At 43.9% G+C, this 85407-nt stretch carries 68 protein-coding genes, 1 tRNA gene and 8 pseudogenes; 26 read left to right on the top strand and 51 right to left on the bottom strand.

The window, feature by feature from the left end; translation table 11 throughout:
• Positions 1-120: 120 nt before the first annotated feature.
• The 3 genes from groL to HMPREF3129_RS06920 form a co-directional block, all read right to left on the bottom strand.
• Positions 121-1767: a chaperonin GroEL gene (groL, locus tag HMPREF3129_RS06930; RefSeq protein ID WP_004245716.1), complete on the bottom strand. Its 1647-nt coding sequence runs from the start codon at positions 1765-1767 to the stop codon at positions 121-123.
• A 52-nt stretch (positions 1768-1819) separates the two neighbouring features.
• Entirely contained in the window at positions 1820-2113 is a 294-nt protein-coding gene (locus HMPREF3129_RS06925) for a co-chaperone GroES (RefSeq protein ID WP_004249265.1), read from the bottom strand.
• Between the two features lie 169 nt (positions 2114-2282).
• Positions 2283-2789 (bottom strand): FxsA family protein, encoded by a 507-nt coding sequence (locus tag HMPREF3129_RS06920; protein ID WP_004245719.1) that lies wholly within the window; start codon positions 2787-2789, stop codon positions 2283-2285.
• 372 nt (positions 2790-3161) lie between these two features.
• Here HMPREF3129_RS06920 and aspA point away from each other — a divergent pair, with 372 nt between their 5' ends.
• From aspA to HMPREF3129_RS06900, 4 genes are all read left to right on the top strand, one after another.
• The gene (gene aspA / locus HMPREF3129_RS06915; protein ID WP_004245720.1) at positions 3162-4586 is read left to right on the top strand and encodes an aspartate ammonia-lyase; all 1425 of its coding nucleotides are present in this window, start codon (positions 3162-3164) and stop codon (positions 4584-4586) included.
• A gap of 158 nt (positions 4587-4744) precedes the next feature.
• On the top strand, positions 4745-6070 hold the full coding sequence (locus HMPREF3129_RS06910; protein WP_004245722.1) for an anaerobic C4-dicarboxylate transporter: 1326 nt from the start codon (positions 4745-4747) through the stop codon (positions 6068-6070).
• A 192-nt stretch (positions 6071-6262) separates the two neighbouring features.
• Complete coding sequence (gene dicD, locus HMPREF3129_RS06905) at positions 6263-6835, top strand: division control transcriptional repressor DicD (RefSeq protein WP_036919072.1); 573 nt, start codon at positions 6263-6265, stop codon at positions 6833-6835.
• 294 nt (positions 6836-7129) lie between these two features.
• A tRNA-Phe gene (locus HMPREF3129_RS06900) sits at positions 7130-7205 on the top strand.
• Between the two features lie 233 nt (positions 7206-7438).
• Here the strand turns inward: HMPREF3129_RS06900 and HMPREF3129_RS06895 are convergent.
• The 15 genes from HMPREF3129_RS06895 to HMPREF3129_RS06825 all read right to left on the bottom strand — a co-directional run bounded on the left by HMPREF3129_RS06895 (position 7439) and on the right by HMPREF3129_RS06825 (position 19818).
• Complete coding sequence (locus HMPREF3129_RS06895) at positions 7439-8509, bottom strand: tyrosine-type recombinase/integrase (RefSeq protein ID WP_000654298.1); 1071 nt, start codon at positions 8507-8509, stop codon at positions 7439-7441.
• 15 nt (positions 8510-8524) lie between these two features.
• On the bottom strand, positions 8525-10117 hold the full coding sequence (locus tag HMPREF3129_RS06890; RefSeq protein WP_000938200.1) for a TraI domain-containing protein: 1593 nt from the start codon (positions 10115-10117) through the stop codon (positions 8525-8527).
• A 175-nt stretch (positions 10118-10292) separates the two neighbouring features.
• Positions 10293-10619, bottom strand: a complete 327-nt coding sequence (locus HMPREF3129_RS06885) for a hypothetical protein (RefSeq protein WP_012368427.1) — start codon at positions 10617-10619, stop codon at positions 10293-10295.
• A gap of 143 nt (positions 10620-10762) precedes the next feature.
• Positions 10763-11764, bottom strand: a complete 1002-nt coding sequence (locus tag HMPREF3129_RS06880) for a DUF1281 domain-containing protein (protein ID WP_004245726.1) — start codon at positions 11762-11764, stop codon at positions 10763-10765.
• An 84-nt stretch (positions 11765-11848) separates the two neighbouring features.
• Positions 11849-12148: a TA system toxin CbtA family protein gene (locus HMPREF3129_RS06875; protein WP_001038587.1), complete on the bottom strand. Its 300-nt coding sequence runs from the start codon at positions 12146-12148 to the stop codon at positions 11849-11851.
• A gap of 9 nt (positions 12149-12157) precedes the next feature.
• Complete coding sequence (locus tag HMPREF3129_RS06870) at positions 12158-13132, bottom strand: ArdC family protein (RefSeq protein ID WP_012368428.1); 975 nt, start codon at positions 13130-13132, stop codon at positions 12158-12160.
• Positions 13133-13284: 152 nt separating this feature from the next.
• On the bottom strand, positions 13285-13932 hold the full coding sequence (locus tag HMPREF3129_RS06865) for a hypothetical protein (RefSeq protein ID WP_004239680.1): 648 nt from the start codon (positions 13930-13932) through the stop codon (positions 13285-13287).
• Positions 13932-14444, bottom strand: coding sequence for a hypothetical protein (locus tag HMPREF3129_RS06860; RefSeq protein WP_000542402.1), 513 nt, complete (start codon positions 14442-14444; stop codon positions 13932-13934). Before HMPREF3129_RS06860 ends, HMPREF3129_RS06865 begins: the two co-directional genes overlap by 1 nt.
• 110 nt (positions 14445-14554) lie before the next feature.
• Positions 14555-14911: a hypothetical protein gene (locus HMPREF3129_RS18310; protein WP_004239684.1), complete on the bottom strand. Its 357-nt coding sequence runs from the start codon at positions 14909-14911 to the stop codon at positions 14555-14557.
• A 96-nt stretch (positions 14912-15007) separates the two neighbouring features.
• Positions 15008-15178, bottom strand: a complete 171-nt coding sequence (locus HMPREF3129_RS18880; RefSeq protein ID WP_223302951.1) for a hypothetical protein — start codon at positions 15176-15178, stop codon at positions 15008-15010.
• Positions 15179-15596: 418 nt separating this feature from the next.
• Entirely contained in the window at positions 15597-15914 is a 318-nt protein-coding gene (locus tag HMPREF3129_RS06850; protein ID WP_000171971.1) for a hypothetical protein, read from the bottom strand.
• 81 nt (positions 15915-15995) lie between these two features.
• Positions 15996-16358, bottom strand: coding sequence for a hypothetical protein (locus HMPREF3129_RS06845; RefSeq protein ID WP_004245735.1), 363 nt, complete (start codon positions 16356-16358; stop codon positions 15996-15998).
• A 348-nt stretch (positions 16359-16706) separates the two neighbouring features.
• Positions 16707-17318, bottom strand: a complete 612-nt coding sequence (locus tag HMPREF3129_RS06840; RefSeq protein WP_000861660.1) for an SGNH/GDSL hydrolase family protein — start codon at positions 17316-17318, stop codon at positions 16707-16709.
• A gap of 7 nt (positions 17319-17325) precedes the next feature.
• On the bottom strand, positions 17326-18234 hold the full coding sequence (locus tag HMPREF3129_RS06835; RefSeq protein WP_004252296.1) for an integrase domain-containing protein: 909 nt from the start codon (positions 18232-18234) through the stop codon (positions 17326-17328).
• 1284 nt (positions 18235-19518) lie between these two features.
• Positions 19519-19818, bottom strand: a complete 300-nt coding sequence (locus HMPREF3129_RS06825; RefSeq protein ID WP_004245740.1) for a hypothetical protein — start codon at positions 19816-19818, stop codon at positions 19519-19521.
• Between the two features lie 342 nt (positions 19819-20160).
• On the opposite strand from HMPREF3129_RS06825, the gene HMPREF3129_RS06820 reads away from it, so the two are divergent.
• Positions 20161-20568, top strand: a complete 408-nt coding sequence (locus HMPREF3129_RS06820; RefSeq protein ID WP_004239694.1) for a DUF3742 family protein — start codon at positions 20161-20163, stop codon at positions 20566-20568.
• Positions 20569-20610: 42 nt separating this feature from the next.
• On the opposite strand, the gene HMPREF3129_RS06815 is transcribed toward HMPREF3129_RS06820, so the two are convergent.
• The 16 genes from HMPREF3129_RS06815 to HMPREF3129_RS06740 all read right to left on the bottom strand — a co-directional run bounded on the left by HMPREF3129_RS06815 (position 20611) and on the right by HMPREF3129_RS06740 (position 35935).
• Positions 20611-22125 (bottom strand): conjugal transfer protein TraG N-terminal domain-containing protein, encoded by a 1515-nt coding sequence (locus HMPREF3129_RS06815; RefSeq protein WP_017827859.1) that lies wholly within the window; start codon positions 22123-22125, stop codon positions 20611-20613.
• Positions 22122-22460, bottom strand: a complete 339-nt coding sequence (locus HMPREF3129_RS06810) for a hypothetical protein (RefSeq protein ID WP_000160224.1) — start codon at positions 22458-22460, stop codon at positions 22122-22124. Before HMPREF3129_RS06810 ends, HMPREF3129_RS06815 begins: the two co-directional genes overlap by 4 nt.
• Positions 22461-23903: an integrating conjugative element protein gene (locus HMPREF3129_RS06805; RefSeq protein ID WP_049213416.1), complete on the bottom strand. Its 1443-nt coding sequence runs from the start codon at positions 23901-23903 to the stop codon at positions 22461-22463. It abuts the gene before it with no gap.
• A 14-nt stretch (positions 23904-23917) separates the two neighbouring features.
• On the bottom strand, positions 23918-24892 hold the full coding sequence (locus HMPREF3129_RS06800) for a TIGR03756 family integrating conjugative element protein (protein WP_012368435.1): 975 nt from the start codon (positions 24890-24892) through the stop codon (positions 23918-23920).
• Complete coding sequence (locus HMPREF3129_RS06795) at positions 24889-25329, bottom strand: TIGR03757 family integrating conjugative element protein (protein ID WP_004239699.1); 441 nt, start codon at positions 25327-25329, stop codon at positions 24889-24891. Before HMPREF3129_RS06795 ends, HMPREF3129_RS06800 begins: the two co-directional genes overlap by 4 nt.
• Before the next feature lie 78 nt (positions 25330-25407).
• Positions 25408-27633 (bottom strand): trimeric autotransporter adhesin TaaP, encoded by a 2226-nt coding sequence (gene taaP / locus HMPREF3129_RS06790; protein ID WP_017827858.1) that lies wholly within the window; start codon positions 27631-27633, stop codon positions 25408-25410.
• 94 nt (positions 27634-27727) lie between these two features.
• Entirely contained in the window at positions 27728-30595 is a 2868-nt protein-coding gene (locus tag HMPREF3129_RS06785) for a conjugative transfer ATPase (protein WP_004239701.1), read from the bottom strand.
• Positions 30595-31032 (bottom strand): TIGR03751 family conjugal transfer lipoprotein, encoded by a 438-nt coding sequence (locus HMPREF3129_RS06780; RefSeq protein WP_004245744.1) that lies wholly within the window; start codon positions 31030-31032, stop codon positions 30595-30597. Before HMPREF3129_RS06780 ends, HMPREF3129_RS06785 begins: the two co-directional genes overlap by 1 nt.
• A complete protein-coding gene (locus tag HMPREF3129_RS06775) occupies positions 31029-31514 on the bottom strand; it encodes a hypothetical protein (protein WP_004239705.1) in 486 nt (161 codons plus the stop codon). Before HMPREF3129_RS06775 ends, HMPREF3129_RS06780 begins: the two co-directional genes overlap by 4 nt.
• Positions 31511-33007 (bottom strand): TIGR03752 family integrating conjugative element protein, encoded by a 1497-nt coding sequence (locus HMPREF3129_RS06770; RefSeq protein ID WP_004239706.1) that lies wholly within the window; start codon positions 33005-33007, stop codon positions 31511-31513. The genes HMPREF3129_RS06775 and HMPREF3129_RS06770 overlap by 4 nt, the downstream gene beginning before the upstream one ends.
• Positions 33004-33900 carry a TIGR03749 family integrating conjugative element protein gene (locus tag HMPREF3129_RS06765; protein ID WP_000023746.1) on the bottom strand — a complete coding sequence of 299 codons (897 nt, stop codon included), beginning with the start codon at positions 33898-33900 and terminating at the stop codon, positions 33004-33006. The genes HMPREF3129_RS06770 and HMPREF3129_RS06765 overlap by 4 nt, the downstream gene beginning before the upstream one ends.
• The gene (locus HMPREF3129_RS06760; protein WP_000033152.1) at positions 33897-34541 is read right to left on the bottom strand and encodes a PFL_4703 family integrating conjugative element protein; all 645 of its coding nucleotides are present in this window, start codon (positions 34539-34541) and stop codon (positions 33897-33899) included. Before HMPREF3129_RS06760 ends, HMPREF3129_RS06765 begins: the two co-directional genes overlap by 4 nt.
• Positions 34534-34950: a TIGR03750 family conjugal transfer protein gene (locus tag HMPREF3129_RS06755; RefSeq protein ID WP_004239708.1), complete on the bottom strand. Its 417-nt coding sequence runs from the start codon at positions 34948-34950 to the stop codon at positions 34534-34536. The genes HMPREF3129_RS06760 and HMPREF3129_RS06755 overlap by 8 nt, the downstream gene beginning before the upstream one ends.
• A gap of 12 nt (positions 34951-34962) precedes the next feature.
• Complete coding sequence (locus HMPREF3129_RS06750) at positions 34963-35325, bottom strand: TIGR03745 family integrating conjugative element membrane protein (RefSeq protein ID WP_073557142.1); 363 nt, start codon at positions 35323-35325, stop codon at positions 34963-34965.
• 47 nt (positions 35326-35372) lie between these two features.
• Positions 35373-35612, bottom strand: coding sequence for a TIGR03758 family integrating conjugative element protein (locus HMPREF3129_RS06745; RefSeq protein ID WP_001070025.1), 240 nt, complete (start codon positions 35610-35612; stop codon positions 35373-35375).
• Entirely contained in the window at positions 35609-35935 is a 327-nt protein-coding gene (locus HMPREF3129_RS06740; protein ID WP_001236300.1) for an integrative conjugative element protein, RAQPRD family, read from the bottom strand. The genes HMPREF3129_RS06745 and HMPREF3129_RS06740 overlap by 4 nt, the downstream gene beginning before the upstream one ends.
• 146 nt (positions 35936-36081) lie before the next feature.
• Between HMPREF3129_RS06740 and HMPREF3129_RS06735 the strand changes: the two genes are divergently transcribed.
• Positions 36082-36690, top strand: coding sequence for a DUF2913 family protein (locus HMPREF3129_RS06735; protein WP_004239713.1), 609 nt, complete (start codon positions 36082-36084; stop codon positions 36688-36690).
• Positions 36691-36777: 87 nt separating this feature from the next.
• Here HMPREF3129_RS06735 and HMPREF3129_RS06730 read toward each other — a convergent pair whose 3' ends face one another.
• The 9 genes and pseudogenes from HMPREF3129_RS06730 to HMPREF3129_RS06685 all read right to left on the bottom strand — a co-directional run bounded on the left by HMPREF3129_RS06730 (position 36778) and on the right by HMPREF3129_RS06685 (position 46114).
• The gene (locus HMPREF3129_RS06730) at positions 36778-37527 is read right to left on the bottom strand and encodes a TIGR03747 family integrating conjugative element membrane protein (protein WP_000179437.1); all 750 of its coding nucleotides are present in this window, start codon (positions 37525-37527) and stop codon (positions 36778-36780) included.
• The gene (traD, locus tag HMPREF3129_RS06725; RefSeq protein WP_012368437.1) at positions 37514-39661 is read right to left on the bottom strand and encodes a type IV conjugative transfer system coupling protein TraD; all 2148 of its coding nucleotides are present in this window, start codon (positions 39659-39661) and stop codon (positions 37514-37516) included. The genes HMPREF3129_RS06730 and traD overlap by 14 nt, the downstream gene beginning before the upstream one ends.
• A gap of 355 nt (positions 39662-40016) precedes the next feature.
• On the bottom strand, positions 40017-40571 hold the full coding sequence (locus HMPREF3129_RS06715) for an integrating conjugative element protein (RefSeq protein ID WP_004245750.1): 555 nt from the start codon (positions 40569-40571) through the stop codon (positions 40017-40019).
• Positions 40561-41199: a transglycosylase SLT domain-containing protein gene (locus HMPREF3129_RS06710; protein WP_004239718.1), complete on the bottom strand. Its 639-nt coding sequence runs from the start codon at positions 41197-41199 to the stop codon at positions 40561-40563. The genes HMPREF3129_RS06715 and HMPREF3129_RS06710 overlap by 11 nt, the downstream gene beginning before the upstream one ends.
• Before the next feature lie 12 nt (positions 41200-41211).
• On the bottom strand, positions 41212-41946 hold the full coding sequence (locus HMPREF3129_RS06705; RefSeq protein ID WP_000790124.1) for a TIGR03759 family integrating conjugative element protein: 735 nt from the start codon (positions 41944-41946) through the stop codon (positions 41212-41214).
• Positions 41947-41959: 13 nt separating this feature from the next.
• Positions 41960-42700 (bottom strand): hypothetical protein, encoded by a 741-nt coding sequence (locus HMPREF3129_RS06700; RefSeq protein WP_000149725.1) that lies wholly within the window; start codon positions 42698-42700, stop codon positions 41960-41962.
• Positions 42697-43359 (bottom strand): PFGI-1 class ICE element type IV pilus protein PilL2, encoded by a 663-nt coding sequence (gene pilL2 / locus HMPREF3129_RS06695; RefSeq protein ID WP_004239720.1) that lies wholly within the window; start codon positions 43357-43359, stop codon positions 42697-42699. The genes HMPREF3129_RS06700 and pilL2 overlap by 4 nt, the downstream gene beginning before the upstream one ends.
• Before the next feature lie 171 nt (positions 43360-43530).
• Positions 43531-43968, bottom strand: a pseudogene (gene tnpA / locus HMPREF3129_RS06690) (IS200/IS605 family transposase).
• A gap of 157 nt (positions 43969-44125) precedes the next feature.
• A complete protein-coding gene (locus tag HMPREF3129_RS06685) occupies positions 44126-46114 on the bottom strand; it encodes a TonB-dependent receptor (RefSeq protein WP_000428182.1) in 1989 nt (662 codons plus the stop codon).
• A 172-nt stretch (positions 46115-46286) separates the two neighbouring features.
• On the opposite strand from HMPREF3129_RS06685, the gene HMPREF3129_RS06680 reads away from it, so the two are divergent.
• The 16 genes and pseudogenes from HMPREF3129_RS06680 to HMPREF3129_RS18510 form a co-directional block, all read left to right on the top strand.
• Positions 46287-47600 carry an MFS transporter gene (locus HMPREF3129_RS06680; RefSeq protein ID WP_001351065.1) on the top strand — a complete coding sequence of 438 codons (1314 nt, stop codon included), beginning with the start codon at positions 46287-46289 and terminating at the stop codon, positions 47598-47600.
• Between the two features lie 31 nt (positions 47601-47631).
• Entirely contained in the window at positions 47632-48369 is a 738-nt protein-coding gene (locus HMPREF3129_RS06675; protein ID WP_000371013.1) for a class I SAM-dependent methyltransferase, read from the top strand.
• Between the two features lie 20 nt (positions 48370-48389).
• Positions 48390-54494 carry a non-ribosomal peptide synthetase gene (locus HMPREF3129_RS06670; protein WP_004239721.1) on the top strand — a complete coding sequence of 2035 codons (6105 nt, stop codon included), beginning with the start codon at positions 48390-48392 and terminating at the stop codon, positions 54492-54494.
• Positions 54495-54506: 12 nt separating this feature from the next.
• Positions 54507-63722: a type I polyketide synthase gene (locus HMPREF3129_RS06665; RefSeq protein WP_017827831.1), complete on the top strand. Its 9216-nt coding sequence runs from the start codon at positions 54507-54509 to the stop codon at positions 63720-63722.
• A complete protein-coding gene (locus HMPREF3129_RS06660) occupies positions 63722-64810 on the top strand; it encodes a Gfo/Idh/MocA family oxidoreductase (RefSeq protein ID WP_000801189.1) in 1089 nt (362 codons plus the stop codon). The genes HMPREF3129_RS06665 and HMPREF3129_RS06660 overlap by 1 nt, the downstream gene beginning before the upstream one ends.
• Positions 64810-65583, top strand: a complete 774-nt coding sequence (locus HMPREF3129_RS06655; protein ID WP_004239723.1) for a thioesterase II family protein — start codon at positions 64810-64812, stop codon at positions 65581-65583. Before HMPREF3129_RS06660 ends, HMPREF3129_RS06655 begins: the two co-directional genes overlap by 1 nt.
• A gap of 18 nt (positions 65584-65601) precedes the next feature.
• Positions 65602-67368 carry an ABC transporter ATP-binding protein gene (locus HMPREF3129_RS06650; RefSeq protein ID WP_001044024.1) on the top strand — a complete coding sequence of 589 codons (1767 nt, stop codon included), beginning with the start codon at positions 65602-65604 and terminating at the stop codon, positions 67366-67368.
• Complete coding sequence (locus HMPREF3129_RS06645; protein ID WP_000588838.1) at positions 67361-69088, top strand: ABC transporter ATP-binding protein; 1728 nt, start codon at positions 67361-67363, stop codon at positions 69086-69088. Before HMPREF3129_RS06650 ends, HMPREF3129_RS06645 begins: the two co-directional genes overlap by 8 nt.
• A 12-nt stretch (positions 69089-69100) precedes the next feature.
• On the top strand, positions 69101-69850 hold the full coding sequence (locus HMPREF3129_RS06640; protein ID WP_000071884.1) for a 4'-phosphopantetheinyl transferase family protein: 750 nt from the start codon (positions 69101-69103) through the stop codon (positions 69848-69850).
• 169 nt (positions 69851-70019) lie between these two features.
• Positions 70020-70163, top strand: a complete 144-nt coding sequence (locus HMPREF3129_RS19125; RefSeq protein ID WP_000482925.1) for a hypothetical protein — start codon at positions 70020-70022, stop codon at positions 70161-70163.
• Positions 70164-71071: 908 nt separating this feature from the next.
• Positions 71072-71260: an AlpA family transcriptional regulator gene (locus HMPREF3129_RS06635; protein ID WP_000200567.1), complete on the top strand. Its 189-nt coding sequence runs from the start codon at positions 71072-71074 to the stop codon at positions 71258-71260.
• A gap of 24 nt (positions 71261-71284) precedes the next feature.
• A pseudogene (locus HMPREF3129_RS18760) lies at positions 71285-71398 on the top strand (DUF2857 domain-containing protein); the annotation flags it as partial.
• A 20-nt stretch (positions 71399-71418) separates the two neighbouring features.
• A pseudogene (locus HMPREF3129_RS06625) lies at positions 71419-72371 on the top strand (IS3 family transposase); the annotation flags it as partial.
• A gap of 210 nt (positions 72372-72581) precedes the next feature.
• A complete protein-coding gene (locus HMPREF3129_RS06620) occupies positions 72582-73646 on the top strand; it encodes an IS110 family RNA-guided transposase (RefSeq protein WP_004239726.1) in 1065 nt (354 codons plus the stop codon).
• Between the two features lie 12 nt (positions 73647-73658).
• Positions 73659-73874 (top strand): annotated as a pseudogene (locus HMPREF3129_RS18295) (integrase core domain-containing protein); the annotation flags it as partial.
• A 12-nt stretch (positions 73875-73886) separates the two neighbouring features.
• Positions 73887-74042 (top strand): annotated as a pseudogene (locus HMPREF3129_RS18510) (ClbS/DfsB family four-helix bundle protein); the annotation flags it as partial.
• Positions 74043-74394: 352 nt separating this feature from the next.
• Here HMPREF3129_RS18510 and HMPREF3129_RS18505 read toward each other — a convergent pair.
• From HMPREF3129_RS18505 to HMPREF3129_RS06605, 3 genes and pseudogenes are all read right to left on the bottom strand, one after another.
• Positions 74395-75316 (bottom strand): annotated as a pseudogene (locus HMPREF3129_RS18505) (ArdC family protein).
• 447 nt (positions 75317-75763) lie between these two features.
• Positions 75764-78133: a TonB-dependent receptor plug domain-containing protein gene (locus HMPREF3129_RS06610; protein WP_004239729.1), complete on the bottom strand. Its 2370-nt coding sequence runs from the start codon at positions 78131-78133 to the stop codon at positions 75764-75766.
• A 10-nt stretch (positions 78134-78143) separates the two neighbouring features.
• Positions 78144-80225, bottom strand: coding sequence for a TonB-dependent receptor (locus tag HMPREF3129_RS06605; RefSeq protein ID WP_001351060.1), 2082 nt, complete (start codon positions 80223-80225; stop codon positions 78144-78146).
• A 378-nt stretch (positions 80226-80603) separates the two neighbouring features.
• Between HMPREF3129_RS06605 and HMPREF3129_RS06600 the strand changes: the two are divergent.
• Positions 80604-80879, top strand: a pseudogene (locus tag HMPREF3129_RS06600) (DDE-type integrase/transposase/recombinase); the annotation flags it as partial.
• Positions 80880-81143: 264 nt separating this feature from the next.
• The gene (locus HMPREF3129_RS18275) at positions 81144-81341 is read left to right on the top strand and encodes a group II intron maturase-specific domain-containing protein (RefSeq protein ID WP_077788456.1); all 198 of its coding nucleotides are present in this window, start codon (positions 81144-81146) and stop codon (positions 81339-81341) included.
• 202 nt (positions 81342-81543) lie between these two features.
• Here the strand turns inward: HMPREF3129_RS18275 and HMPREF3129_RS06595 are convergent.
• From HMPREF3129_RS06595 to HMPREF3129_RS06585, 4 genes and pseudogenes are all read right to left on the bottom strand, one after another.
• Positions 81544-81747: pseudogene (locus HMPREF3129_RS06595) on the bottom strand (DUF417 family protein); the annotation flags it as partial.
• Positions 81686-81889 carry a FimD/PapC N-terminal domain-containing protein gene (locus HMPREF3129_RS18270; RefSeq protein ID WP_223302955.1) on the bottom strand — a complete coding sequence of 68 codons (204 nt, stop codon included), beginning with the start codon at positions 81887-81889 and terminating at the stop codon, positions 81686-81688. The gene HMPREF3129_RS18270 and the pseudogene HMPREF3129_RS06595, both read right to left, overlap by 62 nt.
• A gap of 98 nt (positions 81890-81987) precedes the next feature.
• Entirely contained in the window at positions 81988-82557 is a 570-nt protein-coding gene (locus tag HMPREF3129_RS18265; protein WP_230458799.1) for a fimbria/pilus periplasmic chaperone, read from the bottom strand.
• A gap of 228 nt (positions 82558-82785) precedes the next feature.
• Entirely contained in the window at positions 82786-83196 is a 411-nt protein-coding gene (locus HMPREF3129_RS06585; RefSeq protein WP_000669584.1) for a fimbrial protein, read from the bottom strand.
• Between the two features lie 824 nt (positions 83197-84020).
• Here HMPREF3129_RS06585 and speFL point away from each other — a divergent pair.
• Together speFL and HMPREF3129_RS06580 are read left to right on the top strand one after the other, a co-directional pair.
• Positions 84021-84098 (top strand): leader peptide SpeFL, encoded by a 78-nt coding sequence (gene speFL / locus HMPREF3129_RS19120; protein WP_223310125.1) that lies wholly within the window; start codon positions 84021-84023, stop codon positions 84096-84098.
• Between the two features lie 314 nt (positions 84099-84412).
• Positions 84413-84724: an Orn/Lys/Arg decarboxylase N-terminal domain-containing protein gene (locus tag HMPREF3129_RS06580; RefSeq protein ID WP_004239731.1), complete on the top strand. Its 312-nt coding sequence runs from the start codon at positions 84413-84415 to the stop codon at positions 84722-84724.
• A gap of 14 nt (positions 84725-84738) precedes the next feature.
• Here HMPREF3129_RS06580 and HMPREF3129_RS06575 read toward each other — a convergent pair whose 3' ends face one another.
• The gene (locus tag HMPREF3129_RS06575) at positions 84739-85071 is read right to left on the bottom strand and encodes a hypothetical protein (RefSeq protein WP_026164689.1); all 333 of its coding nucleotides are present in this window, start codon (positions 85069-85071) and stop codon (positions 84739-84741) included.
• Between the last annotated feature and the right edge of the window lie 336 nt (positions 85072-85407).

The raw sequence follows: 85407 nt of genomic DNA, 5'->3' as shown, positions 1-85407 counted from the left end.
TGAAGGACGGGGTTTTACGGTGCTTTGGATAAAAATGATATAAACAGCCAGAACGACTTATTATGTAAAAAAACCCGAGCCTAAGCTCGGGTTTTTGGTGTAAAACAGCTAGCAGATGAATTACATCATGCCGCCCATTCCACCCATGCCGCCCATTCCACCAGCAGCACCTAAATCCATTTTTTCGTCTTTAGGTAAATCTGTCACCATAGCTTCAGTGGTGATCATCAGACCTGCGATAGAAGCTGCGAATTGCAGAGCAGAACGAGTCACTTTAGTTGGATCTAAGATACCCATTTCAATCATATCGCCATAAGCTTCTGTTGCAGCGTTATAACCGTAGTTACCTTGGCCTGCTTTCACATCGTTAACTACCACAGAAGGCTCTTCACCTGCGTTAGCAACGATTTGACGCATTGGCGCTTCCATTGCACGTAGTGCAACACGGATACCAACTGTTTGTTCTTCGTTATCACCTGTCATTTCACGCAGCGCATTAGCAACGCGAACAAGTGCAGTACCACCACCAGCAACAACGCCTTCTTCAACTGCTGCGCGAGTTGCATGCAGAGCATCATCAACACGAGCACGTTTTTCTTTCATTTCAACTTCAGTTGCCGCACCGACTTTAATTACCGCAACACCGCCAGCTAATTTAGCCACACGCTCTTGCAGTTTTTCACGATCGTAATCTGAAGTTGCATCTTCGATTTGTTGACGAATTTGAGCAACACGGCCACTGATAGCCTCTTGTTCACCCAGACCATCGATGATGGTTGTCGTATCTTTGTTGATAACAACACGTTTCGCTTGGCCTAAATCTTCCAGCGTTGCTTTTTCTAACTCCATACCGATTTCTTCAGAAATCACAGTACCATTAGTTAGAATAGCGATATCTTGTAACATTGCTTTACGGCGATCACCAAAACCTGGTGCTTTAACCGCAGCAACTTTCACGATACCACGCATGTTGTTGACGACTAATGTTGCCAGTGCTTCACCTTCAACATCTTCTGCAATGATCAGCAGAGGTTTGTTTGCTTTAGCAACACCTTCTAAAACAGGAAGTAATTCACGGATATTAGAGACTTTTTTATCAACTAATAGGATGAATGGATTTTCTAACTCAGCTGTACCTGTTTCTGGTTTGTTGATGAAGTAAGGAGACAGGTAACCGCGGTCAAACTGCATACCTTCAACAACATCCAGCTCATCTTCTAAGCCAGTACCTTCTTCTACAGTGATGACACCTTCTTTACCCACTTTTTCCATTGCTTGAGCAATCAGAGTACCAACGGTTTCATCAGAGTTAGCAGAAATAGTACCTACTTGAGCAATAGCTTTAGTATCTGAACATGGAACAGACAGTTTTTTCAGTTCTTCTACTGCGCCCACAACGGCTTTATCGATACCGCGTTTCAGATCCATAGGGTTCATGCCAGCGGCAACTGCTTTTAAGCCTTCGGCGATAATTGCTTGTGCTAACACTGTTGCAGTTGTAGTACCGTCACCTGCCGCATCATTAGCTTTAGAAGCAACTTCTTTCACCATCTGAGCACCCATATTCTCGAATTTATCTTCTAATTCGATTTCACGGGCAACAGAAACACCGTCTTTAGTGATAACAGGTGCACCGAAAGATTTATCTAAAACAACGTTACGACCTTTAGGGCCTAAAGTTACTTTAACTGCATCTGCAAGAACATTAACACCACGTAACATTTTATTACGAGCGTCTATACCGAATTTGACGTCTTTAGCTGCCATCGTATATTTCCTTTGAATTCGTTCAGTTTAAGAAGATCTTAAAAGAGAAAAATTATGCTTCTACAATTGCTAAAATGTCGCTTTCAGACATGATAAGCACGTCTTCGTTATCAATTTTTTCTGATTTAACACCATAACCATCGTTAAAAATTACGATATCGCCAACTTTAACATCGAGTGGTTTGACTTCACCGTTTTCCATAATACGGCCGTTACCAACTGCTAAGATTTCGCCACGAGTTGATTTACCCGCTGCAGAGCCAGTCAGTACGATACCACCTGCTGATTTAGCTTCGACTTCTTTACGTTTAACAATAACACGGTCATGTAATGGACGAATCTTCATTAATAGATCTCCTATAAAAAAGTCCATATCAGGATTAAGGTTGATACCAGTGCCTAAGATGAACCAGTACCATGACGATACAAGTGGGGGCATCCAATAAAACTTCAAGGGGGAGAAAAGTGTTTTTTTTCAAAAAATCCCCTTTTTAGATGATTATGCTTATAGTTAATTATTTTTTATCAGAAAAATGGTCATTATCCTGATGTTCATCCTTATTATTCAGTTGCTTACTAGGTGAATCTTCTTTACGTTGATATTCACCTTCAAAAGTACTCCCACCTTGATGGGAAGAAAAGCCATTTCCACCCTGTCCGGGGGTATAAATTTTGATACGCGTAATCAGTTTTGTTACCAATAGCGCTTGTAATGGGGGTAACAATAAAAGTAAGCCGAGGAAATCAGTAAAGAAGCCAGGGATCAATAACAAAATCCCTGCCAACACCAACGAAACGCTTTTCACCATTTCAGCCGCAGGCACTTCTCCCATGGCTAATTTTTGTTGCATTGAAGCAATATTTTTCACACCTTGATTTTTGACCAAAGAGATCCCGACACAAGAAGTCAGTACCACTAGGAATAGGGTTGTAAGAACGCCAATTGAAGAGGCAACATGCACAAAAATCACAGCTTCTATATAAATAAGAAGGCAGATAACAATTAATGGGAGCCAACGCACTTGGTTCTCCTTTTATAAAAAAGATTCATATTATTAATAGAAAGGAGTGTGAACCACCTCTAAGCTAACAGCTTATACACTCGCTTTTTCTTAGTTTATCTACATAATAATGGGGAGCCTAATCCTCCTTTTCAAGGGAGCATAAAAAGAGAAGTAGAACTGTAAAATCCATGAGATAGATCACAAAAAGAAAATAATTCAGCGTTATTTACTTATAAAGTGATCCAGCTTAAAGGTATTTGCTTACAACCCGAATATGATCGTGTCAGTACCAAGCAAAACGGTAAGTTATATTACATTATTAACCGTTAACGATATATTTTATTAACAAGCGCATAACTAGACAGTTAAAATTTTAATAAGAAGGTTCTCATGTCAAATAAAACTCGTATCGAAGAAGACCTGTTAGGTAAAAGAGAAGTTCCTGCTGATGCTTACTACGGCGTCCACACTTTACGTGCAATTGAAAACTTCTACATCAGTGATCGTACAATCAATGATGTTCCAGAATTCATCCGCGGTATGGTCATGGTGAAAAAAGCCGCTGCATTAGCAAACAAAGAGCTTCACACTATTCCTCGCGAAATCGCTGATACGATTATCAAAGCCTGTGATGTTGTTTTAGAAACAGGCAAACACATGGATCAATTCCCAGTTGATGTATTCCAAGGTGGTGCTGGTACTTCATTAAACATGAATACTAACGAAGTTATCGCAAACATCGGTTTGGAATTAATGGGTCATCAAAAAGGTGAATATCAATATCTGAACCCTAACGATCACGTGAATAAGAGCCAATCAACAAACGACGCTTATCCTTGTGGTTTCCGTATCGCAGTTTATAACTCTGTTATTAAATTAACTGAGTCTATTGAGCTACTGAAAGCAGGTTTTGATAGAAAAGCAACTGAATTTGAAGACATCCTGAAAATGGGTCGTACTCAATTACAAGATGCTGTACCAATGACTTTAGGCCAAGAATTCCACGCTTTCTCAGTATTAATGAAAGAAGAAATCAAAAACCTAAAACGTACTGCTGAATTACTGTTAGAAATGAACTTAGGTGCAACTGCTATCGGTACTGGTTTAAATACTGCACCTGGCTACCAAAAATTAGCTGTTGAAAAATTAGCAGAAGTAACTGGTTTACCTTGCGTTCCAGCTGAAGACTTAATCGAAGCAACCTCTGACTGTGGTGCTTACGTGATGGTTCACGCTGCATTAAAACGTCTAGCAGTGAAAATGTCTAAAATCTGTAATGACTTACGTTTACTTTCTTCTGGTCCTCGTGCCGGCCTGAAAGAAATTAACCTGCCAGAATTACAAGCAGGTTCTTCAATCATGCCAGCTAAAGTAAACCCAGTTATCCCAGAAGTTGTGAACCAAGCTTGCTTTAAAGTTATCGGTAATGATACTTGCGTCACCATGGCAGCTGAAGCAGGTCAATTACAATTAAACGTAATGGAACCGGCTATTGGTCAAGCAATGTTTGAATCAATTTCTCTATTAAGCAACGCTTGCCGTAACTTAGTTGAAAAATGTGTTGATGGTATCACTGCTAATAAAGAAATCTGTGAACACTTCGTATTTAGCTCAATCGGTATCGTAACTTATCTAAACCCATTCATCGGTCACCACAACGGCGACATCGTTGGTAAAATTTGTGCAGAAACAGGTAAGAGCGTACGTGAAGTGGTATTAGAACGTGGCTTATTAACTGAAGAACAACTGGATGATATCTTCTCTGTTGAGAACCTAAAACACCCGGCTTACAAAGCAAAACGCTTCGATGATTAATATTTATGTTTCATAACATAATCATGTTAAACATAAGAATGAGCTCTTAAAAATACAAGGCACGGACTCTTTAAGAGACGTGCCTTTTTACTTGATTGTAAAAACAAAAATTTAACTTATCTTTCTCATTTTTTTAATTATCTCAAGGAGTAAACGCTATGTTAGCCGTAGAATTGATTATCGTTCTGCTGGCCATTTTCCTCGGTGCGAGACTAGGAGGAATTGGTATCGGGTTTGCCGGTGGTTTAGGGGTGTTAGTATTAGCCGCTATCGGTGTTAAACCAGGTACTATCCCTTTTGATGTGATCTCCATCATTATGGCTGTTATTGCCGCAATCTCTGCGATGCAGGTTGCTGGTGGTTTAGATTATTTAGTTGATCAAACAGAAAAACTATTAAGACGTAATCCTAAATACATCACAATACTTGCGCCAATTGTGACTTATTTATTAACTCTCTTTGCAGGTACAGGTAATATCTCTTTAGCTACATTACCCGTTATTGCTGAAGTTGCTAAAGAGCAAGGCATCAAACCTTGTCGCCCATTATCAACAGGTGTGGTTGCTGCGCAAATTGGTATTACAGCATCACCTATTTCTGCTGCGGTTGTTTATATGGCATCAGTCATGGAAAACCCTGCAATGGTCGGTGAAGGTAATACAGTAAGTTATATCACTCTGTTATCTATTTTATTACCAGCGACCTTCCTTGCTATTATTCTGATGTCATTCATCATCTCTTGGGTATTTAACTCAAAACTGTCTGATGATGCGATTTATCGTCAACGTTTAGAGCAAGGTCTAGTTGAATTACGTAATAGTAAAGAGCGTAGAGAAACATTACCGGGTGCTAAATCTTCTGTAATGCTATTCTTACTTGGTGTTATTTGTGTGGTCACTTATGCCATTATCAATAGCCCAAGTTTAGGCATTGTAAAAGAGCCGTTAATGAACACCACTAACGCTATCCTTATCATTATGCTGAGTGTGGCAACACTTATTACTGTTTTCTGTAAAGTTAAAACAGATAACATCTTAAACTCAAGTACATTTAAAGCAGGTATGAGTGCGTGTATTTGTATTCTGGGTGTTGCTTGGTTAGGTGATACTTTCGTTTCAAGTAATATCGATTGGATCAAACTGACTGCCGGTGATTTAATCACAGGTCATCCTTGGTTATTAGCGGTTATTTTCTTCTTCTGCTCTGCCTTATTATATTCACAAGCGGCAACAGCAAAAGCGTTAATGCCAATGGCTTTAGCTTTAGGTGTTTCTCCATTAACAGCGATTGCATCATTCTCAGCAGTTTCTGGTCTATTTATTCTACCAACTTACCCAACACTGGTTGCTGCTGTTCAAATGGATGATACGGGTACAACTCGTATTGGTAAATTAGTCTTTAACCATCCATTCTTTATTCCTGGTACTATCGGTGTGATATTAGCGGTCGGATTTGGTTTCCTCTTCGGCGGTATGATTTTGTAGTTTAAAACCAATATTTAAAAAGACATTGCAAAAAGCTTTACTTTTTAACTAGATATAAAAATAAGTCCCCTCACCCAAATGGATGAGGGGATTTCATTTTGACACTACCCCACTCGCGGCTGTTACTTTCATTTCTGATTAAAATCTGTTAATTATGGTGCTCTTGCGACACTATGATTTAAGGAGATTTCCGTGCAACGTGAAGCATTATTAGACCACGTACTTATCCAATTAGAGCAACATGGGCTTGCCGCTACGTTGCCTGAGTTATTGCAGGGATTTGATATTACTGAATCTGAACTCCAACCTTTTTGGCCTGATAAAGACGCGTTAATTTTTGATTGTCTGCGCCATCATGGACAGCAAATTGATATTTGGCAACGCCAAGTGATGTTAGATGATACGCTGACCACAGAGCAAAAATTACTAGCACGTTACGATCAGCTGGCTATGCGCTTAGAAAAAAATCGTTTCCCAGGCTGTTTGTTTGTTGCTGCTTGTAGTGCTTATCCTGATGAGCATTCACAAATCCATCAGTTAAGCCAGCGCCAAAAGCAAAGCTCATTTGAATACTCTAGAACGCTACTACGCAAGCTTGATCTTGAAGATAGTGAGTTAGTCGCTAAACAAATGGAGCTCATCTTAGAAGGCTGTTTAAGTCGCTTAATGGTCAATCGTCACGCTGACGATATCACTACAGCAAAACTATTAGCTCAAGATATTCTTAAAATCGCCCAATGTCGTAAAAATGGTGCGCTAAGCTGATTGCATATCAACATTGCAATTAGAGTAATTGCTCATTTAATTCTCTTATTCCATTACTCTCGATGAGAGGAAGAGAAAAGCGGTTAAGTGATAAGCAAAGGAAAAATATCTCTTTAAAAGATAAAAATGGACTATCTTTACTGATTGTTATTTAAGCATTTTTTATTAGAAAATCGCTTGTGCTGAAAAATCAGACTCAAATAGAATAAAAAGAGAGCAAACAAACTTATTTTTGCATTTTTTATTAAAAAGACGTTGACGCATCACGCTGAATACGGTTTAATGCGCCTCGTTGCCCGGATAGCTCAGTCGGTAGAGCAGGGGATTGAAAATCCCCGTGTCCTTGGTTCGATTCCGAGTCCGGGCACCATCTTTCCTTTCGGAAATGGTGTAACCGTTTCCCTAGCACGGTCGCTGGAAGTGAGATCTCCAACGCTCGGTTAAAACTTGAATTTCAGTTGTAATCACGCTCATGACTTCTCACGTGGTTGACAATGATTTATCAAGTAAGGGTGTTTTCCTAGAACACCCTTCTCAATCAAATCCAGCTTATACACAAAGTTGATAAAATAGTCAACTTTGTGTAAATATTTTTTATTTATATCACATCCTCTGTCTTTTTGATGCTAGCCTTGTAAGTTCACCACCTAATCCCATTGTTAAAAACTCACCTAACTCATTCTCCAAGATCCTGACTGTACTGTATGCATCCAGAGCAATATATTCCATAGTTGAAGAGAGACTACGGTGTCCTAACATCTGTTTCGTCAATTGCATATTACGTTCAGGATGTTTCATTAATGTCGTCGCCAGTGTATGTCTGAAACGATGGGGACTGACATGAAATCCACATTCCTTTGATAAACGACGGAAAAAAGAACGTATCGTCTGACTGAGTGGAGTTTCAGAGCGGGATAGTCGTTTATGATAAAGACGATGAACATCAAACAAAATATCGTTTTTATCCGCCCCGTGACAACGCATTTCCTCAACCAAGGGCGCCAGTAAACAACGTAGTGGCTGAACAAAAGCAATCTGATATTCCCGGTGATTTTTACTGCTTTCACTGCGCAATGTGATCGTACACTCCTCAAAATCCAGATCGCCAATATGCAGGTTAATCAGCTGGTTAAAACGAATAGCCGTCAGCCTCAGCGTTTCCAGCACAGCAAACCAGAATCGAGTGGGATAAACCGCACATGCCTGAAAGTGAGCCTGATCAGGTGGCAGCATATTTTCCTGTTGCTGAAATTGTTCCAGAATACGATAAATCGTTCTCAGTTGTGATTGTGTATAGACTTTTTTCTGTTTTTCACCCGGTTCAATTTGTGTTTCTGAGAACGGGTTTTCTTTAAGTGAAACAATCCCTTTTTTGATCCAATAATTATACAGAGACTGCATATGCCTGGTTTTTGTGTTCCATGTCCGTTCCCGGACTTTCTGAATATTCAGCTCATTTCTTCGCCATCTCAGCACATGCTCATGTGTCACTTCATCCGGTAGCGGTAACGCATTTTCACAAACTCCGCAATAACGCAGAAAAAGACGTACCATCTTACGGTATGTTTTCTCCGTATCCGGCCGTAATACTTTATTGTAAAAGTAATTACTCAGCATTTGCTCCCATACATCCACTTTCTGCTGATGTTCATCAGAACTGTGATTATCTTTCATAAACACCTCCTGCTTTTAACTTCCGACAATACGAATAAACAATGATTCCTCCGGCATATTCATGCCAAAAATCTGACGTCCTTTAATCATGTAACCATTGATTTTTTTATGGGATAACGTAATTAATGTTTTGTTATCACTCAGCGGATTCAGTTTTTCACCATAAATTCGAGCCCTGAAATGCCCTGTTTGTCGGGTATCATGACGAATAATCCGGTGCAATTTAAGGGATTCAAAAGAAGAAATAATATGGCCGATATCATCCGGATTTTTACCCGCCTCCTGTATGTACTGATAAAAAACAGCCGGACTCTGGCAAAACAAATACTCCATGACACAGTGAACCTTCGCATCCGGCGTATTTATTGCCAGTTTTCCGCCCAATAATCCGGACTTAAACCACGCCCAGAAAGCCTCTCCTTCATTTTTTATACTCAGACAGTTTTCGCGCTGTTCATCCTTCTCATCACGATTGCCCGTCTGAGTATCAGATAAGATTTCCGGCATTAAACCTGATAATTCAAGTGCATATTTCATATCCTCAGATAACGGAGGAGACATATCTGAGACAGTTTTTTCATCAGCAGAATCAAGTGCCCCATGGACAACCGCACCTTCTGCTTCTGCAACTACCATTAGCGGTATATCGCAGTGAATTCCGTTCTCTGTTTTTTCTGAAGTAACAGACTCCGGAGGCAATACAGATGTTACAGACGGAGTTTCAGGTTGTGGCTTTTGCGCCAATTCAGCAGGCGCCAATGACGCGATATCATTCTCCGGCTGCCCTGATAGCACTGAAGACGAAGCATCAGGCGCTGACATAGAAACAACGGAAGAAAATGCCGGCAATGCACCGGCGGGGAACGCAGCCAGAGCCTCATTCAGCACACGCTGTAAATCATTATCACCGTTTACCGGCTCGGTCACCACGTCAGACAACGCCTGAAGCGCCTTTGGTGTACCCGACAACCAGTGGATTACCTTCTCCGGTAATAGCCGGAAAGCCATCATGGCCCCCGTCGTCCGGCGAAAATGCGTCATATCCGGCACCGGCTCATGAAAGCGAAAACGATACGGTACGGTGGGCGCACTCATCCCCGGCTGCCACGCCGACAGGCTGTTCAGTTGTCCCTCAAACTGTGCCGTTAACGGTAACCAGTAAAACAGTCCGGTATAAAAAACACACACATTCCAGGCGCTGAACTGACGGCTCTGCTCTTCCGACGGAAGCCCGCGGGGCAGCATCTCTTTCTGGGACATCCGCATACACCAGGCTGTCGTATTCAGCGTTAAATCCAGCAATCCCCCTTCGCCGGCATATTTCCCGGTTTTTGATGCCGGCACACACTGAAGTCGTTCTGCCAGCGTCTGCAAAGGAGACAGGCAAAGTGCCCGGTACTGGTTATCCGGTAACGCTACCACCCGGCTGATTTGCTGTAACCAGTTTTGCCGCTGCGGTGTGGTCAGCAATACGTCAGCTGCCTGCGGTAAATAAAAGCCGTCACTGTCACGGATAAATAATGGCCTTTCCTGCGTGTTTCCCGGGGAAACACGCAATGTTTTCTCTTCCGCTTTCCGGGAAAGCGATTTACGAAACCACGGTAACATCGGTGTTACTGCCTCTTTAATTCGGTAAAAACAACAACGCAACATTAAATAAAACATAAATTATTTTAATATCAGGATAAGAATAAATAATAAATGCACCTTATTTTCATTACGTTAACTCATCCACAAAAATAATTCCGGCAACAAAACAGAAGATTACATGAATAATGTTTTATTATTCTGTCTCTGTCTGTTTCTGCTGCCAGGCACGGATGGCCTTTTCATACGCGTCCGCATTCACATGCTCCCGGGTCATTCCGCATTGCAGAATATTTTCCCGACCTGACCAGAAGCCCGCATTTCTGTTTCTTTCCACCAACTGACATTCCGTCAGGTAATAACGCCCCCACTCAGCCTGGCGCTGTTCATCCCAGACCAGGAAAACGCCCACAACCAGAATCAGTGGCAACAAAAGTCCGGCTGTGACAAAAAAAGGAAACAGAATTTCATTCCAAAAATCCTGAGCCCACTCCCTCACACCCTGCCCAAATTCACATCTCATCACACTCTCCCCCATCTCATTCAATGACGGCATCACGATAACAATGCGGGAATAAAACAAAAGCCGAAATTAGTTTTCCGAAAAAAATAAAAAAACCCGGTATCACTACCGGGTTTTCAGTCAGTTAAATCAGTACGGAAACCTCACCCTCCGTAATGTGGCAATGAATCAAGAATATAGTCCGGTCCCGTCACATCCTGGAAACCGTCCTCATTCTCTTCATCACTGAACTCAATCTCATCAGATTCATGGTCGGTTAACCGGCCATGGTCATACTCGCTGTATCCGCAGAAACCACAGCCTTCTTCGGCATAGACATGACGGACCTGACAGCGGAAACGCGCAGACAGAGCACACAAAACCGCTGCTGACGGCGGCCCCCACGGAGTATCAAACTCTGCGGATAACTCCGTCGCATACCCGCCATCAATACAGTGAAAACCACTGCCGTTCGGCCATTTCACACCATAACGGCACTGATAAAGGTGATATGTACTGTTACCGGGGGCAAACGCCTGCCAGCGCGCCTGCCGCCAGATGACCTCCGGTGTTTTCCATAAACAGCCGTTAAAACCGTGTAATTCAGCCGCAAGGCTGGTCGGTAACAGAGTCCGCATATCCATCGGTATGGCTTCTCCGGTACTGCGAAGGTACTGAATATCCTCCCAGGCTGTCGCCACCCGGCTCTCATCCTCTCCGGTAAACCGGTTAAGCCAGTCAAAACTGCTTCCCGATAACAACGGGGACAGTCTCGCTTTCTGCGTCGCCGTCAGCGAGTCCCAGGAATGGTACGCCCCGCCTTCAGATAACCACATCTGATACCACTGATGGATTTGCTGACAACATGACGGTGTCAAATCCGGTGCAGTCATCAGCAGGTCAACCCAGTGCGTGAAAGCCGTGTTTCCCGGGGAAACAGGCCCGGTTGCACCGTATGAAGTCAGTTCCGGTAACGGCGGAAAAGACAGCGGTCTGACCGGTTTCAGTATCCCCGCGCAGCCGGCCAGCAACAAATGCAGACTTTGTGCTATCGCCGTCTGCCAGGCGGGTATCCCATCATCCGCATATATCCAGTGTTTAAGAGCCGGCATATCCGCCGCGTTGTGTAAGGTGATGTCAAGTCGGTTCGAGCACCAGTTTGGCATGATGATGTCCTCTTTTCAGAATAAAAAAGAGGGCTTATCCCGTGAGGAACAAGCCCTCACGGGAAAGATGTCAGTCGTTAATCGTTAAGGATTATCCGGCATGACATCCGGGTTAATGGCACCGCTCAGCTGAGCCTGTGCAAGTAAGGCATCGCTGTCACTGACATACGGGGATGCCGGCAGATAACAGGATGCATTCAGTTTATCCAGGTGGTACTTATCCACCAGACGGTTGACCACCGATACCGGCGATATCCCGAGTTCAATCATCCGGGACACCTCAGCATCATCGGACAATCCGGTATCACTCAGCGTAATGCCGTAATGCACTTGCAGTAACTGATGTACCAGTAACTGAAAGCGGATAATGGTCATTTTGTTCATCGCAGTCTCCTACGCGGCCTGTCGGGATGCGGCCACATTCAGTAAAAACTCACAGGCCTGGCGGGCCTGCCCGGCGGCCCGGAACAACGCTTTTTTGTCCGATTTCAGTACCCGCAGCCAGCTGTCAAGATAGCTTTCATGGTTCACTTCTCCCTCGACGCTTAACTGCGCACAAAGAAAAGCGCTGCCCATTTCCGCAACCAGCTCCTCAAAACTGTACAGCGGGTCACCAAACTTCAGGGACGATGAGGTGATGCCTTCACGGGCCAGCCTGGACGGATGACCGGTACTGTGCACCAACTCATGCAGTAAGGTGGCCTGGTAATCGGCATTCCGGTCAAACTGTGACGACAGCGGCATCACAATCCGGTCCTGTGACGGACTGTAATACGCCCGGTTCTGCGCCGCACTGGTCACCTTCACGCCGCTGGCATTCAGGATATCCAGCACCCGGTGCGTGGCCGGCAGGGTTATCCCTGCTGTCTCCTCTCCGGGTAGTCGCCGGTTTTCGTAAAAATGCGCCGGCAGGTCATCACACTGGGCTATGTTAAATAACGGATTCGCCTTTATCATCGGCACCTCCGTCATCACCACCTCACCGTGTTCATCCCGCAGCAGCTCACCGTGACGGTCTTTTGCCGGCACCTTCACCGGTTTGAATATCACAGTATTCGTCGCCATTTCGCCTTTACGGACATGGCCACCCAGTTGCTGTGCCTGACGGTAAGTCAGCCAGATATCGTAACCAAAGCCCTGCTCCGCCGCCGACAACCATAACAGCAGCACATTTATCCCCTGGTAGGAATGACCGGTCAGGGCGTTCACCGGAAAACCGGTGCCTGTCCCTTCCGACGGCCGCCATGGTCGTTTCCACGGACGGGTGCCTTTTTCCAGCGCGGCCACAATACGGTCAGTCACTTCCTGATAAATATCGCGAACCGGCTTATCCGCTGCCGGACGGCGTTTACGGTCAGATTTTTTCATCGGAATACCCTCAATAAAAAAGGTGTATCCCGTCCTGACGGTGAGATACACCATCAGGTGAAAAAACAATATGGTTAATTTTCAACCGGCGTTTCCAGTGGAAACACTGATTAAAATGTGTTCAGTGCTTCCCGGGGAAACACCTTACCTGATTACCACCAGGCCACAAAAAACAGTGACTCTGCGTCAAAGTCAAACGTCTCCGTTATCTCTGACAGCCAGCGTCTGACGCCTTCCACATCAGCCCAGTACGCCTCATCATAAGCCGTTGAACCAAAGAAAAAGCCCTCAGTGGTCGGGAACCGTGTCTGACAGTTTTCCGGTGTCAGTGCCTGCAAGTCCTGCTGTAAAGCCCGCAGATGGGCCTCTGTCACCAGCACCTTTTCACAGTTCTCAAAAGCCCCGATATGGTCATGCACCCACTTAAACAGCGCATTAACCTTACGGAAATACCCGACTTCAATATCGCCGTCGCTGTCCGCTTCTGCGTAACGTGAGGCGGGTATCCGGCTTTTGTCTGTACCACGCTTTTCACTGGCATAAAAGTAAATATCGAGTCCCTTCTGCTCAGCATCTCTGACACACGATAACGCACACGCCAGCGTGTCCCAGTTGATCCCCAGCTCCGCATCAAAATGATGTGCAACATGCGTTAATGTTGCCCGTGTCTCTGCCGGACAAGCCGTTTCATCAACATAGGTAACATCATCGGGGAACCACATCTCACACAAGACGAATGCCTCCGGATTGCAGCGGGATAAATCCGCTATCAGTTCCCGTATCGTACAGGCTCTGGCCATTATCCTGCCTCCGGTAAACCTATCCCTTCCGGTAACGTCAGGATAAGATAAGGAAATACCTGACTGACATAGTCCAGCACCGGCTGCCAGTCCCGGATATCCCCGTCAGAAGAGACCGAAAAATATCCCGGGCACAGGTTGTACAACAACAGTAATGCCGCGACTACAAACACGTCATAGGGTTTGTATGCTGTCTTGCAGAAATCCCAGTAGTCCTCTACGGGGATTTCGCGCTGAACAATAAACGTCTCATGATTCATGTCATCAGCCGCATTACCGTTAAAACAAAGCGCCTCACCGTCGTCGGTGAATAATGAGCCATCATTCAGCCGTTTTTCCTCCAGGCCATCACACAACACAATAGGTTTATCTGGGTATCCGCCGCAAATCTGCTCTGCGGATATGGGATTGGCCAGATAGTGGTGATAGAGCTTGTCCAGATGTTCACGGAAGTTCTGCCACATCAGGGGGTCAACGCTTTGTTTTTGTGTAAAATAATGTGTATATCCCATGTGATAAATCCTCATTCTGATTAAAAAAATGGCGGATTCATCTCCTGACGGAAATCAATCCGCCGGGCGGGGTCATAACAAAAAGTCAATGGTGCTATCAGTACAACAAATCAGCGACACCAGGCATAACGCACCTGTGCCAGCTGGTATGTCAGTGCAAATCCGGCACGGGAGGCCGCTTTTATGGAACAAAATGTCCTGCTGTCCAGCGAGGTTATCAACGAATGAAAGCGGTATTCTTTCGAATGCGCGCCCAGACGTACAGTAATGCGGATCCTGAACTGCCGGGGATTCACTTTCACCACCGTCGCACGGTAAGCGCGCCGGCCGGTTCGGTTACTTATCCACGGTAATTCACCGGGTATCCCTGACGAAACAAACGGTATACGGTCATAAAAACGGTACAGCCGTTGCATGATCAGACTCAGAAATGAAAACGGTTTGTTTTCTGGCAGTAAAACAGACATGTGTGTTTCTCCGGTAAAAAAAGACGGAGAAACGTCCACCTGACGGGGAGTTTCCCCGTCGGGTAGGTAAGTAAAAAAAGAATGAATGCCGGCAAATCAGTCGCTCAGTTCGATACCGACAAGGTATTCATCAGCCATCTCCATTGCCATCCATTCACTGACGGTCTCATCCAAGCCGGCTTCACAGCCTTTCTGCCAGATCACTGCATCAATCCGCTGACCGATATCCGGTAAACGGCGAAGCAGACATGCCGGCCAGGGTCTCATCAGACCATCCGCACGCCACAGTAATAATCTGCCGTAAGCAAATCCGGCATCATAAAGCGTACACTTCATCAGCGAAATGGAATGAGGGCGGTTTTGCTCACCGGCATACCTTTCAGCCAGTTTCAAATCAGCCTCAACATTTCGCAGTGTCCGGGCTTCCTCAACCAGCCACATCAGCCATTCCCAACTCCGGGAATAGCGACAGACGTGATCGGCCACAAAGAACAGTCCGCGGGTAATGCCATAAATCATGGTTATCAAACCTGATCAGTAAATGGAAGCAGCCCCATTTCAGGGTAGCTGACTGACACCTGTGAGTCCGTTAAATCAGTCGGTTACATGCTTTTCATTTTCGTGTTGCAGGCAGCAGCGGTAACCCCAGCGCCAGGCTTCATTCCAGATTTCCGGATCGAGCCGCTCAGCGATGACTGTCAGCCGGTGAAGCAAAAATGCGGGGGCACCGGTTTGCGAGTCCATAGTAAATCAGGGCGCCAAAACGAAATGCCGTTGTATACAAATCAAGCTCAATAAACGGCAGTTCTCTGTAATCTCCGCTCTGATACATCCGTTTTTCGTCCAAACGTATCACCTCCAGTTCTTCTGCGGTGATTTTCAGCATCCGGGCATCATTAGCAACGGCCTTCAGTTGCTGAGAAACACGGGAATGCGGAAATAAATAACTGGCAATACCAGACATTACGTGGGCAACACCATAATTCAATGTAAAAAGAGTCATAAGGGCTATCCTCAGATAAGGGAATACAGCCCTCACGGGATGTTTTCCCGTATGGGTCATAAAATCAGTGAATGTCCGCCGTTAAGCACCAAACATCAGCGCTTCAACCGGATCTTCAAACTGTGCATTTTTGATCGCATCGTTGTAGATACGGCGAAAGTCAGACGCATAAGGCGTTTGCTCAGCCGCTTTCCAGACAGCGCGGACCATTTTCTCAAGATGTGGACGGGTAAAATCAGCCTCCACAGATAACGCGCCCAGTTGCTCTGCAACGGCACTGATTATCCAGAAGTTTGGCGGAAAATTATCTTCGTCCGGGTGCTCGCCAATATCCAGACGGACAAAAGCAAGAACCATGTCGAGCTCACCTGAGAGGTGATGCAGTTGCGTGAGAGAGTGCAGATCGTCAAAAAAAGACGATTCCGGAAATGTAGATACCTTCATTGAATTTCTCCTGAAAAAACGGAGAAATTCCCTGATGACGGGTGATTTCCCCGTCAGCGGGCAGGTTATATGAAGCGTTGCGTAAAAATAATCCTGATGATAACGCTATTCTGTTATCACCCTCCGTCGATTTCAAGGACGAACGGAGTTCTGTCATCGCCCGTAGGCTCCCGTCTCAGATGACCCGAGGATTGGCAGTGGCAATCACCCGTAGGCGTTCCTCTCAGATTGCCGGAACATTGGCATTGTTGTCACCCGTAGGCGCTTCTCTCAGACAACCGAAGCATTGGCAAGTTGCATTACGCAACGAGATAAGCAGATTCATTTTTAGCCGTTTTTTTATCTTTGTCAATCCTGCCCATTCAGGATTTTTACCACTTCTCTGATCACCCGTACTCCCCCTTTACGGGTAATATGTATTCCATCATCAGTTCGTACAGTTTCATTATGAATAACAGATTGCCATTGCGTTCCTAATATATGAGGCTGATTAATATCCAGATAATGAATATTTAATAACATCGCACTGTGTTTAATTATATGCCGGGTATGTATTAAATAACGTTCATGTTCCGGATTTTTTAAATGTGGTGGAGATATCCAGACAATTGTCGCTAACGGATTTTCACTTTGAATTTCAGCAATGAATTGAAATACCAGACTGTAATATTTCAGCCATTCATCCGAACCATATTGAACAAAATCATTTGTTCCGAGACTAATAATCACATTATCAAACTCCCGCAAATCGAAATTATTCACGAAAGCGATCCAATCTTTTTTACTTTTATTTATTAACCCCGAACCGGAAACATATTCTGTTTTTATTTTTTCATCCAAAACATATTTTGCTGACATTTCATAAACAGCCGTTAATGAATCACCTAAAAATAACGTCTTCGCCATTAACGGAAAACAAAAAGCAAAATTAATAAACAAAATAATTAAACAGACTTTCATTTTTATCTTATTCCTCAATATCTCCTTTCTGACTATAAACCCGTTTAATATAATCGCCACGACCGTCACCATGCCCTAAATCCATGGAGGTTAATGCATAGGCTTCCTTTTGACTGAATCCCTGACTGAGATAATATTTTTCAACATCCTGAGCATAGGCATACCGTAAACCATGATTTGATTCTTCGTGAATAAATCCGCCTATCCGTCGCATCACATTAATATAACGATCTTTGGCAGAATGTAATGACGGACGATTAATTAAATAACCGTTATGTTTATCCGCATATTCAATGGCTTTATTAATTAATGTTAATACACGGGCTTTATCCGGCACTAATGCTTCACGGGGTCTGCCTCCTTTTGTCCCAAAAACCACATGAACGCGATCTTTACCGTTTTTAAGCGCCTGTTGCCAGGTCCGTAATGATTTTACTGACTGCACGGCTTCTTCATTTCTCAATCCCAGACTACGGGATAACTGCATAGTTAATGCCACCCCCTGATCATAAGGCTCAATCCGAGCGAGCGCTTCGTGAAAGCGCTCGTCCGATATCGCGGTACGGGTGCCAGCCCTGCTGGCACCTGAAAGCCCCAGCGCCTCATTACTGAGGCGCTCATGTTTAGGGTCAGCCAGTTTATGACGTCCGGCAACACGAAATATCGCCCGGATAGCCGACATTTCGTTTTGACAGCTGCGTAAACTGATATTCTGTTCTCTGCGGGCATGGATATACATTTCAATATGGCGGGATTTCAGTTGCTCAACAGATCGTATCTGAATATTCAACCCGGCCAGCTCTGCCGCAACCCGTTCTGCAATTTTGACCCGGTCTGCAATGGTTTTAAAGCTCCCTCCGGCCTGACGTGCAAGGATATGCATTTCACGGGACAGGGCTTTTGCTCTTCTGGACATTCTCTGATTCTCCGCCTCTTTCGCTCTCAACTGGTTACCTTTTCCCGGCGCGATGGTTTTATATTGCGCATCCTGCGACCTGACAGATACCTGAGCACCGGGGCGATAAAAGGTTGAGTTGTTGAGAGGTATCAAATCAGTTCTCTGAACTGTTTGCGGTCATCAGACCGGCCCCCGTTATCAGGGCACCTCCGTCCGTCAGTTTCCTGACGTCGCCTTGGTATCGTGTCGTTTTTTCTCCTTTTTTCATAATGTTATACGTTTTTATCATCATATAAACGTTGAGCGTTGAAAGACTTTCAGCCGTTCTGAGCAATGCATTACATGTCTGTCAGATTGTCAGTTTTGCTGTAAGACCAGTATTGAAGCGTTCTGAGCGTATGCACTTGCGTGCGTCACTTTGTCTTCGTTTCACTTGACGAAAGTGACGCACGCCCATCATTCTGCTGCTCAATGTATTGCTCCGAAGATGCCGCTTTCCAAAGCTGCGCAATGGAAACGCGTCATACCGGGCATACAAAGGTTGCAGAAAGCAGGACGTATTCGTCAGAACACATCAGAAGAGGCAGATACACGTTATCGCATACTCTGCTTTTTTGTGGATATCCGGGTGACCGGATAGCTGTGACATGGTCACTGAAGTGCAGTTAATCCTGATGATAACGCTATTCTGTTATCACCCTCCGTCGATTTCAAGGACGAACGGAGTTCTGTCATCGCCCGTAGGCTCCCGTCTCAGATGACCCGAGGATTGGCAGTGGCAATCACCCGTAGGCGTTCCTCTCAGATTGCCGGAACATTGGCATTGTTGTCACCCGTAGGCGCTTCTCTCAGACAACCGAAGCATTGGCAATGTTGCATTAAGCAACGGTGTAACGTGGTAAATTTAATCAAACTTTCTTTTTTCGTCAATACCCGATAAAGAAAAAGGAGAATATTTTACATCCTCCTTTTTCTCTTTATTAAATATCCCCTTGTTGGTTCTTCATCGTATTAATAATCAATGCCATCTTTAATCACGAAAACTCAACAATCAGATATGTTTTTATTTGGATTTATCATAAACATCCCAAACAGGCGGTTTATTTTTCATAGAGTCAACAGAAACACGTAAGAAGGGCATATTAGTTTTAAATGTTAAAATAAAATCCAAGGACATTCTATTACAAACAGAAAAAAAACGTTTTTGTTCTTCATCAGTAAAATTTTTTTGTTTTGGGAATATAAATAAACTCCCTAAACTAACCTGACAATGTATATAACATTTCTCACCAAACCAGCTCACTAACTTATCATGATATTTTTTTCAGTAATCGTAGTCAAATATTCTTTTCTGTAAAATTTAATACCTCTCTCGATCATTAACCAAAAGAAACTTTCTTTATTCTCAGAATAAAAATTATTACAATCCCCATTACCTTCCAAAGCATCATTGTCATTTTTTTTATTATATAAACATCCTTTGTTACCATTTAATGTTGTTTTTCTCCTTGAGTATTGCTTCCTTATTTTACTGAACCAACCCCTCCTCCTCCACAAATATCCCGCCCCTATTAAGACCACAAACCAAAAAATAAAATTCATATTATCATCTCCTATATACAAGGACTCGGATACATATTAAAAACTTACTTAAACTGACATAAAAAATCAAATTCAATAAATCCATCCAGATGAAAGAATAAGATTTTTATATGAAGGCAACAAAAAAGTTATACACATACCCACCGCCACCATCAGGGCCGATGCCCTGTACGCTCCCGTTTACCCGATTGCTTGTTGGCATCGGGTTGCACTGGCTTGGTGACCGTGGATATGTGCATAACTCACAAGATGTAGACAATGATTAAAAATCGACCTAAAATTGTATTAACGATAGACGACAAGCATGAGATAAATCAGACTCACTGATTACCGGAGGGGGAAATGAGTGATAAAACAGCCGCTTCCAGAGGAGAACGCTGGGGCATAAAAGCAGCTTATAAAGCAAAATGGCTAATCAAAAAATTGAAGGCTTTCGATAAGAACTGTGTGGCAAGCGCCAAAAGCAAAAATATGCCGGGTTGGCTGGGGCATATTCCACTGGTATCTATAACTCTCGCAGTCATCGCGTTACTGGCTTATTTCAGTTTGTACATCCTATTTACCTTTGGAGCGTTGGTGATTTTATTTTCTGTAATAGAACACATTGATATTTCTTCAGGAAATAACATTCAATCCACTGATAACAATAATGAATGGCAATCCAATCTCGTTGGCAATAGTGACGACTTTAGAAATGGCAACCAAGGTTTTGGATATTATATGAACGGAATAAATATTGACGAAGATTAGCCAGCCACAAAACTAAATTTTGCAGCTGGCTTCAAAATATTATTAGTTAACTTTTTTAGAAATAGCTTGTTCTGCTAACTGTCCTCCTTTCCCCCCCGCACTATGCGCAGGTGAAGTCGCGTTAGATGTCATATTACCTAGCTCGGACCCAACTTTAGCTCCAGCCCAACCAAATGCTGTCAACCACAACGCCGGCAACACCAAAAACATCGTTCCCATTACCAGGTTCATAATGACATCATCAGACGTGTTCTGAAGCCCGTTCATATTCCACTGACTGTGCGTATCGGAATTATACAGTGCCTCCATCATCCAGCTGTCTATCCAGCGTGCCAGCTCCCACCAGAATGTCAGAAAGTTCAGCGCAAATATCACAAACGTCACCGTTATCGCCGTCTTAAATTCATACGCCGAAAACATCAGCACCATCGGGATCATGATATACACCGCCATTAACATCAGCCCCTGCACCATCGGTAAGGACTGTCGCATCGTATCAAAGGCAGGGAATGCCCCCAGTGACGCCAGCGAAGTCCCGGCTACCCCTCCCATTCTGGCCAGCTCATTCATCACCGTCATATCCGCATTACCCCCGTATCCCCGGTATACCCGGCCGCCGGAGACATCCAGATTCGCCGGACTCACCAGCCGGCGGACGATGGCCTCCTCAAACTCTTTCGAGTTTTTATTAATCAGCTTCATCGCCGCCCGGGCACGCAGCCACATCCCTTCATCGGTCTGCTCTTTGACAAGTTTCAGTAACCCTGCATTCGCATCATTCCACCACTGATAACAGGTCGGGTAACCGTTGCCGTTGACATTCGCATACCCGTCATCCCGGTCGGCATCCCAGGGAAAGCCCGCCCGCGGTGTCCGTGACTGGATCTGATGATATTCCCCTTTCATAAAGGTGGCCGAGCCTATCCAGGTGATATCCTGTAACGTTTTTTCATCCTGTGTTTTTCCCTGATCTTTCGCTTTCCAGTCATACAGGGCACGTGAGTAACAGTCATCCGTAAAATCCTGAAGTGCGGCAGCCAGCGCCGGATTTTTAATGTTGCTGTGCTGCACCTCAAAACGCACCTGACGCAAATCCGGCCGGCACGGAATGCTGGCCACCGCCGCCTGAGTCACCCCTTTCGACAGCTTATGTACCAGCATCCACCACAGCGGGATTTTGGCTGTCTGATTATCCAGTGACGACACCACGCCGCTGTAACCGGATTCCGCCGGCTTCACCGGGGTCCAGGTGCCGCAGGTTTTGGTCCGGCTGGTATCAAATTGCAGGGTACTGACACTCACCTCCATCAACGGCACACAACAAAACAGGATCACCACAAAGGCGCCGTAAAGCGCGTTCTCGATACGCACAATTGCCAGTGAACCTTTGTTACCCTCATCCTCCCCCTCTTCCCGCACTTTCAGCCAGATCTCCAGCACTTTAAAGACCAGCGGCAGCGCAAACAGCCCGGTGCTGGTCAGTACCGACCACAATCCGTTATTCACCACCCAGGCCAGCAGCGTGAGAAAATACTCGAGATAACTGTTTGTCATCATAAGCCGTCACCTCCCGCCCAGACTGACCATTCACTCACCGCCACAAAGGCGGCCATCGCCAGCCCGCTGCGCTTCAGACTGCGCCGGGCCGTCTCACTGACTTTCGGGTGGTGATACAGTTTCCATAATCCAACCGCCACGGCTCCGTACAACACACACCGCCAGACCAGCCAGAACCAGCGGGCACGGTAAAACGCCCGGCGCAGACTGTCCGCCTCACCGTAATAACTCAGCCCCAGCTGAGCCACCGCCAGCAACACCACCATACTGAGCAGGGTCAGCCCGGTTACTTTCAGCACCGGCCATAACCGGCGCCCGGTTTTTCCTTTCGTCATTTAACGTCCTCCGGTGTCACTGTTTTGCTCCAGTCCCTGTACACGCACATCCGTATTATCTGGGGTCTGGGTGGCAGGGTTCGCCTGTGTCCGTTGCTGATCACGCTCAATCACCGTCAGCATCGCGTTATTGGCAATGGATTTACGCACTTCCATTTCCGTTTGCAGCATCCCGATTTCGCGATCCAGCTGGTCAACCGACTGGTTACCGATCTCCTGGGCTTTCGGAAAATTACCGGCATTCGGCTCCCCCTGGCCGGTGATCAGCATCCGGCGCATCGTCAGCGCCAGCTCCATCGTGTCCGCCATCGCCAGCTCACCGGCCAGACGCTGTGTTAATACCGTTTTATCCGGATCCCGGCGCAGCGCTTCAATCACCCCCCGGGAGACCGTCAGGCTGCCGGTTTTCAGTTTCGCCAACTCTGCCGCCCCGACCGCGCCCCGGCTGTTCACCAGTTTATGCAGCTGTTCCAAATTTTCCCGGGTGGTGGTCTCCAGCACCGGTGCCAGCCCGGTTCCTGGCTGGGAACTGCCCGGTTGCTCCGCCTCACCGCCGCTCTGACAATCCGCCGGATTGGTGCAGGTGCGGACCGATTTGCTGCCCAGCACCTGTGTGACCACCTGAGCGGCTTCCTCACTGTTGGCAAAGCGCCTGCAAGCGGCTCCGTTACACTGGCCGGCCGGCACCGGGGCCGTACTGGTTGCCGGCAGACCGTTCATGATATTAAAGCCGGCCTGTGCAAAATCCTGCGCCGGCTGAATCGCAGGCTGACCAACCCCACCGCGCTGTTTCCCGCCTATCCATACAACCCCTTTATCGCCACTGCTTTGCTGAATTTGCTGGTCAGTTTTTACCGCATCCCCGTCACTGTTATTGATGATATTCTTTGCTTCTTCGAGGATCGCCGCCTGCGTCCACTGATTATTTTCTGAAAAGTCCATCATCCGTTTAGCCATGTTCTGACAGTTCAGCTGCGCCTTATCAAACGCCACATTAGCCTGCAACACCCCGTTGGTCAGCATTTCATACAGGCCGGGATTCGCCCGCTGGATAGCCATCGCCGGCAGACTGGCCACCGCCCCGGTGGCATTCTGGATCACCTCACTCATCAGATTCTTAAAGCCGGCCGTCACCCCGTTCAGCTGGTTGCCCACCGTGGTTTTGATATCAAAATTGCCGCACATCAGATCACTGTTCCAGCCCATGCTCATCCCCAGACGTTGCAGATTACTGCGCCCCGGCGGCTGGGATAACACCGTGCCGCCGCCCAGGTTGTAGTACAGTTTGTCGGAGACCGCGCCGGAAACATTTGCGCCGTAGCCGATATCATTCGCACCGGCAGAAAAATCCAGCCCGGCCCGGACAGAAAATGCCGGTACACTGCATAACACCATCAGTGTCAGCGCCGGCGGAAAAAACGTGTGTCGTTTTGCTTTCATCATCTTAAAATCCCTGCTTAAAACGTTGTGCTGTACAGAAATTTTTGCCCCATGCGCTTGCAGCAGCTGTACGGCTGCCACAATGCCCAGGCATAATTACCGTCCTGTGCCTGTGCTCCGCCCTCATCCGGAAACACCGCACAGCTGTTTTTCAGCCCCGGCGACAGGCGCTGCCATTTATGGTTTTTTGTCCCGGTATTCTCCGTCACCGCGTCCGGCGGCCAATAGCCATCCCGGCGGTTGCCTTTCAGGGGCACATAGGTATGCGCCTGCCCGGTGCGGGTCATAATATCTGCCACGCGCTGCGCCACCACAGCCGCCGCTTTATCCCCGTCCTGCTGGTTGACAAAACCGCTGCGCGGATAGAGATTTCCCCACATGTTGCCCCGGCTCTGCCCCCCGATTTCCCGTTTCCCGGGAATTATCGCTTCCGGATACGCCATTTCCGGCACACCGAGCCGCCACGGCACACTGTCGAGCGTGCTCAGGTAATAAGGAAACAGCGGTGTGGCTGCGCTGTCACAGGAATACCCCGGAATACTGCCGCCGATAAGGGTGGTTGCCGGATGACCGATAGCATCCGCATAAAAAAAGTGCAGGGCGGTTTTACGTTTTGCCTCAAACTTCTGTTCACTGTTTCCGCCCCCGGCAGATACCCCGCTCAGCACGCCGGTCACGGCATTTTCAATCCCGCCGGCCGCCCCGCTGACCAGTGACATTTCCCGCCACGGGTTTTCACCCGGGGCATGGTAGGCCGAGACCACCGCCTGCGGAATAAAATGTGACACCCGGACAGATGTCCGGATACGGCAGCCGCCCCAGCCACACTTCAGCCAGTAGCAAATCCCGCTGATACGCCAGCTGATACACGACGGTGAGGCCGCAGAAGCGACCAGAGTGGCGGTACTCAGACTGGCTTCCGCCACCGGCACCAGTGAACAACCGAGTAACAAAGCCCCCGCCAGACGCCGGCGATGTGATTGTCGGGTCATGGTTGACCTCCTCCTTCCTGTTGTTCCCGGTACTGCTGTATCTGCGTCACCGCCTGTGCAATATCGGTGGTGCCGTAAACCACCCACTGCGCATCAACGACGACCGCCGGCAGAGATGACACCCCCAGCTGCCAGGCCTGAACCACGCCCTGATAAGCCTGCCGTAATGCCGTTTCTCTGGCCTGCCAGGCCGGACTTTGTAACAGGGCGGTGATGTGCGGGGCATCCGCTTCACTCAGTTCCGTCCCCGGCTGAAGCAGGGCCTCATCCAGCAGGCGTTCAGGCGCATCCAGATACACCACCTCAAACGGGATGTCCGTCTGCGGCAGAGCGTCATCCTGCGTGGTATACAGCACCACTGCCGCCCCGGCGGTCAACGGCAGGCATGACAGCGACAGCATCAGCAATCCGGAAAGAGATAAAAATCGTTTTTTCATTCGGTCAGTCCTCACAAACGAACGGTGAGAGAAGAAAAGCGCATCAAAACCCGCCGGTGATCGGCGGGTTTTCACCGGTTACCAGCCCACCGCAAACCCGGCGCCGATACTGGTATCGCCGCCGTTATTCCATGACGCATTCAGGCGCACATTGGTATTGGCCGTCGGCTTATACTGCACCCCGGTGGCTATCGCCTGTGCATCACGGTAATGCCCCATCGCCATCCCGAACGAAAAACGCTCACTGTTCACATACGGAATGGAAGATATTGCGGTCACCCCGGCAATCCCCGCATTGGCCCGTTTCTCCACCTGACTGATTTTATTGTCCAGCTGACTGAAACGCTGGTCGGTATACTGCCGGGCATTGTCCAGCACCGTGTGGGTCACCTGCCCGAACGTCTCATCGGTATAGCGGTTTGCGGCCGCCAGGGTCTGTTCCTCCCCCTCAATACGGGCCTGCTGCTCTTCCGTAATCCGCTTGTTTATCTTCGCCTCACTGTACTGAATGCTCACATCGGTGTAGTCCATGGCCTGTTTCAGCGTCTGCTTATCGCCGGCAATACGCGCATCCCGCTCCTCATCCAGTTGCCCTTTGTTGACCGCATCCGTTTTTGCAATGCCGGCCGCCACATGCGTCAGAAAACGTTCCTGACCTTCACGGCCGACGGACACGCTGTTATCCCGGTCAGCCAGGCTGCCGTCCCCCAGTGCCACACTGTTTTTCGCCAGCGCCCGGGCATCCACACCCAGTGCCACGGATTTTTCGCCCAGCGCCAGACTCTTATCCCCGACCGCAACAGCCTGTTTACCCTGACTCAGCGTACTCTGCGCCTCATTCAGGGCTTTATCCGCCGCCTGATATTCCGCCTGTTTCTGCGCCAGTTCGGCTTTCACCTTCTCCAGATCCCGGATGTTTTCCAGCTCGGATTGCGTCGGACGCAAATCAGACAACTTTGTATCCAGCGCGGAGAGATCCTTTTCCAGCCGGGAGAGTTGCGTTTCTGCCTGCTTCAGTGCCTGATCGGTGACGGCTTTTTCCGCCGATAACTGCTGTTTCAGCTGTGTGGCCTGTGACGACATGGCCTGTGTGTGACTGAGCGCATTGTCCTGAAGGTACTGATCCACTTTTTGTTTCAGCGCCTCCGGGTTGGTATTCAGCCCGACGGTGTTATCCCGGGGACGGCTTTCCAGTACCAGCAGTTGCTGTAACTCTTTGGCATAATCCGGGCTGTCCGGCGATAAACTGTTGACCTTATCCAGCTGGATCAGGTAGTTCAGCTGATTCTCATAGCGGGTGAAAATACCGCTGACCATCTGATTAAAGGTGCCTTCATCGATGTTATCCAGATACAGCTCTGACAGGATCTGCTTCCCGGCCTCTGTCACCCCGGTGAGCCCCTGCTCAATTTGCTGCCGGGCATTTTTCTGATAAGCCTGATACAGATTCTTTTTCCCGTCCGCAGAGGTGATCAGGGCGATTTTGGCCAGCTCTTCCTGATAACCGGCAACGCCCTTCAGGGCCGCGGTATTCAGGTGTAAACGGGATAATTGTTTCTTCTGCTCGCTGTCCGTGACCGCATCCGACCACAGCATCGCTTTATCACTGTGGCCGGCACTCAGTACCGGGGACAGGGCCACACCCTGATAGTTGGTCGTAATCTGAGAACCGGTTTTCTCTTTGATGGTTTCATTAACCAGAGCACTTCTGGTTTTCGCTTCAATATAGGCATTAACATAACTGACATAAAACTGCGTGTCATTACTGACCGACGTATCCTGCTCAACCCGTTTTTTCACTTCCTGAGCCAGACGGTCAGCCTGCCCCTGCTGCCACAACGCCACAAAATTCTCATCCACAATCTGTGAAACCGCCCCCAGATTGCGTTCATAAATCTGTGCCATCCGGTCAGCGACCTGCTGTGCCTGTGTCACCTGCTGCTGTTGCGCGGTACGCTGACCCGCCAGGGTCTCCTGTTGCTGCAACAACGGTTTCATCGCTTCCTGACGCTCCAGAATATTGCTGTTCGCCAGCGATTTACTGTCAAACAGGGCCTGCGTCTGCATGTACTGCTCATGCGCCTGCGCCCTGTTCTGCAACAGGGCATTCTGGGCTTTCATCGCCGCCTGCGCCTGTTCCGCCGTCATATTGTTCCCCAGCGCCATACTGCCCTCACCGACAGCCGTACTGTGCTGCCCCGTGGCCACGGCCGTGTCCCCCAGTGACACGTTTTTGGCCTGTAAAGCGCAGGAATAACTGACAACCAGCGACAAAAGCGTTACTTTAACTCCCGTCGTTTTCATGACGTCATGTTTCCTCTTTTTAACATACCCAATGAAGCGGCCGGGTAAGCCGTGCTGCAACACGGTTTACCCACTCCCTGCTCCACCCGTTTCATCATCCCGGCACCCGGGGCGGTAACCCCCGTTTCCGGTCAAGTTCATCTGCCACCCTGAACGCCGCTTCCAGCTCACTGCATCCGTATTGCTCCATCAGCACCCGCCGTTGCTGCTTCTCCTCTTTTTCCGTCATCCCCAGCGCCAGATATAAGCTCGGCTGTACCACCCGGAACAGCGCCTCCACTTTCCGCGCCAGCACCACCCCTTCCGTGTAACAGCCGGAGAGTTTGGCTGCGGACAGCAGCACCTGTTTCTGCTCCTCACTGAGCGTCTTAAAGCGGGCGATTGCCTCCACCTCTTTCTGCGGCATCGTCAGACACACCCACCACTCCGCCATATTGAGCATTTTCTCGGCACAGTCCGGATAGTCATCGAGGTTCTGGGTCGCCAGCCACAGCCAGGCCCCCAGTTTCCGCCACATTTTCACCACTTTGGTCACATAGGGGGATAACAGCGGGTTGACCGTCACGATATGCGCCTCATCCACCACAAAATTAATGTCCCGGGCCCGGTACTGATCCCGCTCGGCAATATTGTTGATGGAGTTGATAAGACTCACCATCGTCAGCGCCATCTGGGCCTCATACCCTTCCCGCGCCAGGTGCCCCAAATCAATCAGGGTCACATCCGCCTCCGGCCACAGCTCCCCCGGCAGATTAAACAGCTCATGCTCAAAACTGCCCGGTTCGGTAAACATCCCCAGGGATTCCGCCATTTCGGCCGCTTTCGCCCGGCGCTGCGGATTTAATGCCCGCCCTTCCTCTTCACCTTCCCCCCGGGAGAGGGCATACAGCGCCTCCTGCAAATCCGCCGGCAGCATCTGCCGGTCGGCGGCATAAGACGCCCGGGCCCCCGCCATCAGCGCCCGGCGGATCATCGCCCGGTCAGCCCGCTTCAGCTCCGCTTCTTCCCGCACATCCCCGCCGGTGATCATCATGCGGGCGGAGATTTCCATTTCCCCCAGAATGTCACGCTGCCCGTCATCATCCTCAGATTCACTGTCCGTCTCTGGCAGTTCATCCGCATTCAGTGCCAGACGCTGTTCATCCATCATCAGCAGCTGATGCGCATCCGCAAACAGCGGCAGACGCACCCCGCTGCCGGGCTTGACACTGACCTTATTGACACTCAGCCCCAGACTGGCGTAATAGTCCGCCAGTAAACCAAAGGAGTTACCGGCCTCCGCAATAAACAGACGCGGACGGCGGACCGCCATCAGCTGCGATAACTGTGCGCATAAGGTGGCGGATTTACCGGCCCCGGTGGGACCGAATAACAGCAGATGCGCATTCTGGGTACGATCCTGTTTATTCTGCGGATCAAAGGTCAGCACCCCGCCGCCCCGGTTAAAGAAACTCCAGCCGGGATGCCCGGTGCCGCTGGTGCGCCCGGTCACCGGCAGTAATCCGGCCAGGTGCTGTACCCAGGTCAGCCGGGTATACCAGTGTTTTTTATCCGTCTGCGGGTCAAAACACATCGGCAGGGCACGCAGATACCCGTTCAGCGGCGCCACATCATATTCCGGCTTCACCGGCTCCAGACCGGCATTCAGCAGCGTGGCCGTCAGATCCACGCGCTTTTTGTTCAGTTCCTCCACCGAGCCGGCACGCAGCAGCAATGACAGGGAGGCCCGGTAAAGCTTATGGCGGTGCCCCAGTAAACCTCTGGCGGTTTCCACGTCCCGGCGGGTACGTTGCGAGTCGGTGTTTTCCCCCACCGAGTTTTTCCCCAGCCGGGTAAATTCCTGCTCCAGCGTATCCTGAGGCTGTGTGACGATGGTCATCGACAGCATCGTCCCTTCCGGAAACAGGTCCATCAGCGCATTGATATTTTTGTCACCGCGCTTCTGCTCCCCGGTCAGGTGCCCCGGCCCCGGGGCTTTACGCAGTTTTTCGATATTCACCACACCGTGCGCCAGGTTATCAAACCACCACACGCCGTTTTCCACATCCGACCGGGGCGGGGTAAACCACAGCGTTTCCGCAAAATCCTTCAGCACCGGCAGGGTGCCCGGGGCTTCCTCCGCCGCCGGCCAGTACGCCCCTTCCCGGTACAGCGTCTCCCGGTCCACCCAGTCAGGGGCCGGATTGAAATGACGCAGCAGCCACTGATGCACCTGCCTCCCGTCCTGGCGGACACACTGCACGCCGGCACTGCCCAGACTGCTGACCAGCCGGTCACACATCTGATTGAGCATCGCCACCGGCGGCATCGGATCGGTATAGCTGTTCCCCAGCCGGCGGTAAACCACCATCCGGGTCCGGCGCTGCTGTCCGCGCCAGGGTTGTCCGGTCACCTCCGTGTCCTTAAACAGCCCTTCCGGACGGGCAATCCCCCGTAAATGACGCGCCATTTCGGTCAGCCAGGCTTCGGTAAACGCGGTGCCCCGGGCCGCCGGCAGGATATAGTCCCGCAATGTGGCCAGTGTGACGCTCACGTCGTCCTCATCCTGACAAAAAAACTGCACCACCCACGGGTTATCATCATGCTCATCCAGACTGTCCTGAAGCGCATCCTCCACCGCATCCCGGATTTCGAGCAGACGGCCGGCAGAGCGCCCTTCCGTCGGCGCCGGCTCAACGGCATACACCGCCCCGACCGACACCCCGTCATCAAGCAGCAGGCATTGCTCCTCATCCAGAAATTCCACCCAGGGCAGGTAATCAATAAAGGACGGATTCGCATGGTAAATCTTCTGCTCATCCGCCCGGGTCATTTTTCCCGGCCGGGAAAGCGGCTGACGGCCTAAACCGGCATTCTCTGCCGGTGTACTGCGGTGTACGGTTTTGTCAGCCTTGTTTTCATCCGTTTTTTCAGCAGAAACCGCCTGCGCTTTCCGGCGTGAGCGGAATAATGAAAATCCCATCACAAGCCCTCCACACGCTCACCCGGCAGGGCATACTGCACTTGATGGTAAAACGGAAACACCGTACTGTATCCCGGCACCGGCAGATTGCCGGCCGAGAGATGCGGGAACACATACATCACCATGTCCGGGTTCGGCAGACGCGGAAACTGCTGATGGATCTCACTGCTTTGTGTCCGGGTATACGCGGTGTCCGCCTGCTGAAGGCGCGCGGCTTCATCATTCGTCAGGGCGCGTCGCAGGGCGCTGCGGGCGGTCTCCGTCACCGTCCGGCTGTCCGCCGCACCGTTCGGATCAGCCTGTCTGCCGGACCAGATGGCCATCATGTCGCTGTTTCCCGCCGGCAGCAGCTCCTCTTTGGAGGTGGCACAGCCGGCCAGCAACAACACCAGTGCGCACAGCACTCTGCTTTTCATCACACATTTCATCATTCTCATGATATGACGCCTCCCGCGCCCTTCAGGATCGCCCCCCGGCAGGTCAGCCGGGCAAACTCACCGTGACAGCTCAGTTCAGATAGTGAAAAAGGCACACATTGCCAGCCGGCTTTATCCGGCGCCTCCCCTTTAAAAACGGTGTACAGCAGGCGATCCCAGTCACTGTCCTGCGGCCACGCCTCATCCCGCGGGGCAAACCGGTAAACGGTAATGTCGTTGTCACTCAGCCCCACCCGGTGACGGCCCACAGACAGAACCGCCCCGGGCGTCTCACCGGCGGTACTCTGCCACGCCAGCTGTATCGTCGCCGGTGACATGCCGGCAATCAGCTGCTGTTGCTCCTCATCAAACACCTGATGACCGGCCACCGTCAGGCAAAAATGACTTCCAGTACAACCGGCCTGTCCGGCACTGAACACAAACACCAGCGGAAACGTCACCGGCGTCACAGCCAGCACCCCCGGCTTCGCAAAATACGTCACTCCAGACCTCCTTCCTCACCCTCTGTCAGTGAAAAACCGTAATTCACCCGGCGTCCCTGCGATTCATAATCCACCGGGATCTGACGGCTGATATGCACCGCGACTTTCTGCCCCGGCGGCACATACACCGCATCAAAGGTCTGCCCGTAGCGGGATTTCACCCAGTCCGCCACATCCTTAAACCCGCCGCCGATGGCACTGCCCAGCGCCGCTTTCCCCGCATCCCCGGAGAGCGAGGAGGTGATACCGTACCCGTTGTTCTGCGCGGTATACTGACTCTGCGACATCGCATCCCCGGCCGAGGCCGCTGCCGTCAGGGCAAACAGGGTCGGCAGATAGGTGCCGGCATTGGTTTTACGTTCACCGCTGATACACGGGATCCCGCTCTCATCTGAAATCCAGCCGAGCGACCCGCCGTTATTACGGGCATTCTGTCCGCTGTTGGCCTGACTGCCGCCGTCCGTCCGGTCAGCCGGCTTCGGCACCGTGCGGATCGTGCCGTCCGTAAAAACAAAGGTGATCGAGGTGATATCCCCGCGCACACAGGACAATGTCCAGTCACCGGTGGCCGAGCCGCTGATCACCGCCCCTTCCACATCCGGTAACTCAATGCCGTTCGCCGTGAGGTTGTCTTTTCCCACCACCACCTTGAACGGATACGGATCGGTCACTTTACCGTCAATGGGCACCCGCCCCAGCAACGCCGTCATCGCCTGGCTGCCCACCAGGGTGGCATTCTCCGGTATCGTGTACGCCGGTTCGGTATGGGCCTCACCGTCCACTGTACCGGAGAGCGTGCGCTGATTTTTGGCCACCCGGTCCAGTTCCGCTTTCTGACGGGTAATGGCGTTATCCTCCAGAAAAGAGGTCGGAAACGCCGGTTTAGCCGGTTGTCCGTTCACCATCCGCCCCGGTTCAGCCGGTTGTGCATCCTGCGGCTCAGCCCACAGCAACCCGTCTTTCACCGTCAGTCCGCTGCCCCCGGTATCCAGCCCCAGTCCCAGCGGAATATCGCCTTGTCCGCTGCCCTGAGCCGGCTGACCACCTGATGCTGTCAGCGTTTCCCCCAGGCTATCCAGACGCCGCATCAGTGTCTGCTGCTCCTGTTGCAGGGCACGCTGCTGACTCTCCGCTTCCTGACGGACGGAAGCCACCGCAGACTGGATCTGCCCCGACACATTCTGCTGCCGGTTACGCAGCTGCGCATTCTCTTCCAGCAATTTCTCATTCTGGGCGATCAATTCCGCCTGACGGTCACGTACCGTTTTCATAGTGCCAATCAGCGTCCTCAGTGTATCGGCCGGGGTATCCCCCTCAATCCCGAGTGACTTCAGCTCCCCTGGGTCAAGGTCATTGATTGACTGAGACAGGTTGTCCTGTCCGCTGCCGGTGACCGGCGTGTCGGGCTGGCAGCTTTTGATACCAATCAGCACCGCCAACGCCAGTGCGGACGGCACCAGAATTTTGACCAGCGTATTGGATTTCACTTTCATCGGGCTTTCCCTCCCGTCCTCCGGACAGGCGGCTCCGCAGGAAACGCCTTATCCGGTTTGCCTTTCATCACCAGATACACTGTGGTGGTATCCTCCGGTGTGCCCTTCGCGTCCAGCCACTGATGCTGGAACGTGGCGCTGACAAACTGCCCCTGCAACTGACGGGGATCCAGCACGACTTTCTGAGCGGACTGATTGGTCAGTTTCACCGCCACCACCCGGTACTCCGCCGCCTGCCAGCCGGCCAGCGGCCGCGCGATCAGTGGTTCAGACGGGTAGAGTGCTGTCAGTGTTTTTGGTAAGGTCAGTGGCAAAGGTTGTACGCCGGACACCGGCTCCACTGTTCTTAACGGTGCATACAGACTCTGGGCGGCATAACGGGTCAGTAAGACCGGTAACGGCGCCGGATAACGGGTTTTCGCTTTGCGGTCCACGCTTTCCGGTACGGCATCGGCTGCTGCCCCCGCAGCCTGCCCGCTGCGTCTGACGCTCTGACTGTCACGCTGCGTACTGACTTCACCGCTGTACACCACCCGCACCGGCTCCAGCTTCCCTTTACCGGCAGTGGCCGTCACATCCAGCAACAGGATTTCCCCGCTTTCCACATCCTGTAACTGAAGGCGGGTCTGCGGGAAGGCGCTTTCCGCCCGCAGGTACACCGCCCCTCCGGTACTCTGGATCCGCAGTTTCTCATTCAGAGACGGTGGAAAACCGACACGCACATTTTTTTCCACAAACACAATGCGCTCTTCCCCCACATGCAGAGAAACCGGTAACGGAATACGCTCCCAGCGGACCAGCTCTACCGCCTGCACCGGCAGCGGCAGAGCGGCCACAGAAAACACCGCCGAAATCCCCAGAGCACAGGCCGTCAGATGACGTTTTATGCTCATTGACTGACCTCCTTATTCTGCTCCGCCGCTTCCAGACGCTGAGGCAGCCCGTCATAGCAGTCCAGGGCCAGACCAAACGGATTACTTTCCGGATCGCCCTCCCAGCGCACCACTTTCACCGGATAACGTACCGTCGCTCGCTTGACCGGCTCCGCGCTAAAATATTCATCCGCTACCAAATCCAGGCGCACGATCCAGTTATCCCGGTCAATCACCCGGACTTTATCCTCACTGAACCCGCGTCCCGGGATCTCATACACCACCCGGGAACGCCCTTTCAGCTCCCCGAGCGTAGTACGGTAAGCGGCCTCTTTCTCAAAATACGCCCGGCAGGACGGCGTCAGATAGGCACTGAGCTGTGCAATCTTTCGCGGATAATCCACCTCGCCGTCTTTCGGCCAGGCATTCAGTTGCTGAAAAATATAAAAGCTGAAAGCGTACACCGTCGGCAGCGGCACTTCCCACCATGCCCGGGTACTGCCGGAGCGCAAATCCGGCGGATTATGGATCGTCAGTTTAGCCGGCGCCCGCATCCAGCCGGCAAAGGCCACAAACAGGCAGAGCACCAGCACCCCGCAGATCATCCGCAGTGTCAGAATGTGCTGGTCCCGATTTTGCAGGGCATGACGAAATTTACTCATGGCGGCCTCCGGCGATATACCGGCACAGTGACAGCGCCTGCGTCCGGCGTAAAAACCAGCCCTGAGATACGGTGATGAGGGATTTTTCAGTCAGCCGTCCGGTCAGCGGCAATGTGCGGGCAAACCCGGTTTGCAGTTTCCAGGACAATCGGCGGTAGAGATAATTTTCCGGTTTTCCGCGTTTGATACGGGTCAGAAAAGTGCCGCCAAAAAACACCACCAACAGCGGCATTATCAACGCGCCGGTCGGCAGGATCACCCACCCGGCCAGCGGTAACAGCGGGATACTGATAACGCTCCCGCCCACACAACCGACACCGGCGGCGGCAAACATTTCATGGGTGGTAAATCCGCGAAAGACGGTGGGCTCTGCATTTAAGCGATCCGGCATAAAATCGATGGTCTGCATCGTTGCCTCCGCTTAAAAAATAATAGTGGCGGATTTTCCGGCCAGCCAGACGACCGCCACAATCAGGACGACACCGACTACAATAATTGTACCGAATTTACCCCAGCCAGCCTTTTGGTCGCGCACTTCATTGAACGTGGTGACCGCGGCAATGGCCACCACGATAAAAGCCGTCGCAGCCACAACCAGCCCGCCAATCACAATGCCGTCATTAAGATAGCCTTTAATGGTGTCCATCAGTCCGCCGCCGCCACCGGAAGAAGGGGGTTCCACCGAAGGCAGTGCGGCATACGCCGGCATCAGACTGAATAAAGTGAATAACGTCACCACTGACGCACCAATACGACGGACACCACGTCCCCAAAATGATTTCATATCCATAAAATGACCTTTCATTCTGTAAAATAAATTAAACAGCACACTCAACTGGCAAACATCCAGATGCAGACCACCAGTAATATCACTGCCCGGACAGCAAACTGCCCCACCCTTGCAGTACGAACATTTTCATTTGCCCAGCCCCGGTAAACATCAACCAGTCCCCAGGCTGCCCATAAAAACAGCACCGCCAGTAATGCCCCGATACACAACAGATTCAGAACAGCCGGAGACATCCCCGAGCCGGCAGCAGCCTCAAATGCCGCCTGCTGTGACGGATTCATCGCTGCTCCCGGCGGTAATCCCCGCGCAGCGGCTCCGCCACATTAACCGGCACCGTGGGCTGGGCCCGGGAAGGCTCCAGATAGCGGACAATCCCCTGCCGGATAATCTCCACCTCTCTGGAGGCGCGGGAATAATCAAAATAAAAACGGGCGTGATTGTCCTGATTTGCCTGAATACGGGCGCGCTCCAGGCTGGCCTGGATGTGATCGAGCTGCTTTAACGTCAGCGCCAGTTCATCTTTTTCAGCGGCCTGAGCAGGCAATACCCCAAATGCACTGACAACCAACGCAAACAGGGAAATAAGCGGAGAAAATAATCGCATAACGACTCCTTAAAGACGGTTAACGTGGAGTCAGGGTAAAAAAGGCGGACAGAAAAAACAGCAAACAATTAGTTTTCCAAATTTTTTAATTTTATATTGCTTGCTTTTTGCGAAAATAGCTGAAATGAATAAATAAAAGTGAGCCTATGAGTCAGACCATCACCCGAAAAACTGGGCATTTTGCCTGGTGTGCACTGGTTGCCCTGCATCTGGCCCGCAGGGAGGGGCTGGTGCAGTCCGACATGCAGAAAAACCTGTTTTTAATACGCTGGCTGGCAACCGCCAAAAAGCAACGCCGTTTTGACCGTGACGTTACGCCGGATATTGACTGGCTGCTTCAACAGGGACGTACACTGGGGAGCCGGGCCAAACTGCCACAAAAACTGGATTATCTGTACCGCTCCTGTACAGGCGCATTACACGAGCAGAGCGATCTGTTCCGGCTCACTTATGCGCTTGAATCGGCCAAGGAGGCAGGCTTTGCCTATCAGTTATTGAGTGATAAATCGTGGCACAGACGACATGCGGTGAGCCCGGATACGCTCAGCAACACCATCTGTTTATCCAAAAATGCACTGGAGCAGGCTTTTGATACTGACGGTCATCAGACCGCACACCTACCTGTAAAAATCGGAGGTGATATCGCCGCACTAGCTGAACTGCTGACACAATGTGGCTGGCAACTCATCACGACAGACAACCCGCCACTTTATTTACTGCTCACACTCATCAATCCATCAATCAGCGCAGGATAACCCCATCACACCACTGACGCGCGGCCTAGCCGCTTGTCTGCTGACAGAGACACACAAAAACAAGTGTTGTGTGTCTCTGCCCAGCGCCTATAAATATTTTTTAAATGACGCGGTAGCCACTGCCACCGCAAGCCCGAACAACAGAGCCGCCGGTAACAACACCAGATTAGGGTAAATGGCAGACGGCCAGGACAGATAAATCATGCACGGAACAAAAAAGGCCGGCTTAACAAAACGCTTGGCGTGGTGATACACAAAACTGGATTCATACCCGGCACCATAACGCCGCAAATCACGCCGGTTAAAGCCTTCCACCATGCCCACCAACAGCACCATAACAAACAGGGGCATCGACAGCACCAGAATAGTCACCCGGATAAAAAAGGTCAGCGTCACATAAACCGTCGCCAGCAGATAGTCTCTCAGCTCGGACACAAACCAAATCCGCCAGTCATCCAGTTCACGGGCAACTGCATTCCCGCTGACAGGATACACGTTCTGCCAGCTCTCCATCAGCCCAGACTCCACAAACAGCCACCGGTATGCCTGTTCAACGGTATGAGCCAGCCACTGCGCCGGACTGGACATCAGCAGACTACGGGTAAACCCTTCTGACAGATACCCGCTCTCGGTTAACATCACCTGCCGGCTGTGCTCCGCCCCTTCGTCCGCCCAGAAAAACGCAATCCCGACCCACTCAATCAACAGACTGCATACCCAGGAGGCCAGTAATACCCCGATGATGGCCCACGGCCAGTGCCACAACAATTTAGCCGGCAAACCGGGGTCTTTTGCCGGGTGACGCGGGGTTTCCTGACGTACCTCAGCAGTTGCCATCGTTGCCCCCTTCGGTATCCGGTGCCATCTCAGCCACATTCATACCGCCGCTGTCATGCCGCGCATCCGAAAATGATGACGCAGTCCACCAAGTTTCGCCGGTACGGTAATTTTTCTCCATATACTGTGCGATTTTTTGTAAATCCGGTGGCATCAGGGCATCAGCCTCTGCCGCCGGCAGGGGCATCCTGATTTTCCATAACTTCCCGCCTTCCAGCAGCGCAAACGCCTGTCCTTTCGGTAACTGAATAATATCTGCCGGTAACAGCAGCGGTTTAGCCACCATACTGACCCTGTCCTGGGTATTGGAGGTAAAATCACTCCCCTGCCTCGGATTGGAAATATCGGTGATCCCGGATACCAGGGTTTTGGTGTAAATATCCACTTCCGGTAACTGTTCCGTCAGTAATTTCGCGGTCATCAGTTCACGGACACGCAACATCACCAGCGTATTAAAGTTACCGGTGACCTGCGCCGATTTCGCCGCATTCCCCAGCCGGGCTTCAATATCAGACCAGGTCTGTGTGTAGGCCGTCACTTCAATCCCCGCGCCGCCGCTCTTGTTCAGTAACGGAATAAATTCATCCCCCATCAGTTCATTAAATTCATCGCAATGCAGGCTGATCGGTAATTTTCCGGCGTGCTCATCCTCCGGCAGTCCATCCTGAGTCCCGAATTTATAAATATGCCCGGCTACCGAGACCAAATCCGCAAACATGGAATTCCCCACCGCTGCCGCCACTTCCGCATCCGATAACGCATCCAGCCCGACATATACAATCCCTTTTTTCCGAATCACCTGCTGCCAGTCAAAAATCGGACGGGGATCCTGCATATTGGTGTAATCCGGCGACAACAGGGCGGCAGTTTTTCCGGTAGTCAGTTTTTCCAGTAACGGCAGCAGAGAAGCCACTATTTTATCAAAATAGGTCCGGTCATAACGGATCGCACTGCGCAGCCCGTCCAAAATCGGATCATAGATTTTTTTCCCTTTCTCACTACTTAACGCCAGCTCCGTTGCCCAGATAGCCACAGCTTTCGGATCACTTTGCAGATGACGGGGCACATCCTCGACCGTCAGCGCGTTCTGCGCATTCTCGATTTGGGCAAACAAATCAGGTAGTTGTGCTTTAATCACCTGCATCGAATATGTCTGATAGAGTTCCCCGATATTGGTGACATAACGTAAAATTTTGGCATAATCCGGACGCTCCCCCAGAGCAACCAGTGCCCGGGCAATGATATTAACAAACCGCCAGGCAAACTCCCGGAACGCCGCGCTGTTCCCTTCCCCGGATAACTGGCCGGCAACCCGCCCCGCGACTTCCGATACTCGGCCAAAACGCCCGATGGCGTTATAACGGGCACTGATATCAGGCCAGCCCAAGTGAAAAACATAAAACTCCTCACTGCGCCCCGCACGATGCGCTTCCGCCCACATCCGGCGCAATAAATCCGCATCCCCTTTCGGATCAAAAACAATCGTGATATTCCCCCGGCGGATATCCTGAGTGATCAGCACTTCCGCCAGACGGGTTTTGCCGACACGGGTGGTCCCCAGTACCAGCATATGACCAACCCGTTCACGCAAATCCATGGTCACATTCACCTCATCCGGCTCCACACCGTGTAACACCGGATTCCCCCCCACCGGCGTCAGCGGGCGGACCGGATTCAGCCAACTGTCTTTTTGCAAAAGCCGGCAAACCGCCGGAAAACGGGATTCAAAACGGAGTTCAAACTGCCGGGCCAGCCGGTAATGTGCCGGCGGCTGAACATACCGCTCCACTTCCGGACGCTGGGTTTCCAGCAGGCGTTGCGTGTGTTTTTGCTGCCACTGAAACCCTTTTCCCAGAAACAGACGCTGCCGGCTGACCGGCACCTGTGCCGACGTCACCTGATAGCGGGGCAGACGCCGGAGATTCCGGCGGTAACGTAATACCCGGAATCCCTGATGTGCCCGCAATGCGGAAAAACCGGCAAACGCACCGGCGGTGACATAACTCACGGACGGAGACAATGCCACTGCCCAGGGCGCTACCGCACACACAAACGCCGCCCCGCCGGACACCAGAGCACTGTTCAATTCCACGGCCGGTCGCAGCCAGGCCTCTATCACATAACGATCACTCATTCTCTCAAACTCTTTTTTGGTGTTACCCCGGAAAACAGTGTTTAAAAATTCACCGGTGTTTCCAGTGGAAACAGTGTTCAAAAATCATCCAGTGTTTCCACTGGAAACACTGTTTGAAAATTCACCGACACGTCCGGAAAACAATGTGCTCACTGCACTCAACCCCAGGGAGGATCTGACGGATTTTCTTTTTCCGGTACACGCGATTCTTTCCCGTGACAGTGACGATGACGGCGGGCAGGACGGTTTTTTTTCCCCAGGAGTCTCATCACAACAAAGAACACGCACCACATCAGCACGGCCAACCAGAATGCCGGGGAGTCAACCCCATCTGAAGGCCATATCGGCGGTAACATTACTTCACCTGCTGGGTCAACCCGGTTTCCGTGATCAGAACTGGGTAATGTGATAACTGAAGACGGTGAGCTAAATCGGTGCCAGAAGCTGGGGAGAGCAGTCCTCCCTGAGCCAGCGCCTGAAGCGCCTGTAACCCGGTTTCCGATTTCACATTCACCACCATCCCGGCCGCATTCATTGCATTCAGCTGGGCTGCGTGCTGTGTGAGCCATGCCCGGGATAACGGATCATCCCCCACCAGATACAGTGCCCCAATCCCCGGTAAATGCAGGACGCGGTCATCCACCTCCCCCGGCGTCATTTCCGGTGTCTCAACCGGCAACACCATTGACGGGGCCATCACGGACGGCAGAGGGCGGGACGCCGGCTTTGCTGTCCATTCATTCGGGGCATTATTTATCGCGTCATAAAAAGGTGCTGCCGGTTGCCCGCCATAATCCGCCACCACCGTTAATGCCGCCTGACTGCCGCCGGCTGCGCAAAACAGCAGCATCCCCAAGACGGGCAGGGGATAAAAGGCTCGCGTTGTCTTTTCTTCAGGATTATTTCGCATCGGTTTTGTTCTCCGGTTCTATCCACACAAACGATACAGCCCGATCTGTACTGACTGCCGGTAAATGAGCGGGAACGGGTTGTGTACCGCCCGTCAGTGTCGCCAGCTGACGCCGGACACTATTTTTATAGCGTACTGCGGGCTGACCGCCCGCCGGATGGTGATAACAGCCGGCGGCACGGATCCAACTACCCGGTGACGCCTCATAACAGCGGCGCAGGATGCGGGCGGCCACATGCAAATTGGTATAAGGATCAAAGGCCTCCCAGGCGGAACGGAAGTGATGCCCGTTCCAGCCCCAGTTCACCTGTGCAATCCCCACATCAATACGTCTGGGGGATGTCGTCTGTAAAAACGACTGTAAAGCCTGCCAGGCGGCCTGCCGTGTCGGATAACGGTATCCTTTACCAGCCACATTCAGCGTCCACGGCCAGGGATGGATTTCACCGGCCTGCGGGTGATGTGCCGGTAATGTCCAGGATGACTCCGTCAGTGCCAGGGAATACAGGGCTTCTGCTGGTACATTCTCCTGCCGGGCCACCTCACGGTAGCCCGGCGGCACCTCCCGAGCCGGTAACGGCACGGAAAACAGCAGCAGGACAAGAGTGAGCAGGGAATTTTTACGCATCACGCCTCCGGATTAAGGTGTGAGCGGACGCCACCGCCCATCCGGTAACTGTTGCATCACCACCGGTGTGGTGGTCAGTCCGTACTGAAGCGAGAGACCGCCATCATGATTTAACGTAATTTCCCGCTTTCTGACGCGCTCTGCCGGGATATTTTTTTGTCTGGCCCAAGCCCTCAGGCGGTTATCATCCCCCTTTGTCCCCAGCACATAAATATCAAACGGCTGTTTGCCGGCCAGCAGAGTAGCCAGACGGGCATCACACGCGCTACAATTTTCCGCCTGCACAAACAGTGCCTGCCGGCGCTGCGCTGTTCCCTGTTCCATCCTGCCGAATGTTCCCAGACTGACCGGTAATACCTGACCATAGAGCCGCTTCCAGGCAGCATCCACTTCCCGCTGAAACGCCAGCTCTTTTTCTGCCCTGGCAAATTCCTGCTGTACCCACTTTTCAGCCAGCCGGCGGCGCTCTTCGTCTGACCGGGCCTCAATACCCAATGTCGTCAGGGGATCCAGTCCGGGAGACTGAATACCGCGCCGCCCTTTCATCAGCGCTTCAAAACGGGCATACTCCTCCGCACTCAGTCCCCATTCCTGCGCCTCATACTGCAATGACTGTGTCTGACTCTCAGCCGATTTCCCCGCCTCAATCTGAACCGGTCGGGTTGCCCCGGAAACAGACTGTGCAGCTGTCAGCGGTGCGGACATCAGACACCCACCCAGTAAAACCACGCATCTTATGTTTTTCATCACGGCATTCCTTTTATGGCAGGCGCAACGTCACTGTGCGCCCCTGATAACGTAATGTCACACGATCAGTCTGAATGTCGGTCATTTCCCAGCCCTGATAACGTCCGCCTACCGGCAGTAACTGTACCTGCCCCAGCTGACGAATATCCGCAGGAGCCAGTGCGGCAAGAAGACGACCGCCCCGCTGTTCAATCGCGGTTAACTGAAACGGCACGGTCCGGGATGGACGGACAGAAGCCCCGAGACGGGAAGTTTCCGGCGTGGCGGGTTTTGCCCTGACAACCGGGGGATTGACCGTTTTTTGTTCCGGCTGACGCTGTTCCTGCAACTGATGTAACGCCAGTGCCCACTGTGCCTGGCGGGTTTCCAGTTGTGCCAGCCGTTTTTCCAGCCCGTCAGACAGTACGGCGATCTGTTCATCCGGTTTGCCGGCCACCGCCAGCTGTGCTGTCACCGTTCTGAGGGTGTCGCGCTGTGATGCCACATCCTGTTTTAGCGTCGTCAGCCCCTGACGGAGCACGTCCAGTTGCGCATTCATCCGGTCATCCGTGACAGAGTCAGCCATCTTCATCTCAATCGCCTGTAATCGTTGTCCGAGTTGTGACAGAGCCTCTGAGTGTGAACTGATAACATTACTGTGGATAAACAGCGGGATACCGGCCACCAGAGCACAGGCGACCACGCCCGTCACAATCACCCCCCGGTAAATTTTTTTATGTAATGGGGTTACGGACAATTCTTCAGAATGAGTCATTTCAGCCACCCTCCGCGATGAACCTTATTCACATCGGTATGACCAGTGGAAGTGTTAAGCACCGGTGGCACCGGTAATGGCGTACTGCCCGCAGAAAGTGGGGTGACCACAGAGACGGATGAAGCGCCGCTCATTCCTGCATCCGGCGCAGATGGCGTGTATTCCGGACGAAGTCGGTAACACACTTCCCGTTGCACATCATCCACCCACAACTGCCAGGCCGGACCGACAAGGATCTGTAACGCCACATTCAGGCGGATCGATCCCATCTGATAATGAACAGCGGGTAACGGCAGACGATAAAGGTGGTTCGCCTGTCCATCGGACGTGCACAGACGATATCCGGAATCACGCAGGGCATAATGTAGCGCATCCCCGACTGTCGGGGAGACGGAAGCAGGAATACGCAGATGAACAATTTGTTCCAGCGGGTAACGCTGTGCCTGTGAAGGCGAAATATCAACCAGCCGGTAACGGTCATAACGCACCACTTCCGGGGCTGACGGATAAATATCTGGGAGCAGCGGCTGAGCATAACCGACGTTGAGCGGAATCGCGATGTCTGCCGCCGCTTCCGTAGGCTGGGCTGGCTTGTCTGCACAGCCCCCCAACAACAGTGAGGTCAGGGCAAGACATATCGGGAGAGTTTTCATACGCATTTTCTGTCCTGAGTTAACAAAATAAAGTCACAGGCACACTGTGCGCAGAAAAGCAAGCGCTCTCAATAGGAAATTAGTTTTCCGAAAAAAAAGAAAACGGCGGGTGTAAAATACCGCCTCTAAAAGAGGTGGTTTTAAATTGGGCCCCCTATAAGGGGGCTATATTCTTTATTAATCCCCCAACAATTCCATTTGTTGGTCGAGCTCTTGATCAACTTTATCCTGATGCCTTACATAACGCCTAATGATGACTTCATTAACCCCCACCGTATCAGCAAAATATCCCCTAGCCCAAAAATGATTACCCCAAAGTTTCTTACGTATATGTGGAAATCGATTATATAACCTTATCGTACTACGTCCTTTCAGGACTCCCATTAGTGTTGATATTGATAGTTTAGGTGGGATCATTACAACTAAATAAGCATGGTCTGGCTGAACATTTAGCACCAATACTTCACAGTCTTTCATAATGCAGAGAATATAAATTATTCTATAAAGCTCTTTTCCTACTTTATCTTTCAATATATTATAACGATATTTAGGAGTCCAAACTAGATGATATTTGCAACGTCAATACACATGTGATGAACTTCTGTATAAACCCATGTTATTTCCTCTTTACTTGTGGTGAGTAAGAGGTAGTTTTTTAACATGGGTTTCCTTCAGGCTATAGCCTCACAGGGTCAATCATCACCTGCTTAGGTGGTGGTTTAAGGCTGACAATAAAAACCCGCTTTTTGGCACAGGCGGATTTTACTATACCCTAAAAGTTAATACTTCCCTGAACCCCGATCTCTCTCGGATTACCTAGCTGTGCTTTATTACCAAATGCATACGTTCGATATAAAGCATCACCAATATTTTTCGCATAGATACTAAGTTCATATTGCTTTGTAGGGTGCCATGATATTGATGCATCAACAACAGTATAATGCCCTTGTTCTAAATTATTTTGCTCATTAAAGTAAAATGGTCCATTAAATCTGACTGCAATCCGAGAAGACCACTTTTGCTCCTTGCCATATAAGCCCTCCCATGAAATTAATGAACTATAACTAGGAGTATAAGCAGGTCTTTTATTTTTATGTTCTCCACTGGTAAACTCTGATTGATTGAACATGCCACCCAGTGAAATACTATGATTAGGGGTAAGCTTTGATTTCCAAAGATATTCTATCCCTCGACTTCTTGAATCTCCCATATTAGATAATGCCTGATAACCAATAACACCTACATATCCTTGAACATCTTTACTATCTATTTGATATAAAGTAATTTCGGCCATATGGTTATCATTAACACTGTGCCATTTCCAACCTAATTCCATTTCCGTGGCAATTTCCGATTTATAAGAAGTCAGAGCTAGTTTATCAACCCCTTCTTTGTTAAAACCACCAGGTTTAAAACCGCGGCCAACTCCAAACCATATACGATTCTGCTCATTTGGAAGCCAGGCGATACTTGCTCGTGGAATAAAGGCATTAAAAACTGCATTATTATTATAATTAGACTCACCTTTTCCTTTTTCTAAAATAATCATTCGAGTTTTTGCTTTTTCGTGAGAAAAACGAGCCCCTGCACCTAACTCCCAATTGTCATTTATCCTGTATGCACCATCAAAATATCCAGAGTAATTATAAATATCATTATCAGATTTTTTTCCTCCCATTCCGACTTTCCCTACAGATAAATTATCATGTCTATAACCCATCTTTTGAAATGATACCCCTATAATTCCACTTAGATCCCCCCCCTCATAATTAGCTCTTGCTTCTGAATACAAAATATCCTGAGAATCATCTTGTAACGTTCCGTCCATAAACAATCTATCTATATCCATATTTTGATAAGAAAGTATCGTTTTAAACTTCCATTCATCATTAAAATCATAACCTGTATTCCAGGAAATATTTTTTAATTTACGTTTAAGATTAGGTGTTTCATATAACCATTCAGTATCAATTTTTGAACGTGAAAGAGGTGAAAAAGGAACAAAATATTCCTCATGAGAATGGTAATTTTCTCCACCTACTTTTAAATTAGACTCAAATAATGTATCAGGGGAAATATAATTAGCAGACAACCATCCAGCTTTTATATCTCTGCTATCAACATTTTTTTTATCCCATGCTGGATTGTTCAAAGAACCATTATTTCTATCGAGACTAACATTCCCCTGAAAAGCCCAGCCGTTTTCCATGTAGCCAGTGCTTCCTCCTGTATTGATTCTTTCCCCTTGACCAAAATATTGCCCCCCTAACCATGCTTCAGCGTGACTACTGGGTTTTTTGGTAATAACACTGATAATCCCTCCCAATGTGCCACGCCCATAAATAACTCCTTGTGGGCCTTTAAGTAGCTCAACTTGCTCAACCCCTTGAAGAGATTGAGCATACGATTGAGAAAGCTGGGGAGCACCATCAACAAACAGTCCCAAACTTGGAGAAAAGAAATCGGCCGAAGATTGGCCCCGAAGAGTCATATTGTTATAAATACGCGAACTTCGGTTTGCAGATAACAACTCAGGAAAAACTGCGCTCAAATCATCAGTTTGATTAACTAAAGATTTTTTTAACTGTTCATCAGTTTGAACATTCACATTACCAATTACATCAAAACTACTTTGAATGCGCTTAGTTGCAGTAACAGTTATTGTATTATCATGCTGTTCTGTGGCAGCTACAGAGCTTACTGTTACCATTGTAGCCGCTACAAAAGATATAGATTTAAATAAAGTTCCTTTATTTTCCATATAAACCCCAAAATGTGCAATGGCACTTCACGCCGAAATGTTAATGCGAATTAATATCATTTGCATTGTTATTATTATTTGAGGTTGATCACATTTTGAGCATGAAAATTATATATACTTATGAAAGTGTGCTGAGTAACAGAAAACATGAATATTAAGGTGGGTTAATAGAGTGCAAACCAATGACAAAAAACAAAAGGATCATTGCTGCTATAAATCAATCTGTTATGAGTTATCAGCCAACAGAAGGATCATTATGGCTATAGGTGGGGTTTATATCACCCAAACCCTTATATCAATGATTATCATGCAATCTGTACCAACCTTACTAAGAAGTGAAGGATTTTCTCTCTCTTTAATTGGATTGACTTCACTTTTTATGCTTCCTTGGACACTTAAATTTTTATGGTCTCCATTTATTGAACGCCTGAGATTACCTTTTGGAAAAAAATTTCGCCGTTCACGTAACTTGATTCTTATTGGTCAATCATTGGTTGCTCTTTTAGTTTTTTTACTTATTCTAATAAACCCTAACGATAATATAAGCAAACTGAATAATCTTTGGATTTTTGGAATATTTATCCTATGTGCATTCTTAACATCGACTATTGACATTGCATGTGATGGCATGGCGGTAGAACAGATTAAGGCAAGTAATAGAGGGTGGGGAAATATTGCCCAAGTTGGCGGAGGAGAAATAGGAGCATTATTAGGCACTAGTGGTTTTTTATTAATTTCCAGTTATTTTAGCTTAAATACTGCATTTGCTATATCAGCTCTAACCATCATATTACTTACAATTCCAACACTCTACTTTAAAGAATCAGATAGACTAACCACATCTGAAACTTACCATATACCCAAATTATCATATGCATTTAATCGAAAAGAGGTAAGAATTGGTATTTTATTAGTAGTTTTATTAGAAGGAGGTAACAGAATCACAGATATGATTACCGGACCTCTATTAATAGATATAAATATTACATTAAATAATATTGCACTATTAATAGGAAGCTTCAATTTTTGTGCAAGCCTATTTGGAACACTTTTAGGTGGTATATTAATAAAAGTATTTGGCATATGGAAATCAATTTTCATTACCTATGGTTTACAAGGTTTAATTTTTACTTTCATATCCATGGCTATAGGAATAAAATATATCCCACATGAAATACTTTTTTTACTTATAGGGTTCAAATATATTCTTTTTTCTGCAGGACTAGTTTCTTTTTACACTGGTTTAATGAGCTTATCTTCATTGAAACAAGCTGGTATTGATTTCACTATTTTCCAATGTACAAATGCTTTTACAGCAATCATTGCTACTCTATTAGGCACTTGGACAGCGGAAAACTGGTCTTATCATTTTGTTTTTGCAATATCATCTATTTATACTTTTATCGCAGTACTAATTTCCATTAAATTAATAAAAAAACGCCTTAAACTAAATATTTCATCAAACAATTTTGAGCAATATGTATAATTAGTAGGAAATTGAATAAGGTAATTACAGAATGGATAACTATGAAGATTATTATACTCAGTCTGCTGAAATGTATGATATTTTAAGCGAACCTCATTGGGAAACTCGTAAAGATACATTTATAAAATCCTTGAAGTTTATGGGAGTAAAAACAGGCAACTGGTTAAATATAGGTTCCGGCACTGGCCAAGAATTAAGTATAATTGCGCAAATGTTTCCAGACATACATATTTTTGCAATTGAACCGTCTGCATCTATGCGTATTGGCCTAATGACAAGAATTATGATGTTACCTGAAATACAACACCAAGTAACTGTGATTGCTGATACATTTCAAAATACCATTCTACCAAAATCATTTTCTGCCGCTATTATATGTGGCTGTATAGGATATTTTAATCAGAATGATAGAAAAATATTATGGAATAAGCTTGCAAATGGGCTAGAAAAAAAAGGTGCTATTTTGGTAGATACAATGCCGTTTAATACGCCTTGTAACATTTCTAAGATACTATTAAATAGTAAAAAAATAGGGAACCATATCTATGAAATTTATTTAAGTGGCAAACCTATAGATCAAGAGGCTATTCGTTGGAATATGAATTTTAAAATCATAGAAGACGATAAAGTCATACGAAATTTTAATATAGAAAGAGATTGGTATACTTTTGGAATTGAACAAGTAATTAAGGAGGCATCAAGAGAAGGATTGGTCCATGAAAACATTAGCTCAAGTACTGTACCAATGGCAATCCTCCGCCATAAATAACTCATAATTAAGGTATAGAAATGAAAATATTAAGTGATATTAATAACATAAAAGAATTATGTTCCAAGCAAATAAACATTGACAAAAATAAATTTTCAGATAAGGACAATCTGATAAAATTAGGTCTTGATTCAATTGGATTTATGCAATGTTTATATATTTTCCAAAAAAATGGTTATGCTATAACATTAAAAGATTTGTATTTAAATCCAACAATAAAAGGATGGTATAAAATATTAAAAAAATCAGATATAAATAAAAAAGAAAGAAAAGATAATATATATACACATAAAACAATAAAAAATGCTGGTGAGTTTTCACTTACACCTATACAACATGCCTATTTTGTCGGCCGTTTGAATAAACAAACTCTTGGTGGTGTTGCTTGCCAAATTTATCAAGAATTTGATGGCACCCCTAAATTTACTCCGGAAAGTCTAGAGAAAGCATTAGTATTATTATCAAAACGTCATCCCATGTTGAATATAGTATTTCACCAACAGGGTACACAATTTTGGTCTCCTAACCCAAATAGAAAATATGTTACATATCATGATTTTAGTAAATTACCAAAAGATGAGTATGAGAAAAAACTTTTACAATTACGGGAAAAATTAAGCCATCAGGTACTAAATGTTGAAAGCGGTCAGTTAATTGATTTTCACATGATATCGCTACCTAACAACAGATATCGTTTATGTACTAATATTGATATGTTGATTGCAGATGGTACAAGTTATTCATTACTCTTTACTGAACTTTGTTTATTATTGAGCGGAGAAATACTGCCTCAGTTAGATGAGCACTATGACTTTTACCATTATTTACAAGATAAAAAACAGTATGAAAACAAAGAATCAGCATATCAATATTGGAAAAATAAAATCCCAAACCTACCAGACTCTCCTCTTCTGCCATTATATATGGATCCAGAAAAAATAAATAAAATAAAAATTAAACGCCTTAGCTGGACATTTAGCTCAAAAGAATGGAAAAACTTTAGTAATTTGGCTAAAGAAAATAATATTACACCTTCCATTGCATTAGCAACCTGTTTCTCATCTGTACTTGCAAGATGGACTGGCCAAAATAGCTTATTACTCAACTTTACATTATTTGATAGAAAGCCATTAGCCCCTGCAGTTAATAATATTATAGCTGATTTTACTAATGTCATTCTTTTAGAAATGAAAACAGACAATCGACCATTAATTTCATTATCTAAAGACAATCAAAATACATTTATTGAAGCTTGGCAACATTCTGATTATTCTGGTATTGATATCATTAGAGACCTTCGTAAAAATGGCACCCATCCTTATGGGTGTCCTGTTGTCTTTACTAGCCATATTAATCAACCACTTATTGATAAAAATATAGAATCTGTATTAGGTTCTATAGGATGGGGAATATCACAAACCCCACAAGTTTGGCTTGATCACATGGCAATTAACAAAAGTGGAAATATTGTTTTACAGTGGGATTATAACAATGACTTGTTCCGGAATGATGTTATAACAACAATATTTGATGTTTATATTTCTCGTATACGCCAACTTGCCAACGATCCTAATGCCTGGATTGAAACCCAACCTGATTTAATTCCTAAAAAACAATTAAAAAATAGAATATCAGTTATCAAAAAAGATAATTCACTATTACCACATACACTGCATAAGTCTATTTTCCATAATTATTCAAATTCATCAAAAATTGCTGTCATTGATATCGACTCTCAGGAATGGAGCTACAAAAAATTATTATCTAAAGCAACAATACTCAGTGATCAAATAATACAACAAGGTTATAAACCAGAAGACAGAATTGGTGTATGTATGCCAAAAGGAGTAGGGCAAATCATTAGCGTTCTGGCTATTTTATTAATGGGGGGAACTTATGTTCCGATTGATGTACTACAACCAGAAGAACGTATAAACCGCATTGCTAAAAATGCTCAGCTTTCATTACTCATCGTATCTGATAGCGATCCATCCTATTCAATCTATGCTACATTTTGTAACAGGATTGTTTGGCAAAAAGTTCAACCCTCCGAGAATAAACCACTACACAATATAGATATATCTCCTCATCAAGCAGCTTATGTTATTTATACTTCAGGTTCTACTGGAGAGCCTAAAGGTGTTGTTGTATCCCATGCCAGCGCAATGAATACCTGCCTTGATCTCAATCGGCGATATAACATTTCAGACAAAGATCGGGTACTTGCCATATCAGCACTACATTTTGATCTGTCTGTTTATGATATTTTCGGTGTTTTAAATGCCGGAGGGACTCTTGTATTAGTTAAAGAAGATGAGCGCCGTAATCCTGATGCATGGTTACGACTTATTAACCAACATAAAATAACACTTTGGAACAGCGTACCTGCACTGTTTGATATGTTACTAACCTATGCAGAAGGAATAGGGTCATCCATTCCACAATCGCTGCTATTAATCTATCTCTCTGGAGATTGGATTGGGCTTGATCTCCCGACACGTTACTATAATTTCTGCCCTGATGGACAAATAGTCGCCATGGGAGGTGCCACAGAAGCCGCTATTTGGTCTAACTATTTTAATGTCACAACATTAGACCCATCCTGGAGCTCGATACCTTATGGATATCCTTTATCCAACCAACGTTATCGTATTGTTAATGCTAGAGGAGAAGATTGCCCTGATTGGGTATCAGGAGAACTTTGGATTGGTGGTGCAGGCGTTGCGTTAGGCTACCTAAACGATCCCGAAAAAACAGCACAACAGTTTGTAAAACAAAATGGTGAAAATTGGTATAAAACAGGTGATATGGGAAGATATCTCCCTGGCGGTATACTTGAATTTTTAGGAAGACGTGACCGCCAAGTTAAGATTGGCGGATACCGTATAGAACCAGGGGAAATTGATGCTGCATTCAATAAGCTTCAGGGTGTGCAAAATGCGATTACACTATGCCTTGGTAATGGTAATAAAGAAAAAGCATTACACTCTTTTGTGATACTAAATTCGGGTAATTACCAGGATATTATCAGTTCAAATAGCACCTTTTCTCCCCTCTACTATCTGCGCTCAACCCCAATAAATGTACAACAACAATCCCAAGAAACGGCAATCATAGCTGGATTTTTATATGATTATCTTACTGAACAAAATATTGATTTCGACAACCTCTTGTCAGAAAAAAAATCAGCAGATGACCATAGCATTATCGCTAGCTATCAGTCATTAATGGCTAATTGGCTAAATTTAATAGCACAATATCCACAAACTACACTCAATTCCCCCCCAACTAATAGTACCCAGCGAACGCTAATAGAAAATTTGCAGCGCCACAAAAACAATTTAACAGACATACTCAAAGGTAAAAAATCAGCTCTAACACTATTTGATGATCCCTATTGGTCACCAGAACAAGTCACTATGCGTATTGATGGAATGCACTACTCCTTAGAAAATTTACTACAACAAATAAGAGAACTTCATCATTCACTAAAAAGGCCAATAAAAATCATTCAATTAGGTGCTAGAAGCGGTATTTCAGCAAATTATATTCTGCAACGATTACCCACTAATATGGTTACCCTACTGCTAACTGATGAGTCTCTTTCAATGGTAACGCAAGCTAACCAAAATTTATCAGATTATCAAAATAGTTATGCTGAGCCTCTTACAGAAGTATTTCTTCATAAAAATCGATATAGTGCAGATATCATTTGGATGAACAATTATCTTCATCGATTAGACAGCCCACAAAAAGAGATACAAAAATTCGTTTCACTCTGTGCTCCGAGTGGAATGATTTTTATACAAGAAGTGTTACATGCCCCTGCACAATCACTGATAAGCATCTCTTTATTACAACAAAATGGTAGTGATCCTGCTGATGAATTATTAACAGCAAAAAAATGCAAAGATATCTTTAGCGCTTCTACTGCGACTTATAAAAGTGAAGGAGTTAACGGCGAAATATTGACACAGTTATACCAAGCACCAGAAAAAATTTATTTACCAGATAAAAATAAGCTAGAGCATGATTTGCGCCAATTTTTACCAGACTATATGATCCCAAAACATATTTATTTTCTAACTGAGTTCCCCTTAACCGCAAATGGCAAAATAGATAACCAATCATTAAAATTGTATTGTCAGGAATACCAAGAAGAATACCTAAATCAACAACCTATCAATGGTAAAGAACAGATCATCATAACAATATGGCAAAAGCTCCTTGGCACCAACAAGATACACCGTCACAGTCATTTCTTTCGTGAAGGGGGAGATAGCCTAGTTGCTATTCGATTGATCTCTGATTTAAACCATATTGGCTACCAAGTTGAACTGGAGCATATCTTTGCTTATCCGATCCTTTCTGATTTTGCACAAAATATAAAGCAGAGCGAAGTTTTCGAAAAACAGCCAGCAATTTCACATAACGAGGCGTATAGATACAATCCATTTCCACTCACTGATATTCAGCAAGCTTACTTAGTTGGACGGCAAAATAATTTTACACTTGGGGGTGTTGGTACACATTTTTTTGTCCATTTTATAGCGGAAAATTTAGATGTACCTAAATTAGAACGTACAATTAATCAGTTGATTTCTCGTCATGATATGTTACGTGGTGTCATTATTAATGGACAACAACAAGTACTTAAAAAAGTTCCTTATTATTCCGTTAAAACGCATTATATCCCTACAGAAAAAAGTGACGCTTTTCTAGTATTACGAGCTCAACTTGCTAACATTGTTTATGATCCAGAAATTTGGCCTTTATTTACTATTCAAGTTATCAAGACCAAAGAACAACCAGATCATATTTTTATTAGCCTTGATAACTTATTCCTTGATGGAATGAGTATGCAGATATTTTTCAGTGAGCTAAAAACACTGTATATGGAGCCAAATCACCAATTTATCCCTCTAGATATTACTTTTCGAGATTATATTGATTGTGATGCCTATCCGATTAACACACAAAATGATTGGGAATATTGGTTAACGCGTTTACCACAATTACCACCAGCCCCACAATTGCCACTAATAAAAGATCCAGCACAGATTGTGCAACCTCGCTTCTCGCGTTTACAAACATCATTATCTACTTCTGTTTGGCAAGCACTACAACAAGTTGCTCAGCAAAATAATGTTACGCCAGCAGCACTTTTGATTGCTGCTTATTGCGCCACATTATCCGCATGGAGTAAAAGCCCTGAGTTAACAATTAATTTGACATTATTTAATCGGCATCCTGTACATCCTCAAATAAATGAAGTACTTGGTGATTTTACCTCATTACAATTACTCGATTGGTATACCTGTGATCTTTGGTCAAACAGTATCTCAATGATGCAAAAACGTTTACATAAAGATATGCAACATCGTAGTGTTTCAGCCATTAAAGTAATGCGTGAAATGGCAATTCAACGACAGATGTCTCATATAGAGATACCTGTCGTTTTTACCTGTGCATTGGGCTATAAACATGATGAAGGTTTTCTTTCTCATCATTCATGGCTAAAACCTGTTTGGGGAATATCACAAACACCACAAACATGGCTAGATCATCAAGTATATGAGTCAGACGGTGAATTATATTTAAACTGGGATTTTGTCGAACAATTATTTGACTACACAACCATTTTTTCCATGTTCCAGCAATATGAACATATACTCACTAAACTGGCTACTGAACCACAATCTTGGCAATTGCCACTAAATAAACTTATACCAAGATGCAATAATCTCGTCATCACCCCAGTTTTCAATGCCAAAAATAATCAAAACACACATTATAAACAATCTACTGATACACAAAAAACAGGTCAGACAATACAAAAACTACAACAACTTGTTAAGCAAGTTATTGGAATAACGTTAGCACCTGAAACAAATTTTTTCGAAGCAGGTGCCAGCTCTTTACAATTGGTTCAACTTCATGCAGCACTACAAAAAAATGGCTATAGCCATATTACAATTACTGATCTGTTCGCTAGTCCAAATCTAAGTACATTAGCGCAATTGCTTTGGCAAAACACTTCACCAACATGTGAGCAATATTCCGACCGAGACAAACACAAAAACAAGAGAAAGAAACGGTTACAACTACGAACTCATAGTAGATAAAGGATATTAATCATGCTGAATTTTGAAACTTTCTATGGTAATAGTGAACCTATAGCTGTTATTGGTCTTTCTGGTCGCTTCCCTGATGCACAAAATATTGATCAATTTTGGCATAACATAATTAATAAACACGATAGCTCTCGTCTTTTTTCTGAAGAAGAACTAAAAGCCGCAGGTGTCGCTGAACAAACTTATCATTCACCTGATTTTGTTAATCGTGGCGCGCCGTTAGATGAAGCGGAATATTTTGACGCTACTCTATTTAATTATTCACGCTCAGAAGCTGAACTTATCGATCCCCAGCAAAGAATTTTTTTACAAGGTGCTTGGCATGCTTTAGAGCATGCTGGATATGCCCCTTGCAATATAACCATCAAAACAGGCGTTTTTGCTTCAGCAAGAATGAGCAGCTATCCTGCCCAGCAAGATTTAGCATTGCACAATATTGGCCATGTCCGTGGCATGCAAAAATTATTAGGGAATGATAAAGACTATCTCGCAACACGTATTGCATATAAATTAAATTTAACTGGTCCAGCATTAACTATACAAACCGCTTGTTCTAGCTCCTTAGTTGCCGTACATATGGCTTGTGAAAGTTTACGCTCTGGTGAATGCAGTATGGCTATTGCTGGTGGAATTGGTATCACATTTCCACAAACCGGTGGTTATCTATATCAGAAAGGCATGATCTTCTCACCAGATGGTATTTGTCGTCCTTTTGATGCAGAGGCAAACGGTACTTTTGCTGGTAATGGATTTGGTATTGTAGTGTTACGTCGTCTTGAAGATGCCTTAGTGGATGGAAACACAATTATTGCTGTATTACGTGGTAGTGCCATTAATAATGATGGTCATCAAAAAGCGGGATTCACAGCTCCCTCCGTAGCAGGCCAAGTTTCAGTTATTAGAGAAGCAATACAACTGGCCGATATTAAAAATGAAGATATTGAACTTATTGAAGCACACGCAACAGCTACACCATTAGGTGATCCAATTGAGTTTAGTGCATTATGTCAGGTTTTCGCTGATCGCTCTCTTACTGCTTCTAAATGCGCTATTGGCTCAGTTAAAGGCAATATCGGACATCTGGATACAGCAGCAGGTATCACTGGCCTAATTAAAACGATATTAGCGGTAAATAAAGCACTTATTCCTCCATCTATGCATTTTAATCACCCAAATCCTCAATTACAAATAGAAAAAAGCCCGTTCTACATTCCTAAAAACCCTAAAGCTTGGTCTAGCAGAATACGAACTGCTGGTGTTTCTTCATTTGGTATTGGTGGAACAAACTGTCATATCATTGTGCAATCATTGCCTGACTCATTAGTATCAATCAAACCTGAACAAGAGGTAGACAATAATTTTGAATACTCATTATTGCTTAGTGCCGCCACAAAAGAGAGTCTAAAAAAACTTGCTGGTGATTATGCACCATTAATAAAAATTACCCCAGCAAACATTCTGGCTCATAATGCATTACAGCAAAGACAACTCAACTTACCATGGCGCTTATCTATCCCCTTAACAAGTGAGAGTGATATTTCACTGTTAGCTTTCTCTCAAGGAAGTGCTGATTCTTTAATACAATATGGTCATACATCAACAAATAAGAAAATAGCGTGGCTATTTTCTGGTATGGGATCACAATATCCTGCTATGGGTAAAGTGATGTACCAACATTCAACAACATTTGCCGAAACAATCGATCGTTGTGAGCAAGCATGCCTGCAACACTTAACATTTCCGTTAAAAGAAGTCATGTTTGGCCTACATAGCGATAAACTTGTTAATGCCAGTTATATTCAAGCGGCTATTGTCGCCTATGAAATCGCAATGGCAGCACATTGGCGAGCAATCGGTATTTTACCTGAAATAATTGTAGGTCATTCTTGCGGAGAATATGCCGCAGCCGTTATCGCTGGTTTCTATACAATCGAACAAATGATGCCACTTGCTGTATATAGTGGACAATTAATGGAAAGTCATGTTAATGGTGAAATGATTGCTGTATTTGCAGAATATCAAGATATTCAAATCATTGCTAAACAATGTCATGTTGAATTAGCTGCAATTAATGGCCATAACAACTTATCATTCGCGGGGCAACCCGATGATATGCAAAAGTTTACTCAAATATTGAAAGCAAAGAATATTCGATTTAGAGAAATGAATAACGTGTGTGCTGCTCATACCTCTTATATTGATAATATTCTTGATCAATTGATGGAATTTACTGAGTCATTATCAGCCTCACAAGGAAAAATAGCCTTAGTCTCAGGCTATACAGGGCAATTAATTTCTCAAAAAGAACTTCAACATCCATCATATTGGGCTCAGCAACTACGCAATACAGTTATGTATCAAGATGCAATACAAACGTTAGTCAATCATGGTGTCACCCATGCTATGGAATTAGGACCAACTTCTGTATTAAGTGATCTTGGTGAACGTGAAGGCATTACTGAGATTAGTTGGATACCAACTGCCAGAATGGGAGTTGATGAAATTCAGATGAAACAACAGGCTGCAACAACCCTATTTATTGCAGGCTATGATTTACCATGGCAGTCACTGTTTAAAACTCAAGGAAGTTATATACCATTACCTCTCTATCCCTTTGAAAAACAATATTATTGGTATGAAAAAAAGGATAGTGAAAAATATCAACCACAAAAAAGCGCATTTGATTTACCTATTAGCCAAGGTCGTGAAACGGCATTAAAAGCGCTTACAACACTCGATCTTCCTCGTTTAAACTCATTTAATTCAACACTTACCACTTTACATAATTATTACGTCGATAAAATGATATGCTCGTGTTTAGGCCATGAGTTGAATACCCCCATGTCTGTAATCGATATTATGCGAGCAGGACGCATTTTACCCCGCTATTATCAATTATTAGTACGTTTATTAGAGGCCTGTGTTGAGGATGGATATTATATTTACCAACAGATAAATCAGCACAACTACTATAAAAAAATAAAATCTATTTCTAGTGATAAATTACCATTATTATTCCATCAATTACAATTAGATAGCGAAGGTCTTCAATCTATTCCTGACACCGTCAAGCGAGCAGGAGAGCAACTCTACGATATGATGACAGGCGTGATTGAACCTGTTTCAGTGATCTTTCCTGAAGGTGCATCTCAAGGTGTTGAAGTTCTCTATCAAGATTTTAGTTTTGGTCGTTATTTTAACCAAATTGCTGCCGCGGTACTTAAAGGATTACTTTCTCACTACCAGCCCACTGTGGCTAAGCCTTTGCGAATTATTGAAGTCGGTGGTGGCACGGGAGGAACCACCTCTTGGCTGCTACCTATTTTATCAACCATACAACATGTTGAATACGAATTTACCGATATTTCACCTATCTTCACCCGACGTGCCGCACAAAAATTTAGTCAATATTCATTTGTTAACTATCGAGAGTTCAATTTACAACAATCCCCTGAAATACAAGGTTTTCAATCTGATTATTATGACATTATTATTGCTGCTAATGTTATTCATGCCACTCAACATATTGGAGATACATTAACTGCTCTTCGTACTTTACTGCGTTCCAATGGTCATTTGCTTATGCGCGAAATAACCAAACAAGCTCGCTTATTTGATTTTGTTTTTGGCCCACTGGTGTTACCCCTCCATGATGAAAAGATCCGTAAAGGAAAACTATTTTTATCACCAGAATTATGGCATCAACAGTGTCGCTTAGCAGGATTTCAACATATTCGCTGGTTACCTGATGCATTACCAGAAACCAAAGATATGTGTGAACATATTATTCTCGCCAGTGTTTCGACAGAAAACGATCACTTTGATCAAGAGTTACCTAGTGACACCAAGATACAACAAAGTTCACACTACCAATGGCAATTAACACCTTGTGTGGAACAAGATCTTATCAAGCCAACATTAATATTTAACCATCAACAAACATTGCCTTCTGAAATCACAGCTATTTTATCCGCTATTGGATGTCTTTCTGAACAGGGCGAAAATCAATTAATCGTTGCCAACCTTGCAGATCCTTTAATTATCGCCGAGCAGATCCGCCAAATATTACTGTCATCGTCTGATGGGTTTGTTGTTATCACGCAACAAGCCTGGGCATTAACTGCCATAGAAACGGTTAATCCAGCACAACGTAGTATTCGAAGTTTATTAAAAACTATTCAAAAAGAATATAGCTCAAGGTTAATTGCCATTGTTGATTTAGGTATAAATGCCTCATGGTCTGAATTAGTTCCTGCTTTTATACAAATAGAACAAGGTAATAATGAAATTATTGTTCGTAACCATTGCTGCTACTTACCACAATTAACCCCACTGCCCTCATCTTCTACGATCATAGCGCAGAACATCATGGTATCCCCGCGCTGGCATATTATTACTGGTGGTTTTGGAGGCTTAGGTCGAATTACAGCAAGTTGGTTAGTAAGGCAAGGTGCTAAACGTATCGCTATTTTGGCACCACGAGCTGATAGCAGCGCATTAGATTGGATGAATAACTTACAGAAATCTAACCAGCTAGAAATAAAATGGCTAACATGTGATTGTCGTGATAACGCTCAATGTCATGCAGCACTCACTCAGCTTGAAAATGAAGGTGGCATTGAGGGGCTTATACACAGTGCAGGTATTTTGGATGATGCACTTATGACACAACTCACCCCTAAGCGTATGTCTGACGTATTTTCTGTTAAAGCGATATCTGCCAAGCAATTTTGTGATGCTTTAGAAAAAACAGATGCCAGTTACCTTATTTTATACTCCTCTGCCGCTGCAACTATAGGCTCTGAAGGACAAGCAGCTCATTCCCTCGCTTGTGGATATTTAGATGGATTAGCTGAATATGCACGTCGCAATATCAAGGGATTAACCGTCATTTCTATCGCTTGGGGGGCATGGCAAAGTGTTGGCTTTGTGGCAGAAAAACAACTCCATGATAAATTACAACACAAAGGTATGAGTACGCTTACTACTGAGGAAGGACTGGCACATTTAGATGCTTGTCTGCTAGATAATACCTCTTGTCGCCTTGCAATGCGCTTAGCGACTCCACCTTTAATGACACAAAAAACGCCTTTATTTCATCAGACTAATCATAATGATCATTATGATAACCATGAAATTAATCACACTCGCCAGCTTTGTGAAACCCCAACTCAAACGGATCAAACAGAGCCGGTAAGCCCTAACAGGGTTGATTATCGCGTTGGTGATAACTTAGAACAGTGGCTAACAGCATGTATCAAACAACTGTTGCGTCTTGGTGATGAACATATTGATACTCACATTGAACTATTCCAATTAGGACTAGATTCTCTCTCTTTCCTCGATCTCAGTGCGGAAATTAAGAAACAGTTTGCGGTCAATATTGACGCTGAACAATCTTATGATGATATGACTATTGCTGGTTTAGCCTCAGTTATTCGAACCGCAGCACCTGAGAAATTTACTGTGACAGAAGCACTCCATAATCAAGACAACATTTCCCACACAATGGAGTCAGAACGATATGCCCCATTTCCATTAACACCAATTCAACACGCCTATTGGATCGGACGTAAAAACCTCTTTAACTACGGAGGCGTTGCTTGCCATGCAATTTTTGAATGGGATTGTCAACGCCATATATGGGAGCCGGCCTCACTTGAAAAAGCTTGGAATAAAGTTATTCAGCGTCATGATATGTTGAGAATGATCATAGATGATGATGGACAACAACGTATCTTAAAAGAAGTTCCTTATTTTCATTTTATTCAACATGACCTAACAAATTTAACCCAACAAGAGCAACAAGAGAGCCTAACACAGATAAGGGAAGCCCTTTCTTATCGGGTATTACCGACTGAGTCATGGCCATTATTTGAAGTTGAAATTTCTTGGCTAAATAACGATTGTTACAGATTACATATCAATCTAGATTTACTGCAGTTTGATACCATGAGCTTTAAAATTCTGTTTGATGATCTATTTAACGCCTATTCAGGACAAGAATTAATACCACAAACATTTACCTTCCGCGACTACTGCTTAAAAAATCAAACAAATCGTAACAGTGATGAGTGGAAAATGGCATGGTGTTACTGGCAGGATCTATTATCTGATTTACCTTCTGCCCCATATTTACCGATAAAGAATTCATCCATTACTGAACAACCTCGTTTTACGACTTTCCAACATCATGTTTCTATAGCGCAATGGGACAAATTAAAACAGAGGTGGAAAAAGCATGGTATTACACCATCAGCAGGGCTTTTAACACTTTTTGCTTTAGTTTTAGGTCGCTGGACAAAATACCCAGCCTTTACACTAAACTTAACTTTCTTTAATCGTCAACCATGGCACCCAGATGTTACACAACTTATTGGTGATTTTACCTCTGTACTCCCTATAGATATTTATCTAGATAACGACTGTACATTAAATGAGTCAATGGCAAAAATACAGCGCAGACTTTGGCAACATTTAAGTAAGTCCCAAGTAAATGGTGTAGAGATTTTACGTGAATGGGGACGCTATAAAGGGGATAGTAGCCAATCTCTGTTACCTATTGTATTTACTAGCATGTTAGGTATGACACTAGATGGTGACAATATTGATGAAGCATTAAATCAGCTTTTCGGCCAACCCGTATATAGCTTCGCGCAAACACCTCAAGTTTGGTTAGATCACCAAGTAATGGAAGGAAAAGAGGGGCTAACATTAAATTGGTTCTGCATGGATGACATCTTTGCTGACGGTTTATTAACAATGATGTTCTCTGATTATCAAAGCTTGATCACTCAATTATGCCAAGATGAAGATAATAATCAATCAGTTGATAAGATTATTGCGCAACTTCCTTCATATCAACATTTAGCAATAGATAATCACCTCCAATCACGCTATCAACAACTCGAGCAAACATTGGAAAATCATCCGCAAATCAAACGTGCTCATGCTATGGTAATGGTAAAAGACGATACGAAAGTAGAGCCTCCTCTACAATTACTGTTTGAAGCCTCTTCTGATATTCCACTATCCGTTATTAAACAGCCCAATTGGTTACCTAATTTACTTTCGCCATCAGCTTCACTCAGTGACATTATTGAAAAGAGTTGGCAACGATTTGAGGAACGAGCACGGTATGGCATATGTCACACACTGTATCGAAATGCTCTTTTTACCGAGCTAAACACACCAATCACCCTAGCTGAAATAGTGGCTCGTTTAAAAGCAAAGCCTCAGTATGAGAGGCTACTTAGTCAGTGGCTAGATTTATTATGCCTGCATCACTTATTAACCAAAGAGGGTGATCAGTTTTATGCCACAACACAGTTTATTAACTTATGTTTATCTGCCCCAGTATTTCAACAACCTGTTAATGATTGGGAATATGTACTTTGGGATTACCTTGAACAATCACTAACCCAACATGAATTACTCTTTAGTGGTAAGGTTTCTCCTCTTTCACTACTTTTTAATTCAGATGAAATTACCACAGCACTATACGCCAAACACCCTGCACTAAATTATTTAAATCAATGTGCAAAAGATATTGTTAGTGCAATGGTTGGTGCAACATCTTCACTCAATATTTTAGAAATAGGGGCAGGTACAGGAGCTACCACTCAAGGTATAGTCGCAGTACTTAAGAATACGCATTACTCATACACCTTTACTGATATATCACATTACTTCCTTGATAAAGCGCGAAAAAAATTCACTGCTGTAGGAGAAATGCGCTATCAACTCTTTGATATTAATGCACCAATACAATTTTCTCATCATCCAGATAATGGCTATGATCTGATCATTGCATCTAATGTATTACATGATGCATCACATATCGGCCACGCACTAAAACGGATTAGAAGCCTGTTAAAACCTCAAGGCTATTTATTATTTATCGAAGCAACCGAGTGTCAAAGTGCTATGCAAATGGCGACTGTTGGCTTTATTGAGGGATTAAGTGCATATCAAGATAAGCGTATATTGACGAATAAAGCGATGCTTGATAGTGAAAGTTGGCATGATATTTTAATCAATACTGGTTTTGAAACTATTGGTCAATGGCCCCAAACAGATTCCTCATCTTTGCGACAAACACTCTTTTTAGCCTCTCCCACTCGTGGAGGAAAACCTTATTTAGGTAAATTACGTGATTATTTATCTCATTCTCTTGATCAGAATATCGACTCTTTTGAGTTGTTCCAATGTGAAAATATTGAAGCAACCCTTAATGGCATAGCAACATCATCCGCTCAAGAGCTAAATGAACAGATACAACCTGTTGCAATACCTGATGTACCAACCAATATGATTAATGAAATCATTGCATTATGGTCTGAGTTATTAGGTCGTGAGGTCAATAGTACAAATGATTTCTTCCGTTCTGGAGGAGATAGTTTGATTGCAACCAAAATGATCAGCCAATTACATCAACGGGGATATCCAGCAACATTACAACAGATTTTTACCTATCCATGCTTAGCCGATTTTTGTGCTCATTTAGAGCAGGAAAAGCAATCTCAACGAGAGTACTCCTCTTTGATACCTCTAAGCGCTGTATCTGCTCCAAAACCTTACCACTACTTTATGGTACATGCTTCTGATGGTGATCCCGGTGTTTACCTACCTCTTGCTGAGTCGTTAAATAATACAGTGTGGGGATTAACAGTTACAGATGCTTCAAAACTAACTGATTTGGATACATTGTTATCATTACATTTATCTAGCATAAAAACAGCACAACAGACTGGCCCTTATATTCTTATTGGTTGGTCATATGGTGCTTTTATTGCCAGTTACCTTGCAGAACAACTCTCGCAACAAAATCATTCCGTATTATTAGTATTAATAGATCCCGTCTATCGACATGATTTTATTAAATTTTGTCATGATGACTCAGATAGTTCATCAGATGAAAATAAGCAGCTTGCATGCACTAAAAGACTTATGTCATTCCTACCTGAAAGTGACCTACCATTATCTGATGATATCGCCTGTTTATGGCTGGAAGCCACCAACCACCCAACAGAATGGACATCACCTGAAAAAGAGTGGTACCAACGATTACCGCCACATACCCAACATCACTATTTTTCAGGGGAGCACTGGTCAATACTGCAAGATCGCGCTACCAGCACACATCTGGCCGAAATCATTGATCAGTGGGTGCAACAAAAACTTTCTAATAACGGATATCCATCCGAAGGAGGTAATTAATGAAACCGGCAAAAAAAGTGGTGATTGTAGGCAGTAAATTTGGAGAGGTTTATCTCAATGCATTTATACAACCTCAAGACAAATGGCATCTTATTGGCCTTTTTTCCAAAGGTAGCACTCGTTCTCGAGAATTATCTAAAGCATTCGGTATTCCACTTTTTACTCGATTTGATCAACTACCTGAAAAAATAGATCTAGCTTGTATTGTTGTGCGATCAGCCATTGTTGGTGGCGAAGGTAGCCAACTTGCGCAAGCATTTTTACAACGGGGGATCTCGGTTGTACAGGAACATCCTGTACATCCTGATGAAATTACCAGACTACAATCATTAGCAGAAAAAATGCATTGCCACTATATCGTTAACAGCCTCTATCCACATAATAAAGCAGGACGTTTATGGATAGAAAACACACAGAAGATATATCAGCAAATACAACAACGACCAGTGTGGGGACAAATTATCACAAGCAGGCAATTAATTTATTCCGCCTTAGATATATATTGCCAAGCAATGAAATTACACCCTAATGATATTACAGTCACATTAGAAAAAGATAATACCCCGCTACAATTTCTACGACTATCCAACCCTACTGGTGATTTGCTTTTATGCCTACAAAAACATTTGTCATCTAACGATCCTGATCAGCATAGCCTCGTGATGCATCATATGATATTAGGCTGGCCAGCTGGTTATTTAACTCTCGCTGGAAGTTATGGGCCAGTAGAATGGAATAATGCGCTTTATATTCATCATCACCAAGATAGTAAAAAAGCCATGTATCAATCTCCTGCCACGATGGAGCTTGATGAACCACTGTTTCATTCATTTCATACTCCACCAAATAGTTGGCAGGATGTGATGGAATGTGAAGCACCAGAAGCTATTAATTACTTACTGGCAGAGATAGATAAATGCTGGCAATTACCTAATGATAAAAAACCAATGATTTTACAACCCCATTACCAATTAGCTTTATCTCAATTATGGATAAAAACATTGCAAACAGCAGGTAAAGCCATTGATGGCACAATTGCGCCATTTAAGCGAATGAACTTCACCAAAAGTAGTGGACGGAGAAAATAATGATAAAACAATCTCCCAAATATATTACTCCTTTAAATGAGCAAAATGTAAATAAAGACAATGCTAACCTATTGGTTTGCCCATTTGCTGGTGCCAGTAATAGTGCATTTAACTCGTGGAGATCTACCGATATTTCAGGGTTAAATTGTCAATTAGTTAATTACTCTGGCCATGGTTGCAGATTTAAAGAACCAGCCTTTAATGATATTGGGTTATTAGCCAATGAATTAATAACAATAATAAAGAAATTTTATCCACCACGGCATAATTCATTATTACTTTGCGGTCACAGTATGGGGGCCCAAGTTGCCTTTGAAACTGCTATTCAATTAGAAAAAAATGGCTGGGAATTATCTGGACTAATATTATCAGGCTGCCAAGCTCCTCATATTCAAGCAAGGAGATTACTGAGTGATTTAAATGATGATGACTTTATTCAACAATTAATTGCCATTGGTGGATGTGATGCTGAATTAATCAAGCAGCCACAGTTGTTAAAACAGTTTATGCCATTATTACGTGCTGATTTCCTTGCTACCGAGCGTTATTTTTTTCAAAAAAGCACTAAACGGCTTTTTCATACCCCTGTTTTATTAATGTATGGTAGTCATGATAGTGAAGCTGATAAAAACGAAGTTGAAGCATGGCAAGATTGGATAGATAAGCATTGCACTATTAATTGCATCGCTGGAGATCACTTTTATCCAATTACACGCCCAAATACTTTTTGTCGTTTTATTATTGATTTTTATCACCAATTTATCAATGATTAAATTGATTAGGTAATATATATGAATAAAACAATAGATACTTTGCCACTTAACTTTCGTATTTTAATAAAATTAGCCCCACTCCCTCTGATTAGTGGCATTATTATGGCAATAATCTCAACAATGCTAAGTTTAGCACCATTATGGATCATCTATAAAATCAGCCAGATTTGTTTTTCAACATCACCTAATATTCAACAAATAAATAATCTAGTTTATATCACTGTGATTATTTTAATTTTACGTTGGGGATTAATGGCAATAAGTCATATTGCCGCACATCGGGGTGCTTTTTATATTCAGCATCAATTACAACTCGCAATAGCTAAAAAAATCAGTAAAGTACCATTATCATTTTTTGCTCAATATGGCAGTGGAAATCTGCGACGTATTATCAATGATGATATAAAAAGCTTAGAAGGTTTTTTCGCACATATGCTACCTGATCTCGTCTCAGCCATAGTGACTCCCTTTATCGCTATTATATTACTTTTTTATGTAAATTGGCCTCTTGCCTTATTATCTCTAACCCCATTACCCATTGCTTTTATGGCTCAACTTCTCATGTTGCGTCGAGCCAATAAACAAACCAATGAGTGGATGAATATTCAGAAAAAAATTGCTAATGAAATAGGAGAATATATTAAAGGAATACGAGAAATAAAAGCGTTTAACTTAACCTCCCATACTTTTGGTAAATTATCTCAATCTATCAATTCCTCTGTTAAATGGATAAAAAATAATGTCAAAGCTAGTACAGGCTCTTGGATGGTATTTAGTGGGATATTAACAGCGAATCTCGTTATTATAGCACCAGTAGGTGGGTGGATGTATTTAAATCAAAATATTGATTTATCTACTTATATTTTATTTTTAATGACATCCCCCCTCGTACTTGCGCCGTTATTACGACTAACATTTGTGCTAGGAGAACAAGCTCAACGAAAACAAACCTTAAAACATATCAGTATGATCCTTGAACTTTCAGAGCATAAACAACATGATAAACATTTTACTCTCCCTAAAAATAGCGATATTACTTTTAAAGATGTCTGTTTGGATCATGGTGATAAACCGATATTAGAGAAAATTAGTTTTAATGCCCAAGCGGGTACAACAACTGCAATTGTAGGCCACAGTGGTGCAGGAAAATCCTCATTATTAAAACTAATTCCCCGTTTTTATGATTGTACTTCTGGCCAAATAAAAATAGGTCAATATGATATCAACTACTGGCCAGAAATTGATTTACTTTCTCAAATAAGTGTTGTTTTTCAAGATGTATATCTATTTCATGGAACTATTTTAGAAAATTTACTCATAGCAAATCCTAATGCCTTATTTGAGGATATTATCAAAGCAACTAAAGCAGCCAATATTCATCATGTTATTGAAAAACTCCCAGCAGGATATAATACATTAATTGGTGAACAAGGAAATAAACTTTCAGGTGGAGAGAAACAGCGATTATCAATTGCAAGAGCACTATTAAAAAACTCTCCAATCCTACTTCTCGATGAAATTACTGCCAATGTTGATGCTGAAAATGAAATTTTGATCTATCGCGCATTAAAGAGTCTATGCCAGAATCGGACTGTTATTATGATCACTCATAACCTACATACTATTATTAACGCAGATAAAATTATTGTGCTTGATAATGGAAAGATTATTGATACAGGTACACACACCCATTTATTAAACCAATGCCCAACCTATCAAAAATTATGGAATGATTATAGTCACACTATTCATTGGCAATTAATCCAGGAGAATAATAATGATTAAAGAATTAATTAAATCAGGTTATTTGCTTTCTAATAAAAAAGATAAAGATTTAATGGTGGGTCTATGCCTTGCCGTAGTTGAAGGTCTTTTTGCTACTATTCCATATATTCTACTCTATTTTTTATTAATTGATCTTTTTGCCAATAAAATCACACTAGCTCAGTTATTTTATTACTTTTTATCAATACTCTTATCTATTGTTCTGCGTATTGTCATTGGTACTTATAGTATGCCAATGATTTTTATTGGTGCTTATAAAATGATGGGACAAGCCCGTCTAAGAATAGCCGATCATTTACGAAAAATCCCGATTGGCTGGTTTTCTTCTCAACGCAGTGGTGATCTTGCATCACGGCTTACTGCTGATTTAGAGATCATTGAAAATATCTGGTCACATTTCTTAGGAATGTTTATCAGTACTTTAGCGATGCCTGTTTTTCTCTCACTATTCTTAGTATGGGTAGATTGGCAACTCACTTTAATTATATTATTTTCTATTCCAATCGCTCTGTTCGCATTATCCATAAGCCATAAAATAATGTTAAAAGCTGCACAACAGGCAGCTGATGCTAATGCCAATGTACAATCCGAATTACTCGATTATATCCAAGGAATTATGGTTATTCGTAGTTTTGGGCGACTTGGTCCTGCATGGAAAAAACTAAAAGCAGCCTTAGAAACACAAAATAAAACCCAAATAGTTCTAGATTCCAAGCCTGCCCCTTGGATTGCACTTTATGGTTTTATTCTTGAATCAGGTTTTATTTTATTAATGATAATAGGAACAAGCCGTTTAATTAGTGGCTCACTTTCTCCTTCTCAATTCGTTTTTTTCCTTGTATTAGCACTCCCCATTTATCGACAATTCTTTGATTTAGGATTATCCAGTATGTTGTTAAATTATGCACAAAAATCATTACAACGCATAGAAGAAGTAATGAAAGTGGTTCCACTTTCTGAGCCTAAATATACTCAATTACCAATAAGAACAGATATCTATTTTAACAATGTAAGCTTTATTTATCCTTATAATAGTCAATTAACATTAGATAATATATCTTGCTGTTTTCCTGAAAAAAGCTTTACTGCTATTGTTGGCCCTAGTGGCTCAGGGAAAAGCACTTTACTACAGCTTATTTCTCGTCTATGGGATGTTAACCAAGGTGAAATATTGCTAGATGATATTAATATTAACCAAATAAATTCCGATAAACTCTGTTCATATGTATCTTCTGTTTATCAAGATGTCGTTTTATTTTCAGGAACAATTAAAGATAATATTTTAATGGGAAAAACAGATGCTCACGATGATGAAATAATAACTGCAGCTAAATTAGCTAATGCACATGAGTTTATTATACAAAAACCACAAAATTATGATACTCCTATTGGTTACGGTGGTATGTTACTCTCAGGTGGAGAACGTCAACGTCTTTCTCTTGCTAGAACTTTATTAAAAAATGCACCAATTTTACTGATCGACGAAGCAACATCGAGTATCGATTGTTCATCAGAAGTATTAATTCAACAAGCTTTATCATTGTTATCAAAAGATAAGACAATCATTATGATTGCCCATCGATTAAATAGCATTAAAAATGCCGATAACATTATCGTAATGGAAAATGGAAAAATAGCAGAACAAGGAAAACATGCTGAGTTACTTGCAAAAAATGGCTTATATGCACATTTATGGTTACAACAGAAAGCGTTATGCTAATAGCCAAATGCAATGAGTAATAGCAACTTGTTTATAGATAATGAGGTGCATATCTGGATTGGTAATCTACAAACGATACCATGTTTAAGTAAAGCTAAATCCAGAATGCACATCTTAAATAACGATGAAATTTCATCGTTATTCGACTACCCTTTTATAAAACAACGAAATATTTTTTTGCTATCAAGAGTCATGTTACGCGATATTTTATCATTTTATTTAAAAATTTCACCAGAAGATGTAAGATTTTCAAAAAATGAGTACGGGAAACCATTTATTTTAAACGAATCAAAGGAAAGCATTTACTTCAATTTATCACATTCAAATAATTGTGTTGCTCTCGCTATTTCAAATACATCATCCGTTGGTATTGATATTGAATATTTCAACCGTGATATAGAAATAAATAGCATTATAGATTATTATTTCTCAAAAAAAGAAAAAAAATACCTATCTTATTTTGACGAGACTCAAAAAAAACATAATTTCTATAAGATGTGGACATTAAAAGAAGCCTATATTAAATCAAGAGGCATTGGATTATCAGAAGAAATCATTAAGAATTTAGATTTTTATATAAAGAGAGATCAATTTGATAAATTATATTTTATAGAACAGCATTACTCTGCTCATCTTTCATATATTACCAAATCAATATTAGATAGCTATAAAATATCCATAATCACATATCACCATCCATTTAACTATAAATTCTTAACATGGGGTGATATAAAAAGCAACCTGCCACATCATTTATTATAGTTATACGACCACAATGAAATTATATATTAACAGTTAGTTTTAAGTATTATTTGACTGACTATAGGTCATATAAAAGATATGACAATTCAATTCATATATTCACACCAAAACACGAATAAATTATAAAAAACCATCAATATATTAGCACTCATATAAATAAGGAAAAATTATGTTTAACAATAAAACAAAAAATACTATTATTAAAAATAAATCCGATTGGTTAACCATACCTGAAGCTGTATACCTAGCCAACCAGAAAAAAACAGAGAAACAATTAACCGACAGCGACGTTTATCGCCATGCGCTATCTTGAAACATTTATTTATCTATATACTTTCAATCTACAATTATATTAAGGAAAGTCACAAAAATTAAGAATAAAATTAAATTGAAAAAAATAGGAAACTCTCTCACAGATCGTTTATGCTATCTTGATACACATTGTTTCATTAAACATATAAATTATACCACACTCACTCAAGATAAATATATTCATTCTAAAAAAATGGGTCATTGATACCACTCTGATCGGGTATGAATTCGTAACAATTCAACACTTACTGGCGCACTCAATCAATATATCACCACCAATCACAGGCAATCAATGTATTAATTATGGCATTTCAGTTTTATTATCAAGAACTCTATTTCAAGCGTTTGAGAAAATAACATGAAAAGAACGAATTAGCCAACAACTAATGTAATTACCTGAAGAACTAAAATCTGAGATTTATAACAACATTAATCGAATGAAACTCATAAATCCAGTGACAAAGAATATTTCCCTATTTATAAATTACCACAAGATTCCTGTTTTGTAATTCGCCTGACTGAACTACAAAAGCTGATGAATGCCTATGTAAATATTAAACACACTCCAACATCGACACGCATATCCAGCCCTTTGTCTCGTCTTTTCTGGCTTTCATGTAAACATAATGAAGTCATCAGTCCATTACTAGGAAAACCTTACAAGCTTTTATCCATTTTCGAACAATGGGCATCTACCGAAGGTATTACTGACAAATTCAGCGGCGATACACTGAAAACAGCACTTGAACGCGGTTCTCCCACTTCAGTGCCTTATTGATTTAACTCACCATTATACTGAAATACGTATTAAGAACTCAAAAACTCTTAATACGGGCTTACGTGCTTTCTTCTTCACCTTCGCTTATGCTTTTTTATCTTCTCCAACCCCACTCTACACTGGAGAAAATCATGACATCACATCAGTTATTACGCCTGAAACAGGTCGAAGAAAAAACCGGTCTGAAACGCTCGCAAATCTATCTGTATATGAAAGGGGGCTCTTTTCCTCGTTCAATAATAAAGGTTGGCCCTGCCAGCGTAGCCTGGCTCGAATCTGAAATTGATGAATGGATCAACCTCAAATTAGCCAACCGCTGAAGTGTTTAAGGAAGGTCCGAAATCATGATTCCGTCTCTGAATTACGCCGTATTAACAGATGCCCTGCGTGCGCTGAAAGAAGACAATATTCACCATCGTGAATCTCTGGGACTCACCTTCGACGAAATGAATACCCTCAGGACAACACTGGTGCTTTAATGAAAAAACGAAATTTCAGTGCAGAATTCAGACGTGAATCCGCTCAGTTAGTGGTGGATCAACACTATACGGTTGCAGATGCCGCAAATGCCATGGATGTCGGACTTTCCACTATGACCCGGTGGGTAAAGCAGCTACGAGATGAACGTGCCGGCAAAACACCTAAAGCCTCCCCTATCACGCCGGAGCAAATTGAGATACGTGAGCTGAAGAAAAAACTTCAACGTATTGAAATGGAAAATGAAATATTAAAAAAGGCTACTGCGCTCTTGATGTCAGATTCCCTGAACAACTCTCGATAATCGGGAAACTCAGAGCGCATTATCCTGTGGCCACGCTTTGCCACGTGTTTGGGGTTCACCGCAGCAGCTATAAATACCGGAAAAACCGTCCTGACAAGCCGGATAGCAGGCTAGCTGTATTACGCAGTCAGGTTCAGGAACTACACGGCCTCAGTCATGGCTCCGAGGATGCAAGAAGTATCGCCACAATGGCCACACACAGGGGCTTCCGGATGGAACGATGGCTTGCCGGCCATCTTATGAGGAAGCTGGGGCTGGTGAGTTGTCAGCAGCCTGTTCACCGATATAGACGTGGGGGACACGAACATATTGCTATCCCGAATCACCTCGGACGTCAGTTTGCAGTGACAGTGCCTGACCAGGTATGGTGCGGCGATGTGACGTATATCTGGACAGGTAAACGCCGGACTTACCTTGCTGTGGTACTCGATCTATTTGCACGGAAACCCGTGGGGTGGGCAATGTCGTTCTCTCCGGACAGCAGGCTGACCACCAAAGCACTGAAAATGGCATGGGAAAGACGCGGTAAGCCATCCGGGGTTATGTTCCACAGTGATTAGGGTAGTCACTATACAAGCAGGTAGTTCAGGCAGTTACTGTGGCGATACCGGATCAGGCAAAGTATGAGCAGGCGCGGAAACTGCTGGGATACTCATTCTAATATACTTTCAAATACCGGATCGGACTGACCCGTGCTGGGATTGGCTCAAATGCCTTTGTGTTGACCTGTCGTCCGATTCTGGTATTTCCCGGGCATAACCGGGCCCAGAGTTTGTGACCTGATAGGAGCTTTGTGCTGCATCCCGAGTGTCCTGTCCTGCGATGGGGATGATTGTGCTACCAATATCTGGAGGCAAACCATGCAAAACGACCGCCAATCTTCTGAAACCGTGATTCTGGGTGTCGATACCCATCTTGATATTCATGTCGGCGCTGTTATCAGTCAGGCAGGTAAACTGCTTGGAACTCACATTATTCAAACAAATCAAGCGGGCTATCTGGAACTACTTGATTGGGCACGTTCTTTCGGTAGCCTCGAACGAGCAGGCATCGAAGGAACAGGAACATATGGTGCCGCATTAACACGCTATCTCATCAAGAATAGCATTTATGTTGTTGAAGTTAACCGGCCAGATCGCTCAAAACGCCGCCTTGAAGGGAAGTCAGATCCACTAGATGCAGAAAATGCAGCCCGGACAGTGCTTTCAGGGAGCAGCAAGGCCATACCAAAAATGCAGTCAGGTGCATGTGAGGCTCTCCGGATTATTAGTGTTGCCCGACGTAGTGCAGTAAAAGCCTGTACGCAGGCGATTAATCAGCTTCGTGCACTGCTGGTTAGTGCCCCGCAAGATGTTCGCGACAAACTCTGGAAATCGAAACCACACGAATGCGTAACTGCCTGCATTAACAGCGAAGTGTCAGAGCACTCACCATTACGTATAGCCTTGTGCAGTACGCTTCGAAGCCTTGCGAAACGATGGATGGCCCTGACTGAAGAGTTGAATGAACTAGACGAATCACTAGATAAACTGACCCGCAAGTATGCCAGTAACCTTCGTAGCCAGTTTGGCGTTGGGCCACAGACGGCTGCAACACTGCTGGCAGTTGCGGGTGATAACCCCGAACGTTTAAAAAATGAAGCGGCCCTGGCATCGCTCTGTGGCGTAAATCCACTGCCAGCATCATCAGGGAAAACAGTAAGGCACAGATTAAACCGTGGTGGCTCACGTGAAGCAAACAATGCCCTGTGGACAATAGCCCTTGTACGTATGCGTAGCGATCCGCGCACGAGAATCTATGTCGACAGACGAACTGGTGAAGGGCTATCGACTAAAGAGATCCTGAGATGCCTAAAACGCTACATCGTCCGTGAGCTCTATCCATTGATTTTATCGGACCTCGCATATGCCAATCGCCGCTCTTGACATAGGAGCGTCAACAGTCCGATGGAGCGCTTTTTCAGGAGTCTGAAAAATGAGTGGATGCCGGTGACAGGCTACACCAGCTTCAGTGAAGCTGCTCAAGCGATAACGGGTTATATCGTCGGGTATTACAGCGAACTCAGGCCGCACGAATATAACGGTGGATTACCACCAAATGAATCGGAAAACCGATACCGAAAAAACTCTAAAACCGTGGCCAGTTTTAGTTGACCACTACAAAAGCTTATTGATGAACGAACTGATGATGTTTTGTATGGTGAACCATGATACAAAAAATGGACGATGGGCCGAATGATCTCATTTAATACATCTTCGCCTTATACCAACGCGAATGGAAGATTAAAAAAGTGGGCAAAAAATAATAACAATTTAAAGTAAGCATCAGCGTCAAATTAATGGCCGAAAAATCGCTCTATGCCCACATCCTTAATCTGACCACGCCGTGGCAGGTTAAATCCCTTGCTCTCAATAAAAATGCAGATTCTGTAACCGGAACAAAGAATTCTTCAAGGTGGCGATAATATTCCATTATGGAAAGCTAAATATGGCTTTCTGAGCCTTATTACCATGACTAAGGAATACCCTATTATCAACAGTATAAAAATGTAGTTTGCAGGATGAGCGGGCTCTTTACCGTCCGCATTCGCAGGGAAATTGAAATCTATGTCACTCTGCCAGATCCAAAAATAAGGTTAAGGCCGCATTCCTTTGCGGCGTCTTATTCCTCTGTTCAGACCTTATCCATCATATAACGATGCGCTTTCGATGCTGCCTGGCGGCTTTAAAAATATAGCGCTTATCGTTTTTCAGTGCTTTCAGCCAAGAAGCAATATAACTTTCGTGCTGAACCTATCCGACAATCCCCAGATCCGCCATCAGGAACACGCTTCCCAGCTCGGCGATCAACTCTTCAAATGCATAATTTTCACTGCTAAATCTTCCTTTCATTTCGCGGTTCAGGCGACTTTTGCCATCGCTCCAGTGAACAATCTCATGCAGATCCGTGGCATAAAAGCTAGCGGCATCGGAAAAAAACGACGTTCAGGTAACAAAACCTCATCTGTTGATGGCATGAAAAAGGCGTTTTGTCCTTTCTCAATGATGTTAGCACCGCTGTTACAGAACAGATTTTCAGCCTGTGGCAACGCGTCAAACGTCGCTTGTGGGGCAACGGTATCTGCCGTCAGTGAGAGGCCATCAATTTGTTCGACATTAAACACGACAAAGGTTTTCAGCATCGGGATATGGTCAATTTCTCCGGTGTCGTTTTCCTTCTCCAGGATGGTATAAAAAATGGCGGTCATGCCGTGCTAGTCCTTACGAACTTGCGCACCTTCTGCCCTAGCCTGTTTGTATGTCATCCAGCAGGAATCACTGAATCCTCATTCTGATTCACTGCACCCGCTGTAGGCTGTGCCAGTAGCGTAGTTGGAAGGCATGCCGGACATACCCGGTACGCGCTGCCACGGACACACTCAGGGTTTAACGCCTACTTCCAGTGTGGTAATGATGAGGTCGGTAACGATCTGATAAATATCGGTTCTGGTTTTGGAAAATTTCGTTTTTGAGGAGCCTGACGGGTCCAGCGGGGATACGCTGGTCGCCGTTGCGGTGTTAGAGGCACTTGTCTGAGTATGCAAGGAAGTGATCATAGTTTTTTCTCCATCAGTAATGTGATTTTCATCTTCGTATCGCCTGACAGTTCGCTTTCTCGGCATCGTTCTGGCCCACAAGGGTGCAGCATGCGTGCACTTCACCCTTACGGGACCGGTTGTGCCGTGAAATGATTAACCGGAAGCTGATACGGGAACAAAAAGCACACAGGAGGAAAAATCGGTCCCTGCATAGCCGAACTTAGCGCCCTTTACTCCGTATTGGTGAAAAGTAGATTTGTGGTAATGAATTGGGGATTGGTACTGATAGAAACATCTTGTTGGCACCGAGATCTCAAAAAATGTCTAGAATTAAAACAGGTGTGCTTACCTTAATGTGATAGAGCCCTAAAACATGCATCTTCAAGTTAATTGTGCATGATTATAAAAAAAAGAGGCACCCATAGAGTACCTCACTTACTTTATATCTTATTAAATCAGAATATATTAAAAATCAATTTTGACATTTATCCCATAATTTCGACCCGGTAATGGGACTAAATATTTCAATTGAGAAGATGCAGGTCTTGCTTCAGTATCGGTGAGATTATTAATAATAAAATCAACCGAAACATCTACCTTATCAAGGTGGTATTTTTTGCCAATCCCCGCATCAACTAACGTATAGGAAGGAAAGGCCATATCTCCACCATACATTAACCCACCGCTTTCTTTTTGTTTTTTATAGTAAGTTGCACTACTAAATGCAGTTAATTCATCATGTTGGTAATAAATACTGATACCATGCTTTTCATTAGGTAAATTTGGCAAATAGTGACCTGCAATAAACAGTTTTCTTTTGCTTTTATTTTCGACAAAATCACCAAATAGTGTAAATGTTAGATTGTGATCATGAGGCATTTCATATAAATATTTAAATTCATATTCTAATCCTTTTGTTTCAAGATCGGTGTCATCCCATTCCATAACAGGACCAGCACCACGACTGATACCCGTTAATCGTCTAAATTTAAAACCACTGTAGTCTGTTTTATACAAATTAAGTTTATTAGAGAAATTGCCAATCTCAATAACAGATGATAATTCAATACTTTTGCTTTTTTCGGTATTAAATTCACTGTTTCCTTGTTCTTCAATTAAATAAGCATAATGAGGGCCATGTGTATAAAGTTCATTAATTTCTGGTGCTCGATAAGAAATATTTTGTTGTAGTTTTAATGTCCATTCATCAATTGGTGTAAAAGATAGAGCGAGTGTATTTGCACTTGTATCAAAATGACGGTTTTGTAAATTAGAACCTTGCCCTCTACCACGATTATAATTCGCTGGAATATTGAGATTATGTTGAGTGTAACCTTTACGATATCCAGCAGTGAGCTCAAAAGGAGATAAATTTAGCGATTCAACCCAATATATTCCGTACTCTTTGGTTAATACACTGGGTAAATAAGCATCATAACCAGACGTTTTCAGATCACGATAATTACCGTTGATCCCAAACGCACCATTAAGTCGATTAAATAGCGGAGTATGTGCAGTTTCTAAAGCTAACTGATGGCTTTTTGTATTAAATACCGATGAAGCAATTTGGCCGACTAACTCTTCATCTTTAGATTCAGAATAAGAATAATAAAAAGCACTGTCTCTTAAAAATGGTGCTAAATGATCATGTTTTCCTTGTATATCTATTCTTCGATTACTATTTGAAACCGAAACAGGTTTATACCTTTCTCGAGTTGTTTTAGTTGTGAGATAAGCATAGCCTGGCACTCCATACGATGTTTGAAAATCAGTGACAGAAAAACCTAAGTAACCGTCATCTCCGATATAAGAGAGTGATGCGTTACCACTTTGGCTTTTTAAAAAGCTATTGGGAATTTCGTTATTATTATTTTCAACATAATGCTTTGGAGGTGTGACATGTTCAATAGATGTGGGGCTACCAGGTTTATATCGTAAGTTAGGTTCATTATCTACATAACCAATACCTGAAAAATAGTCCTTATCTTTAAAGGTATATTTATCATCCTCGCTTAACTCATATTCAACCTGATATTTTTTCCAAAACTCACTAATGTAAGGATACGCTTCAGGGTTACGGCTAGTAAACACTTTCATATCCACTTGGCATTGATCACGTAATGCAGAGTGGTCTTTTAGCTGTTGATAGCTATAGCAAGCACCAACTTTAGAGCGTGTTGGAATTTTATATTTTGAGACTCGTTTAGTAGCACCGGAAAGATTAAAAATCCAGTTTTCTTTATTACTGAATTTAATATTTACTGATCCACCGTTACCATTATTAGTGCTACCATTAAATGTCACGGCACCTGAAATTGCTTTTTCAGGAAACTGTGTCATTATTCGATCATCCCACAAATGAATTGCACCACCACTGCTGCTACCACCATAAAGTAGTGCTTCGGAGCTTTTACTAATTGATATTTCGTTAATTCTATTCATATCAACAGGAATAGGCATATTCCCACTAATAAATGAAACATCATTAATCGGAAGATTATTAACTAAAATCCCGACTCTATTGCCAGAGAGACTTCGAATAACAGGCCTTGCCGCATTTGGGCCAAAACCTTCCGCTTGTACACCAGCAACTTTTGAAACGGTATTACCAATCGTATTTGTTTTTATTTGTTCAAGTTGTTTTCCTTTTATCTCTTCTCGATTATTGAGTAATAAAGAGGAGAATGTCTCTTTGTTTTTTATTGATGTTGCTTTAACAGTAATAACATCGTTTGATGTTTCTTTTTCTTGGCTTTTATCTTGATTATTCTCTTTTCCATATAAAGGAGACGACAAAAGTATAAGTAAAATAATAGAGAGTTTACTTTTTTTCATGATATTCATATTAGAATGTAAGAGTAGCGCCTAAGATAATATTACGACCAGGTAAATACATTTCATCTTTAATATAAGAGGTGCTGTCTTTCCCTTTTACATCAAAGATATTATTAATCTTGGCGTATAAGGTATAATCTGTGTTATCTAAATAACCAATATATTCACTACCTAAACTAACTGTGTTATAAGCCTCTGTGGATGTTTCATAGTCTGCTGTTTTATTCTGTTTTCCAAAATGATCAATGCGAATTTGTCCAATTACGTTTTCTGTAAAACTATGTTTAATATAAGTACTTAAACGATAAGCCGGTATTCTTGGTATATTTCCCTTATTGTGTAGTAAATTTGCTCTAACATAATCACCAGAAATACCAATTAAGCTATCTTGGTTATAGTAATAATCAATATTTCCTTCTATACCTTTAAACTGTGCATCATTTTGAACATATTGTAATGAACGATAGCCATTATTTAATTCAGTCCCCGTAAATTGACCGTAAATATAATTATTAATACGGTTATAATAGGCACTCATATTGAATTGAATATCACCTGTTACTTTAGTTATTCCAATATCAATATTATTTGCAGCCTCTGCGGTTAAATTAGGATCGCCTTTTTCAATAGTTCGACTTGCAGCATGAACACCATTCGCGTAAAGCTCTTCTGCAACAGGTAATCTTTTCGTGTGTGAAAGTGATAAATTTAAAAAATAGTCTTGTGTAAAATTCCATGCTAATCCAGCAGAAATAGAAGATGCACTCTGCTTATTATTTTTTTGAGTTTCTCTATTTAACAGTGATTGCCACTCTTGGCGAAATCCTAATTCATAGCGAAAATCACCTAATTGGTATTCTTCTAATAAAAAGAGTGAGTGATTTTTTGTTTTTGTTGACGGTACATAAGCTTCTTCTCCTTGAGCACTAAAATCACGCTGGTTAAATTGCCCGCCAATAACACCATGCCAACCCCAAATAGGTTGATGTGTAAATGTCAGTCTTAATTCATCGCCTTTGTTTTTAAATGAGGTACTGACTTCATTTCCTTCTTTTTCATCATGATGATAATCGGTTCTGACCGCACTGAAACGTATTGATTCAATACCAGTAAATGGATTGTTTTTTTCACCACGAAGATCCCATCGTTTGCTATCCATAACAATATAAGGAATACCATGTTGATGTTGTTCATCAGGGTATTCATGATTGTGATTATGATGATGATGGCCGATTAAAGGAGGGCGAATTGGGGCGTGATGATGGTGATCATCTTCATGATCATGAAAATGCGTATGACCAGGCAGCCCATATCGACGATGTTGTTCACCATAACCAATCCCTATATAACCGTCATCAAAAAGCCAGGATACACCAATATTTGCCGATTGGTTATCTTGATAAGATCCTGCTAAACGGCTAGTTTCTCCTTGATGTAAAGGTTCTGGTTGTTTGTAATCACTTTGATAACGTTTAGTACCCTCAAGGCGAAGCGCCAAATTATTTTCTCCTAACGTTAATCCTACTGATCCTGTATTTCCTTTAGAAACAGAATCGTATTGATAATGCAATTCACCCTCATAGCCTTTTTCAGGCACTGACATAGGAATCTTGCTATCAATAACATTAATTGCACCGCCTATTGTGCCTCCTCCATAAAGTAATGTTGAAGGGCCTTTTAATACTTCAATGCGTTGACTTAAAAAGGGTTCACTGGTGATTGTATGATCTGCACCAATAGAGGATACGTCCATAAGATCACTACCACTGTGTAATACCTTGACTCGATTGCCTGACATTCCTCGAATAACTGGATGAACTGAGCCTCCACCAAAAAAGCTGGCATGAAAACCTGGTAAGGATGTTAAGGTTTCAGCAATCGAGGCACTACGATTAGCGCGTAGATCTTCTTGTGTCAGAACAGAAACGGGGATCGCCATTTTCTCTTGCGGAGTATGCAAAGGTGTTGAATAGACCTCTAATACCTCATTGTTCCGATTTTCAGTTGATTTTATTGCAGGGCTTGCATTTGCAAATAAGGAATAACTCATTGAAATAAAAAATGTTGTATAATTAAAAATAGATTTTTTCATACTATCCGCCATTTTTTGTTATGTTATAACATATCACATTGTATGTATATATAATTATCATTAGCAAGTGATTATTTAAAAAATAATAAAAATTTGGGCTGTCCTAGATAAGGTTTAAGTTTTAACTATCTGTTTTAGAATACTTAATTGCTTCTTTGCAGCTTGGCGTATTAAACGGGTTATTGTTAAATCTGGTGTATGGCACCATCAGACAATGCTCCGATCTGATGCTTCATCCTCTGCATACTGGGGTTGACGGTGTAAGTATCCCGCATAATTAATTTGCCAACGAAGGAGATCGCTATGCGTAAAGCCTGTTTTACTGAGCATCAGATCATCGCCGTAATTAAGTCGGTTGAAACCGGGCGGACTGTTAAAGTTGATGACTTTAACCGTGAGACATTGTCGATTAAAATCATTCTGAATCTGCCAGATCTGCGAATGATCCGTGTACTCGACAGGATCGCGGCAAACTGCGGCTACCCGATCATGCTGCACATGAATAATGGTCCAGAATTTATCTCACTGATACTGGCTGAATGGGCAGAAAAACATGCAGTAAAACGGGATCTTATCCAGCCAGGTAAGCCGACGCAGGACACTTTCATTGAATACTTTAACCGGACATACCGTACATACGCGATTTTTATATATTCATGATCAGACGTGAGATAAATAACGAATTGGAGTGGGTTTAAACAGGTTATAACGAATAGGTTACTGTAATTAATTTTCAGTATATGTAAGAGAATTTCGAGTCCGTTTACCATGCTGTGTAAACGCCTTTTTCAAAAGTGACCATCCTGGCGGTCGCGGTCACCGAACTCGACAATAAAGCGACTCTATTACTATACGCCAGTTCCTCAGCGGCATTGTCCATTTTTGCGAGGCAATCCGTCAGACAGTGCGGGGTTAGGATTGAAGCCACAGAGCACCGTTATCACTGGATACAATGGTACGTTGGCTCAATCTCAGGCTACGTGGGTATTGTACTATGGACGCTTTTGTCAATCAGTAATGGATTATATAGCCAGACATATCGATCTGTACCTTGCTAAATGGGTTACCCGTAAATACAAGAGGGGACACGGTAGTCTGGTTCAAGCGTATGAATGATTAGACAGGATCCGGAATGTTAAACTCAGTTTGTTTGCACACTGGACTATTTGTACGCGATGTTACCAGTCAACTACAAGAGCCAGATGACGGGATACTGCCACGTCCGGCTCCGTGGGAGTGGAGGGGGAAAGTTCCCCTCCACGACGCGATAACCTCATATAATACTAGAAAATAAAAATCAGATAAATGATAGTGTTCACTACTTTTTAGTGATACACCTTGCAGAATGTACCATTGCAACAAATCCTGCTGCTATCATCATAGTATCTTTCAGAACTAACCTTCCCGCACCGGAAAGATAAGGAAACTCAGTATGAGCATCTGCTCCATGTACCCAGGTTTCAGGTGTAAACACCAAAAATGTTAATGTGACAAATGGCGTAAGAAACACTAAGGCAGAGCCCTTTCCATTTATTATTAAGATAAACATCAGCATAGTACTTTCCTGCTGGAGTTGGATTTCCTTGATTGAAACGATGAATATCTAACGTCGTCTTCCCTTGAGTATGCTGTAAAAAACTGGGATCAAATTCAGCATATTCCATAGCCACTGTGTCCATGGAAAAAACTCCCAGTGAAATAAATATGGCAGGCAGGAATGAATGATGTTCAGTTTAAGTGCAATATTTCATAAATATTATCCTTATTTCAGAGCTGACTCACTTAATTCATGCCCACCATAATCGTTAACAACTGTCCACTTCACTTTTCCATATCCCGACATATTTCCATGTATAGGAAGGCGTATTGAAGAATAAGGAGCAACCATATCTACTGGATTAATTGATTGTGAGTAGTTGCTCTGAATCAAAGTAATATGATTATAAGTAATAAAATAAGGACTTTGATTATCTGCACAAAGAAAGGCCTTTGCTCCTTGTTTTTCAATATGCCATATAACAGAATTATAGGCCTCACTGAGAGAACGTGTGAGTTTTTCTGGACGATAGAATAGCTTTATGCGACTATGGATCGGGAGTTGAAGATAATTTGAGTTTACATTTAAATTATTTTTATTTTCAAATTTAGGTTTAGCTGAAATATCCAGTATATTTAGCCAAAAAATTGATTCACGATCATTAGGCAGTGCTTCACCCGTATACATAATTCGTAATGTTTGCCCTGTGTGAGGTTCTATACGAAATATAAGCGGAGTAATAATAAAGGGAACATTGACTGAGTCTGGAGCAACACTGGCATCACCAGTATCAATCCAGGACTGAATTAAAGATGGAGTAGATTCATCATTATTAATTTTAATATTAATACCTTCCTAGTTTTCAGGATAAATAACTCAGGTACCCAACATTAGCATAACTTGACACAGAAAATAAGCCGGCCATCATGAAAAAGAAAAGTTTTTTCATGGAAACTCCGAACAAAGCAGTGCAGATGAGCTGCCTTGTAAATAATGATAATAAAAACGCACGATTATTATTTATTACTCATAGGCAATAGTGTAATTAACACTAGAAATGACATCCCCTACAATTGCTTTTCCTGTAGCATAATATTGGGCCATATAGCGTAGTGTCGCTTCATCGTCACTATTAATAGCTTCTGAATGGACATCCTGTCCGACAAAGTCTTTCCCTAATTGAATAGCAGTAGTACCATCGTTATTTAATAACTGAATTTGAACATTTTGTGCTCCGTCAGAGCTTGCATTTTTTAGTTTGTTCGTATTAAAGTCAGTATTAGCTCCGGGTTCAAAAAAAGCTTTCACATTACTAGATCCATTTTGTCCAGTAGTGCATCCAGTAAGACTAATTGTACCGTCATATGCCATTGCTGAGTTAAAAATAGCAACAGACAGTACCGTACTTAAAGCAATATTATTTTTAAATTTCATTATTTGGTTACTAACATAAAAATCAATCTATAAACTTCATTGAGGGTATTTATATCCTTAATTTATATATTAAAACTATAAAAAACAGGTGCTACTCTATTAAAATTATTAAATATAAACGCCATTATTTAATAAAAAATTAATAACATTCACCAACATGAAAAATACGGAAGCTTTATTTGAAATTACAAACTTATTATTTATTAAAATGTAACCTCATGTAATTAAAATATAATTAATGGATATAATTTTCTTTCTAAAAATAAATTATGTTAATATGTTATTATTGATCGATAATGTATTTTTTTGATAGATTAAAACCATCAATATAAACATAACAATCGTTTTTAACGATCATTTTTAACAATTTATACTGATTGTAAAACTCATTTATATTGATATAGAAGGGAATAGGTAATACAGAATATATTTCAAAGTATATTTTATTAATCTTAATGACTATATAAGCAAATTTAAAAAACTTTAAAATAATTATTTAGAAAATAAATATATATTAATGCAACCATTAATGATAATAATTTATAATCTTTAATTATAGGAAAGGCACCATAAATACATTGTATTAATATTTATAACATAGACTTGGCGACTATATTAATCACCTATTCTTTTGTTAAAAAGAAAACAACAAATAACAAAAAATAAATATATGAATTAAAGAAAAATCATTCTTTAAATGATATACCTTGATCTGCATCACAGTATAATTCGGATATTTAATTACATATAACTTATAGTTGTTATATATACCTTAACAATTAATGAATGCAAAAATAGAAAATAATAACCGATTTTGACCACATATAAAACTTATTACACATATAATGATGCTTTCACATTTCTCATGTTTTAGTTTTAATCTTTTCAGCGCTCAAAGATAATCTCTCTATTGGCTTCTATCACGTGGTTTGCATATTTTCATCAAATGGATAGTCAATCTCTTTATCATTATATATCACATTTAATGTGGTTATAACGAGCTCTTATTGAACATTCATATCCTTGGTTTTTATGCACAGTAATGTGCAGCTAAACAGCTTTTATTCCTAGTCATTTTGCTAAAAAAAAGATTACTAAAATTATAAAAGCCACCAACCTATAACATTATTTTATATCCGTGATGACATAAATATAAATAAATGAAATATTTTCACTTAATATTTCAGCAAGATTTTTTACCAAAAAGGAATTAAAAATGAAAAATTATAAAGTCGCAGTCAGCTATGATATGTCTGACTCTATTTCAACTCATCGTAAATATGTTAATATTCTACATACTGACTTCTCTTATATTGCCGCAATTATTATTTCACTTGATAATATTCAAGATGGAAGGCTCGATTTTATTGAACAAAATAGCTTTGGACAGCCTGTATTCGCTATTATTAATAAAGATAAAGTTATTCCGACTAATATTATTAATCGATTAACAGGTGTAATTGATTTAAATAAAAAGAATACAGACCGGATTCAGCCGGCTGTTCCCAGACTGACCGATAATATCTGACCATAAAGCCGTTTCTAGGCTGCATCCACTTCCCGCTGAAACGCCAGCTCTTTTTCTGCCCTGGCAAATTCCTGCTGTACCCACTTTTCAGCCAGCCGACAGCGCTCCTCATCTGACCGGGCCTCAATGCCCAGTGTCGTCAGAGGATCCAGGCCGAGAGACTGAATACCGCGCCACCCTTTCATCAGCGCTTCAAAACGGGCATACTCCTCCGCACTCAGTCCCCATTCCTGCGCCTCATACTGCAATGACTGAGTCTGACTCTTAGCCGATTTCCCCGCCTCAATCTGCCAATCTGCCCCCCGGAAACAGACTGTGTGGCTGTCAGCGGCGCTGTCATCAGACACCCGCTCAGTAAAACCACAAATCTTATGTTTTTCATCACGGCATCTCTTTTATGGTAGGCGCAACGTCACCGTACGCCCCTGATAACGTCCGCCCACCGGCAGTAACTGTACCAGCCCCAGCTGATGGATAAAGGTCCGGAAGTACCGGCTGGGCATGACCGGTGTTGACCAGAATCGCGGTATCTATCAGCCACCGGTTCAGCAGGCCGGGAGGGTTTATCTGCACAGCCCCCCAACAGCAGTGAGGTCAGGGCAAGACATATCGGGAGAATTTTCATACGCATTTTCTGTCCTGTGTTAATAAAATAAAGTCACAGGCACACTGTGCGCAGAAAA

The organism is Proteus sp. HMSC14B05, assembly GCF_001808035.1.
Lineage (GTDB): Bacteria > Pseudomonadota > Gammaproteobacteria > Enterobacterales > Enterobacteriaceae > Proteus > Proteus mirabilis.
Note: the sequence above shows the minus strand (reverse complement) of the source record. Positions and strands in the feature narration are given on the sequence as shown.

Bases quoted from the DNA above. Each gene is read 5' to 3' on its own strand.
- HMPREF3129_RS18880 (WP_223302951.1), bottom strand. From the start codon at position 15,178: ATGAGACCCTGGCCGGCATGTCTGCTTCGCCGTTTACCGGATATCGGT.
- HMPREF3129_RS06635 (WP_000200567.1), top strand. From the start codon at position 71,072: ATGACATCACATCAGTTATTACGCCTGAAACAGGTCGAAGAAAAAACC.
- HMPREF3129_RS06685 (WP_000428182.1), bottom strand. From the start codon at position 46,114: ATGGAAAATAAAGGAACTTTATTTAAATCTATATCTTTTGTAGCGGCT.
- HMPREF3129_RS06580 (WP_004239731.1), top strand. From the start codon at position 84,413: ATGAAAAATTATAAAGTCGCAGTCAGCTATGATATGTCTGACTCTATT.
- HMPREF3129_RS06645 (WP_000588838.1), top strand. From the start codon at position 67,361: ATGATTAAAGAATTAATTAAATCAGGTTATTTGCTTTCTAATAAAAAA.
- HMPREF3129_RS06640 (WP_000071884.1), top strand. From the start codon at position 69,101: ATGAGTAATAGCAACTTGTTTATAGATAATGAGGTGCATATCTGGATT.
- HMPREF3129_RS06850 (WP_000171971.1), bottom strand. From the start codon at position 15,914: ATGACTCTTTTTACATTGAATTATGGTGTTGCCCACGTAATGTCTGGT.
- HMPREF3129_RS06795 (WP_004239699.1), bottom strand. From the start codon at position 25,329: ATGAAAAAACGATTTTTATCTCTTTCCGGATTGCTGATGCTGTCGCTG.
- HMPREF3129_RS06810 (WP_000160224.1), bottom strand. From the start codon at position 22,460: ATGACGAAAGGAAAAACCGGGCGCCGGTTATGGCCGGTGCTGAAAGTA.
- HMPREF3129_RS06835 (WP_004252296.1), bottom strand. From the start codon at position 18,234: ATGTCCAGAAGAGCAAAAGCCCTGTCCCGTGAAATGCATATCCTTGCA.
- HMPREF3129_RS06665 (WP_017827831.1), top strand. From the start codon at position 54,507: ATGCTGAATTTTGAAACTTTCTATGGTAATAGTGAACCTATAGCTGTT.
- HMPREF3129_RS06880 (WP_004245726.1), bottom strand. From the start codon at position 11,764: ATGCCAAACTGGTGCTCGAACCGACTTGACATCACCTTACACAACGCG.
- HMPREF3129_RS06660 (WP_000801189.1), top strand. From the start codon at position 63,722: ATGAAACCGGCAAAAAAAGTGGTGATTGTAGGCAGTAAATTTGGAGAG.
- HMPREF3129_RS06825 (WP_004245740.1), bottom strand. From the start codon at position 19,818: ATGAATTTTATTTTTTGGTTTGTGGTCTTAATAGGGGCGGGATATTTG.
- HMPREF3129_RS06895 (WP_000654298.1), bottom strand. From the start codon at position 8,509: ATGAAAGATAATCACAGTTCTGATGAACATCAGCAGAAAGTGGATGTA.
- traD (WP_012368437.1), bottom strand. From the start codon at position 39,661: ATGAGTGATCGTTATGTGATAGAGGCCTGGCTGCGACCGGCCGTGGAA.
- HMPREF3129_RS06610 (WP_004239729.1), bottom strand. From the start codon at position 78,133: ATGAAAAAAAGTAAACTCTCTATTATTTTACTTATACTTTTGTCGTCT.
- pilL2 (WP_004239720.1), bottom strand. From the start codon at position 43,359: ATGCGTATGAAAACTCTCCCGATATGTCTTGCCCTGACCTCACTGTTG.
- HMPREF3129_RS06735 (WP_004239713.1), top strand. From the start codon at position 36,082: ATGAGTCAGACCATCACCCGAAAAACTGGGCATTTTGCCTGGTGTGCA.
- HMPREF3129_RS06755 (WP_004239708.1), bottom strand. From the start codon at position 34,950: ATGCAGACCATCGATTTTATGCCGGATCGCTTAAATGCAGAGCCCACC.
- HMPREF3129_RS06865 (WP_004239680.1), bottom strand. From the start codon at position 13,932: ATGGCCAGAGCCTGTACGATACGGGAACTGATAGCGGATTTATCCCGC.
- HMPREF3129_RS06845 (WP_004245735.1), bottom strand. From the start codon at position 16,358: ATGAAGGTATCTACATTTCCGGAATCGTCTTTTTTTGACGATCTGCAC.
- HMPREF3129_RS06815 (WP_017827859.1), bottom strand. From the start codon at position 22,125: ATGATGACAAACAGTTATCTCGAGTATTTTCTCACGCTGCTGGCCTGG.
- HMPREF3129_RS18270 (WP_223302955.1), bottom strand. From the start codon at position 81,889: ATGGAATATGCTGAATTTGATCCCAGTTTTTTACAGCATACTCAAGGG.
- HMPREF3129_RS06860 (WP_000542402.1), bottom strand. From the start codon at position 14,444: ATGGGATATACACATTATTTTACACAAAAACAAAGCGTTGACCCCCTG.
- HMPREF3129_RS06700 (WP_000149725.1), bottom strand. From the start codon at position 42,700: ATGACTCATTCTGAAGAATTGTCCGTAACCCCATTACATAAAAAAATT.
- HMPREF3129_RS06890 (WP_000938200.1), bottom strand. From the start codon at position 10,117: ATGTTACCGTGGTTTCGTAAATCGCTTTCCCGGAAAGCGGAAGAGAAA.
- HMPREF3129_RS06925 (WP_004249265.1), bottom strand. From the start codon at position 2,113: ATGAAGATTCGTCCATTACATGACCGTGTTATTGTTAAACGTAAAGAA.
- groL (WP_004245716.1), bottom strand. From the start codon at position 1,767: ATGGCAGCTAAAGACGTCAAATTCGGTATAGACGCTCGTAATAAAATG.
- HMPREF3129_RS06770 (WP_004239706.1), bottom strand. From the start codon at position 33,007: ATGAAAGTGAAATCCAATACGCTGGTCAAAATTCTGGTGCCGTCCGCA.
- HMPREF3129_RS06620 (WP_004239726.1), top strand. From the start codon at position 72,582: ATGCAAAACGACCGCCAATCTTCTGAAACCGTGATTCTGGGTGTCGAT.
- HMPREF3129_RS19125 (WP_000482925.1), top strand. From the start codon at position 70,020: ATGTTTAACAATAAAACAAAAAATACTATTATTAAAAATAAATCCGAT.
- HMPREF3129_RS06730 (WP_000179437.1), bottom strand. From the start codon at position 37,527: ATGGCAACTGCTGAGGTACGTCAGGAAACCCCGCGTCACCCGGCAAAA.
- HMPREF3129_RS06840 (WP_000861660.1), bottom strand. From the start codon at position 17,318: ATGAAAGTCTGTTTAATTATTTTGTTTATTAATTTTGCTTTTTGTTTT.
- HMPREF3129_RS18310 (WP_004239684.1), bottom strand. From the start codon at position 14,911: ATGTCTGTTTTACTGCCAGAAAACAAACCGTTTTCATTTCTGAGTCTG.
- HMPREF3129_RS06765 (WP_000023746.1), bottom strand. From the start codon at position 33,900: ATGAGCATAAAACGTCATCTGACGGCCTGTGCTCTGGGGATTTCGGCG.
- HMPREF3129_RS06705 (WP_000790124.1), bottom strand. From the start codon at position 41,946: ATGAAAAACATAAGATGCGTGGTTTTACTGGGTGGGTGTCTGATGTCC.
- HMPREF3129_RS06655 (WP_004239723.1), top strand. From the start codon at position 64,810: ATGATAAAACAATCTCCCAAATATATTACTCCTTTAAATGAGCAAAAT.
- HMPREF3129_RS06800 (WP_012368435.1), bottom strand. From the start codon at position 24,892: ATGACCCGACAATCACATCGCCGGCGTCTGGCGGGGGCTTTGTTACTC.
- HMPREF3129_RS06650 (WP_001044024.1), top strand. From the start codon at position 65,602: ATGAATAAAACAATAGATACTTTGCCACTTAACTTTCGTATTTTAATA.
- HMPREF3129_RS06750 (WP_073557142.1), bottom strand. From the start codon at position 35,325: ATGAAATCATTTTGGGGACGTGGTGTCCGTCGTATTGGTGCGTCAGTG.
- HMPREF3129_RS06675 (WP_000371013.1), top strand. From the start codon at position 47,632: ATGGATAACTATGAAGATTATTATACTCAGTCTGCTGAAATGTATGAT.
- HMPREF3129_RS06805 (WP_049213416.1), bottom strand. From the start codon at position 23,903: ATGATGAAAGCAAAACGACACACGTTTTTTCCGCCGGCGCTGACACTG.
- aspA (WP_004245720.1), top strand. From the start codon at position 3,162: ATGTCAAATAAAACTCGTATCGAAGAAGACCTGTTAGGTAAAAGAGAA.
- HMPREF3129_RS06710 (WP_004239718.1), bottom strand. From the start codon at position 41,199: ATGCGTAAAAATTCCCTGCTCACTCTTGTCCTGCTGCTGTTTTCCGTG.
- taaP (WP_017827858.1), bottom strand. From the start codon at position 27,633: ATGAAAACGACGGGAGTTAAAGTAACGCTTTTGTCGCTGGTTGTCAGT.
- HMPREF3129_RS06760 (WP_000033152.1), bottom strand. From the start codon at position 34,541: ATGAGTAAATTTCGTCATGCCCTGCAAAATCGGGACCAGCACATTCTG.
- HMPREF3129_RS06605 (WP_001351060.1), bottom strand. From the start codon at position 80,225: ATGAAAAAATCTATTTTTAATTATACAACATTTTTTATTTCAATGAGT.
- HMPREF3129_RS06910 (WP_004245722.1), top strand. From the start codon at position 4,745: ATGTTAGCCGTAGAATTGATTATCGTTCTGCTGGCCATTTTCCTCGGT.
- HMPREF3129_RS06745 (WP_001070025.1), bottom strand. From the start codon at position 35,612: ATGAATCCGTCACAGCAGGCGGCATTTGAGGCTGCTGCCGGCTCGGGG.
- HMPREF3129_RS06870 (WP_012368428.1), bottom strand. From the start codon at position 13,132: ATGAAAAAATCTGACCGTAAACGCCGTCCGGCAGCGGATAAGCCGGTT.
- HMPREF3129_RS06875 (WP_001038587.1), bottom strand. From the start codon at position 12,148: ATGAACAAAATGACCATTATCCGCTTTCAGTTACTGGTACATCAGTTA.
- HMPREF3129_RS06780 (WP_004245744.1), bottom strand. From the start codon at position 31,032: ATGAGAATGATGAAATGTGTGATGAAAAGCAGAGTGCTGTGCGCACTG.
- HMPREF3129_RS06715 (WP_004245750.1), bottom strand. From the start codon at position 40,571: ATGCGAAATAATCCTGAAGAAAAGACAACGCGAGCCTTTTATCCCCTG.
- HMPREF3129_RS06670 (WP_004239721.1), top strand. From the start codon at position 48,390: ATGAAAATATTAAGTGATATTAATAACATAAAAGAATTATGTTCCAAG.
- HMPREF3129_RS06585 (WP_000669584.1), bottom strand. From the start codon at position 83,196: ATGAAATTTAAAAATAATATTGCTTTAAGTACGGTACTGTCTGTTGCT.
- HMPREF3129_RS06820 (WP_004239694.1), top strand. From the start codon at position 20,161: ATGAGTGATAAAACAGCCGCTTCCAGAGGAGAACGCTGGGGCATAAAA.
- HMPREF3129_RS06785 (WP_004239701.1), bottom strand. From the start codon at position 30,595: ATGGGATTTTCATTATTCCGCTCACGCCGGAAAGCGCAGGCGGTTTCT.
- HMPREF3129_RS06740 (WP_001236300.1), bottom strand. From the start codon at position 35,935: ATGCGATTATTTTCTCCGCTTATTTCCCTGTTTGCGTTGGTTGTCAGT.
- HMPREF3129_RS06885 (WP_012368427.1), bottom strand. From the start codon at position 10,619: ATGAGATGTGAATTTGGGCAGGGTGTGAGGGAGTGGGCTCAGGATTTT.